The sequence below is a fragment of the Aquimarina muelleri DSM 19832 genome, assembly GCF_000430665.1.
In the GTDB taxonomy this organism is placed as follows: Bacteria; Bacteroidota; Bacteroidia; order Flavobacteriales; family Flavobacteriaceae; genus Aquimarina; species Aquimarina muelleri.
Genome location: NZ_AUML01000017.1, coordinates 1 through 111,999, shown reverse-complemented (window position 1 = coordinate 111,999; position 111,999 = coordinate 1). Strand labels below are relative to the sequence as shown.

Genomic DNA, 111,999 nt, shown 5'->3' with positions numbered 1-111,999 from the left:
CCTGCTAAAAAGAGACCTTGGATGGACGGATTATTTAGTCAAATTAAAAATCTGAACCCTCCTTTTGTATATTCTAACGCATAAACTGGGATAAATATCAATTATGGGTTGCAGAATACACTAAAAAATCTCCCGAAGTTCCCGAAGTATGGAAAAACAAAGGGTGGTTAATTTGGCAACGAACAGACCACAAAAAATTAGAAGGAATGAAAGGAAATGTCGATTATGACATATTTAATGGAGATGCTGAAAAGTTTAAGAAGCTTTTAAAAAAATAGTGCTCTGCAACCTAATCGCAGTTACTAATTAGACAAAACTGTTTATACAGCTTGTCTTATCTTTTGAATGTTATTTTGAAGAATATATGATATTCTTATCATCTTGAATACATTATATTTACCTTTCGAAAAACACAAAACACTATCTAAAATTAATATCATGAAAAAATTATTGCTGTTATTTACAGTATTATTGATTTCTACAACGAATATATTAAGTCAAACAGACACTACAGTTGATCTTAAAAAGTTAGACGAATACTATGCTAAAATGACCAAAGACTGGGATATCCCCAGTGTTTCTATTGGGATTGTTAAAGATAGACAACTGGTTTTTAGTGGTAGTTATGGCGTAAAAGAAAAAGGGAAAAACGAAAAACCTGATGAGAATACACTGTATGCCATTGCATCTAATTCTAAAGCATTTACCGCTACTATTATTGGGATGCTGGTACAGGAAGGAAAACTAAACTGGGAGGATAAGGTAAAGAAACACCTGCCTTATTTTGCGCTATACGATCCATGGGTAAGTAATGAAGTTACTATAAGAGATATATTAAGCCATCGTGTAGGGCTTGGTACGTTTAGCGGGGATGTGATCTGGTATAAAGCAAACCTAACATCAGAAGAAATTATAAAAAGAGTAAAATATATTCCTAAAGCGCACGATTTTAGATCAGGATTTGGATACTCTAATGTAATGTACATTACCGCAGGAGAAATTATAAAAAAGGTAACTGGGAAAAGCTGGGGGCAAAATGTACAAGAACGAATTCTAGACCCTTTGGGAATGGACAGAACTATAACCTCATATAAAAAACTCGATATAAAGAAAAACTATGCCACTCCACATGGTCGTGAAAAAGACATCAACATACCAATCGACTGGGTAGATTGGGAAGAAATAGGAGCCATGGGTGGTATCATTTCTAGTGTAAAAGATGTTTCTAAATGGATGATCTTTAACCTAAATAATGGTCGCGTTGGTAAAGACACTTTACTTACCAAAAACACCAGAAATATAATTTGGACGCCTCATAACAATTATACCGTAGATCACACTTCTAAAAATGATTTTAACAAACATTTTAGTGGTTATGGATTAGGATGGGGATTAAGTGACTATCGAGGAAAACTTAAAGCCTCGCACACAGGTGGGTTTGATGGTATGATTACAGCAGTAACCTTGATCCCTGATGAAAATCTGGGTGTTGTCGTATTGACTAATGGCATGAAAAGCCCAATTACTGCAGCAACATATTATGCGCTGGACCAGTTTTTGGATGCAAAACCTGTTACTAACTGGTCTTCCAAACTTTTAGAAAAAACTAATAATAACAATAAAAAGGATACTTGTATTTCAGAAAGAAAAGAAAAAAGAGTACTAAACACCAAACCTTCTGTTACACCAACCCAGATAGCAGGAAATTATAAATCAGATATCTACGGCGAAATCAAAATTTCGCTAGAAAAAGACCAGTTGCGCATTAAATTTGAACATACACCTGATTTATCTGCCACATTAAAACACTGGCATCATGATGTTTGGGAGATTGTATGGGATCAAAAACACGCTTGGTTTAGCTTTGGAACCGTAAAATTTAATACGGATAATAACTTAAATATAAAAAGCATGGATTTTGATGTTCCAAATAATGATATTTTCTTTGAAGAATTAAAACCATATCGAGTTTCTGAATAATAATCAGTAAAATTTCATCAATTTATACCATTTACACTTTGAATTTACCGTAATAATAGCATATCCTTTTCAAATAAAAATAACTTATTATCAATACCATAAAACATAGTGAATTTATTAAATATAAACTCCTAAAACCTTCAAAACTAAAAAATACCATAAATGTAAATGGAATAAAAAAACTAATCTATTAATGGTTCTGAGCCATCCCTCGATTGTTATCAAAAAGAAGAGTTATGCTATAGAACAAGTGATTATCGTTGCTATACCAGAATCTGTGTGAGATTCTGTAGATGGGGATAAAAATATATACCCTGGTAATTTAGATCTAAATTACCAGGGTATATATTTTATTATCAAATCGTTTAATAATTTAATAATTCATCTATCTTCTCTTTTACTTTTTCTGTAGAAGGAATCATAGTTTGCTCCAACGTACTGTTTAAAGGAATTGCAGGCATATTCTCTGAACCTATCGTCATTACAGGAGCATCTAGTGATCTAAAACATTCTTCCTGAATTTTACCTGATAACGCTCTTGCAAAAGAATTATTAGTCGGCTCTTCGGTTACTACCAAACATTTTTTTGTTTTTCTTACCGACTCCATGATAGTGTCTTCATCCAAAGGATATAAGGTACGTAAATCAATAATCTCTACCACATCTTTCTTATCCTTTGTAGCGTTCAGAGCCCAATGTACTCCCATACCATACGTTACAATAGTCATTGTCTCTTTTTCATCTTCTGGCCAGATACGTTGCACTATATTTGCCTTACCAAATGGCAACACATAATCCTCAGACGGTTCTATAGTTCTTGCTGCATCTGTTCCTTTTACTTTAGACCAATACAATCCTTTATGTTCTAGAATCACTACAGGGTTTGGATCATAATACGCTGCTTTCATCAATCCTTTTAGATCTGCTCCATTACTAGGATACGCTATTTTGATTCCTCTAATATTGGTTATTACAGATTCTACAGACGAGGAATGATAAGGTCCTCCACTACCATAAGCACCAATAGGAACTCGCAAAATCATCGATACCGGCCATTTGCCGTTAGATAAATAACAGGATCTGCTTACCTCTGTAAATAATTGATTGAGTCCTGGCCAGATATAATCTGCAAACTGTACCTCAACAATTGGTTTTAATCCAACGGCAGACATTCCTACTGTAGATCCTACAATAAAAGCTTCCTGAATAGGAGTATTAAATACACGTTCGTCCCCAAATTTTTGAGCCAACGTAGCTGCTTCTCTAAAAACCCCTCCTAGTCTTCCTCCTACATCCTGACCATATAACAAACACTCTTTATGTTTTTTCATTAATTCTTCTACCGCAAACAAGGCACAATCTACCATGACCACCTCTTCCTTATCCGCAGGAGATCGTTCTCCTTTTTCTTCTGTGATTGATGTTGGAGCAAAATCATGCGTAAACAAGTCTTCTGGCGTTGGATCTTCGGCTTTCATTGCTTCTTCTAAGTCTTTAGCAACTACTATTTTTGCTTCTTCTTCTATAACTACTAATTCTTTTTCTGTAAAACCATTAGCAAGTAATTGATTTCGTAATACTGGATATGGATCCCGAGAACGAGCTTCTTCCAAATCATCCCTATACCATTCCATACGTACTCCAGAAGTATGGTGATTTAATAATGGTACTTTAGCGTGTACCAAAATAGGGCGTCTTTCTTCCCGAATGGTTTTAATTACTTCTTGTATTGCCAAGTAGCTTTCTGTAAAATTTGCACCATCAATCGAAATTGCTTCTAAGCCGTTAAATCCTTGTGCATACTCAAACGCATTTTGTGCTCTGGTTTCTTCTTCATTAGCCGAAATATCCCATCCGTTATCCTGTACCAGATATAAAATAGGTAATTGCTTTAAGGCTGCCATCTGAAACGCTTCTGCAATTTCTCCTTCGGTAACCGATGCATCTCCTAGCGAACACAGCACCAAAGGTGCATCTTGCAATGTTTTATCATCCAGACCTACTAATTCTTTATACTGCATTCCTAATGCAACTCCTGTAGATGGTATTGCCTGCATACCTGTCGCCGAAGATTGGTGTGGAATTTTAGGCTTATCGGCATCGCGCAAACTAGGATGCGAATAATACGTTCTACCTCCCGAAAAAGGATCCTCTTTTTTAGCTAACAATTGCAACATCAAATCATACGGTCGCATCCCTATACCTAATAACATCGAATCATCTCTATAATACGGAAACGCATAATCCTGAGGCAATAACTGCATTGCCGCGGCTATTTGTATCGCCTCATGCCCTCTGGAGGTAGCATGCACATATTTAGAGACTACCTTAAAGTTATCTTCATACAACTCTGTCATTGCTTTAGCTGTACAAAGTGTTTTAAATGCTTTTTGTAATACTTCTTTTGCTATTGTTTTTTCCGCTAACATTTTATTCCATTTTTGATGTGTGATTCTAGCGTAAACTAGAATTGCACTAATAAATTTTGATTACTTCTACCCTACCTTTTCTTCTATAGTAACTGGTATAATCCAGCCATGTATATCTTCTCTTTTCTGTACTTTAATCTCGTCTAAAGTGATTTTCATATCCTGACTTACAGGATTTGTCTCTGGTAACGTAACCACCTCATCATTATACCCTATGGCTTCTACCATAGCAATAGCAACCGCTGTTCCTGTTCCAAAAGCTTCTTCCAACTTTCCTTCTTTAGAGTACCCTATAATCTCATCGATCGTGATTGGGCGTTCTTCTACTTCAAAACCTTTGTCTTTTAATAAGGTAATTACACTATCTCTTGTAATTCCTTTTAATATAGATCCGTTAGTGCTTGGCGTAATAAATTTATCCTCTATCTTAAAAAAGATATTCATGGTTCCTACTTCTTGAATATATTTATGCTCATTAGCATCTAGCCACAATACTTGATCGTATCCTTTGGATTTGGCTTTTTCTGTTGGCAAGATTGCTGCAGCATAATTACCTGCTGCTTTTGCTTCTCCTGTTCCTCCATCTGCGGCTCTTATATACTCGGTTTCGGCATACAATCTAATTTTTTTAGTAAAAAACGGTCCTGCGGGAGAACAGATTACTATAAATTTATAGCTGGTTGCTGCACGCATCCCAATAAAAGGTTCGTCGGCATACATGAACGGACGTAAATATAATGCGCTCCCTTCTTGCGGAGGAATCCATCCTTGTTCTACACTTACTATTTGTTTTACTGCTTCTACAAAAAGCTCTTCTGGCACTGCTGGCATTCCCATTCTGGCAGCACTGTGATTTAAACGTTTTGCATTCTCTTCTGGTCTAAATAATAATGGAGTGTTATTAGTGCCTACTGTAGCTTTCATTCCTTCAAAAATAGCCTGCCCATAATGCAAAGCCATTGCTGCAGGATGTGTTGGTATTAACTCTAAAGGCTCTATACGAGGGTTTTGCCACGCTCCGTCTTTATAATCACAGATAAACATATGATCTGTAAAAGTTTTTCCTAAAGGTATATTATCAAAATTGATATCCTTTAACTTTGAATTTGAGGTTTTTGTAATTTTGATGTTTTGCTCCATTAGTATTGTTTTGGGCGCATCCCTATCGGGTCGGGCTATTCGCGCTACACGGTAGCTGCTTCTATCCCTTGCGCATTTATGGTTATTATATTTCTCTGTTTATATCAAAAGCTTCCAGTTCGTCTCCTACTTTACGTAAAAACGATCCTCCTAAAAATCCATCTACTACTCTGTGGTCAAAAGATAATGACAGGTACATCATGCTTCTAATGGCTATTTCATCTCCTTTATCTGTTGTAATAACCTCTGGCCTTTTTTTGATAATACCTAATGCCAGAATAGCTACTTCTGGTTGATTAATAATGGGTGTTCCCATTAAACTACCAAAAGTTCCTACATTAGAGATGGTAAAAGTGCTACCTCCTATTTCGTCTGGTTTTAATGCATTGTTTCTTGCACTATTTGCTAAATGATTTACATTTTTTGCTAATCCAAACAAATTCTTTTCATCTGCATTTCTAACTACCGGAACAATTAAATTACCGCTAGGCAATGCCGTAGCCATACCTACATTAATGTCTTTATGTACCACAATCTTTTTACCATCAACAGATACATTAATCATCGGGTATTCTTGAATTGCTTTTGCAACTGCCTCTACAAAAATTGGTGTGAACGTTAATTTTTCTCCATGTTTTTCTTGAAATGCTATCTTTGCCTCATTTCTCCAATTTACCATATTGGTCACATCTACTTCAATATAACTAGTTACATGGGGTGAGGTATGCTTAGAGTACACCATGTGGTCTGCAATCATAGTTCGCATACGATCCATTTCTACAATACGATCTTTTCCTTCTTCAAAAGATATTGGAGGTGCTTTATATGTTGACTTTGGTATTTGAGCTTGTGCCTGTGATTGTGGTCTGCTTGGCAAAGGATATTTTCTGTTCTTTACATACTGTATTAGATCACTTTTACGAATACGCCCTTCTGTTCCTGTACCTGCAATATTTTGCAACTCTTCGATAGTTACATTTTCTTTTTTAGCAATACTAATTACCAGAGGAGATAGGAATCCATCGTTCGTACCCGAAGCTTGAAGCTCGAAGTTTGAAGTGGTTCTCGACTCTGATCGAACCGATGTTTCAGGTACACTCTTTGGTTTTTCTGCAGTTTTTGTTTCTTCGGATTTTTGACTTGGTATTGCAGATTCTGCATCTGCATCGATTATCGCAATTACACGTCCGATTTCAACTACTTCATTAGCTTGGCAACGTATTTCTGTGATTACTCCACTACAAGGAGCAGGAACTTCAGAATCTACTTTATCGGTAGCTACTTCCAAAATCGTTTCATCTTCCTCTACGGTATCCCCTACATTCTTTAACCAGTTAAGAATGGTAGCTTCGGATATACTTTCGCCCATTTTGGGCATTTTTAATTCTACTTTCGACATTTTGGTTAACTAATGTTTGTTAGTTTTATTTATTCAGACCTTCAAAGTTTTTGAAAATCTTGAAGGTCTTTTCTATTTTCGTTTAAATTCTTCCAACGTTTTGTAAAACGCTTCTTGTATTGTTCTATCTTCTGGAACTTCTCTTAACGGTTCTACTTCTTTTAACGACTCAAAGCAATCTGCTGGTAATTGTTGGTATAGTTTGGTTCCTTTTGTTTTCCAAGCTATCATTTCGTCACTTACCTCTTTTATTACCTTTGCTGGATTACCTACGATCAAACTTCGTTTTGGAAATACTGTATTTGCCTTTACAAAGGACATTGCTCCAACGATACATTCGTCTCCAATCTCGGCATCATCCATAATTACTGTATTCATCCCAATCAGACAATTACGTCCTAAATTAGCTCCATGAATTACTGCCCCGTGTCCTACATGCGCACTTTCTTTAAGAACAATAGATTTACCAGGAAACATATGTACTGTACAATTTTCTTGTACATTAACTCCGTCTTCCAAAATAATTTCGCCCCAGTCTCCTCGTATTGCTGCTCCCGGGCCGATATAACAGTTTTTGCCAATAATCACATTACCAGTAACTGCTGCTAGTGGATGTACAAAACTACTTTGGTGTACTACGGGTATATATCCTTTAAAGCTGTAAATCATAACTTATTCCTGCGTAGGCAGGGATCTTTTTATTTTAAAAACTGAATTAACATTTTCTGACCAATTTAAAGAAATATCCATCCAACTCGGATTCATATCAAGTATTAAATTTATTTTCCATTTTCTCTTCCATTTCTTCATTTGCTTCTCTCTTTTTGAAGCCTCTAATCCACTTTTATATTCTTCAAAATACACCAACTTATCGCAATTATATTTTGCAGTAAATGAATTCTTATATATTTTATTCTTATGTTCTAAAACTCTTGCTTCTATATCGTCTGTACATCCTATATAGATAACACCATCAGGTTTATTAGTCATTATATAGACATACCATGGCTTCATTGTTCTTTTCTTATAGATTCCTGCATGCGCAGGAATTTTATTTAAACTACTTTACTCTTACGCTAAGCTGAGTCTGTGAGATTCCTGCCTACGCAGGAATTTTACTTAAACCCTTTTAATTTTTCTTTTGTAAAATCGCTTAGCACCAATCTTCCGCTAATTACTGCTCTTTCTGCCAAAAGGGTATCCCAATCTTCTGTTCCTGTCCAAAATGCTTTTTTCATATCCTTCATTGCTTCGGGATTATAGGTACATAAATTTTCTGCAAAAGCTTTTACTTCAGCATCCAACGTTTCTATATCTTCAAAAACTTTGGTGAACAATCCTTTATCTCTTGCCCATTCTGCATCATAAAACGAATTGGCGTCTATTGCTATCTGGGTCATTGCAGATAATCCAATTTTACGCTCTACTGCCGGCCCTACTACAAATGGTCCTATACCAACATTAAGTTCGCTTAGTTTTATGGCTGCGTATTTGGTTGCCATGCAATAATCGGTTGCCGAGGCTAATCCTACTCCGCCACCTACAGTTTTTCCTTGTACTCGCCCAATAATAAATTTTGGACATTTACGCATAGCGTTAATCACATTGGCAAACCCAGAGAAAAACACTTTTCCGGTTTCGGCATCGTTAATGTTAATTAGTTCTTTAAAACTTGCTCCGGCGCAAAATGTTCTGTCTTTTCCACTTTTTAATACAATAACTTTAATATCGTCGTTAGTACCTGCATCGGTAATAGTTTGCGCTAGTTTTGCCAGAATATCTCCTGGTAATGAGTTATGTGCAGGGTGAAAAAATTCTATAGTCCCTACCTGGTTCTCTATTTCTAAGGTTACGTATGGTTGTGTCAAAATAAATATCAAATTTTAAATGTAAAATCTAAAAGTCCAAAGTATCTATATTTCAACTTTATCATTTATCATTTTACGGTTTACGGTTTACGGTTTTTCATTTTATCTTAATTTTGGATTCCAGCCTACGCTGGAATGACAATCTAGTATCACACTGAACTTATCGAAGTATATTCAACATAAGCCCTTCTTTCACAAGCTCAGTACAACAATCCTATTCTTTAAAGAATATCAAATTGATCAAAATGATGGTTTAAATGTTTTCTTTCTAATAAATACCATTCATATTTATTGAGTTCTCCAAAAACAATGTTTTTTAATTTTGCTTCCGGATTTTCTTTAAAATAGGTTTTATATACTTCTCTTGCTTCTTTCAACTTTATAATTGCGGTTGCCAGATCAGCATGATTCAGATCTTCTACCACTCCTTTTTTAAGTAATGGAAACTCTGTATTTTTAGGAAAAGGTTCGTAGGTATACAAACTGTTATGTACTTTATCGAGAATCTTTTCTGGGGTTGCGATTTCAAAATCCTGTATTTCTCCTGAAGCTATCTTATAAGTATACTCTAAATGTTCAATCATATGCTGCGCCGTCATGATTCCCCATTTAGGTTTTGTATCTGCTGTAAGTTTATGTAAACATTCTTCAATTTTTGCTTCGGTCATTTCTACTAAGGTAGTTTGCTTTTTTTGTACCATCGTTAAGATAGTAGCAATAGCAACTAATTCATCTTCGGTATCAAAGACTTCTACAAACCATTTTACGATTCCGCTAGGGTGTTCTGCACTTGCAACGTCTCGATCTACTTTTTGCTTACAGGTTAATCGTACATATACGGTATCGTTATGATAGATTGGTCTTAAAAACCTGCATTCTTCTAATCCATAATTTGCTGCTACGGGACCTTTGTTTGGATATACAAATAATCCTGCTGCTGCTGCCAGAATAAAATATCCGTGGGCAGTACGTTTTTCAAAAATGCTTCCTTCTAGCGATGTTATATCGGTATGTGCATAAAAGTGATCCCAAGTAAGGTTTGCAAAACCAATAATATCGGTATCGGTTATAGTACGGTTATGTGTTTTAAGGGACATTCCTGGTTGGATATCTTCCCAATGGTACGCAAACGGATGTTTTTCTGCTACTTTATATGCCGAATTTGCCTGATAAATACCTGTTATCTCTGTTAATGTGGTTGGTGTTCCTTGTATTGCACATCGTTGCATATAGTGTTTTATACCACGTATTCCTCCCATTTCTTCGCCTCCACCAGCGCGTCCTGGTCCACCATGCGTAAGTAATGGTAGTGGAGAACCATGCCCTGTACTTTGTTTCGCATTTTCTCGATTACCAACCAATATACGACCATGATGTGTTGCTGCTCCTACTACATATTCTTTTGCTATGGCATCGTCGTAGGTAAAAATTGAAGATACTAAAGATCCTTTACCCATTTGGGATAAAGTAATTGCGTCTTCGATAGTATCATAAGGTATTAGAGTAGATACTGGTCCAAATGCTTCGATTTCATGAACTCCATTATTCTTAAATGGTTGGTCTTCTCTAAGTAGTATTGGACTTACAAATGCTCCTTTTTGCGCATCTGCTCCAATAGTTTCAATTTTATCTAAACTACCGTATACAATCTGCGCTGTTTTTGCTATTTCGGATACGTTATTTCTAAAGCTTTCTACTTGTTGCTTACTTGCCAAAGATCCCATTCGTACTTCTTTTAATCTTGGATCTCCAATGGTAACTTTATCGAGTTGTTGTCCTAATGCAATTTGCACGTCTTCGATACAATTAGAAGGTACTATAATCCTACGGATAGCGGTACATTTTTGACCAGATTTAACGGTCATTTCATTCCTTACTTCTTTAATAAACAGATCAAATTCTGGAGTTCCTGGTACTGCGTCTTTTCCTAATATCGAAGCGTTTAATGAGTCTGCTTCCATAGTAAAAGGAACGGATTCTTCTATCAATCTTGGATGTGCTTTTAGCATTCTTCCTGTGTGTGCAGATCCTGTAAAGGTTACTACATCCTGAGATTGTACGGTGTCTAAAATCGTTTTAGTCATTCCGCTAAGTAGTTGTAATGCTCCTTCTGGAAGTATACCAGAATCTACAATCACGCGTACTACAGCTTCTGTTAAATAAGCGGTTTGTGGTGCTGGTAATACTACTGCCGGCATTCCTGCCATCCAATTAACTGCACATTTTTCTAACATTCCCCATATAGGGAAGTTAAAAGCATTAATGTGAACAGCGACTCCTCTTTTAGGTACTAGAATGTGGTGCGCCATAAATCTTCCTCCCTTAGAAAGGTCTATTGGATCTCCTTCTACATGATAAGGTTGGTTTGGAAATAGTTTACGTAAGGATGCATTGGCAAAAAGATTTCCAAATCCTCCTTCGATATCGATCCAACTATCTATTCGGGTTGCCCCGGTGCGGTAACTTAGTTCATAAAAGTCTTCTTTTCGTTTGGTAAGATATAATGCCAGTTTTTTAAGCATATTACCACGTTCTTGAAATGTCATTTTACGAAGAATCCCTCCTCCTTTGGTTCTACCATATTGTAATACCTCTGGAATATCTAATCCTTGTGTAGTAGACTCTGCGATAACGGCACCTGTAACGGCATCATGCATTATTATTCCGTCTCCAGAACCTGAAGCCCATTTTCCGTTTATGTAACTTTCTAGTTTTTTCATACTCTAGATCTTTAGTTCCCAAAGGGAAATTATATTTTTAAATGTAAAATCTAAAAAGTTCAAAGTAATTCGCAATATCTTATAAACTTTATTATTTTACATTTTTAGACTTTTATGTTCTTTTTTACTTCAATTATAGTTTCCGGCCTTTAGTTTATCCTGAGCTAAGTCGAAGGGCGGAATGACAAATTAAATTTTATAAGACATAATCGATTATTTAATTAACATTAACATTCTCAATCACCGCTGCATACCCTTGCCCTACACCTACACACATAGTAATTAAAGCGTAGCGTTTATTTTGTTCTTTTAGTTCTAAAGCTGCGGAGTATGCTATTCTTGCTCCTGTTACCCCTAGTGGGTGTCCTATCGCAATAGATCCTCCGTTAGGATTGATTCTTGGATCATTATCTGCCAATCCCCATTCTCTAATACATGCCAAGGCTTGAGATGCAAAAGCTTCGTTAAGCTCGATCACATCGATATCCGCCATTGTAATCCCTGCTTTTTCTAATGCTTTATTAGATGCCTGAACAGGTCCAATACCCATAATTCTGGGCTCTACTCCTACTACTGCAGAACTTACTATTCTGGCTAAGGGTGTTAAGTTATATTTTTTAACTGCATCTTCTGATGCAATAATTGTTGCTGCTGCACCATCGTTTAATCCAGAAGAGTTTCCTGCGGTTACACTTCCATCTTTTTTAAAGGCCGGACGTAATTTCCCTAATATTTCTGTGGTTGTATTGGATTTTATAAACTCGTCGTTAGAAAATAAAATAGGATCTTTTTTACGCTGCGGAATTTCGACTGTTGTTATTTCTTTTGCCAATCTTCCTGATTTTTGAGCTGCTACTGCTTTGCTCTGGCTCCAATATGCAAAGGCATCTTGATCTTCTCTGGATATATTATATTTTTCTACCAAATTCTCGGCGGTATTTCCCATACCATCGGTACCATATAAATCGTGCATTTTTTGGTTTACGAATCGCCATCCAAAACTAGAGTCATACATTTTAGAATCATTGCCAAAGGCTGAGGATGGTTTTGCAACTACGTATGGCCCACGAGTCATATTTTCTACTCCTCCAGAAATAAACAAATCTCCATCTCCTGCTTTGATGGCTCTATTTGCATGAATTATTGCTGATAGTCCTGAGCTACATAAACGATTAACAGTTTCACCAGGAACAGTAAAAGGCAAACCTGCTAGTAATGCAGACATTCTGGCTACATTACGGTTATCTTCTCCGGCTTGATTTGCACACCCCATAATAACATCGTCATAAGCTTCTTTTGGAATGTTGGGATTTTTTTCTACTAATTTTTCTATTACCAAAGCCCCTAAATCATCGGTTCTAACCGCTGATAATGTTCCTTTATAACTTCCTATTGGGGTACGGATTCCGTCTATTATATATGCTTCTTTCAAAATATTAAATTTTAAATGTAAAATGATAAAGTTAAAAGTGTAAACTGTTTATACTTATACTATTATTTTACAGTTGTATGTTATTATTAAATAGTAAATGAAAAGCTGAAAGATTAAAGTATACCTCATAACACTCTTTTTTACTTTTTCATTTTACATTTTTTGGTTTTACATTGTATTTTGCTCCAACTATAGATTCCAGCCTACGCTGGAATGACAAGTTAAATTTTAAATTTGAAAATCTAAAGTGTTTACTGCTCTTAAAAACTTTATCATTTATTATTTTCAGATTCTATTCTTCCCAGTCTTTGCTGGTTCTGTATACTACTCCTTTAAAGAGTGCTACAATATCTTCTCCCCTTTTTACCTCTACTATATTAAAGCCTACTCTTGTTTTAACAATATCGGTTACTGCTTCTGCGGTAATATAATCTCCTTCTTCTAATGCTTCGATATGGTTAATAGAGGTTTCTATAGATACTGCATATTTACCATGTGTATTGGCTGAAAAACCAAATGCTGTATCGGCAAGGCTATAGGATATTCCTCCGTGGGCTTTACCCATACTATTCAACATTTCTTTTCTAACAGTCATACCTACTTTGCATCTTCCTTTTTCAACTTCGATAATTTCAACACCTAACCATTGACTAAACGGATCCTGACTAAGCATTCGTTTTGGTATAAGGTTGGAGTTAATACGTTTGTGAGTCATTTTTTAAGTATGTAAGTTATTGAGTTTATTAGTATTTGAGTTGTTCTATTATTTACTCTCATACTTATACCTTCATTTTTTATCCATTTTTGATTTTAAATGTCTTTTGAAAGAGGTTATCATTTTAGATAATTCTGTAATATCTTCTCTATTTTGTTCATCTTGATCTTGACTTATAAACCCTCTTATTTTTGCTTTTGTACTACAAACTATACATTCGTGAGCACTATCCCATGCCTTTTGTAAATATTGATTAAACTGTTCTTCAGAACTTGCAGATCCTTCTGCTATGTTTAGTGCTAATGAATCTGCTGCTCTTATAAACTGATTAGCAATCCTATACATCTCTTCTTTTGGAAAAGTTTTTATTTGATTATTTACGGATTCGCCAAAGTCTATTGCTTTGTTGTAAATCATCAAATCTTCGAATTTAAAATGGTATTTACTTTTCATTATATTACTATTAGTTATGGAGTCTAGTCTGTGGTTATATTTTACTCATCTACTCTAATAATATTCACTTACTAAAAAAACTTCTTTTCTCTCTAGCCATTTTTCTTAATAGCGGACTACATCTGTATCTATCTTCATGATATTCATCATACAAATTATCTAAGGTATTCACACACCAATCTATTCCTTTTTCATCTGCCCAGCTTAATAATCCTTTTGGATAGTTCACCCCTTTGGTCATTGCATTATCTATATCTTCTGCTGAGGCTATTTTCCAGAACAATGCATCTGCTGCTTCATTAATCAGCATTGCCAATACTCTATCTAAAATATACTGTGCCTGTACCTCATCATTAGCTACTTCACTATCGGCTTCGTTAGGAATGATAGTTCCATTTTTATTATACTCATAATATCCTTTCCCAGATTTTCTTCCTAGATATCCTGCCTCAGATAATCTTTTTTGTGTAAAAGAAGGTTTGTATCGTGGATCGTAATAAAATGCTTCAAAAACGGTTTCTGTTACGGTATAATTAATATCATTACCTATAAAATCCATTAACTCAAAAGGTCCCATTCTAAAACCTCCCAAAGTTTTTAAACTCTTGTCTATCGTAGTTATATCTGCCAATCCTTCTTCGTAAATACGCAACGATTCTCCATAAAAAGGTCTTGCTACGCGATTTACAATGAACCCAGGAGTGTCTTTTGCTAATGCTACTACTTTTTTCCAATCTTTAATGATACTCATCACTTTATCGGTAACCTGAGTCGATGTTTGCACTGCAGGAATCACTTCTACCAACTTCATTAACGGAGCTGGGTTAAAAAAATGAATCCCTATACATCTTTCTGGTTTTTGTAGTGAGGATGCTATAGATGCTATGGATAAAGAAGAGGTATTGGATGCTATAATGGCATTTTCGGAAACATATGTTTCTAACTCTGAAAATACTTTTTTCTTAATATCCAGATTTTCTATAATCGCTTCAATAGTAAGGTCTGCATCGCTAAGCCCTTTGAGAGTGTTTACATATGATATATTAGCCTGAATTCGAGCCTTTTCACCCTGATCTATTCTTCCTTTTTCGATTAAACGAGAAAGAACTTTTTCTAAAGCTTGTTTACTTTTATCCAGTGCTTCTTGCTTGGTATCAAACACTTTTACTTTACATCCAGAAGTAGCTGCTACCTGAGCGATACCACTACCCATTGTTCCTGATCCTATTATTCCTACTGTTTGAATCATAAATTTTAAAGTTTAAATATAAAATTATAAGGTTTGAAAAGACTACTTACCAAACTTACCTTTACATTTATCATTTTTCGGTTTTATATTTTACTTTCCTTTAAATGCTGGTTTTCTTTTTTCTATAAATGCGTTTACTCCTTCGGCATAATCTTCGCTCTCAGCAGCTTCAATCTGTAATTCTGATTCCATTGCCAATTGTTCTTCCAAAGTATGGGTAAGAGATTGATTCAATAATCTTTTGGTTAATCCTAATGCTTTGGTAGGCATTTGTGCTAATTGTTTTCCTAAAGCAATTACTTCTTCTTGAAAAGTTTCTACAGAAAACACTTTATATAACATTCCTAATTGCTCTGCTTCTTTTGCACTTACTTTATCTCCTAGCATCATTAAAGCCGATGCTTTTTGAAAACCGATAAGTCTTGGTAAAAAGAAGGTTCCTGCACTATCTGGAATCAATCCTATTTTACTAAATGCTTGTATAAAACTTGCTGCTTCTGATGCGACTACAATATCACAAGCTAAAGCTATATTAGCACCTGCTCCTGCTGCAACCCCATTTACTGCTGCTATAATTGGTTTTTCGATAGCTCTTATTCTTTCTATTATCGGATTATAATGTTCTTCTAATATTTTTCTGAACCCCGGGTTTAACTCTGGCGAAGTCACTTCTTTAAGGTCTTGGCCTGCACAAAATGCTTTTCCGCTACCTGTAAGTATAATAGCTCTTACCTCTGGGTTAGCAGAACACTCCTCTAGCGTTTTTTGTAGCAACAATGCCATTTCTCTATTAAAACTATTAAAAGTCTCTGGTCTATTGAGTGTTATTTTGGCAACGCCATTTTCAATTTGCAATTCGATGGAAGGCATATTTAGTTTTCTTTTTTGAATTTTGGATTATCAATAATTTCAAATATTATTATTCTCAATTCTATCTGTTTTGGGGTTATTTGACCTCCAACCTTACCTTTCTGAAAAGCCTATTATTTAAGACATTTAAAATAATCGAAAGGCTCTAAACAATCATTACATTGAAATAAAGCTTTACAGGCTGTTGAACCAAACTGACTTATCATTTTTGTATTTACAGAACCACATTGAGGACACTTTACTATTTTTTTGCCTCCAAGCAATGCTTCTTTATCTGCTTCTTCATCTAAAGGAGCAGCAATACCATACGCTTCTAATGCTTTTCTACCTCTTGATGTAATCCAATCGGTTGTCCAGGCTGGCGATAAAACCAAAGATACTTTAGCTTCTATATTTTCCTTTGCAAAGGCCTTAGTAATATCCTCTCCTATCACATCCATCGCTGGACATCCACTATAGGTAGGAGTTATAGTAATTTTTGCTATGTTATCTTCTAAAATAGCCGAACGAACAACTCCCATATCCATAATAGATAATACAGGTATTTCTGGATCGCTAATTTCTTCCAGAATAGGGACTAGAGTTGGATCTATATGTTGTTCAAGTTTTATTGTCATTTCTTAATTACATAGATTCCAGCCTGCGCTGGAATGACAAAAATTGTATTATTTTACCATTTCATATTAGGATAGGTACGTTGCATGTATTGTAAGTCTGAAAGCAAATACCCCATATGTTCACTATGGATTCCTTGTTTTCCACCTTTCTGAAACCATTTTGTTTCTGGTATACTAAGTGTCGCTTCTTCTAATATTTCTTTTACTTTTTGATAGTATTTTTCTTTAAGCTCGATAGTATCCACCCCTATTTTATGGTCTAACGCTATTTGGTCTTCTTCTGTACTGTGGAATAGTTCATCTGTAAACGTCCACAAATCATCTACTGCTTCTTGAACTTTTTGGTGACTCTCTTTGGTACCATCCCCCAATCTTTTTATCCAATCTGAAGAAAATCTTTGATGATAACTCACTTCCTTAATTCCTTTTTTTGCAATTGCTGCTAATCTTTCATCTTCACTATTTTGTAATTTTTCTAAAAGTAACAAATGAAATATATCAAAAAGAAATTGTCTTGTAATTACATATCCAAAGTGCTTATTAGGCTGTTCTACAAGAAGTACGTTCTTATATTGTCTTTCTGTTCTTAGAAAAGCAATATCATCTTCGGTTTTACCCTCTCCAGATAGCTCTGCTACATATTGATAATAGCTTCGTGTTTGCCCCAATAAGTCTAATGCCATATTGGTTAATGCTATATCGGTTTCCAGATTTGGCCCATGACCACATAATTCTGATAAACGCTGCCCCAAAATCAGGGCATTATCTGCGATACCGTAGATATATTGTATTTTATTTTCGTTTTTCATAATATTGCCCGTAAAAATGGGTGTCTTATTTAAAGAACTTTGATTTCAAAATAGTACGTTTCTCGTATTCACGAGAAATGTAATTCTTACAATTAGAAAGATTACATATGTTTTACCTCATCTGGCAAATCATAAAATGTAGGATGTCGGTACACTTTATCGTTTGCTGGTTCGAATAGTTCTCCGTTATGCTCTGGATTAGATGCGGTAATATTTTTAGATTCTACTACCCAAATACTCACTCCTTCATTTCTACGAGTGTATACATCTCTTGCATTTTCTAAAGCCATTTCTGCATCTGCAGCATGAAGGCTTCCAAAATGACGATGTTCTAAACCATTTTTACTTCTTACGAATACTTCCCAAAGTGGCCAGTTATTTTTCATAATCATGAGCCCTTACTTACAGCTCATCTCTGAATAAGAGAAGGGGGTAGTAAGGAATTTTTTTATATTGCTTTCTTTAACTTTTTATCTTCTTGTTTCTCTGCATACGCCATAGCTGCATCCCGAACCCATTCTCCTTCTTCCCAAGCATTAACTCTTGCCGATAATCTTTCTTTATTGCAAGGGCCATGACCTTTTACTACTTGCCAAAATTCGTCCCAATCTATTTCTCCAAAATCATAACATCCTTTTTCTTCGTTCCATTTTAAATCTGGATCTGGTATAGTCAGTCCTATTAATTCTGCCTGAGGAACGGTTTGATCGATAAACTGTTGTCGTAATTCATCATTCGTTTTTCTCTTTAACTTCCACTTCATGGATTGCGCGGTGTGCACAGATTCTGCATCTGTTGGGCCTAACATCATTAAGGATGGCCACCACCATCTATTTAATGCGTCTTGCGCCATTTCTTTTTGCTCTGGTGAACCTTTTGCCAAAGTGATCATTATTTCATATCCTTGACGTTGGTGAAAGCTTTCTTCTTTACAAACACGAATCATTGCTCTTGCATATGGCCCATACGATGTACTACATAAAGGTACTTGATTAATAATCGCAGCACCATCTACCAACCAACCTATTGCCCCCATATCTGCCCATGTTATTGTTGGATAGTTAAAAATACTGGAGTACTTTGCTTTACCTGTGTGTAATTGTTCATACAACTCATCTCTGGATACTCCCAGAGTTTCACAAGCACTATATAGATATAATCCATGACCTGCTTCATCCTGCACTTTTGCTAACAAAGCTACTTTACGTCGTAACGAGGGTGCACGAGTAATCCAGTTTCCTTCGGGCAACATCCCTACTATTTCAGAATGTGCATGCTGAGAAATCTGTCGAATATGTGTTTTTCGATATTTCTCTGGCATCCAATCTTTGGGTTCAATCTTTTCATCCTGAGCAATCTTTTGGTCAAAAATTTCTTCCAAACTTATACTTTGCCCATCTGCTTGATTTTTTATTTCTTTTTTGCTCATAACGTTGTGTTTTATACATCGAAATCTACTACTACTTTTTCTGTAGTAGGTACTGCCTGACAAGATAACACTAAGCCTTTTGCTACTTCATCCTCTTCTAATGCGTAGTTTATTTTCATTTCTACCGCACCTTCAACTACTCTGCATTTACAAGTACTACACACCCCTCCTTTACATGCAAAAGGAAGATCTGCTCCAGAGGCAAGAGCTCCATCTAAGATATTATCGTTATCATCATCCATTATAAAATGAAATTCTTTTCCTCCATCTATAATAGTAACTTTGGTTCCTTCAAATTTATGATCTACTACTTTTGCTGCTTTTTTCTTATCTTCTTCTGAAGCTCCTGAGAAGAAAAGCTCATAATGAATTTTATCTTTGGACAACCCTGCATTCACCAATTCATCCCGTATTAAGAAGATCATTTCTTCTGGACCACATACAAAGCACTCATCTACATTAGGAATATTAATTATATTTCTTGTAAGTTCTTGAATTTTTTCTACAGTAAATCGACCATTTAACAAAGGGATATCTCTTTGTTCTTTTGTTAAAAAATAAAATATCTCTACTCTTCCAAAATACTTATTCCTAAGTGCTTCAATCTCTTCTTTAAAGATAATTGATTTAGCGTTTCGATTCAAATAAAAGAGCTGAAAAGTACTGTTTGGCTCTTTTACCAAATGTGTTTTTAATATGGATAATATAGGAGTTATACCGCTTCCTGCCGCAAAAACTATATAGTTTTTAGCTTTTGAAGAGTCTACTTCTACGAAAAAATTTCCGTTAGGCGGCATTATTTCTACAAGATCTCCTGATTTTAACTGGTTGTTTGCATAGTTTGAGAACACTCCCTGATCAATTCTCTTAATAGCAACTTGCCATTTATCTTCTACAGGACTTGAACAAAGGGAATAAGAACGCCTTACCTCCTTACCTTCAATATCTTTTTTAAGAGTAAGATATTGTCCTTGTTTATACAAAAACGTATCTCTAAGGTTTGTTGGCATATCAAAGGTTATAGATACACAATCCTTAGTTTCTTTAACTAATTCAGAAACGCGAATGGGATAAAAGTCAGTCATACCGTATTTAACTATATCGTTATAGTTAAACAAAACTAACGATTGTTAGTTTGATAAGCAAATAATAATTTGTTAATTTTAAAAACATAAAAATTAGAGTCTTATTACACCACTCCCTTAAGAAGTACAGAAATCATATCATGCTTTAAAATATTTGCATCGATATTTTTCTGTTTTGGATACCACAGATATAATGTTCTTAGTGTTGACAAGGTAGAGAACACTATTATTTCGATATTAAAAGACTTTATTTCCCCTTCATCAACCCCTTTCCTTACAATCTCCCTAAAACTATCTTCATACTCTTCGCGCATTTTTTCAAAATACTGAAGATTATCTTCTTCTAAGTGCATCCAATCATTATTAAGCGAAGCAAGCCCATCTGCATTTCGCAAAGTAACATCTATATGTAAATCTATAATGTTTTCTAATTTTTGAATTGCACTATCCCTAGAGGTTGCTATTTTATCCATTCCTGTGGTAAATTCTTCCGCAAGTTCTATTATTATTGTAGATAATATTTCTTGTTTGGACTGGATATGATTATACAAGCTTGCAGCTTTAATACCCATAGCTTTTGCCAAGTCTCTCATAGTTACTGCACTATACCCTTTTTCTTTAAAAAGAATAGATGCAGCACTTACAATCTCTTGCTTTCTAGTTTCGATTTTCATTTACAAATTCTTTGATTTGTAATCAAAAATAAATTTTAATCTTATATAATAGCTATTTTTACTTCTAAAAACCTAGATTATCATTAATTCACCTCTTTAAAACACTCTAAAACTTATGAAATATCTAATTTTTTTTCTATTTCCCGTACTATTTTCTAAACCTAACTCTTGCAACTCCAACGCTAAAAAAACTACAAAAAGTGAGATTCAGTCTATAAAACATGAAAAGTTTTTTATAACTACTCTAAACAAAATAAACGTATCCAAAGAAAAACTTTACATAATTTTTAATGATGAAAATAATACCGTTTCTGGTTTCTCTGGCTGCAATACGTATTCCTCTAAATACACTAATAACAAAGATCATATATCTTTTGAACATCCTATTTCTACTAAAATGTATTGTGAAAGAAATACTGTAATCGAAAAATCTTTTTTTAAAAACCTTATTCAAAGCAAAATAATAGTCCTTAAACAAGATTCTTTATTTTTGAAAGATACAAACAATGCTATATTATTTAAAGGAATATTATCCTCTAAAGATTAAATTATTCCTCACTAGAGTATTACATAAACTGGCTATCTTGAAGTAAATTCATGAGGTGTACTTCTTGAAAACATATTTTGTATTCAGAAAACTTTGAAGAATTAAAACCTTTGATTTACAATTATTTTCTTCGTAAAAGAAGCTCCATTAAGTATATTTTTAATATAAATAAAATACATTCCTGAAGATTTATCTTGCATATCAATATCCTGTCTATCCCCATATAACTTCCCAGAATCTATTAACTGTCCAGATATATCATAAACCATATAATCCAGAACAGTACTCGTCATGTTATTAGAAACCGTTACAACTGCTTTGGATGTATTAAAAAATACAGACACTTCCTCTCCGTCAGTAACAGAAGGTAAATTAAGCATGTCTAATGTTTGCTTATTCGAGTTAATAGGGTCTAACCAATTAGAAAGCCTAGTATCATCTGTTGTTCCAAAATCCCAGGATACATCAAATCTACCATAATAATCAGGAAGATTATTATCATTAGCCCCCGAACAAGAAGCTCCTCCACCAGAAAGCTGCCCTACAATTCTTCCTTTTGGGTCAAAAAGAGCAGAACCAGAGGAACCTCCTTCTGTAACTCCTAAATCCCAATCATTTATTTTCCAAGACTCTACAGGAAGATCGATTCCTCCAATAGAAGTTTTTACTTTACTAAGCTCATTGTCTTCTCTACATATTTTCATGATATCTCCACTTGGGTGGTGGATACCTACAGCATACTTAGGTATATTACCCGTTCTATCCCAACCTGCCCATTCTAAATCCCAAGAAGGGTCAAAACCTCCATCCAGGCTTAATAGTTTGAAATCGGACTCAGGATTAGATGCTAATTGAGTAGCTCCACTTGTTGTTTGATTAATAACCGCATCTACACTGGGTTCTGTTGTAGCACAAGAAGGATCTGGGCTAATCCAATTAAAACGAAATGCCCAAGTAGATTCGCTTCCACCAGTACAATGGTTTGCTGTTAAAAAATAAGGTGCTTTGTCATTTCTGGTATTATTAACTAAAGTTCCTGTACAAACAAAACCTTGCATTATTATAAATGCTACTGAATGTTTTAATCTGTCTTTTAAAGAGTCAAATGCCCCTCCTACTATGCAATCAACATCTTGATTACAGCTACCAGAACTTCCTAAATTTTTTGCTTGAATTTCGGAATTTGTTACAGATCGATACCCATGTATTACCTTTGCTATATTTAATTTACCTTTACCTGTAACAGAGGCTGGCTCAAAATACTCAATCCAAACATTATCTCCTTCAATCAACCAAGTACCCAGCATCTCATCTGGTCTGTTAAAAATATTAGTATATGCTCCTAATAAATCTGTTCTATCATTATTATAAATATATAAAGTTGCTCCTCTAGGGATTTTATAACTATCAAAAATAAAGTTTAAGGTTTTGGCTCCCTGAGATATAATATTTATACGCCATATTCTATCTCCATTTGCAAATTCATCCCAGACTCCAGAGTTTTTTAAGCCAAAATTTACTTTAAGTTCGTATCCAAACCTCCAAGGCATAGAAGTATTCAAATCATTCTTTGCATCTTCCACTTTGATTTTTTTTAAATCAAAGTTTTTCATTAGCATAGGAGTTATACTTTTTTTGCTTTGCATACTCCAGCTAATTGGCAACCCTTCATTAGTAATTTGAGCATTTACTCCTAATACAAATAACAACCCCAATATTATCAGCTTAAATCTCAAAATACTTTATTTTTTAATTAATAAAACAAATTTAACCATTTAAAGATACTTCAATATCAAAATAAAACTGTTAATTTCCCATTTAAATTGCCCTGACCTTAATTTTTTTAAAAAAACATGTCTGTAAACATAACATCTAACCCTCTAATAGATAAGCTTCCTCCTCATCTTAAACAGTTTATAAAACCACAAAACTACGAAGAATACTCTTCTGTAAATCAAGCTGTCTGGAGGTATGTTATGCGAAAAAATATTGCTTCATTAAGTAAAGTTGCGCATCACTCCTATTTAAATGGCCTTAACAAAACAGGTATTTCTGTAGATGAAATTCCTAGTATGTATGGAATGAACAGGATATTGAAAGAAATAGGATGGGCCGCTGTAGCTGTAGATGGTTTTATCCCTCCTAATGCTTTTATGGAATTTCAAGCATATAATATTCTTGTCATTGCTTCAGATATAAGACAACTCGAAAATATAGAATATACTCCTGCTCCAGATATCATACATGAAGCCGCAGGACATGCTCCTATTATTGCTAATCCAGACTATGCCGAATATTTACGTCGTTTTGGAAAAATAGGATGTAAGGCTATTTCTTCAAAAAGAGATTATGATATGTATGAAGCTGTACGTAGCTTATCTATATTAAAAGAAGCATATAATACCGATCCAAAAGACATTGAAGAGGCTGAAAAGCAAATAGAAGAATTACAAAATCAAAAGGAGAACCCTTCAGAAATGGCTTTGATACGTAATTTACATTGGTGGACAGTAGAATATGGGCTAATAGGCACCGTAGAAGAACCAAAAATATATGGCGCTGGACTTTTATCCTCTATTGGGGAAAGTGAATGGTGTATGACGGATAACGTTAAAAAACTTCCTTACTCTCCAAATGCTGCTTTTCAGGATTTTGATATTACCAAACCACAACCGCAACTTTTTGTAACTCCTGATTTTGCTTATTTATGTCAGGTATTAGAAGAGTTTGCAGATACCATGGCCTTAAGAAAAGGAGGTCATAGAGGTCTTGCTAAATTAATTGAATCCCAAAACCTAGGAACTATTGAGCTAAGCACTGGCCTGCAAATATCTGGGATTTTTACGCGAATGATAAAAAATGAAGACAATGAAGTTATTTATTTTGAAACTAAAGGAGCTACCGCGCTATCCTTTAGAGAAAAAGAACTTATTGGTCATGGAGTTGATACACATCCAAGCGGATTTAGATCTCCCCTTGGTAAATTAAAAGGAATTAACCTTGCTATAGAAAACATGTCTCCAAGAGATCTTAAAGCATATAATTTCTATGATGGAGAGTATATAGAGTTTGAATTTGAAAGCGGTATTACCATAGCAGGAAATAATATTACTGGCATGAGAAATATTAAAGGAGAATTAATATTAATTCAATTTAGTGAGTGCACTATTAAATATAAAGAAGAATATCTTTTTAAACCAGAATGGGGGACTTTTGACTTAGCTGTTGGAAAAGAAATTGTTTCTGCTTTTTCGGGACCAGCAGATGACAACTCATTTGATTTGGTGACTCATAACCCTTCTTCGATGACCACTAAACGAAAATATTCTGAAAAAGAAATAGAACTGCATTCTCTATACCAATCTGTTAAAAACATCAGAGAAGGAAAAAATACAACGTTTTCATTAGAAGCTACGTTTGAAATACTAGAAAAAGAGTACTCAAATGACTGGTTACTTCCTTTAGAAATTTATGAATTAGCTTATAACAGAAATTCAACCTTTGCTTCGCAAGTTTTGAACCATTTAAAAAACATTAAATCCAAAAGAAATAAAGTTAAACACTTGATCGAAAGTGGTATTAATATAATAGAACAAGTTTAAATCTTTTTGATTTCAAAAGGTTTATTTCCTTACGCAACTTCACAAGGAAATAAGCCTTCTTAGGATTTTTAGTTTTTCTCTATAAATATCTGCTTTTAAAAAAAAATCTTAACAACTCCTTTCTGCACATAATTCAACTTGTTGTAAATCAATTTTTTACACTAAAAAAAGTTGTTATTATGCATGCATAATAAATATAAATAAACCAAAAAATAATAAATATTTTTTTTATGGTTTAACCATATTTCTTTTGAGTAATCAAAGCACTGTTTATCAAACATATAAAACTTTATTTTTTTACATTTAGAACACAAATTCTAAAATAAACGAATACCAATTATGAAAAAAATATTCTTACTACTAAACTTGGTTCTTATTTCATTATTACTGTCTAATTGTGAAACCGAAGAAACAATGCCTAATGAAACTAGCATTGTTACCAACAAAAACACTATTAATAAAAAAGAAATTGCCCTTGATCTAGTTAATCTACTTGCTGATCCAGAATTCGCTACTAATATCATTAGCAAATTATCTACAGATCATTCTCCTGGCATTAAATTATCTGAATTATTAAAAGAAAACTCTTTTATGTCTAGTCAAAAATCTTATCAATCTCTTAAGAAGGTTGCTGATAACGCCAATAACCAACTCAAGTTTAGCGACTTACCAGACAACATAGAGATACCAGAACTTTGGTTACAAAAACCATCTAATAAAAATGTAGATTACAAAAACCTATTAGTATCTTTTGCTCCAGAAGGAGATGAGAAATCGTGGACTGAAATTGAAGCATATACTCTAGATGGGCAATTAGTATATTTAGATGTCAAAAACACTCCAGATGCACCTGTTTTAGTTATAGAAACAAAGGGATATGAAACCTTAAAGGCAGAAGTGGATTATATGAATAAACAACTGCAGGTTTCAGGATTACAAAACAATCGTTTTGAAACTGCTAAAATGGACTTGAATCCGTCTTCTAAATCTAACGCAGGACTTGAGACCACAAAATTAGATCGCATCAAATTAAAAGATGATGAAGAGCCTTGGATTAGTGGTGCTGCTGAGATATACGCAATTACTTCTGGTATAAAAAATGCAGGCAATGACGCTGAAATCAAGATTATACCTATGTATTATTTAGATCATGATGGAACTACATATTACCCAAATCAAATCATGCTTTTCTGGGAAGATTACAAATATCAAGCTGCAAATATTCAATTATTTGAAAAAGATGACAATCATAACTATAAAGAATTAGTAAATGTTATTGTTAATGGTGTTTTTCAAATAATCGGCACCGTTTCTGGTCAACCTTGGGTAAATGTACTTGGACAGGTAGCAGGTGCAATATTACAAGCAATGCCTGACCAATGGTACACAAACAGCGATGATTATGTAGATTCCTTTTATACTATTCAAAAAAACACAACTTACACAAACCATAGAGGGGCTAGAAATAACGCAACAGTTACTCTGTCTCCGCTATTCATCCCTAGTAATTAAACCATAATTTAAATTATAAAAATAGGCTACTTTTGTAAGGTAGCCTATTTATTTTTCTTTCATTCAACATTAATACTCCCAAACCATATGAGGATATTCTATGTTTAATTGATTTTTTTTGATTTTTAATTTCTCTAAGAAAGAAGCATACTCTAAACTTTTGGTATTAAAAGGCCTATGCCTTAAACCTTTATTAACTTCTTCGACCCTACCCATTGTTTTTATAGTTTCTTCAGAAATCCATATTTTAACAAAATGCTCCCAAATATACTCTATAGCAAGCTTGCTAGGGTGAATCATATCCATATCATAAAATCTATAATCTCTAAGTTCATCCATCATAATTTCATAAGATGGAAAATAACTTAATTTTTTATACTCGTTAACAATCTGATGTATGGATGCTATTAAATGAGATTTACTCCTGTTGTTTTCTACAAAACCATCTTTGCTATGTCTAACAGGAGAAACTGTAAAAATAATTTCTACCGATGGATTAAGACTTCTAATTAAATGGATACTGTTTTGAAGACATTGGGTAACATCTTCTACAGATAACAATTCTTTCTGAAATTCTTTTTGTGGTATCTTATGACAATTCGCTACAATCATATCTAGTGATTTTAAACGATATACCCATGAAGTCCCTAAAGTTATAAAAACATGTGTAGCAGTATTAATTCTCTGTCTTGCAACAATTAATGCATTATTTAAACCCGAAAGTGTTATCTCCAAACTTTGGTTACTTAAAGAAGAGTGTGCATCAAAACAATGCCATTGTTCGTTTACCTGAAAAAGATCGGTTTCCGCATACTGTTCTCCTTGAGTAGCCATCCATAAAAAAGTTTCGATCGCCTTAGGGTGAAATAAAACTCCAAATGGATTACTCTTATTTCTAAATTTAAAATATTCAAACTTATCCCCTATATTTTCTGCAAAACAAGAACCTAAAAGTACGATTTCTGAATTATAATCTACCTTTGGTTCTTTAGTATGTAATGGTATTTTGGTTTGTAGGTTCATAAGCCCCTCCCTTCATCCCTTTCTTTAAACAAAGAAAAGATAGAGTTTTTAGTATTTAAAATCATTTTAAATATTGTTTTGCATTCTCTAATGCTTCTTCTATTCCCTTAGGATTTTTTCCTCCTGCAGTAGCAAAAAACGGTTGGCCTCCTCCTCCTCCTTGAATATATTTACCTAATTCACGAACTACTTGTCCTGCGTTTATTTTTTTTGCTTCTACTAAATTTTTAGAAATATAACATGATAATAACGCTTTCTCGTTTTGCTCTGCACCAAAGACTATAAAAACATTATCTATCTCCCCTCCTATTTCAAAGGATAAATCTTTAATTCCAGCAGCATCTAGATCTACTTTTTTCGCTAAAAAGTTAATACCATTAATTTCTTGAAATTCTGACTTAAGCTCTCCTTTTAAGTTTTTAGCTTTATCCTTAAGAAGTGCTTCTATCTGTTTTTTAAGATGAGTATTTTCCTCTTGTAACGATGTAATTGCTTTTACAGGATCATTAACATTTTTCAAAACAGCTTTTACATTATTATACGCTTCAGATTGCACCGTAAAATACTCTTTAGCGGCATCGTAAGTAATCGCTTCTATTCTGCGAATACCAGCAGCAATAGCACTTTCTGATATAATTTTAAAGTGCCATATATCTCCAGTATTCCTTACATGTGTCCCTCCACATAACTCCATTGACTCTCCAAATCGTATTGCCCTTACTGTATCTCCATATTTTTCTCCAAATAAAGCAATAGCACCTTCTGCGACTGCTTGATTGTAAGAGATATTTCGTTGTTCTTCTAACGGCAATTGCTCCTGTATTCTAGCATTCACAAAGTCCTCTACCTCTTTTAATTCCTCTGGAGAAACTTTTGCAAAATGAGAAAAATCAAAACGAAGACTACCACTATGTACCATAGATCCTTTTTGCTCTACATGAGTCCCTAAAATAGTTCTTAACGCTTGATGCATCAAATGTGTAGCGGTATGATTAGAAGCAGATCTAGACCTCTGTTTTAAATCTACTACTGCTTTTAAGGTTTCGTTTATCTGTTTGGGTAAATTTTTGGTGAAATGAATAATTAAATTATTCTCCTTTTTGGTATCTATAATATATACCACATCTCCATTAGGGACTTCTAAATATCCTTTATCTCCTACTTGACCTCCTCCTTCTGGATAAAAAGGTGTTTTATCAAATACTAATTGGTATAATTCTCCATCTTTTTTACTATCTACTTTTCTATATTGCATGATTTTTACATCAGCAGTAAGATGATCATATCCAACAAATCCTTCTGAAGAGCCTTCTTTAAGTACCTTCCAATCTCCTGCAGACACCTGAGACGCTGCTCTCGACCTATCTTTTTGTTTTTGTAATTGGATCTCAAATCCTTTTTCATCCAACTCATACCCTTGCTCCCCAAGAATTAATGCTGTTAAATCAATAGGAAAACCAAAAGTATCGTATAATTCAAACGCTTTCTCCCCAGAAACTGTATTGCCTTGTGTATTTTTAATTATATTTTCTAATAATACGAGTCCCTGATCTAATGTTCTTAAAAAGGATTGTTCTTCTTCTTTAATTACGTTAGTGATTATAGCCTTCTGTGCTTTTAATTCTGGAAAAGCAATACTCATTTGTTTCGTTAGGGTTTCTACCAATTTATAAATAAACGGTTCTTTGGTATCTAAAAAAGTAAAACCATATCGAATTGCCCTACGTAAAATCCTACGAATCACATATCCTGCTCCTGTATTACTAGGTAGTTGCCCATCTGCAATAGAAAAAGAAACCGCTCTAACATGATCTGCAATTACCCTAATTGCTACACTTACTTTACCATCTGGATTAGTTGGTAGACTATTTTTATTATATGTAGAATTGGTTATCGTCTCTATTTCTCGAATTAAAGGAGTAAATACATCGGTATCATAATTGGATTTTACACCTTGTAATACCATACATAATCTTTCGAATCCCATACCAGTATCTACATGTTGTGCTGGTAATTTCTCTAAAGATCCATTTGCTTTTCGGTTAAACTGCATAAAAACCAAATTCCAGATCTCTACTACTAATGGATGATCTTGATTTACCAAATCTTTTCCTGATTTTTTAGTTTTTTCTTCTTCAGATCGTAAATCCACATGAATCTCTGAACAAGGCCCACAAGGCCCTTGATCTCCCATCTCCCAGAAATTATCTTTTTTATTACCCATGATTATACGGTCTTCGGGTACAATAGCTTTCCAAAGATCATAGGCTTCTTTATCCATTTCAAGGTTTTCATCTTTTGCACCTTCAAAAACTGAAACGTATAAAATATCTTTATCTACACCATATACTTCTGTCAGTAATTCCCAAGCCCAATGAATAGCTTCTTTTTTAAAGTAATCTCCAAAACTCCAATTACCAAGCATTTCAAACATAGTATGGTGATAAGTATCCATACCAACTTCTTCTAAATCGTTATGTTTACCACTTACTCGTAAACATTTTTGAGTATCTGTTACTCTGTTATTTTTTGGAATACTGTTACCTAAAAAGAATTCTTTAAACTGGTTCATCCCAGCATTAGTAAACATTAAAGTTGGGTCATCCTTTATTACCATTGGTGCAGAAGACACTATATCGTGTTTTTTAGACTTAAAAAACTCTAAAAATTGATTTCTTATTTCTTGGGATTTCATGAATTTTATATTATTTCTGTTTTTCAATACAAAACTTTTAATACAATTGTAATAATCATTTTACGTTGTCTTTATAAAAGATTTTGAATCGATATTTGTCAGTTTTTTCTGAACTTTGCTACAATTTATTATATTTGTTGCGATGTCTTGGTTTTTTAACAACTACCTATTGGTTGATATCTTGCAAAAATAGCATATTTTAGATTATGTCAAAGGTTAAATATTACTATGATAGTGAGACTCTTTCTTATCGTAGAATAGAGCAAAAAAAAGGGAGGAAATTTGGTATAGCTGCGCTAGGGGTCATTGGTGCCTTTTTAGCAGGTTTTATTCTTCTTCTTGTATATCTCAACATCCCTCAATTAGAAACTCCAAAAGAAAAAGCTTATAGAAGAGAACTTGAAAACATGCAGTTTCAATACGATTTAATGAATCAAAGATTAAAACGAGATGAAACCATTTTAAAAGAAATCGCAGAACGGGACGATAACATATACCGTCTTTATTTTGGTGCTAACCCCATCCCCGAAGAGCTTCGTAATGCAGGTTTCGGAGGCGTAAACAGATATAAAAACTTAGAAGGTTTTGATAATTCTGATATAATTATAGAAAGTAGTCAACGTATAGACAAACTTACTAAGCAGATTGTAGTACAATCCAAGTCTTTAGATGAAATTGCAGCTCTAGCAGAAAAAAAGGAAGAATTGTTAGCTACTATACCAGCAATTCAACCAATCCAAAATTCTAATTTAAAACGTATGGCATCTGGTTATGGATGGAGAAGTGATCCTTTTACCAAAGCTAGAAAATTTCATTATGGTATGGATTTTTCGGCAGCCACGGGAACACCAGTTTATGCATCTGGTAATGGGGTTGTAAAACGTGCAGACGCTAATTCTTCTGGATATGGAAAACATATTCGTATTGATCATGGCTTTAATTATGTTAGTTTGTATGCACATTTAAGTAAATATAATGTAGAGGTAGGACAAAAAGTAAAACGTGGAGATGTTATCGGTTTTGTAGGAAGCACTGGTAGATCCGTTGCTCCTCACTTACATTATGAAATTTTTAAAGATGGTGAAAAAATTAATCCTAGAAATTTTTATTATGGAAGTTTAACCTCTGAAGAATTTGATGAAATGCTTAAAGCTTCTAATTTAATTAATGAAACTCTAGACTAAATCTTGATGCGTAAATTATTTATTATTGTCTTCGTTTTTGGTTTTTGTTCTTCTATCCAAGCGCAAAAATATACAAAAGAAGCACTGGACTCTATGTATACTATCGTCCAAAGTACGCAACTTAAACTTGCAAAACCAAAGCATATTAAAATTATGGCTGTTGGCGATATAATGATGGGAACCGATTTTCCTAACAAAAGTTATCTACCACCGAAAGGCAAAGGACCTTTTGATGATGTTAATTCTATTTTATCTCAAGCCGATATACTTTTTGGCAATCTAGAAGGCACATTAACCGATGAGGGTAAAAACGCTAAAAATTGCTCTGATCCATCCAAATGTTATTCTTTTAGATCTCCCGAGTATTTTGGAGAATATCTAGAAAAAGCAGGGTTTGATGTAATGAGTATTGCTAATAATCATATTGGTGATTTTGGAGCAATCGGAATAAAAAACACTTCCAAAACCCTAGAAAAACATAATATCGCGTATGCGGGCATATTTGCGCAACCATCCACTATTTTCGAAAAAAATGGAATCACTTATGGATTTTGTGCTTTTGCACCTAACAAAGATTGCTTAAAAATTCATAACTTAACCAATGCAAAAAAGATAGTAACCGAACTTAAACAAAAAGTAGATATCGTGATTGTTTCTTTTCATGGCGGAGCCGAAGGATTAAAGCACACCCATGTTCCTAGAAAAACTGAACGCTTTTATGGGGAAGATCGTGGTGATGTCTATCGTTTTGCACATACTATGATTGATGCTGGCGCAGACATTGTTTTAGGGCATGGACCTCATGTATCCAGAGCTTTTGAGATATATAAAGATAAATTTATCGCATATAGTTTAGGTAATTTCTGCACGTACTCAAGATTTAGCTTAGGTGGTATTAAAGGATATGCTCCTATTGCAGAAATCGAAATAGATACAGATGGTAACTTTAAAAAAGGTAAACTCCATTCTGCAAAACAAATAGATGAAATATATCCTTTTATGGATGACAAAAAAGGAGCTTTAAAAGCTATAAAAGCACTAACAGAAAAAGATTTTCCAGAAAGCAAGCTTATTTTTGAAGAAGACGGAAGTTTTACACAACAAAAATAATAAGTATATGTATGTAGACTTACCAAAAAAAATGTATTATGGTATCGGTGAGGTAGCAGAAGCATTTAATGTTAATGCCTCTTTGATACGCTTTTGGGAAAAAGAATTTGATATTCTAAAACCTAAAAAAAATGCAAAAGGAAATAGAAAATTTACTCCAGAGGATATTAAAAACCTCGAACTAATATATCATTTGGTAAAAGAGCGCGGTTTTACTTTAGAAGGCGCCAAGATACACCTTAAAGAACAAAAAATAGAAGCTTTAGATAGCTTTGATATGATTAGAAAACTAGAAGCTATCAAAGGACAATTACTTAAAATTAAAGAACAACTTTAAAAAACAAACACAAAATCTTAGCTTATGAAAAAGCTTTTAATACCAATATTGGTGATTGCAGGAATAATTGCGGTTCTCTATTTCTTTTTTGGAGGTCGTTATAACTCTGCCATCACGTTACAAGAAGATGCAAAAACAGCTTGGTCTAATGTAGAAAGTGCTTACCAAAGACGTAGTGATCTTATTGGTAACTTAGTTAAAACTGTACAAGGGGCTGCTGATTTTGAACGCAACACTCTAAAAGAAGTTATTGATGCTCGTTCGAAAGCTACTTCTATAAATATAGATCCTGCTAATATCACACCAGATCAAATGGCTCAGTTTCAACAAGCACAAAGTGGTTTATCCTCTGCCTTATCCAGATTACTAGTTACTGTAGAACGTTATCCAGATCTAAAATCGAATCAAAATTTTCTTAATCTACAAACACAACTAGAAGGAACTGAAAACAGAATTAATGTAGAGCGTAACCGATATAATGAAGCTGTAGGAACTTTTAATAAATACTTAAAAGTATTCCCTAATAATATTATTTTAAGTATCATGGGAAGTTTTGAAGAAATGGCAAGATTTAATGCTGAACAAGGTGCTGAAAAAGCGCCAGATGTAGATTTTGATTTTAAATAAATGTCTAAAGTAGAAGATTTTCTTAACCCAGAGCAAGAGCAACAAATTGTAGATGCTATTAGAATTGCAGAAAAAACTACCTCTGGGGAGATCAGAGTGCATCTTGAAAAACATACCGAAATAGATGTTCTTGAAAGAGCAGTAGAGGTTTTTCATTGGTTAAAAATGGACAATACTATCCAACGAAATGGAGTATTAATCTATGTAGCTGTAGAAGATCGTAGTTTTGCTATTTACGGAGACAAAGGAATTAATGCTGTGGTAAAGGAGAACTTTTGGCAAAACACTAAAGAGCTAATTCTACACCATTTTAAAGAAGCTAATTTCACAAAAGGTCTAACCGAAGGTATTCTGCTTGCCGGAAAAGAATTACAAACCTATTTTCCTTGGGATCATAACGATACTAATGAACTCTCTAATGAAATTTCAAAAGGATAGTTATGAAATTTATCAAAAACCCTATACTTCTTTTTTTATTTATATTATGTTCTTCATTATCTCTAAATGCACAAAGAAAAATCCCTTCTATACCAAAAATACAAACATCGGTATATGACGAAGCCGAAATGCTTTCTGCTTCTCAGGCAAAACTGCTAGAAGATAAACTAGTTCGATATTCAGATACAACTTCTACGCAAATTGTGATAGCCACTATTAACTCTCTACAAGGGGAGCACATTGGCTTATACGCTGCAAAGTGGGCTCACGAATGGGGAATTGGGCAAAAAAAAGAAGATAATGGAATTTTTGTTCTCGTTGCAAAAAATGACCGTAAAATTTGGATTGCTACAGGTTATGGCGTTGAAGAAAAACTAACAGATTTTACCTCAAAAACCATTATTGATCAGATTATTACTCCAGAATTTAAAACAGGAGATTTTTATGGTGGTTTAGATAAGGGAGCCGATGCTATTTTTCAGGTTTTGAATGGCACTTTTGAAGGGACTCGAAAAAACAAAAAGAAAGACATTCCTATCTTAGAGATGATCTTATTATTTGTCTTTTTTATTATTATCATAAAAGCTTTTTCTAAAAAAAATAATGGAAATAACGGAAGAGGAAATCGCGGTAACCGATCCGGAAGTGACAGTCTCTTGGACATGATTATTTTAAGTAGTCTAGGACGAGGTGGCTTTGGTGGAAGCAGCGATAGCGGTGGCAGTTTTGGTGGCGGTGGTGGCTTTGGTGGCGGATTCGGCGGTGGCGGCTTTGGTGGCGGTGGTGCTGGAGGCAGTTGGTAGAGATCTAGGGAGTTAATCTTCGATAAACTAAACTACACGCAATTATTTGATTACACCTGTGGCTCTACTTAACTATCTATTATTATCCTATATCGAGTTAAAATGAATTACAAAAGAAACAAAATAGAACTTGAAGAAAATGGATACTCTATTTTAACCGACTTGTATTCGTAGAATGAGCTAAATCAAATATTGAATTGTATATAAAATACTAAACAGGACAAAGATTCTTTTCTTAAGACAAAAGATTTGTTTGCTATTCGACAGTTAATCAAAAATATTCCAGAATTAACAGATTTACTATTTAATAAAAAACTAGCCCATCTAATCTCTGAATTTTACGAATCTGAATATTTTTTAACTAAAGCTATTTATTTCGACAAACCCAGTACATCTAATTGGTTTGTTGCTTATCATCAGGATTTAAGTATTTCAGTCGACAAAAAAGCCGATGTAGTAAATTACAAAAACTGGACTTATAAAAAAGGTCAATATGGAGTTCATCCTCCAATCAAAATTTTACAAGACACGATCACAGCACGAATTCATCTGGATGATACCGATAAAAATAATGGCGCATTGAAGGTTATTCCAAAATCACATTTACAAGGAATAGTTCGTACAGAATCTAACGATTGGGATATTAAAACTGAGCATATTTGTGAAATAAAAAAAGGTGGAGCCATGTTAATGAAACCGTTAACCCTGCATGCATCCAACAGAACAACGAGTAATAAAAGAAGACGCGTAATTCATCTAGAATTCAATAAACACAAACTTTCTAATCCTCTAAATTGGTCTGAATATTGGAATGAACAGATCAATATAAAAGATAGCATATAAATACTAAATCCAAAAACTAGTATTTATAAAAACTTACCCTTACTCCTAATATTTATCTACTTTTTCCTTAAATACACAGAAACGGGCACTCCATTAAAATTAAACTCTCTACGAAGCTGGTTTTCAAGAAAACGTCTGTATGGATCTCGTATATACTGTGGTAGATTACAAAAAAACGCAAATTGTGGTTGCGGAGTTGGCAATTGTGTAATGTATTTTATTTTTACATACTTCCCTTTGTAGGCAGGAGGCGGATTACGCTCGATTATCGGCAATAAAACATCATTAAGCTCACTTGTTTTAATCTTCTTAGATCTGTTTTTATATACTTCTACTGCGGTTTCCATTGCCTTAAATATTCTTTGTTTTGTCAATACCGAGATAAATACAATAGGTACATCTGTAAAAGGCTCTATTTCTTTACGAATATATTTTTCAAAATCTTTTAAAGTATTACTTTCCTTATCCTCAATAAGATCCCATTTGTTTACCAAAATAACAATTCCTTTACGATTGCGCTCTGCTAACCAAAATATATTTTGTACCTGTCCATCAAAACCTCTGGTAGCATCTAAAACTATGATACAAACATCGCTATGTTCGATTGCCCGAACAGATCGCATCACAGAATAAAACTCTAAATCTTCTTTTACTTTGGATTTACGACGTATCCCTGCGGTATCTACAAGATTAAATTCAAAGCCAAAACGATTATATTTGGTATCTATAGCATCTCTAGTTGTACCTGCTATATCTGTAACTATATATCGATCTTCTCCTATCAGGGCATTAATAAAAGATGATTTTCCTGCGTTTGGTCTCCCTACTACAGCAAATCTAGGCAGCTCATCTTCTTCTCTTTCTTCTTTTTCTGGCAATACTTTAACCAAATCATCTAAAAGATCTCCTGTACCACTTCCGTTAATACTAGCAATAGTATAATAATCTCCAAGCCCTAAGTTATAAAACTCTACAGCATTTTCAGCTCTCTTACCATTATCCACCTTATTTACAACAAGAAACACTGGTTTTTTAACTTTACGAAGTAATTTAGCTACATCTTCATCCATTCCTGTTATTCCTGCCTCTACATCTACCATAAAGACAATCGCATCAGCTTCATCAATCGCTAATTCTACTTGTTTGTCTATTTCAGCCTCAAAGACATCATCACTACCTTTTACGTAACCTCCAGTATCTATCAATGAAAATTCTATTCCATTCCAGTCACTCTTTCCATAATGTCTATCACGAGTTACCCCGCTAACAGCATCTACAATAGCCTCTCTTCTTTGAATCAATCTATTAAAGAAAGTTGATTTTCCTACATTAGGTCTCCCTACAATTGCTACTATACCACTCATTACTATCTATTTCTAAATTTTGTGCAAAATTAGACTTTTTATTTAAGCAATACTATACATATTTGGATTTCATTAAGAATAGTCTTAGAAAACGTTGGCAGAAAAAATAAAAAGCCCAAAGACCAATGTTTCAGGTCGATGGAGCTTTTCATAATTGATAGTCAGTCAGTGAAATAATTACTTATGTAAATATACCAAGTATTGTTACTAAGTTGGTTACTGTAAAACAACAAACTTTTTATGGATGCAGTTATAGCTGCATTTCTCGCACTATTTTACCTGTTTTTTTATTGTTTTTTTTAATACGTAAACCCTACTTGTTTCGTAGATCGAAACATTATTAGACACTTTGTAGTTATTGTAGCAAATCAAATGTTGATAGTAAATATATCCTTAACCTTATTCTAAAAATAAATTACAAACATTAATCTAATTGTTGATAATGCAACATTAATAAATAACAAACTATAAACCCTCAGTCGAAAATACTTCTGTAGTGATAAGAAAATATTATTTATTATTATACCCAAAACGTTTTAATTGACGTTCATTCGTACGCCAATTTTTATTAATCTTTACGTATAATTCTATATGTATTTTTTTTCCAAAGAATTTCTCAAGATCTTTCCTGGCCTCTGTACCTACCTTTTTTAAAGCAGATCCTTTATGACCTATAATAATTCCTTTTTGTGAATCTCGCTCTACCATAATTACTGAGCGAATCCTAATAATATCTTCATCCTCAAAAAACTCTTCGGTTTCTACTTCTACTGAATATGGTATTTCTTTTTTGTAATGTATTAGTATTTTTTCACGAATCGCTTCGTTCACAAAAAATCGTTCTGGTTTATCTGTTAATTGATCTTTTGGATAAAAAGCGGGAGATACTGGCAATAACTCTACTATTCTATCAAAAACTTCTCTTACATTAAAATTTTCAAGCGCAGATATCGGGTACATTTCTGCATTTGGCATTTTCTGTGTCCAAAACTGTACTTGCTCCTCTAATTGTTCTTGATTAGATTGATCAATTTTGTTTATTAATAAAAGAACAGGGATTTTTGCATTGGTGATTTTATTGAAAAAAGCTTCGTCTTTCAACTCTTTTTCTCCAATTTCTATCATATAAATTAATATATCTGCATCTTCAAAAGCAGTTTTTACAAAATCCATCATAGACGCCTGAAGTTCATATGCTGGTTTTATAATACCCGGAGTATCGGATAAGATTACCTGAAAATCATCTCCATTTACTATTCCTAAAATACGATGTCTTGTTGTTTGTGCTTTAGAAGTTATGATAGACAACTTCTCGCCTATAAAAGCATTCATTAATGTAGATTTACCTACATTAGGGTTGCCTATTATATTTACGAAACCAGCCTTATGAGTCATATATTAATTTTAATACAAAGGTAGATGAATAATCAAAAAGAAAATACTGGATTGTAAATAATTAAATTCGTTTTTCTTATTCTTCTATTTATTCTTAAAAAGAACTTGTAAAAAATGATTTATAAGTTAGATGTTTTTAAGGATTTTTTCATAAATTTAACTAACTGTATTAAGTTTTCAAAAACCCCGTGAAAACATTTTTATATTTTTAAAACCGGGCTTCCTTTGAAAAATTATTTTCCTACTTCTTTATGTTTAATTTCTATAAAAAACACAATTTCTTTTGTTGTTTTTCTACTAGTATCATTTAGTATAAACGCACAAAATCTTGAGAAAAAATTATCAAAAGCAGATCAAGTTTTTAAATCTTATGCATATGTAGATGCCAGAGCAATTTATCTGGATGTCGCACAAAAAGGATACTCATCTCCTAGTCTATATTCAAAATTAGCAGATTCTTTTTACTTTACAGGAAATCTCGAAGATTCTGTAGAATGGTATAAAAAATTAATACAATTATATCCCGAAGATTTAAACCCTGAATATCTTTTTAGATATGCTCAAAGTTTAAAAAGCGTAGAACGTTATAAAGAAGCAGATACAATAATGCACCAATTTTACACTATTACCAAAAATGATAAGCGGGCTAATTTTTTTGCGAAGAAAAGAGATTACTTGGACTTTATTAAGATGCAATCTGACAAATTTGAATTATATCCTCTTAATATAAACTCTAAAAACTCTGAATACTCTCCTAGTTTCAATTATCAAAATCAAATTGTTTTTGCTTCATCCAGAGAAAAAAACAACACCTTTAAGCTGCATGAATGGGATGAAATGCCGTTTCTAGATCTTTTTGCTTCAAATATTCAGGAAGATAACATTACACTTGATGATCCTGTTAAACTAAAGGGTAAAATAAATACAAGGTTTCATGAATCTTCTACTAGTTTTAGCAAAGATGGTAAAACGGTATACTTTTCTAGAAACAATTATTTAAATCATAAATTAGGAAAAAGTAAAAAAGGGGTAGTTCTATTAAAACTATATAAAGCTACTCTTCATAACGGTAGTTGGGAAAACATTACAGAACTACCTTTTTGTAGCGATGACTATTCTGTATCCCATCCTTCTTTAAGCCTAGATGGTAAAAAATTGTACTTTGCAAGTGACATGCCTGGTACTTTTGGGCAATCTGATTTGTTTGTAGTAGATATACTAGGAGACAATCAATATAGTAATCCAAAAAATTTAGGAAGTAAAATCAATACCGAAGGCAGAGAAACCTTTCCTTACATAAGTAACAATGGTACCTTATACTTTTCTAGTGATGGACACATAGGATTGGGAGGATTAGATATTTTTGTTTCTGTCCCTGATGAATATGGGTTTTCTGATTCTTATAATGTTGGCCGACCTATTAATAGCCCAAAAGATGATTTTACATTTATTCTTAATGAAGAAACAAAAATAGGATACTTTGCCAGCAATAGAAAAGGAGGTAAAGGAAACGATGATATCTATAGTTTTAAACAAACAGAAGAATTAATAACTTCTTGTATGCAATATATAGAAGGAACCATTACAAACAACACAACGGGAAATCCTCTAACAAGTGCAGACATAGTATTACTAAATAAAAATGAAGATATCATAAGGGAGATAATTTCTGATACAAACGGAAATTACAGATTCAAAGTTCCTTGTAATGAAAACTATACCCTAAAAGTAAAGTCAAAGAATTTTATGCCAAGGGATATTTTGGCAGAAACAACAGATGCTTTTGAATTTATTAATGAAATAAATATTTCACTAATAAATAAAGAGAAGTTACTATCTACTACTATAGAAATAAATGTAGGGGACGATTTAACTAAAATTTTACAATTAGAACCTATTTATTTTGGCTTAAATGATGCCATAATAACTACAGAAACAGAAGTGGAGTTGCAAAAGATAATTTCTATAATGAATAAATATCCTGATCTTAAAATAGAGGTTCGTTCCCACACCGATAGTAGATCAAGTTATTGGTATAACAAAAAATTAAGTGTACAAAGAATGAGGGCTACTGTAAAATATATTACCGAAAAAGGAGGGATTAATTGGCGACGTGTGCGAGGTAAAGCGTATGGAGAAAGAAGGTTACTCAATAAATGCACAGATGATATACCTTGTACAGAAGAAGAACATCAAGAAAACAGGAGAAGCGAGTTTATTGTAAGGAAATAAAAAAATAATATTAATACTTCTTTAGTTCCTTAAAATAAATTTTTGCTCTAGCATTTACTTTGGGAGCTAATAATAATCCAGAAATGACCGTAGGTATAGCCATTATAGCAAAAGCACTATCGATAAGATTAATTGCAAATTCTATTTTTACTACTGCTGCAACTACAATAGATACGATATATATATAATTATAGTATTTCCCGTATTTAGGTTTGGTTAAAAAGCTTAAACATGTTGTCCCGTAATACGAATAAGAAAACAATGTAGAAAACCCAAATACCAAAACCATAATCATTACAACAATATCTCCTAATCCATAAGGTAAAACCGAATTGAACGCTTCTAAAGTTAAGGATACCCCATTATCACTTGTACTTTGCCATACCCCTGTAGAAAGAATTGCCAAAGCAGTTAATGTGCATACTAACAATGTATCTATCGCAGGACCAATCATCGCTACTAATCCTTCTCTAATTGGTTCATTGGTTTTTGCAGTACCATGCATCATTGATGCTGTTCCTATACCCGCTTCATTAGAAAAAGCAGCTCTTTTAACACCAGTTTTAATTAAATACCCCAAAGCACCTCCTGCCGCAGCTTTTCCAGAAAATGCATCTGAGAAAATCAAGGTAAACATTTCTGGTATTTTTTCTATTTGTATTATTAATATAGTAATAACTGTTATAAAATAAAGCACTACCATAAAAGGAACTAATCTACTAGCTACAGCACCTATTCGTTTAATTCCACCAAAAATAACTAATGTTGTAATCGCGGCAAGGACAATCCCGATATACCACTTATCACTATCTGTCCAATCTAAAACATCTACTAATGTCTGGGTTAGTTGATTTGCAGTAAAAGCAGGAAGTGTTCCTATAAGCCCTGCCAAAGCAAACACGATTGCCAAAGGTTTCCACTGGTGACCTAAACCTTTTGTTATTACATACATCGGACCACTAAGTAATTTACCTTGATCGTCTTCAGTTCTGTACATTATAGAAAGAGAACAGGTATAAAATTTAGTTGCCATACCAATCAAGGCACTGATCCACATCCAAAAAATTGCTCCAGGTCCCCCCATAACAATTGCGACAGCTACTCCACTAATATTACCCATACCTACTGTTGCAGCTAAAGCCGATGACAAAGCTTGAAAATGAGTAAGTTGACCAGAGTCATGGGCATCATTATATTTACCACTAAGTATTCCTATGGCATGTTTAAAGTAAAAAAAGGGAGTGAACCTAGAGTAAATTAAAAAAAATAAGCCTCCACCTATAAGTAATATTAACAAAGGCCAATCCCAAATCCATGAACTAAAATTGGCAATAAAATTTTCTAAAGATTTAAACATAGACTTTAAAGGTAGTAACAATAATTATAATGTATACCATTCTATGTCTTAAGAAAAAAGATCTTAATTAATTAATCCCGATTTCTTATAAACCTAGGTTTATCAACCCCACGATCATACATAACAATACTACCAGCTACCGCTACATTGATACTTAGTTCTGATTTAAATTTTACTAAAAACTGTGATTTCTCCATAGCCATTTTCGATAACCCATGATCCTCGGCTCCTAATAAATACACACATCTTTTAGGGTGATTAAACGTTTCCAGAGATTTAGCTTCTTTAGCAAGCTCTACTCCTACCAACATTGCCCCCTTTGGTAAATGGCGATAAAAATCCTCGAAGGTATCGTAATGAAAATAAGGCATAGATTTTACTGCATTGTGAGTATCACTCGCTTGTTTTGCATATCGATTACCTATAGTAAAAATAAAACTGGCTCCCATATTTTGTGCAGAACGCCATAAAACTCCAAGATTTTCTGGTGTTTTGCCATTTTGAATACCAATTCCAAAAAACTCATTTTCGAAATTATCAATCATGAGGTAAAAATATAAAAAATCAATAATTCTAATTATTCTTTAGATAATGATTAGTCATTACTATATCTTAAATAAGCATTTTTTAACTTGCTATCGTACTTGTTTTTTTTGTAAGCAGGTCCATTGTAACCTTCTGCAAACCTTTCCCAATTTTTTTCTTTCACCCAATCTATTAGTTTTTTACCTTTAAAAGAAGTGGTTTTAATAAATTTACCAAAAGCGTTAAGATGCTCTCTTTCGTGTTCATACATTTTTGAAACAAAATTATCTATAGAGGGATACCCTAAAGTTGAATAATGATACCCCATTATTTGAAAAGAACCCCATGATGCAGAACAATATGCTGCTTCTTTAAAAGCTTTATCACTAGAAATTTTTGTTGCCTTTTCTAAGCGATCATACTCCCCTGAACCTCCTTTATAATGTGTTTTAGTCCATTTTTTATACAAAACATCTTTATTATTTTCTGAAACAAATTGTGTAACGTTGATTCCTCTTTTTTCTAATTCTCTCCAAAAAACATGTCCTTCAAACAAAATCCTTGGCCTACCACATATTAAGAAACCTTTCCCATTACTTTCTATTTCATTAACTGCTTTTATCATTGCTAATTCTAAACCATATTGATGTGCGAAATCTTTAACATCTTGTTCTGATAAAAGTTTATTATTAAATGCCGTAAGATCTTTTTTAACTTCTATTAGCTTTGACCATGTTTTAAGACCTACAATACCGTCAATAACAAGATTATGTTTACTTTGAAAATCTTTAACTGCTATATCTGTGTCTTTTCCAAAAAAATTAGAAACATACACCTTATACCCTAATTTAGTCAAAATCTCTTCGAGATAATGAACATCTTGCCCGCTTGAACGATACCGTATTGTTTTCATTATTTTTGTTTTAGTTTATTTTTGTTTCATTAGTATAAAAAAACATTTAAAACTATAGCTAATATTTGTTTACTGTCCTTTGATTTTTTAAAGCAACCTTCAGTATACAACAATACTTTAAACCATTTTTTATAAAACAAAGTATTGCAATTAGATTCAAAAAAGTTTTATCCTAAAAGTATAAAACAATACACTAAAGTGTTTTATTATCTCATTAATCTTTATAATCTCATTTTAACTTAATAATAACAATAAGTTCTTTGTTTTTTAAGCCTTCTAAACTACCATCTACAATTAAGAATAAAACACTTATAATCAAAAACTTATAATCACATTATTAGTTTAACAAAAAACGAATTCTAATTAAAGCCTTACGAATTCTAGAAACACCTATTTCCAGACAACTTAAGCTACTACTTTTACACAAAATAGTCAACCTCAAAATATGTCTGTTATGAAAAATGTTGCTGTAATCATTATTCTTTTACAAAGTTTTCAAGGCATTAATGCTCAAAACGTTTTTACTAAAACTCAAGAGTTTTTCGTAACAACTAAAATTATGGACCAGGGAAAACAACATCCCTCATATGTTATTAATCTGGTTAGCAATAGAGAAGATATTAATACCATATCCACTCTTACACTTGAAGATACAGAACTTTTTGAGGACATCTTTATATCTACCTTAGAGAACCCTGGATTAGAAGGGATCTCTAAGGTTATTAAAATGGAAATTGAATATCTTGCTTGTTGTGCGCATGTAGAAGCATATTACTATATAATAAAGGATGATCTTTCTATTGTTGCATTACCTAATCTTAAAAATGTGTACTGTGAAAACTCAGATACAGACTACCAATATATTTTCCCAAATCAGGAATATGGAATAAAGGGTAATATACTAGAAACTCAAACATTTTATAACGAGGAAACAGCAGATGTTAAATATATAAATTTAAAGCAAAATTTTATTTGGAAAGATAAAATCATTGAAGACTTAAAGACAACTGCTATAACATCTTATTAAAAATAACTATAACACTTACTCAATTTCTAATAGGCAAAAAGGGGGAATCTTTTGTTTATTATACCGACCCGCTTTAAAAAGCGGTGTCGGTTTTTTATAATCAATAATCTCGGAGAATTAAACTCCACAATGTGGAATAAATCTAATTACATATCAAACCAAAACAGGTTTGATTATATTTGCTATTAACTCGACACCTCTTTCTGTGAAAACAACACGCACTATTATTTATCTATTTTTTTTCTTAATGTCTGGCTTTATCAGTTCTTTATTTGCTCAAAATAATCAACTTAGAGCATACACTCTAGAAGATGGGTTACCACAATCACAAGTATATGATATTATACAAGACAAAATAGGATATCTATGGTTAGGAACCCAAGGAGGTGGTCTTTGTAGATTTAATGGGGAGGAATTTAAAATATGGAATGAAAATGATGGATTACAATCCAATTACATTCATTCTCTTGCTTTTGTAAATGATAGTCTTTTTATAGGAACTAAAAGTGGCCTTAGTATAAAAACAAAAAATAAATTTACTAATATCAATGGCCCTAGAATTAATAAAATATACCAGATTAAAAATAAAATTTATCTGGCTACCAATATAGGGGTTTATGAATATCGTAAAAATAGAGGCTTAATAAAAGTAAACCTTAATCCCAAAATCAACACCAGTGTCATTAATGATATTGTTTTTGATAATAAACTATTTTGGATCGCAACAAACAAAGGTCTTTGGAAACTAAATAATATTCAAAAAGATGCTAGCATTATAGAAAGGCATAGTCCTTTTGATTTTACTGCTGCAATATTTCATAAGAACAAAATTTTTGCTACCTCTTTTAATCACGGTATTTTAGTTTTAAACACCAATGCAAAAACTTATGGTAATCGTTGGATAAAAAAAGTTACAAGAGTTACTAATATATCCAAACATAACAATAACGAGTTGTGGTTTTCAACAGATAATGAAGGTATTACAATTATAGATTCTGAAGTATATCAACAAAAAAAGAAGATTAACAAAACTAATGGTTTAGGTGTCTCACATATTAGAAAAACCATCATGGATCGTCAATCTAATATTTGGATCGCTACCTCTGGTGGTGGATTCTATAAATATTTTCAGAATAACTTCACACATTATGACCAAAATAATGGGCTAAAGGGTAACCATGTATATGCTGTACATAGTATAAAAAATGATATCTGGGCATCTAACTCTGAGGCAGGTTTAATCAAAATTGATTCTTTAGGAATTCATCATATTCCACAAGAAGAACGTGTATCCGAAGTAAAAATAAAAACTATAGCTAATGATGCTTTAGGAAATATTTGGGCAGGCACCGATGGTAAAGGGATTTTTTTTAAACAAATTAAACAAGTGGATAGCATAGTTACTGATACAATTATGCATAGTAATACATTAGATGAAGATCCGATTATATTAATCGATACTATTATAAAAACGACCTATAAAAATCATATAATTGATACTGACAAAGGATTACAATCAGATTGGATAAGATCTATACAAGTAGTAAACAATACGATATGGGTTGCATCCTACTCTAGTGGTATCTCTAAATTTAAATATAATTCCAAAAAACGAACTCTTATATCTCTAAAAAAATTTACAGGAAAAAATGGCATTGAAGATTTACAAATCAGAGACATGAAACAAAGTCCAGATGGCACCATCTGGTATGCTACCCAAAATGGGCATTTGGGATATATCAAAAATAACAAAGTTACTCATCTCGGTAATGTTTTAAATCAAAAAACAGCAATAAGCACGCTGCTTTTTCATAAAAACATTATCTATATTGGTACTGCTGGGCGAGGAGTCTGGTGGTCTTCTTTAGATAAAGAAATTAAATTTAAAAAATTAAAAGGTAGAAAAAGACCGTATTCGGATAATATTTATCAAATGATTTTTGATAATAATAATAACCTATGGGTCGGTAGTGAAAGAGGAGTTGATAGAATAGAATTAAGCCAATCTAATGTCATTGTTGATATTTTTCATTTTGGCAGAAACGATGGCTTTTTAGGAATAGAAACCAGTCTTAATGCTATTACTAAAGATAAAAAAGGTAATCTATGGTTTGGAGCCATATATGGATTAACTAAATACCAACCCACCGGAATTACTAAAGCTACCGTAAAACCTAAATTATATTTTGAAGATGTAGAAGTAGCATATCGGAGTGTAGATTCTATACAACTAAACAATTGGGCAAACAGTGATAAAATTTTAAAACTTACTCCAAAACAAACTGAATTATCTTTTAGTTATAAAACTGTAGATTTAGATCACCCAAACGATGTACAATACCGTTGGAAATTAAACAGTTCTGCATGGAGCCCTTGGTCAACAGATAACAAGCAAAATCTTGCCGGATTAGCATATGGAGCTCATTATTTTTCTGCACAATCCCGAAACTATAGATGGGAAGAAAGCGATATAATCACTTTTAATTTTTTTATTGATAGTCCTGTTTATGAAAAACTCTGGTTTCAATTAACAGTAATAAGTCTTATCATTTTGATATTAGGAGGATACGGTCTTTCTTATATCCGCAGAGTAAAACAAAAAAACAAAGAAGAAAGAACTCGCTTACAAATGCAAAATCATTTACTCTCTTTAGAACAAAAAGCGCTACGCTTACAAATGAACCCTCATTTCATTTTTAATGCCCTTAACGGTATAAAAGCAATGGGAACCAGTAACCCTATTCGTATGAATACTACCATTAATACTTTTGCTACTTTATTAAGAGACATCTTATACAATTCTAGAAAAGATTATATTACTTTAGATCAGGAAATGCAGACCTTAAAACATTATATCGAAATAGAACAATTAATGGCTAGTAAACCATTTATATATGATATATCTATAGAATCTGATTTTGACCCAGAAGAAATCCTTATTCCTCCAATGTTAATACAACCATTTGTAGAAAATGCAGTAAGACACGGTATTCTTAAAGGAACTAGAAATGGAGAGTTAAAAATACAATTTCATACTACAGACAAATTTTTACACTGTACTATAATAGATAATGGTCAAGGAATTTTTCAATCTCAGAAAAACAAAGCAAAAACAGATCATCAATCTATGGCGCTTACAGTAACCAGAGAACGACTCGAATCTATTTCAGGAAAAGACTCGCTTATTATAAAAGAAATCCTAGACGGTAACTCTGTTACAGGAACTCAAATTTTATTTAAAATACCATTACAAACCGATTATTAAAAACCATTATGCTTACAGCTATTATTGTAGAGGATATGCCAGATGCGTTGCAACTCTTAAAAAGTGATTTAAAAAATAATCATCCAGAAATAAAAGTAGTTAACACCGCGCAAAGTGTAGTAGAAGCAGCAAAAGCTTTACGCAATACTCAACCAGATATTTTATTTTTAGATATCATGTTGGGAGATGGTACAGGATTTGATATTTTGGAAATATTTCCAGAATTAAAATCAAAAATTATTTTTGTTACCGCAAGTGATGAATTCGCTATTCGAGCTTTTAAATTTGCAGCAATAGATTATGTTTTAAAGCCATATTCAAATGAAGAGCTTGCACAAGCCATAGGAAGAGCAAAAGAACAAATTCAACCTAATAAAGAGCGGTTAAATATACTTAAAGACACATTATCTGCCCCAGAGCAAAAACCAGACAAAATATCTCTACATACTCTTGATAAAATTATTATTGTTAACCTTGATGATATTATTAGATGCGAGTCTGATAGTAATAATACTATTTTTTACTTAAAAGAAGAACAAAAGATATTTGTTACCAAAACATTAAAATACTTTGCCGATATGCTTAAAAGTTATCAATTTTTACGTGTACACCAAAGTCACTTAGTTAACCTACAATGTATTAGTGCTTTTATAAAAACCGATGGCGGATATCTTATGTTAAAAAATGGAGAAAACATACCTGTATCTGTTAGAAAAAAAATAGAAGTAATGGAAATCTTGGATCGATTACACAGATAAAATCATCGTATATTAATATCACTATCCATAAGTAAAAAACAAACGAAAAATGTCATCCCAATCATCTACACAAAATTACCATTCGTCTACACTAAAATAAGTTTCGACGAAAGAAATAATAAACTCTTTTATAAAAAGATCATCTTTATTATTGTTAAAGAACAATTTTTAACTTAATTTAATAATCTGAAAGAAAAATGAGCTTAAATTTTTTACTAATCGATGATGACGAAATAGAAAGACTCAAATTTGCAAGAGTTCTGCAAAAAAATAATTACCCCCACAAAATTATAGAAGCCAAAAATGGTGAAGAAGCTTTAGACATATTAGCTCAAAAAGAACAACAACCAGATTTAATTTTTTTGGATTTAAACATGCCAAAAATGAATGGTTTGGAGTTTTTAAAAGAGTTAAAGTCAAATACCGATTTACGATATATACCTGTAATAATATTAAGTACCTCTAATAATCATCAAGATCTTAAAGAGGCTTACAAAACAGGAGCAGCAGGGTACATTGTAAAACCTTTAAAATATGAAGATTATATACATAAAATAAAATGTTTAATCGAATATTGGAGCGTTAATGAGCTTTTTAAAGTATAGAATAAACCATCATAGTCAATAACCTTGGAGAATTAAACTCCACAATGTGGATTAAAGCAGACAGCTAGCCTACATGATTATTGGTATATTTTATCTATTCATAAAAAGCAAATAAAAACAGATAAAACCTATAATCAACTTACTATATGAAAGGCATTGTATTTACAGAATTTTTAGAACTAGTCGAAGATAAATTTGGATTAGAAGTAGTCGATAAGATTATCCAACAATCTAATCTACCATCACAAGGAGCATATACTGCAATAGGAACATATGAGTTTTCTGAAATGCTAGGGCTACTAAAACATCTTAGTGAACACACCCAATTAAGTATAGACGACTTACTACTTACCTATGCTGAGCATTTTTTCAGTGTATTGGCGGGTAGTTACCCTGATTTAGTAAATCAATATAACGATCCTCTCGAAATGTTATCTTCTATAGAAAATCATATTCATGTCGAGGTTCGAAAAATATACCCAGACGCAGAACTTCCTACCTTTGAAGTTTTGGAAAAAACAGACTCTAAACTGGTTATGATCTACAAATCCAGTAGAGCTATGTATAGTTTTGGACTTGGATTAATGCGAAAAACTTTTGAGCATTTTAATACCACCGCAGATATTACTTTAGAAAAATTAAAATCGGATGGAACAGAAGTGAAATTTAGCATTATAATGACAAATGAGTAATGTAGATATAGAAATATTCAAGAGAGCTCTACAAAGAGAAAAAATAGCAAGGAAGCAAGCTGAAAAAATTTTGGAAGATAAATCCAAAGAACTCTATCTCCTTACGCAAGAACTAAAAAAAACCAATCAAAAACTTGAAGATCTGGTCGGTAAAAAAGAATCTACATTGCAAGGAGTTTTTGATAATTTGGTAGATGCATACGTACTTATAGATGTATCTGGCAATGTTTTAGAAATGAACCACGCTGCTAAAAAATTATTTGGATACGACATTACGAAAGAAAAACTAAATGTTATCAAACTTGTCTATAAAGAAGACTATCAATATGCGATACAATCCTTTCAACAATTAGTTACCAAAGGTTCATTTTCAGGATATAAATCCAGAGTATACACAAAAAATAATGGAGTAAGAAATGTGCATATAAATGCTAGTCTTATTAAAAACAAAAAAGGAAAACCAATTGGAGCACAAGGCATTATAACCGATATAACAGAAAAATTAGAACAAACCCGAATTTTTGAAGAACAAAAACAACAACTCTCTACAATTGTTGATAATTCTTCGTTAGGGATCGCACTTACCCAATCTGGGAAAATAGTACAAACCAATAAAGCACTTCAAAATCTATTAGAATATCCTCAGGAAGAACTGCTTCAAAAAGAAATCAAAGACATTTCATTAAAAAATGAATACGCCGTATCTGAAAATCATATGGAAAAAATGAATGCAGGTCTGATTGATAATTTTTCTATAAACAAACAATATGTAAAAAAAAATAATTCCACCTTCTGGGCAAAAACTAATGTTGCAGCAGTACGAAACCCAGATGGAAGCATTAAATACCAAGTAGCTTTAATAGAAGATATTACAGAACAATTAGAATCTGAAAAACAAAAAGAAAAGCTTTTGGAAGATCTAGAAAGAACCAATCAAGATCTTAAAGACTATGCACATATCGTTTCGCATGATCTAAAATCTCCATTAAGAAGCATCTATGCACTTGTAAACTGGATCAAAGAAGATTACAGTTCTGCCTTTGATAAAATCGGATTAAATCATCTTGCAATGATCGAAAAAACATTAGAAAAGATGGAAACTTTAATAAACGATATCCTTAGTTACTCTAGTGTAAACAATAAAGAGGAACTGCAAAGCAGTAAGATAGACCTTAATACACTTGTAGATGACCTTAAAAACATTGTCCTTATTCCAGAAAACACCATAGTTAGTACAAAAAAGAAGCTCCCCGTTATTAATGGAGATTCGACCAGGATACAGCAACTATTTCAAAACCTTATTGGAAATGCAGTGATCTATATGGATAAAGAAAATGGGGTTGTAGAAATTGATTATGAAGACAAAAAAACTCATTATCAATTTAGTATAAAAGATAATGGTATAGGAATAAAAAAAGAATATCATGAAAAAATATTTAAAATGTTCGAATCTGTAGGAGATAATGAAAACTCATCAGGCATAGGACTTGCTATCGTTAAAAAAATTGTAACGTTATACGAAGGAGATATATGGTTAGATAGTACGCCTGGGATTGGCACTACTTTTTATTTTACACTAAAAAAATAATAGCATGAGATTTCAACAATTTGAAAAGAAAAAAAACCAAGAATGGTCTCCCTTAATTGGTAAAGGTTTAACACTACAAAAACCTTTGGTTTTAGTTTTTGGAAATCGATATGCGTTAGAAGCTCCAGAAATTTATAACGAGGTAAAAAAACTTTTTCCTGATGGTGAAATTGTTTTTGGCTCTACCGCTGGAGAAATAATTGGAAGTCAGGTTCTAGAAGATTCCATAACCCTTACTGCAATAGAATTCGAAAAAAGCACCTATGCTATATTTCGAGAAAACAGTTTAGATCACGATAAAGATGCCATCCAACTAGGAAAGACACTTATACAAAAAGTATCAAAAGATGGACTTAAACATATTCTTGTCATATCTGAAGGAAGTTTTATAAATGGTTCTGCTCTAATCGAAGGCTTAGAAACTGGGATAGACAATGTAGCTATTACTGGAGGACTATGTGGTGATGATTCAAGATTTGAAAAAACAATATCGAGTTATAATGAGAACCCAAAAGAAGGAGAAGTAATACTAATTGCTTTTTATGGAGAATCCCTAGAAATTAGTTTTGCGCAATATGGAGGTTGGACTCCTTTTGGGCCAGAACGTATAGTTACAAAATCAGATCAAAATATTTTATATGAATTAGATAATCTGCCTGCATTAGACTTATATAAAAAATATTTAGGAGACAAAGCCGCAGAACTCCCACAATCTGCTTTATTATACCCTCTAAGTGTTAAATCAAAAAACAAAAAAGAACCTATTGTTAGAACAATCTTAACCATAGATGAACAAACTAATACAATGACACTTGCCGGAGACGTGCCTGAAGGATCTGTTGTACAACTAATGATGGCTAATATTGATCACATCGTAGATGGAGCGTTAAAAGCTGCAGAAATAGGAATGAAAAATAGAAAGAACAAACCCGAACTTGCAGTATTAGTAAGTTGTATTGGCAGAAAATTAGTCATGGATCAACGTGTTGAAGAAGAAATTGAAGAAGTTATAGAAGTAATCGGCACACAAGCTGTCGTAAATGGTTTTTATTCGTATGGAGAACTTGCACCTTTTACAGGAAACATAAATTGTGAATTACACAACCAAACAATGACATTAACCTTATTTAGCGAGTAACATGCATTCTTTACTAGAAAGACAAATAAGAAAATTTTTAAAAAAAGAAGAGAAAGGGTCCCAAGATATTCAAGGCTTTATTAAAGCAATCGATAGATCCTATCATAACTACGAAGATCAATTTAGCATGCTACAAAGAGCTATGTCTATAAGCTCTCAAGAACTATTTGAAGCAAATGAGAAACTAAAAAAAGAAGCCAACCAACAAAAAAAAGTAATTACTCGGCTTACCGATGCAACACATATTTTACAATCCATAACCGTTAAAAACCCAAAAGGAAAGAATAAAAACAAAGAACTTACTGGAGTTGAGCTGGCAATATTAATCGAAAAACAAGCTACTCAAATCTCTGAAGTCGAAAAACAAAGAGAAGTACTACTTAAAGATCTTGAAAAAAGCAATAAAGAACTTAATGAATATGCCAATATTGTTTCACATGATTTGAAATCCCCATTAAGAAGTATCAATACCCTAATTAATTGGATTAAAGAAGATGCTAAAGAAAATCTGGATCCCAACATAAGGAACAATTTAGATTTGATTGATCAAAATATTGAAAAAATGGATAATCTAATCACAGGTATTTTAGAGTACTCTGTAATTAATAACAAATCCAGAAATCAAAAATCTGACGTACAACTAATAGGCTTAATTGAAGAAATCCTACAAGAGCTAAAAGTTCCCAAACATATCCAAATCAATACACAAGCCCAACTCCCTGTCGTACTTGCAGACAGATCTAGAATAAAACAAATATTTAAAAATCTTTTAATCAATGCTATACAATCAATAGATAAAGAAAAAGGAGTCATCTTAATTCTATTCGAAGAAACATCCAATTTTTGGAAATTTAATATTAAAGATAACGGTAAAGGGATTGCAAAAAAATATCATGATAAAATATTTCAGATATTTCAAACACTTGATGACCAAAAAAAATCTACTGGTATTGGTTTGCCCATTGTAAAAAAGATAGTTGAATTTTATAATGGTAAAATTTGGTTGGAATCTCAAGAAGAAATTGGAAGCACTTTTTACTTTACTTTAAAAAAATAAAACTTATCATATAAATCAATACCCTCGGAGCAGGCTTATGAGGTATGCTTCCAAAAAGATATTTTGTTTTCAAGGCAAGCCTCGCAGAATTAACTCCACAATGTGGATTAAACAAATACAATGTAAATCTATTACATTTAAATAAATACTAAAATAACGAGACTCTTCCTTATATTCAAAATTTACATTAATTTTAGGATCTACAGAAGATTTTCTAAAAAAAATAATTTAAAGTTACCTTAGTATGAATTGCATTATTATAGACGATGAAGAAACCGCAAGAGTTATTCTACAACAACTTTGTTCACAAGTAGATTCTCTTAACGTTATTCAAGATTTTCCAAATGCAATTCAAGCAATTAAATTTTTAAACAAAGAGCAAGTAGATCTTATTTTTTTAGATATTCATATGCCAGATTTTACAGGTTTTGATTTTATCGATACTTTAAAAAATCCTCCTAAAGTAATTTTAACAACCTCAGATAAAAACTTTGCTTTAGAAGCCTTTGAGTACGATTGTATTATAGATTATATAATAAAACCCATAACAATACCGAGATTTCTTAAAGCTATTCAAAAAGCAGAAAATGCAACTATAGTATCTAAAAAAGAGGAAACACCTATAGATACACCAACAAAAGAAAAAGAACTATACATCAATATAGATAGAAGGTTGATTAAAATTAATATCCTTACCATTAATTTAATCGAAGCAAAAGGAGATTACATTCTTATTAAAACCGAACAACAAAATTATACTGTACACTCTACCCTAAAAAAAATTGAAGAAAAACTACCAGAAGATTTTTTTCTAAAAGTACATCGCTCCTATATTATAAACATCCAAAAAATTATAGATATAGAAGATAATAGCGTATTAATTGCCAAAGATGTAGTCCCCGTTAGTCGTTCTAACCGACCAGAATTAATGAAACGATTAAATATGCTGTAAAACAAGCTCTTTAACCCGATAAAGTAATACTTAATCAATAACCTCGGAGCAAGCTCACGAGGTATACTTCCAAAAATATATTTTGTTTTCGAAACAAGCCCCAGAGAATTAAACTCTACAATGTGGATTAAGGCATATTATTAAAAACATAATATGCGAATTTCATCAAAAAACATTAGATTATTATCTTTGAACAAAAAAATGTATTTCTCTTAATGCTTCTACATTCTATTATCCAGATTTTTAATAAACCTTACCCTTATCTGTTTTCATTTCAAAGAAATTTAATAATTGCAATAGTACTTGGATTATTAATATATCTGGTTAATTTATATACCATAGAAGAGAGTTATGTCACTAATCATTTTATATTTTCAAAATTTATTGTTTGTTTATTTGCAGGTCTTACTACTTTTTTTAGTATTCTTTTAATAGCAGAAGGGGTTCCTCGATTATTTTTTAAGCAAAATGTAAAAGAAAACTGGACCATAGGAAAAGAATCTCTTTTAATTATTTCGCTCCTTTTTGTAATTGCTCTATTTAATAATATCATGTCCTTTGTGCTAAGTAAAGAGCATACATCGAATACTATTATATTTAGTTTTTTAAACTCCTCCTTATATGTCGTTATTATTGGAGCTATCCCGGCTACCCTAATAATTTGGTTTAATTACACCATACTTTTAAAAGAAAACCTAAAGCGAGTTTCTTTATACAATGAGCAACTAACATCCAGAATAAAAGATACAAAACCCGAAATACAAAATAAAATAGAAATACAAACTAGTAATAAAAATGAAGTCCTTGAGCTGGATATTAACACCTTTTTATTTGCAAAATCAGAAGGAAATTATACAGATGTGTATACCAGTATATCTAAAAAAATTGAATGCAAGCCATATCGAATTACCATTCAAAAACTAGAAGAAGTATTACAAAAATATCCTTTTATTATAAGTCCACATCGATCCTATATCATTAATATAAGAAACATTAGCACTACCTCTGGTAATGCTCGAAATTACCGTATTAGTTTTCAAGGAATTTCTCATGAGGTTCCCGTATCCAGAAACAAATTTCAGGCTTTTAAAAATGCCTTTAATCAATAAACCTTACAGATCTTAAAGGATCTATAAGGTTTATTCATAATTACGATACTAATAACAAGGGCTAAAAAGTGTAACCAACCCCTAAACCCAAAAACAATCTAGAGTCAAAATCGGCAGGTCTACTCCTGCCTTCATCCAGAATCCCTTTTAAAGAAATCCAAGAAAACCCAATGATGCTAAATCTATTTATAGTATATCCTAAAGACTGTGTAAAACCATAATTAAAATAGGTATACGTATTCTTATATTTTTCAGACACCGAATATTCTGGTATATATAATTGTCCTTTAGATTTTAAATGGGTAGCACCAATAAACGGTTCGAGAGATAGGTAAAGCCTCTTCTTTCTAAAAGGATAATAACTAATATCAAAAACCCCATAAGCTCCAATATCTCTGGTATACCCATCTACAAAATCTGTAAACAAATTATCTGATTCAGAAATATAACTGTTTTGAAATGCCGCACCATACAATAAAGTAAAATGATTTTTGTCTAACCATACTTTTTTTCCTTTAAAAACAAAACCATAGTTTTTACCATAACTGGTATTAAATATATCTTGTGTAAATAGCAATTCTATTTTCCAAGATACTGGATCTGGCATCGTATTTTCTTTTTCATTCTGGGCAAACCCAGATATAACATATATACATGCAATAGCTATACAATATTTTTTCATTATAATATATTTACAAAATTATAGATAATCCTTTTTTTAAACTTAGAATAGGGCTATTTCTATGCGAAGTGTTTTTTAAACGTTCGTAATCCAAAAACAAACCGTTATAAGATCTTTTATTAATCCGCTGGGTAAATGCATTAAAAAACAAATTAATCGAAGCTCCCTCCAAATCCCCTACCGTGATATAAAGATTTTTATCCAATTCTTTATAGATATCATAATACTGTTGCTCCAGATAAAAGAGATACGAATTATACCACATTAAATTTGGGCTGGCAGCAATAACATTTTTAAAAAGATTGGGCTGCTCTTGTTGAAACAGTGTATACAAAGCCAAATATCCTCCCAAAGAATGACCATATAATGTTCTGTCGACAGGGATAATTTTAAGCTCACCTTCTATATATGGAATAAGTTCCTTATTCATAAAATCGATAAATTTCTTTCCACCACCAGATGGATGAGGAAAATCAGGATCTTTAGGATAAGAATAATCTGTTCCTCTTCTATTTTTATTTGCATACCCTATTCCTATAAGTATAATATCCTCTCTCTGGAATTCTTTAACAACATCCACAGCCTCTTTAAAATAATCCTCTCCATCCAACATATAAACTACATGGTAACTGTTAGATGGCATATAAGATTCTGGATATAAAACATGAATAGTATACCTTGTACCTGTATGCTTTGATGTTATACCAAAAGGTTTATTGTTTTCGATAGAAAAAAGATCTTCTTTTTCACAACTTGATAGGCTTAAAAAAACAATTACCAAGTAAAATAAGGTAGATAGATTTCCAATGTTTCTTTTCATAATAGGTGCTTTTTTTATTTTTTATAATACCGCAAAAATATTCTCTATAGCATTTGTATGTCCCATGCAGAAAGGAAATTGGTTTGAAATGCCACATTTTTGTGATGTAAAGGCGTAGAATTTTGACAATGCTACTAAATTCTAAATAGAGGTCTGCAGATAGTTACCTACTCCACCTTAAAAAAGAAAATCAATAACCTCGGAGAATTAAACTCCACAATGTGGATTAAAAAAACTTAACTATCTATAAAAACCATTCGTCTATAGCAAACTTCCAACTATCGAATATCTTCTAAAAAAAGCAGTAGTCTATAGTAACTTTAACTATCTGAAAAAACCTAAACCACTACTGTTATGAAAAGATTAATTACCCTTTTAGTTATACTAACTACGATCTCTACAAATGCCCAGCAGCCTTTTGATTGTGATGAAGGTAATTTTTATCAGGTTATATCTGGAGTAATGAAGGCCTATGATCCAATAACAGGATCTTATTCTGAAGCCTTACATACCTACTCCTCCTATAATGCTGGTGGATATAATGCCGAAGACAATTATTTGTATGCTATAAAAAGCAGTGACAAACACCTTTTAAGAATTGCTAAAGATATGGTAGTAGATCTTGGTGCAGTATCTCCTAGTGGAACTACTGCTTTTGGTGGAGGGTATGCTGCAGATGTAGATGCAGATGGTAATCTATGGGTTTTTCAGAATAACACTAAAAATGCTTTTCATAAAATAACCAACTTAAAAGAGTATAATGGTTCCTCTTCTCCCGTTTTTGAAGTAGTTTTCACAGATCAGGCATCCCCTAGTACTTGTGCAGATATAACCTATATTAATGGCTCTTTTTATGGAGGTAGCCGAGGAAATTTATACAAATGGGATCTGTCCTCAGGCACACCTATTTTCTCCAGTAAAAAAGTGGCAAACTTGCCCAGTGGTACTTTTGGAGCTGCTTATGCAGATGCCAATAATCGCTTGTACTTATCCGATAATAACGGAGGATTATACCTAGTAAACGACTACGAAAGCGCAACTCCAACAGCTACACTCCTTAATCTTACCGAAACCACAAACTCTAATGATGGTTTTAAATGTGCCAACGGTATTTCCCCTTTAGATAAAGATCAAGATGGAATTTTAGACTCTATGGATGCAGATGTAGATGGTGACGGAATCTCAAATACCACAGAATCTAATGGTAATGACCCCTATGGAGATAATGATGGCGATGATTTATACAACTACTTAGATAATGATATAAGTGGCAATGGCGATAATGTAGTACAAGACGCGTATGACAGAGACAGAGATGGTAATCCTGATTTTTTAGATATCGATTCAGATAACGATGGAATTTATGACATAACAGAAGCAGGACAAGGAGCTCTAGACACTAATAACGATGGTGTATTTAGTACCTTAGACGCTAATTACGCAGACACCGATAATGATGGTCTTGCAGATACTTTTGATCCCGACCAAACAGGAAATGTTTTTGTACCAAACGATACCGATAACGATACTATATACGACTGCTACGATACAGACTCAGACAATGATGGGATTGTAGACCTTATCGAAAGTCAAAACAGTACTGCCTACAAAGAATTATCTAATACAGACCAAGATACCGATGGGCTAGATGATACTTTTGATTCCGATTTTGGAGGTACTACAAATGGTACTACAGATACCGATGCAGATGGCACTTATGATTACTTAGATTTAGATTCGGATAATAACGGCATATTAGATACTACAGAAGCCTATGATAGCGATGGTAACGGTGTAGCAGAAACTACTGCATCTGGTATCGATGCCGATGCAGACGGATTAGACGATAATTTTGATTTAAGAAAAAGCAGTTTTGATCCAGAAAACGGGGGGCAAACACCAAACAGTTTTCCTATGCCAGAAATTTGTGACCGATACAATTATCTTGGAGAATTCTCTCAAGACGGGACACCTTTATATTTTGATGAAAAAGACATCGTTACCCAAGCAACCTTAGACCGTATACAAAATGCCTTACCAGAAGGATATCCTGTTCCGGATTTTAATCCACATTATATCTCTTCTGGATATGATACCGATGTTGTCGTACAAGAACAAGCAGATATTTGGATAACCTTTGTAGGAGAAGGTGCGGGATACAAAAACACCTTAGGCTTTTATACCTACGATATCAACAATCCATCCCCATCAATGCCCGCTCCAGAGGATATTACCATTATTTTTCCTAATGTATCTGCCGTTGGTAGTGGTGGCGGATTACAAGTAGGAGATAAAGTTAAAATAGGTACTTTTCCTCCTAATACAGGAATAGGATGGGTATTACTAGCAAATGCATGGGCAGATGGTTGTGTAGAAACAGGATACTGGCAATTACATTCTAATCCTGATTATAACCCAGAAACCGACTCTTCCTTACGATACCACAATGTATTATTATCAGATCCCGATAACGAAAGAATCGTACTAGGTTTTGAAGATATCCGAAGAGACTATGCATCTTGTGATCAAGATTTTAATGATGCCCTGTTCTATATAACAGCAAATCCATATACCGCAATAGCAACCGACAACTACGTAAATATAGATAGCGCAACCAATGTTACTTCGGCTAATAATGGTGGCTTAGAAAGCAATGGAGATTTAGCCAACTTAATAGCTAAACGTAATTTTAACCGAACAAAAACAAATACAGTATATAATACCAAAAGTTCACAAAAAAGATTTACACCTGGTTTAAAATCGTATAAATCTTCTTATGGCGAAGATTTAAGCACCTATTTTCCTAAAACAGGAGTTTTTGGTACAGAATCTACCTATGTATCCAGCCCAGAAGACCTACTTGGTATAACTAATGCAAAAGCAGTATTTTCTGTAGACTACTATAAAGCAAACCAAAGAGTAGCAGCAGCACTGGCTACCGAAACAAAAGGATCTGTCTATGACCATTCCAAAACAATATGTGACCGATTAAATGGCTCTAAATTATTAGATGTGCGAACCGTAGATATTAAAAATCATACTATAGTAAGTACCAGAATAGAAAGAGCTACAGGAGAGATAGAATATGCACTAACGTTTTCAATCAAAAAAGGAGAAGCAGAAAATGAAATCTATAGTTTATGGAACATTGGCCAATATCCCGAAGGAGATTATACTAACTTTCAGGTATGGGGTGGATCTGTATCGCAGGTAGCAAATATTGCAAATCATATTTTGGATTCTTTTATCACTAATAAACCCTTAAGAAGCCATAAAGTAAACCAAAGAGTACCTTCTGTTTTTGTTGAAAAAGGAAGCTATGCCAACGGAAAACTTACCTTAAATCTTATCAATAAATTTGGAGCAAACCATATTACCTTTAATGGTAACATCAGAAAAACAGAATTATCTTCCGAAGAAAATAAGACACAAACCGTATCTCTTTCAGGAGCCTATAACGAGCAAATAACTATAGACACAGGATACCTTTTTGATATCGGGTTTTCTATTACCGCAGCAAACTCCCTACAATTAGATGCATTATATCTGGCAGATGGCCCTTGGGGTATAGACTATCTGGAACAAGGAGTGCAAATAGATACCTTTGCAGTAACTGCGCAAGATAAAGAAGCGATAGAAAACACCTATACTATAGAGCGCAATGCAATAGTACAAGGTAAAGTAAAAGAAACTGTAAATCTTTTTAGAAATATCCTTGCAGGAGAGCTTACTCTAGATGTATCTAACTACGATGCAGTACAGTTTGCCATGCAAGCAGATAGAGATATTGAAGTGATTTTGGTAACCGAAGATCTTACCGATTGGAACAACAGACTTCGATATAAAATAGAAAAAAACGAAGAGAAAAAAACATATACGATCGCGTTTTCTGACTTTACAAACAACATCAATACAAAGGCTAATTTAGGGAAAATAAGAAGCATTGTATTTTCTGTACAAGGAGACTATCAAAATTTTATTCCTTTCTATCTAGAAGTGTCTAACCTTGCTCTTACAGGAACACAAACTACAAATAGTGATCCAGAATTGGAAACAGAAACTCAAGAAAGCACAGAGACAGAGGCTATAGAAGAAGAAATTACTATCACAGAAAATGAAGGAATTACTAATATAAAACTTAAAAACTATCCTAACCCTTTTAGCACTTCGACAACTATTTATGTACCTGGCAAGCACGAATTTTTAGAAATAACAGTAATAGACCGAGTAGGAAGAACGGTTAGACAACAAAATAAGTTTTTAAACGGAAACACCCTAACCTTTGAAACCAAAAACCTAACTCCTGGTATATACTTTTATATACTACGAGGCGACAACAAACAAAAATACAAGGGACGTTTTGTAATACAATAAACCCATCAAAAACAAATAGTTTTCAGGATTTGGGTAATAGCGAGGATACTATAAAAAGTTTATCCTCGCTATTTTGTTTACATTATTAAGAATTTAGAAAATTAAAAATTTCGCTGGAAGTTGAGAATCTGAAAACGACCCCTTCGTGTCACCTCAGAGTTCGTAGTGGTATTGAACAAAATCGAATTGACCTCATTGTGAGCTGAGAATCTGAAAACGACCCCTTCGAGTCACCTCAGGGTTCGTAGTGGTTACATATCGTGGGCTGAGGCACTCTAAGCCTAGCACTATGTTTACCATTCCCGTAGCTTATTTTATATCCCCAACTATATAGAACCTCTTCCCAGCAATAAAAAATGCTTCCCGTAGGGGTGTTTCCTATTCCCGTAAGTAAGGAAACTCTCCCCAGCAGTTAGGAATGCTCTCCCAGCACTATAAAAACCTTTCCCGGCAGGGTAGTATTGCTTCCCGGCAATCAAAAGTGTTGTCCCAGTTGCTGGGATCAAGTATATCAAGGACTAGAAACAATCCAAATCCCCCCCTTCATAATATTTACTGCGGGCTGAGGCTCTCAAAACTCACACGCACATTACACAAATACACTCGTACCAGATGTATCGTTCTATATATTATATTAATGCTAAAATAGTTTTTACAACTTATTGTTAGTCCTATTATTGTATAATAATTCTTCCACAGTTTTTCTGTTTTTAGATTGTTTTAATGTACTTGGTTTTGGAATATCTCGTCCTAAAAAAACAAAATATTATCAAAATATTATCTTGTTAAAGAAAAACTAAATAGCTAGTTTTGCAGACATTAGTGTTCCTTACAAAAACCATATATTTCACCTTCTAAGTAATGGTAATACTATAATTCTTAAAACCACATAACCACGAGAATGTAAAGTATCTCTAAGTTACCGCCATTTCTCCATAATTGGTTTGTTAAAATATTGTAGTCATTTAAAAAATTAGTATTTAAATAAAAGTATATACTAATCTATATGCTGTTACGCTCTATATTATATATAGAAGTCAACCGCTTTAAACTATTATGGTTATGAAAAAACTATTACGTATTGGTTTGCTTTTCCTTTTAGGAAATCAACTGTTTTTTGCACAGGCTGATCATATAAAATGGGAATTTAGAGGAGGAAAAATTCTTTCTAATCCAAGTGTTACCGGTCCTACTTATCCTGGAGTGGAACCTGCTGGATTATATGGTCCCGGAGGAGCTACAAAGATTCCTACCTCAGATCAGCGTCTGCCGTCAGCAATACTGGTAGACCTGGATAATGATAAAGATCTGGATTTTATTTCAGGAAGCCAGAGAGGATCTATTCATTATTTCGAAAACACTGGTAGTATTACAGCACCTCATTGGGTTCTGGCATCCATACCAACTTTAGATACCATTAAAATAGACATTAACAATACTGTTAGAAATCAAAATCGCCCACAACTAGCAGACATTGATAATGATGGAGATTTAGATTTATTTATAGGCACCGATCGTAATTATGAAGGTCTTGGAAATGATAATGTTCGTTTTTACAGAAATATTGGCTCCCCAGAAGTTCCTGTGTTTGAGTATATCCCTGCCTGTATACCTGGGCTTCTGGATCAAGATATTGCAGAGTTTCCTGGGTTGGGCTTTGTAGATCTTGACAATGATACAGATCTGGATTTAGTAGCATTGGGTAGCGACAAACTAACATACTACAAAAATATCGGAACTAAAGAAAACCCTAATTTTGAACGTCAATCTGAAGCAAATAGCCCTTGGGACGATGAAAGCGCATATACTAACATGGATGTACCCATACCTGTATTTGAAGATTTTGACAAAGATGGCGATTATGATATGTATTTTATGACAGATGATGGATTTGTAAGATGGTTAGAAAATGATGGAACAGCTACCAACCCTCATTTTGCAACTCCCCAACAAACTATGCATAGCCAATTAACCAATGCCGATATGGGAACTTATTCTACTGTGGATTTTGGCGATGTTAATGGGGATGGACTAAAAGATGCTATTTTAGCAAACTTTAATGATCCAAGATTTGCTTGGTTTAGACAAGTGCCTGAATGTATAGCTCCTACTATATCCAACATAACCGCTACATCTGTACTTTGCGAAGGAGAAACTTCTACTATAACTATTACTGGTAATCTTAATATAGCTTCGACCTGGTCAATATATACAGACTCCTGCGGAGGCACACTAGTAGGTACAACCACTACAAACACCTCTACTTTTGTAGTTACCCCAACAGCACCAAGCACCACATATTATATACGAGGAGAAGATGGAAATATATCTTGCATAGACGAATCGACAGCTACCTGTACCTCTATAACAATTACAGTTAATGCCATAGACGATCCAGGATTTACCTACGATGCAGCCCTGTATTGTAAAGATGCAACTAACCCTACTCCTACCATTACAGGAGTAACAGGCGGTGTATTCTCTAGCACTACAGGATTGAGTATAGACCCCAATACAGGAACTATTGATATCGCTACCAGTACCAGTGGAAATTATATAGTAACCTATACCACCTATGGGATCTGCCCTAGCTCTAGCACCGCTATGATCGAGATCAAAGAGGTAGAGGATTCAGGTTTTTACTATGATGCTGTCGTATATTGTAAGGATGCCACTAATCCTACTCCTACTATTACAGGAGTAGCAGGAGGTATATTCTCTAGCACTACAGGATTGAGTATAGATCCCAATACAGGAACTATTGATATCGCTACCAGCACCAGCGGAAATTATATAGTAACCTATACCACTACAGGCAGTTGCACTAGCTCTAGTACGGCAGAAATAAACATTAATGCATTAAGCGAAGCTACTCTAACTAGAAATTCTCTAATTCTGACCGCCAATATAGATAAAGCAACATATCAATGGATTAATTGCGAAACCAATACACCTATTGCAGGAGAAACAAACCAATCATTTACCGCTACTATAAACGGCTCTTATGCTGTTGACATCACATTAAATAGTTGCACAAAAAGATCTACTTGTATATTAATAGACTCTATTATGATTCCACAAGAAGACACTTTATCTTCTTTTAAATTATACCCCAATCCAACAGATGGGATTGTAAATATCTCCATGCCTATCCAAAAAATCTCGATATTTAATTATTATGGAAGAAAGATATTAGAAACATCAAATTCTACTTTTGATATCTCACCATTAAGATCTGGTATCTATTTTATAGAAATTGAAACTACAAAAGGCAGAACTATTAAAAAAATAGTACGCTTGTAAATAAGCAATAATAGGATTAAGGAAGCAATTATAAATAAAAGGGTATAATTGTTTCTTTAATTTATTTTAAAATCAATTGGACATATTTGCATCCTCATTATTTTGCAACTTTTGTATTTTTTTATCAAAAATAGGTTTAGATAAAAAATACCATTTTAGCTGAAAACCAAGTTCTGTGTATTCAAAACCAGCCGCTGTAGCAGAAGCTATATTACTATATTTACCATATAGGTTTGCCTTAAATCGCTCTGAAAATTGATACCCAAACTTTCCTTCTGCTCTAAAAGTTGAAGATCCAGGATCTTGTTCTACAAATTGTCTACCTAAAGCTGCACTAGCATTATAAAACCATTTTTTTTCAGCATCACTAACAATCTCTAAAAAGATCTCTCCTAGATTAAATTGTCCAGGACTAAAATAAATTACAGGCACTTGCTCTTTAAAGGATAAATATTGATAATTTATACCTCCTTTTATAATAGGTTTTTGTAAAAAAGTATAGTATAAAGATGAAAACAATAGGTTTCTTATATTATCATCGGTCTGTGGAGTATATATATACTGTGTATACCAGCCTAAATTAAAATTGGTACTAAGATTATAATTCAAGAAATAATTATTCATTACAATCTCTCTATTTAATAAATCTGCATTAAAATTTTGCAGTTCCCTTTTGTATCCTATGTCTAGGTTTTGAAGCTTAAATGGTTTCGTTTTTAAAGTTACCTCAGCTAAAAACTCTGTATACTCTGTTGTAAATGCATTTGCATTAGTAATCCCCACCTTAGATTGTAATGAGAGCCTGCCGTTAAACTTATATAATAATCCTAACCAAAAATCATTCGACGTAGCTTCATTTTCACTTACCGTATTTCTTGTTGTTCTATAATCATATTGAAACTCTGTAGTAAGTTTTTCTGATAAAGGAATTTCTGATTTTAACTGTATCATAAAAGCTTCATTATCTCCATTATCAAAAGTAAATGCTGTTTTTTCTTCGATAAAAGGTGTATGAGACTTTTTTAAAGTCTTTATCAATTTTTCTGCATCTTGCTGTTTTGGATAATATTGCAATGTTTTAAAAGCATATGTATAAGATTTCATATCCTCTCCTACCGCTCTATATGCGTTTGCAATTCCTAAATTACCATCAAAAGAGCTTTTATCTTTGTTTAATATAGAAATATAACTTTCTAAACTCTTTTTAAAGTTACTGGTATACATGCCATGTGTTGCCTGCAAAGCAGATATCCTATTATTAGAGTACTCTAACTGTAATTTATCAATTTCATTATTTGCTGTCTTAAATTTTTTATTCCATAATAATGCTTGTATATATCGCTCTTGTGTAGATAAATAAAGATTTTTGTTGTCTTTAAAACCAACCACTTTTTCTTTAGCGGTATTTGCTATTTTCAGTGCTTTTTTTTCTTTACTTTTTTTATGAGCAACTAAAGCTTTACCATTTAAGGATGTGATACTATCCTCTTTGCTTATCGCTAAATCAGTATACGCTTTTTCTGCTTCTTCCAGATTATTGGTAACTAAATAAATATTAGCCTTATTCAGTAATGTATCTTTATCCTTAGGAAAATCTATAAGGTTTTGATCCAGTAACTCTATAGCTTCTTTATATTTTTTGTCTTGTGCCAACGCATTGGCATAACCTAAGCGAATATATTTTCGGGATAACAAAGCATTTGGGTTTCCTTTTTGTAATGTCAATGCTTTATTCACTATTTCTAATGCTTTTTTATACTTTTTTAAATTAGATAAGGTATTAGCATATCCTAGCACAGCAGGAAAACTTGTATTATCTTCCTGAATCAAGGTTTCATAAAATTTTTCTGCATCTATAAATTGTTTATCCCAGAGTAGTGCTTCAGCATAATTCAACTTAATTTCAAAATCATTTGGGTAGTCTTTTTTTAACGCTGTAAAAATAGATACTGCTTTCTGCGAATCTCCTAATAAACCAACCGATCTACCATAACACAAAAGAGCTGTTCTATTATTAGGGTATTTCTCTAAAATGATCTTAAAAAAAGATTTTGCTTTATCATACTTTCCTGTTTCAAGATAACCAAAACCTTCCTGCATATCTTGTGCAGATAAAAAGGAAATTGAAAAAAGAAATAAAAAGCTTAAAAAGAAGGTTTTTGAGAACATTATTTTGTGGAATAACAGGTTAATATTGTTAAAGCTAAGAATAACAAAAATAACAGCAATCAAAAACACAATAAGTTTTATTAAAATTCCATTTCTGATTTTCTTTTATTTCATAAAAACTTCATTTTTTTTAACATAATTTTATATAATCATTACCGTAAATAGAAAAAAACTTCTTTTTTAACACTAATTCTTTACAAAAATCTGCATTTTTTATTAACACTTGTAGTCTTTTACCTTCTTTAAAAGATTTTTAAATGTTAAATTTTTAATTAAATACACTTAATTATCGACGAAATACACATTTTTTACGCTTTCGTAAACATTTTGAGGTTTTACCGTAATGAAATCTCGAAAACAGATGTTAATTTTACATAGAGTTGATAATTAGTACTTAATAGTCAATTCTACAAAAAGTAAATTCGTCAAAATGTAAAATAGTCTTCAAAAATCCCCAGAAGAATGTTAAACATATTTTAAAAGATCTAAGGCCTAAAAAATGATGAGGCTATCCTTAAAAAATTAATACTTCTACTACCCCAGAAGTATGCCCTAAAATAAAAAAAGAATGACGAAAATTACAGGAATTATTATTCCATGCTATAATGAATATTATAGACTGGATAAGAAAAAATTTTGCAACTTTTTAAATCAAAAAACAAACTATCATCTCTGTTTTGTTAATGATGGTAGTTCAGACAACACTTTAAAAATGTTACTGGAACTTAGAGAGTTTAACCCCAAAAAAATATCCGTAATTGATCTCGAGAACAACCAAGGTAAAGCTACCGCAGTACAAACAGGTGCTAATTACCTTGCAGATATAGAGCATATCGATAATATTGCATTTCTAGATGCAGACCTATCTACATCGCTAGAAGAAATGGACAACCTAGTAACAAAGCTAAATAGCAACCCTAAACTAACCATGGTATTTGGTTCTAGAAAAACAGAAGAGTCTAATAATATTGAAAGAAATATAGCTAGAAAAGTGCTATCAAATTTTATAGGATTCTTTATTCAATTTATTCTTCAACTTCCTATCAAAGACACCCAGTGTGGTGCTAAAGTTTTTAAGAAAAGTATTATCGAAAACGTATATAGCCAACAATTTATAAGTAAATGGTTATTTGATATAGAAATTTTTCTTCGTCTGAAAAGACATATTGGAATTAAGGACTTATTAAGCTCTATTAGCGAAGAACCTTTGGATAGCTGGATCGAAGTAGAAGGCTCTAAAATAACTTTAAAGGACTCTTTTCTTATCCCAATTAACTTATTAATGATCTGGTTTAATTACTTCAAAATCAGAACTCACACCAAAAATGCTTCTGATATTTTTAACCTTAAAAAAAACGACTATATGGTAAGATAACTACTTTCTTAAAAAAATCAACAATACTCTAACTATCAAAAAAACGTCTGTATCCTAGTTTAGAACTAGAAAATACAAACCCCAATATATTATGAAAAAAGCCGTCATTCTCATTCTAACAGTTATTCTAGCAAATGTAACCTATGCTCAACAATCTTTTGATTGTAATGAAGGAAAGTTTTATCAAGTAATTTCTGGAGCATTACGATCCTATGACCCTATAACAGGAACCTATTCCACTCCCCTTCATACCCATAACTCATATAATGCAGGAGGGTACAACCCCGTAGATGATTTTTTATATGCAATACGAAGCAGTGATAAACATTTATTACGAATAGGAAAAGATATAATAGTAGACCTTGGTGCTGTTGCACCTAATGGAGGTATCTCCTTTGGTGGTGGTTATGCTGCCGATGTAGATAATGAAGGAAATCTATGGGTTTTTCAAAATTCATTAGACAAAAAATCTTTTCATAAGATTCTCAATATTCAAAGCTATGATGGCTCTACTCCCCCTGTATTTGAAATTGTAGTATCTAACCAAGCCTCCCCTAATACATGTGCAGATATTGTATTTATTAATGGCAACTTATATGGTGGCAGCCGAGGAGATGTGTATAAATGGGATCTTTCTACAACCACCCCTGTTTTTAGTAGTAGTACCGTTACTGATTTACCCAATCATACATTTGGTGCCTGTTATACCGATACTAGCAATAGATTATATGTATCTAGTAATAGTGGAGGATTATATTTAGTAAACGATTATGAAAGTATCACCCCTTATGCTACTTTATTAAATAATACCGAAGTAACCAATTCTAATGATGGTTTTAAATGTGCCAGTGGCATATCCCCTATCGATGCAGATCAAGATGAGGTCTTGGATCCTTTTGATAAAGATACCGATGGAGATGGTATTCCTGATCTTGTAGAAAGTGGTGGCATAGATCCTTATGGAGATAATGATTCTGATGGGACTTTTAACTATTTAGACCCAGATTTTGGAGCCACCTGTAACAGTGGTGTTTCTTTGGCTTTTGATACCGATAGAGATGGTGTTCCTAATGTACTGGATTTAGATAGTGATAATGATGGAATATTTGATATTGTAGAAGCTGGACTAGGTAATTATGATACTAATGGAGATGGTCAATTTAATGCACAGGATGCTAATTATATCGATTCGGATCTGGATGGTATTGCTGATATTGTAGATGTAGATCAAACTGGTACTATTTTTTATCCTGCAGACACAGACAATGATTTAATTTATGACCCATACGATATTGATTCTGATCAAGATGGGATCATTGATCTTATCGAAGGACAAAATAGCCTTAGTTTTATAACTCTTTCTGGTTTAGATCAAGATAGAGATGGTATGGACGATGCTTTTGATCCAGACAATGAAGGAACTCCACAAGGGTATATTAATACAGATGGTACCGACAGCCCTGACTTTTTAGATACAGATTCTAATAATGATGGCACGTTGGATACTGTAGACGCATACGATACAAATAGTGATGGAATAGCTAATACTATAGCTTCTGGAAATGATTTTGATCAAGATGGTTTGGATGATAATTTTGATTTAAAAGAAACTGTTTTTGATTCAGATAATAGTAACCAAACTCCTGCTAGTTTCCCTATGTTAAGTATAAGCGAACGATATCAATATTCTAGTACATTTGGCATATCTGGTATCCCAAATTATTTAGACACTAACGATATCTTAGCATCCGATTATATAAATCGTATCCAAAATGGTTTACCAGAAGGTAACTCTGTACCTAATCTTAACCCTAATTATATTTACTCGGGCTACGATACTAATATTATTTTAGAAAGTACAGCAAACATTTCGGTAACCTTTATTGATGAAAACACAAACTATAAAAACGCACTTGGTTTTTATACGTATGATATAAATAATCCTTCTGTAACAGTTCCTGATCCAGAAAACATTACTATTATTTTTCCTAATGCCTCAAAAGTAGGTAGCGATGGTGGATTAATTGCTGGTAATACGGTAAATATTGGTAGTTTTCCTGCTAATACAGGAATTGGTTGGGTATTACTTGCAGATGGCTGGGATAACAATTCTGTAGATTCTGGATTATGGCAAATCTATTCCAATTCAGATTATAATCCAGAGTGCGACGAAACTCTACGACCACATAATATTTTATTAGCAGATACCGCTAACGAAACTATTGTTCTTGGTTTTGAAGACATTAGACGAGACTATCCTGGAGCAGATCATGATTTTAATGATGTTTTATTTCATATAAAAGCAGATCAGTATAGCTCCTTAAAAACAACTAACATACTAGAATTAACGGAAGAAGGTATTGTGACTTCTGGCAATGACGGCGGCTTAGAAAGTAATGGGGATTTAGCTAACTTAATTGCTAAAAGAAATTTTTCTAGATCCAAAACCAATAAAGTATATAATACAAAAAGTTTACAACAACGTTTTGCTCCAGGACAAAAATCATACAAAAATGGTAACAATGTGGATCTAAGTATTTATTTCCCAAAAACCGGTGCTACAGGAACAGAAACCTCTTTTGTATCCAGTCCAGATGATTTGATTGGAATAACCAACGCTACATCTGTATTTTCTATAGATTACTACAAACAAAATCAAAGAGTTGGTGCTGCTCTGGCAATGGCAACAAAAGGATCTGTTTATGACCATTCTAAAACTATATGCGATAGACTTAACGGCTCTGTTTTAGAGGATATTAGAACCCTGAAAATCCGAAATCATACTTTGGTAAACACTAAAATTAGAAGAGCTACTGGCGAAATCGAACAAGCTTTACATTTTTCTGTTCGAATAGACGAATATCAAAATGAGTTATATAGTTTATGGAATATCGGCCAATATCCTGAAGGAGATTATCTTAATTTTCAGATATGGGGTGGTTCTATACCACAAGTTGCAACTATTGCAAATACTATTATTGATAAGTTAATGGTACAAAAATCACTAGGTAAAACTTTTATTCCAAACCATATACCCTCGGTATTTGTGCAAGAAGGGTATTATAGAGATGGTAAACTTATATTAAGCATTATAAATAAATCTCAGGCAAGTCAATTCAACTTTAGAGGAAACAAAAGAGTAACAGAGCTATCTAAAGAAGAGCTACTAACAAGAACAATTACATTATCTGGCGAATATCAAGAAACTATTGCCATAGAAACAGGATATCTATTTGATATCGGATTTGCAATTACCGGAAATGACCCTAACAAAGCTGATGTATTATACTTGGCAGATGGCCCATGGGGTATTGATTTTCTAGAACAAGGTGCAACGGTAACCAATTTTAATATTATTAAGAATGAAAAACAAGAAAACCAATCTAATTCATATATAATAGAACGAGATGCTACAGTAAGTGGTAACCTTAAAGAAACCATGAATCTTTTTAGAAATATTCTGGGAGGAGATCGTACTTTAAATGTTTCAAAGTATAAAACAGTAGAGTTTGATCTATACACAGATAAAGATGTAGAAGTGATTCTGGTAACAAAAGATCTTGTGGATTGGAATAACAGACTTAGATATACAATAAAGGCAACCGATACAAAACAAACGTATACCATACCTTTTTCGGATTTTTATACTACAAAAAAACAAGATATCAGTATGGATAATCTAAGAAGTGTTGTTTTTTCAATACAAGGAGATTATCAAAGCTTTACCACTTTTAATATCGAAGTTGCAAAACTTAAATTTACTTTAGAAAAAGAACAAGAAGAAACTACAAATACTGAAACAGATGAAAATACAGAGGCTGTAGCAATTAATAATGATGACATAGAAATTCGTTCAGAAGACAACTCTACTGTTATTATCAATTCTCCAAATCCTTTTAAAACAAATACAACTATTAAAATGCCAACACCACAACAAAAACTAACTATCTCGGTGATAGACATGCTTGGTAGAGTAGTACAAAAAGAGGATCTTGGAGGTACCGGAATCCTAACAGATACATTTACTTTTACTGCTAAAAATCTACAAAAAGGCGTATATAAATATATTATAAGAGGAGATGATTTCAAAAAAAGATATGAAGGGAGCTTCTTGATACAATAGTATTACCTATTACCATCCCCTATACTTTATGAAAAAATAACGTATAGGGGTCTTTTAAAAAAGAAACTATTTATATTATAAATTCACAACGCAATCTAAAAACCTAAATCTATTATTATGAAAATGATCATTCATACTGCTTTAAAAAAATTAAGTGCAGAACAAAAATTTATGATCAGTGTAATTATTGTTAATGGAGGAAACTATCTTTATAATTTAATATTAGGCAGGATCTTAGGTCCCGAAGAGTTTGCAGATGCTGCACTATTAATCACTTTTCTTTTAGTTTTGTCTTTTGTCGCCATGACGTTTCAATTATCGACAGCTAAATTTTCGGTAATTTTTGAGAAAGATCTTTTTAAAAATTTTATCAATATTATATACAAATACTCTAGTGCCATTGGCATTACTTTAGGAGTCTTACTTATCCTTTTTGCAAATTCTTTACAAGCACTATTTAACACCCAATCCTCTACCATGTTTACTTTATTTGGTATTGGTGTCCCTATATACTTTATAATGAGTGTTAACAGAGGTGTTTTTCAAGGGAGCAAAAAATTTGATAGCCTTGCTGTAACCTATCAAGGAGAAATGATTAGCAGACTTATCATTACCTTAATACTAATCTATACTACACAATTACAATCTTCTATTTTAGTAGCTTTGGGTATTGCAATTTCTTTTCTGTTTGGCCTTCTCCCCTTTCAATCTAAACATATAGAAATAACAAAAAAACATATATTACCACCTACAGAATCCAAATATATACTCAAATTTTTCCTGTTAACTGCATTTTATGAGTTTACTCAAATCATTATTAACAATAGTGATATACTTATGGTAAAACACTATTTCGAAACGTATGAAGCTGGTTTGTATGCATCTTTAGCTTTGATCGGTAGAGTTGTATATTTTGTTGCCTGGATGTTTGTCATGTTGTTGTTACCAAAAGTAGTACAAAAGCAAAAAGATGGAGAAGCCCACTCTCCTATATTATTTAAATATGTATTTTATATTACTTTACTTTCGGCAGCGATTGTACTGGGGTGCTATCTTTTTCCCGAATTTGTAATTAATATAATGTTTGGTAGTGAATATATAAGTATAGCACCACTACTATGGAAATATGCTATTGCAACATCATTATTCGCTATTTCCAATATTTTCGCTTATTATTTTTTATCTCTGGATCAATATATACCAGTAGTATTATCTGCATTACTTGGGGTTTCGCAGGTGGTACTTATCCTATTTTTTCACAACACATTATCACAGGTTGTTATTATGCAAATAATAGCAATGGCTATTCTTCTTGTATTTCAGTTATCCTTCTTTTTAAGTTACCAGAAAAAAGGATAACGATCAGTCGAATCTATTCGTCGAAAGATATACGTAACTCACCGTAATTAGCATCAAAATCAGTAAAAAAAGATGCAACTTTAAGATAGTAATAACCTATAAAACAAAAATTATGGCCTTACAAATTACCCAAAATCAAGAAATTTTTGAAATTAGAGGAAGTATAACCACAGAAAATGCTAAATCCTTACAACACCATTTTGAAAAATTATTGTGTCGTCTAAACAAAGTAATTATCTGCCTAGATAAAGTAAAAAAAATTGATTCTTCTGGAGTTACAGTATTAAATAAACTATTTAGAAATGCTGCCGAAAATAAAAAAACCTTATACATCATAGGCAAAGAAAATAAAAAAGTAAGTGCTGCCTTTGGCAAAGTAAATTATATCCTAAGAAGTGATTTTGTATAATAGAATATCCCAAAATAAAACATCATGAAACTACAAATTATAAATACATCAGGAACGTTTGAAGTAGTAGGAAATTTTACTTTAGACAATACAGAATTAGTTAAAAACCATTTTAATTATCTATTAGATCATTATGAAGAGGTGGTGATTTCTTTAAAAAAGGTCAAAAAAATGGATCAAAAAGGGATAAAGGTTTTAAAAGAAATCTATGCAAAAGCAAACCGAAGAAGTAAAATTTTGTTTGTTTTGGGTAGAGAGAATAACAAAATCATAGATCTTTTTAAAAAAAATAAAGCTACCTATATTTTTAGAGAAAATTATTAACTAGAGCTGCTACAAACTTAGAGAACAAGAAAAGTAAAATGAAAATGTTCTACATCCAAAAAACACTTATTATTCTTCGGTTTCTGTTGCTTTTCTAATCTGGTTATTATAAATTGTAGTTTGCAAAAAATAAAGACGTACCCCATTCGTCCTAAAATCTTGAAACCTTTATTACACATAAAATTTCTAACGGATTTTACTTCGTCTCTGTCTGATTCTAAAAACCAACATAAAGAATTATAGATGAAATTAGCTATTGTAACCGCTTACCCTCCTAGTAAAGTAACCTTAAATGAATATGCGTATCACTTAGTAAAACATTTTAGACAACATGCAGATATTTCTGAACTTATATTGTTAACCGATGTTTCTCCAAAAGATGCAGATATTTCATTTACCGAAAAAGGATGCAATATAGTAGTCAAACAGTGTTGGAAATTTAATAGCTACAACAACATTTTTTCTGTAATGAAAGCTGTTAATCAAACCAAACCAGATGCTATATTATTTAATCTGCAATTCATGAAATTTGGGGACAAAAAAATAGCTGCAGCATTAGGGTTGTTATTACCAAAACGTTGTGTTTTAAAAAATATACCAACTATAGTTTTACTACATAATATTATGGAACAAGTAGATTTAGAAAACTCTGGATTTACAAAAAATAAAATTCTTCAAAAAATCTATACTGGTATAGGTACTATGCTTACTCAATTTATACTATCAGCAGACATGGTTGCTGTTACTATAGATAAATACGTACATATTTTAAAAGAAAAATATACTGCTACAAACGTAGTACAGATCCCTCATGGTACTTTTGAAATACCAGAAGAGCCTATATACACCCTTCCCGAAGGTCCTTTACAAATTATGACTTTCGGAAAATTTGGTACTTATAAAAAAGTAGAGATTATGATCGAAGCGGTAGAAAAAATACGATCCAGAACCAATACAAATCTTGAAATTGTAATTGCAGGAACCGATAATCCAAACGTTATAGGGTATTTACAATCTATGAAAGAAAAATATGCAAATGTACCTCAACTTACTTTTACTGGTTATGTTGAAGAAGTAGATGTGCCTAGAATTTTTACAGAAAGTGCTATGGTAGTATTTCCGTATACCTCAACAACAGGAAGCTCGGGAGTATTGCATCAAGCAGGAAGTTATGGTAAAGCTGTAGTTATGCCAGATTTAGGAGATTTAAGTTTATTAGTAGACGAAGAAGGATATAAAGGAGAGTTTTTTGATCCTGAAAGTGTAGATAGCCTTGCCAATGCTATAGAAAAAATTGTATTAGATCCTGAATATCGTATTGCATTAGGAAAAGCAAATTACAAAGCTGCCACTGCCCTACCAATGAGTAAAATAACCGATATGTATATCCAACAATTTAAAGCCATACAAAACAGAAAACAATAATAATCCTTCTTTTTTATCTATATCTAGATGTTTTTTATTGATGTAATCAATAACCTCAGAGCTAGTTCACGAGGTATGCTTCCGAAAATATACTTTGTTTTCGAGACAACCCTCAGAGAATTAAACTCCACAATGTGGATTAAATCATATAGAAAAGATTACAAAATGTAATAGATTTTCTATTGCATAAAATGGGTATTACTTTATAAACTCAAAAGCTGGTTTCTTGTTCCCTTTGCTATCGATAAATCCAAAATGTTTTTGTTTATGCTTACGCCAAGGTAATTTACCTACTACGGCAGTAGGTACTTCCTCAAAATCATATAAAGTCCAGGAAAGGTAGTTTATATTTTCTTCTTTTATCATTTTTTGAAATTGCTCATAATAATTTGCCTGTCCTTTTTCTGAAGCTCCAAAAGGACTCCAAAGCCCTCTACTAGAGGATAATCCAAATTCTTGCAAAACTAGTGGTTTACTTATTTTTGCAGATACATCTTTATATTTTTGTGCAAATTCATCTATATCTAAGTAATAATGAAAAGATACCATATCCACATCCTCTTGCAATAAATCTGCTGATCCCATATCAGACCACCCTATAGTAATTAGGTGATTAGGGTCAAAATTTCGGATTTGATAGATCATTTCTTTTAACCATGCCAGTACGCTTTCTTTTCCTCTGGAATTAAAATCTAAATTAGGTTCATTTTTTATATCCCAAGATAAAATAGCTTTGTGATTTGCTAATGGGGTTACTATTTGCTCTGCATGTCGGTGTGTTAATGTCCAATCTAATACAGAATAATCTCCGTAAAAATCAAATAAGGTTACAATAACTTTAAGATTTTTATCTTCGGCTTTATCTAACACCTCTTGCAACCTTTGTAACTTTTCTGGTATAACCTTCGCTTTTCCAAAAACAACATAAGGCACAAAAATTCGTATCGTATTTAAACCTGCCTCGGTTATAATATCAAAATCTTTTGCAATAATATCTATATCAAAATTATCCCCAAACATATCCCAAGGCGTTTTCTGCGGGTAATAATTAATTCCTTTTATAGTATATTCTTTATCTTCTATATATATTTTATCCTTAATAACTTTGGCTAAACCATTAGATGGCATACTAGTATCTTGATCATAATTTCCTTTTTTTACCATATGTCGTACCCGCCAAAAACCATCTTCCAAAAGCAACAGTACCTGATAATTGGATTGCAATCGTGTTTCTGCCAAAAATGTATCTTCTCTATATACTCGTTGGTATTCTTTTACATTAGTATCGCTTAAGATTGCTAATTGGCCATCTGCACTATAAAAATCTAAAGCTATGTTATGATTGGTAGTAGTACCATGTATTTCTATATTTTTTTCTTTATTAGAGAGTATGGTATTTGCTATATTTTTTCTTGAACTTTTAGTATAATAATCTCCTATTCCATCCATCTTATTACTTTGGTATGCTACATTGCGCACATACCATGCATTAAGATAATCTTGTTCTATATCCTGTTGTGTTTGTTTTTCTATAGGTCGCCCTGGATTAATAGTATCTATCCAATCTAGTTTTGGAAAATATACCTGCTCTTTATGTAATGCAACATGTAACATAGAGCTTCGGTCAGCGCCAGTATTAAGAAAAGAAAAAGCTTGACTTATTCCAAAAAGTAATAATACAATAACCCCAATAAAAGAACTAATTAGTAATCCTGTGTATATATATTTATTCCATCGTATCATTCTAATTCTATATTATTGTATTGTTTTTCTACTCCCAATGCTTTTATGGTAACATCATATTTTCCAGATGCATAAAATCCTTCTTGCAAAAAAAATCTCGCAATTCCGTTTGACGAAGTTTCTACCTTAGTGTCTATTTTTTTATTCTCTTTAAATATTTTGAGGATTACCATCGCCCCATCTGGGATCAGTTGTCCCATAAAACTAACCAAAGGACCTACGGTAACATAACGATTCCCTTTTTTAAATTGCGTATCAAAATCTTCTAAAACTTTAGAATACTCTATCCTAATACTATTACTTTCTGCCATCCCATGTATGTATGCTTTAACTTGCCAAGCATCTTCATGATCTGGGTGTAACATTTTGGCAATTGCTTGCCCGTTAACAGTATTTGCTTGTGTATGTAATAATAACCCTTTTGTGTTTTTTATAACAAATTTTACCAAAGATCCATCACTTATGATATTACCATGTTTATCTTTTATAATAGAAGTAATAAATTGTGTGATTTGATTACCATCTGCATAAGAATGTTTTCGTTTGCTTTGAATCTGAAAATTTTCGGGTAATGAAGGGAATACATCAATAGAAAATTCTTTAGAAATTGTTTCCTTAACTTTTGAAAACAATAATATTCTACCCGAAGAATTATAAGAAAATATATTCTGCCAAGCTATCATATCTTTACTACGAAGTTCCTTCTTTTTCTCTATATCCAAAAACTGATGCCCTATTGTTACATTCGTACTATCTGGCAATGGATTATCATAAGAGTCTGTAGGTACAACTACTTGCATAGCATAGTCAATACCCCCTGCTATAATACTGGGAGGCCCTATATAGGATTCTAAACAAACTTTTGTTTTAGTATTAGACCTTATTTGTAATTCGCCTTGATAGAGATTTCCTTTTTCATAAAATAAAGTATAAGATACGGTTCCCTTTTTATTTGCTATAAATCTTGGAATCGTAAATCTTGTTTCTCCTGCTATATCTGGTTGTATCGTTGTACTACCATACGAAGTATGTAACAAAAGTTCTGTAGCTATTTCTTTATTTACTTTAAAATCTAATACAATAGGATTCCCTGCCTCTACTATTTTTTTGTGTGCAGATACTATTACAGAGATCTCTTCCTGTTTTTTAAGTACACTTTTAAAAGCAATGTTTACTACATAAATCAAGACCCCTGATAATAATATAGTTATATGTTCTCTTCTGATTTTCATTAATTTGGAGCCCCTATATAGGTGCTAATTTCTATTTTAATGTAACTAAACCCTTTTCCTTCTATAGGGATAAATTGCGAGGATTGATGTTCTGTATTTCTATCGGGCACCACTTTATTACTAATCTCTTCATTTGCCAATCCATTTACAAAAACATTATCCATAGTATCATTTATACTATGTACATCTAATATATCTAATAACGGATACTTAAAATACTGTTTGCGTTGCGGTCTAATACCTTCTCTTAAGTACCGATGATCTACCCACACTAACTTTTGATCTTTGGTATAATATGAAATCAATAACATCGGGATCGTAACTTCTTCTAAGCCCGAGTTAAATAAAACACCTTCTATCATAGTATTCTCCACAACAGATAAATCATTAATAGTAACTCCTTTAAACAAATCTACGGTAGCTACATTACCTGCACATTGTAGATTAAATGTTACTGGTGTTTGATTAAACTCTAAAGAAGTAAACTCATCAGGATTAAATGTTTTTGGTTTTTGCTCTTCTTTATTTACCCATGCTATACCCTCAAAATTAATACGAAAACTGGTAATTTCTTTAGGGAGTAATTTATGTTTCATTTGGTTTTTGGCGTTAAACTTTGCCAATCTTTGATTTTCATTATTATATAATGCTCCTGTTATTACTACATCGGCTGGCACATTATCTACATTTTGTAATTCTCCTATTATACTATATTGATCATGATATCCAACTATTTTTGCGGATAACACTTCTAATACTGGTTGTTTTAAAACATCTTCATGATGCGTTTGCTCAGAACTTATTCTTCGTCTGCCATGATTATAAAAAGAGGTGATGTTTTCAGAAAATAATTGATCTGGCGGTATATCCAAATCATACCCTAATGGTTTTATATACCATTTTTTGCCGTATTTTACCAATTCATGATAGAATGTCTTATCTATTTTTTCTAGTGGTGTAATCCAATGGGTATTGACTTTTACTTTGGCTGTACTATCTGTTTTTGCAGTAATATTTATATCGATTTCATTTAATTTCGCATACGAACTTAGTAAACCATCGGTAACCGAAATTTCCAGCATATATTGCGCCTTAGTCTTATCACTTTTAGGATCTATATAGGAGTATGCTCGTTCAAACTCCTTAAAGTCTAACGCATCATAATAAGATTCTGTTGCGTTAATTGGGCTTAATTGCTTTACATTCTTAACATATATCCAATAAAATCCATACCCTGTAAAAATTAGCATTAAGATCGCCCATAGGTAGGAGGCTTTAAAAACTATATTTTTAAACCGATGATAAGACACTCCATACTTAAAATATACAGGAAAAGTTTTTTGTTTTGATTTTAAAGCATGTACCCATATTAACTGAATGTTGATAATAAAAGCAATTAATACAGTTGCAATAGGGATTAAACCCCACATTAATTTTTGAAACGTAGGAATTTTATCTTTCGGTAAAATGCTAGACAAAGGAGGGACATTTAATTTTTCCCAAACCATTATACCATTTTCTAATTGTCGTAATCGTTGCCATCCACAGAAATATAGAATTGGGTCATAAAACTTATCATTAGAAAACACATATTTCAAATTATATTTTTCGGGTACTGTTAGAAACTGTTGCAAAGAACCTATCCCCTCTATCCCTCTAAACTTTGAATTCTCTAAACGCTCTACCGCTCTTGTGGTTAATTCTGGAAGTCTTCTGGCTGAATGATAGTTACCATCTACCGTCATTGCGTTAGTCTGGGCAGATAACCACGCCATTTGATCTCCAAATCCTAAAGGAAGATACCGCCATTTATCGTGTTGATCCTGTGTCAAAAAATTTAAAATGGGTAACATCTTAATCTTTTGAGGTTGCGATGGTCTAAAATATCCAAGACTCATAGTAAAAAATGTGGTAAAAACAATACCCCCTGTTAGTAGTCCTCCTAAAATCCTATGGTAAACTCCTCCATATTTTTTTTGAATTTTTTGTTTTAAATCTCCTTCAATAAATCGATATCCAAATTCCCCAAATATAGGAAGTGCCATAATAGACCCCCATAAAGTAAACCTATCTAAAGTAAGAATATTAAATGCATTTTCACCTAACATCATTTTAGGAATAGGTGTTGTTCCTCCTGTACCTAAAATAGTTAAAAGAGTAAAAGATAATCCAAAAAATAAATATCGTTTACTATAAAACCGAAACCAGATATAAGGAAACAAAAATAATAAAATGCCCCACGGTATTAAAAAAAATACTAGCCCAGAGGAAGTAACTTCAAAAAAATTATCACGTGACCCATGTGGTATGGGCACCTGTGTTATTGGGTTATTTTTGGTATTGATCCAATACGGAAGAATACAAAGGATAATTAATAATAAGGATCCGAAACCAAAAGCTACAATTCTTTTAAAAAGAGAAAGAAAACTTTTGAAAAAAACTAGAATACTAACCTCTTTATAACTCCCTGCTGTCTCTCTAGAAACATCCATTAACACCATTCCTATTAAGGGAAAAATAAAAAAAATCATCCCAAAAATAGGAGTTACATGATGCGATGTTACAGTTACCGCAATAAGGCTTAAGCTATTTAATAAATACTTATATTTTCCTATTTTAAGCCAAAGATAAATCTCTGGCAATGCATGTAATAAAACTGAAAGCCCTATAATGCTGGGTAATTGTCCAAAAACATGTAATGTTTCAATAAATGCGGAAGAAAAGACTGCAAAAATAGCGGTGTACCCTGCTACTTTTTGGTTAGACGTAAGTACGAGAGCAAAACGATATATACCTGTTATAAAAAGAAGAATCGCTATAAGTGCAACCGTAAATAAACCAAACTTTAATCCCCCTATATAAGAAAACAACCCTATACTTTGGTGCACCAAAGGAGGGTATCCCATTACTGTAAAACCAGTATACCAACTATAGCTCCATGGTTCGAACCAACTATTTGCATAATGATTTCCAAAAAATAAGTGAATTAAAGCATCATAAGTACTTTCTAAAGTAAAAAAAATAGCAGTACCATGAAACATAATTCCTATGAGTAATGCACTAATTAGATACTTATTTGTGGTTTTATCCATATAAACTCTTACCGTTTTCTAAATTTAAATATACAACAAAGCTTCGGTATAGACCAATAGTAGGTCTTTAGATACACACTTTTCGTCGACAGTAATTTACTACTCACCGAAATACATCATTATTCTCTTTAAAACAAAGTTATTTTTGAAGCATAAACCTCAAATACTATATATGAAAACCGGAATTATCATACCTTGCCATACTAATGAAAAAAGGTTAAATGTAATGTTGTTTTTAAGCTTAGTATAGGTAGAAAAAAATTGTTTATGATTACGCTGCTTATAGAATAAGCATATACTATTGGACTCGAAGTTACCCCTAAATATACATACGGATAGAGAGCACTACTTTATATAAGTTTGCTCTCTTTTTTATAATAGTATTTACTTAGACTAGAGTAGTCATCAAGAAAACCTCCGATTTCAAAATTCAAACACCAGGCTCCCAGCTCGCGATACTAGGATTGAAGAATACAACTTCGAACTCCTTTTTACATCTGTGTACTATATGCTGAAGCTAATTTTTCTTTAACTTGAGGTCGTTTTTTATACGCCCTTCCGTACCATAATAAAACCCCTGTAACTGGTAATGACGCACAAATTAAGCTTGCCAAAAAAGCTATTATTTTTCCTGCTAATCCCCCAATAGAACCTACGTGAATATCATAATTCATACGAATTACCTTATCGGCGAATCCTGCATCCTTATATTTTCCATAAATACTGGTCGTTTCGACCTCTTGCAATGTATTTTGATCAAAAAATAGATAATCCATATCATAATACAATCCCGCAGAGTTACTTACTTCTACAAGTACCGTAGTAGAGTCATTTTCTGGATAATGCAATTCAAAACTTTTAGCTTCGCTATACGCCTTGTAAAGAGAGGGTATTAACTGATCGTATGGTGGATTTTTGTCTGAATTGGTAATGGTAGTACTTATGTTTTGAGGAAGAATAAATTGTGGTGCCTTATCTCCACCTGTAGCTATATACGCTATAAAATAAAACCAATTAAATGCCATTACACATCCTGTAAACGCAAATAGCAATCCCAAAGATGAGATATAAAACCCTGTTATAGAATGCAAATCAAAATTCTTTCGTTTCCAACGTGTTTTACTATTCCAATCAAATTTTAATCGTTGGCGCCAGTTTTTCTTATTTCTGGGTATCCAAAGAAAAAAACCACTAATTAATAGTACCAAAAATAATAATATAGAATAGGATACAATTCTTGAACCAATTGCTTCAGGAAGCCATAATCGTATATGTCCTTTTAATACAAAAGCAAAGAATCCCGAGTCATTATCTACCCTTTTAATAAATTTTCCCGAATATGGATCTAAAAACACACTCTGATAAAATAGTTCTGGTTCTGCTTGATAAAAAACGACTTCTATCGCTTCATTTGGTTGCCCATATATAACTCCATGAATAGTTTTATTGGGGATTATTTGTTCTGCAATTGACTTTACCTTGGAAGAAATAATAAACTCCTGTTCTTGCGGAGTTACATACGTATAATCGGTATAAAAGCTTTCAATTTCGTCTTTAAAAACCCATAAACATCCTGTAATCGATACGATAAAAAGTACTACTCCTGTAATTAGACCTAGTATTTTATGAATTTGTAAAATGATTTTACGGTTATTTCTTTTTTTTGGTGAAGACATCGTTATTAATTATGTTTTAAAAAAAATAATAACACCCTAGGGATAAAATTACCTAAGAGTGTTCCTCTCTTACAATATAAAGGTCTACTAGTTATTTTTAAAAATTCCTTTATGCCAATTTCTAATACAGGGATCGGACTAGAGTATATATCCAAAATCACACCTTCTGTCCCGTTTTGACCACTACAGATCATACGCCCAAATAGCAAATAAATAGTTGCTTTTTTTTTCTTAAAACAAACACTGACATGACATTTTTTAAAAAAAATTTGATTTAGACTTTATATTATTATTTATATTTGATCTAAATAAATTTTAAGCACAAAATTAACGCCTAAATCAAGAAAGAAAATGACGTATTATGGATAAAAAAAGACGCAATAAAGAGTCTGTAGAATCGACACAAGTAATAAATAAAAACAAATGTGTTTTAAATACTATCTCTAAACTAGTTAACCAACAAAAACATTGTAGCGTCCACACAAAGAAAATTAGTTTTTTACCTGAAATTGGTAATGGACACTTTGAGTATAACTACTTTGATGGTCTGTTTATAGGAATGTTTGATGTTATGTTAAAAAATGATTTTAAAGTATGCGGAAAACAGAATACAGAAGTTATAGAGTTATCTTATTTAATTGATGGCGAACAGATAATTAAAATTGACGAAATATCTAATAATTTGATCTATGAAAGTCAAGAAAGCTATCTTGTATACATATCTAAAGTATCAGGATCTATACTATACCATAAAAACAAACACTTTAAAGAAATCAAAATCAGAATGTATTCTGATTTTATTAAAAAACATAAATTAAACTCCGAATATGGAATTTATGAAAAATATGCTATAGAAAAAGTAGATAGAAATTTTGCAAAGCCTTTATGTTCTAAAACTCAGGCTATCTTAGCTGAACTACTAACCGATACTAGAAAAGGACTATTAAAACGGTTATTTCTAGAATCTAAAGTATTAGAATTACTTTATTTATACTTAGAAAATAAGAAAAGTTATAAATCAGAAGCATCTACTACAGATAACCTCATCAAAAAATTATATGAAGTCCAATTTATCATAAACTCTGACCTAACCACACAATACTCTCTTCATGAATTAGCGCGTGAGGTGGGGTTGAATGATTTTATACTTAAAAAAGAATTTAAGCGCGTGTTTCATAAAACTATTTTTGAATATGCTCTTAACACACGAATGATAAAAGCAAAAAAACTATTAAAGCATAGTAAAAAACCAATTTATGAAATCTCAGAACTTATTGGTTATAAAAACTCTACTCATTTTACTGCTGCTTTTAAAAAAGTAGAAGGCACAACTCCCAAGAAATATAGACAAAATGATTCCGAGAGTTTAAAGTAAAATACAAATAACAAGTATGTTTTTATATCTTAGTTAATTTGGTTGCAGATAACCATCCAAAGCATTTTACAAGTTTTTTAGATAATTATACTCTTTTAAAGTATTAAATTTATTTAATTATCTCTTCTTTGAACTATTCATTAATTACCCCTTCTTACTTTTTTGTAATATCATGAAATATCTTTTTTAAACTTTCTTATCTATGTTTGTCTTATAATCAACTTAAGTAAGCAATCATGAAAACAGTTACATTTGAACTACCTATTTTCAATCCTCTTTATCAAGGCCCTATAAGGATAGAACAACATACCGTGACCATAGAAATGGAATTAACTGCGGGAGAACACTTATTTACCAGTGTTCCAATTGAAGTTGGTTCCTTTTTTCACTATCCGATTTTTGGTTATATCTCTATTCCATACAGCTATGACCCCGATACGCAATATTTTACTATTGCAGGCCCAAAGGATAGCAGCAATAAGCAATTGGCAATTCATACCAGCCTTGATCAACACCCCAAAATAATTAACAGTCATAGTTTAAATAATACTGGTAATACCTTAGTCACTCACAATATGTGGACAGATTATATCGAAAATACCCCTGCGATAAAACAAATAAGTCAAACCGTTATTCGGCAAGCCATAGATGCATTGGTAAAAAAACTTCTGGATACAGGTGTGCAGGGAGTGATCCAAACTGGTCCTGCTCCTATTGTTAATCCCCATAACTATCAAGATTACAAAGCTATGTTTACCCCAAATAAAACAGAAGTAGAACAACCATCCTTAAACGATATTATGGAGGTACAACAAACTGTTCAATCCACATACTATGGGACCATTACATGGAATTTAAACTATTCTTTTGCTAATATTATTGGCTCTACTCATGATCCTAAACCTTCTGGATATAGCTCATGGATCCAACTTTGGGCCGATACTTGTAATGGTGGATACGATACAACTCGATGTTCGTCCTATAATTATTCAGATGGTGCTCCACCGTTCAATTGCAATACATCTGATTTTGTTGGAGGTCATGTTATCCCAGGAAAAGTAGCCAAAAAGTTAGCTAAAGGTGGTACTGCTTATATTTTTCCGATTTGCAAAAGACACAATGGCAACGATAACATCTATATGTCTAGTCGTTACAATCCAGTAGGCGTTGTGCTTCATAACTATAACCAATGATTTTTTATAAAAAATCACTAATATTACTCCTCTAACCTGCGAAGGATTTTATAAAAAAAAGTTAAATCAATAACCTCAGAGCAAGCTCACGAGGTATGCTTCCGAAAATATATTTTGTCTTCGAGGCAAGCCTCCTTTAGAATTAAACTCCACAATGTGGATTAAAAAAACGACCAATTTCAATAAACTGGTCGTTTTTATTTTATTGTACAAATAGATTTACTTTTTTAAAGGCACTATAACATCTATAGTCTTTCCTACTTTTTCTACAGGGTGTTTTTTTCCTATTATTGCAGAAACCGTGGCAGCTATTTGGTTACTATATAACTGTTCTTCTATATTTACTTCTCCCATAGTGGTTATTCCTTTACCAAAGGCTACTATCCATACTTGTCCTGCTCCTTTTACTTTTTTACCATGACTTTTCCATGTATCTAAAGGTTTAGTTCCTCGTCCATGATCTGTGGAAATTATAAATACAGTATTATCCTTATAAAAAGAATCTTGTTGTGTAAACTCCCATAATTCTTTAATGAGATTATCTGTATTATGTGCTGCATTAAGATATGCTTCATAATCCCCATCGTGTGCAAAATCATCGGTTTCTCCATACGCAATATACACAAGTTCTGGATGTGATTTTTTCATATGTTCCAACGCATAATGATGGGTAAAAGCATCTAATCTAACAGAACTCCAAGGGCTTGGTATTTGCTCTTGCAGCTGATTTAAAAATACTTCTCTTTCACTTAGATTAGCACCTTTTGATGCCTCAAAACCTGCATTAACGGGAACTTGAGATCGCTCTTCGTTTATGATAAACGGAAAAACATCCCAGCTACCAAAAGCAGCTACTTTTCCTTTATACTCTGGAACATCATTGATTATCTCTAATATTGTTTTATTAGGATTGTTTATTTTATCATTACTATGGATATTTTTATCATCGGCAACTCCTGTTAAAATTTCGTTATACCCTGGGTACGAAAACCACATAGTATTAGTTAAATCTACTTTACTGCCTAGATTTCTATTACCATGTAACTGCCCCATTTTACTAATTTCATTCCAGAAAAATGGTAGCAAGGCTTCCCTTCTGTCTTTTGGGTTAGATCTCCAAAAATTAGATTTTAATTTTGTAGTATCTTTTACATAGGTCTTGTTTGTTACCAGCAATGAGTCTGCGCCAGAGTAGAGTTCCTGCCAACGTAATCCATCTAAAGTAATTAAAATAACTTTAGTTGCGTTTTTTTCTTGTGCTTTCCCTTTAATACCTAAAAGTAATAAAGTAAAAAGTATACTATATATTATATTTTGTTTCATTGTTTTATTCTATTGTTGCTCCAAAAAGGAATTAATTTTCCCACCAACCTTTTGCGTTAATGGTATTTCCTCCTATTTCTAAAACTGCTTGCTCGTAGCTTTGACTATTTAAAGTTTGCTCACTATCTGGATATAAAAAACGTACAGGTACCTGGTTACTATTTACGTTATCCGGACCTGGCACTATTATAGAAGGAAATCCTGTTCTACGGAAATCATACCATCCTTCAAATCCAACCAGAAAAGAAGCTAACCATTTTTGTGTGATAATAGTCTCTAATTCTCCATCGTATAGTACTCCTGGTTGTTGTAAATATGCGTTTACGTCCTGACTGGTTTTCCAATATGCAAAAGATAATCGCACTCCTTCTTCATAAAAAGTTTTTGCATCGCCTGCTATCCAACCTTGTTGTACTGCTTCTGCAAGTATAAATTGTACCTCTGCAGCTTGTAGTATAGCCGCTTTTACGCTATTTGGAGATTTATAGAAGAAAGATTCTCTTAATCGGGATACATTTTTTGCCCCGCCATTAAAGGTAGATGCATTGTCTTCACTTAATCCATTAGTTAATCCAACATATAAATTAGGGTCATCTTCGGAGTTATCAGTAGGTTGAAACCATGAAAATAAACGATTATCATTAAATCGCTTTAATATGGTTTCGCTCGTTTGACTAAGTCTATGCTCATCAAAACTACCGACTCTACCGGTACTTATTGGCCAAGAATCTGTTTGTGTTGTTGCTGGATATGTAACCACTGCATTATCGGAATTGGTAGTAATAAACATACCGCTATCTAAAATTTCTTTCATTTCTGAAGAAACATCCATTTTATTAGAAACTCTAAGCAGATATCGAAGTCGTAAGGAATTGGTGAATTTTAACCATTTTTCTGTATCTCCTTCGTATAAAACATCTCCTCCATTTAAGGTTCCTGCAATACGAATAGTTTCTCCTATAACTAATAATTCTGAAGCTTTTTTAAGATCCTTTAGAATAGCTTTGTAAATAACTTCCTGATTATCATATTTAGGAGTAAAATTACCTTCTAAACCTTGTAGTGCTTCGGTAAAGGGTATATTTCCCCAATTATCAGTTAAGATAGAAAAGACATACGATCTTAATACTAAAGCAATACCTTCGTAGGTTGTATTTTTTGTTTCACCTTCTGTAGATTTTTTGAGGATTATATCTATCTCTGGTAGAATTCCATAATACTCCTCCCATAAATCGGATTCTGCATCCCATTGATATCGGTCAAAACCTGTAAAATTGATTTTAGCAGTTAATTGTCCTACAATATTCCCTCTGTCCCATCCGGATTGTACTGCTCTGTTTGCTACGGTAGAAATTACAGTAGACAAAAGCAGATCAGAATTTACTTCTTCTGGTTGGTTGGGATTAATATTTATTTCTTCAAAATCTTTGGTGCAGGATACTATGCTAATTAGTACAAGTATGCTTGCTATTATATAATTTTTCATTTTCTATATTTTAGAAAGTTACGTTAAGATTTAATCCATAGCTTCTGGAGCTAGGTAATGCCATATCTTCTACTCCTGGTACGACAACGCCACCGTTAAACGAAATAGTTTCGGGATCAAAATGAGGGTTTTCTGTCCAAAGTGCCAGGTTTCTTCCTACCAGAGATAGTGTTAGTGATTGTAGAAAGGTTCTATCCAGAATTTTTTGTGGAAAATTATACCCTATACGCACTTCCCGAAGTTTTAGGAAAGAAGCATCAAAGATTCCTATTTCTTCATTATTACGATTGTAACGCCACCAATAATAATCCCGCCCAGATAGTACAACATCATTTGGTCTGTAGCTACCGTCTGCATTTTGTATTACTCCTTGGGATACGATTCCTGTTTCTCTACCTTCTGCAGTAAAATCCATCATACCAGAAGTACCCCCGATTAATGTGGTTCTAGACATAATTTCTCCTCCTTGTCTCCAATCCAATAAAACACCAATATTAAATCCTTTGTAGGTAAACGTATTTTGCCATCCTACGGTAAAATCTGGATTGTAGTTTCCAAGTTTTTTCACGTCTGGATCTTGTTTAGAAAACCCATCTTCATTATGGACTACTTGTCCAAAAAATTCACTATTTGGATCCTCTACAGTTATAAATCCTGTACCATAAATATCTCCCATTCTTCCTCCAACTTTTGCTAAAACATTTACATAGTTAGATGAAATCTCATACGTATCTAAATCCTCAATCAAAGATTTTACTTCGCCCCTTGCACTGGTAAAATTAATTGTAGTATTCCAATCAAAACCTCCTGCTGTTTTTACTGGTGTTGCATTTACTACAATCTCAATACCTTTATTTTCAATTTCTCCTGCATTAATTATTCTGGATGTAAACTTGGAAGTTACAGATAAAGGTAATTTTAGAATTTGATTTTTTACTGTGGATTTATAATAGGAAACGTCAAAACCTAAACGGTTGTTAAAAAACCTAAGATCGGCACCAAACTCTATAGAAGTAGCTTCTTCTGGTTTTAAATTTTCATTTTTCAATATTTCGGAAGCGCTTACTCTTTGGTACTTTCCAAAAGGCTCATTAAAAGAAAATGTGTTGACTAATGAATATGGATCTGTATCGTTACCTACAACCGCCCATCCTCCTCGAAGTTTCAGAAAGGAAAAAGCCTCTGGCAATTCTATCATATCAGATACTATTGCACTAAGCCCTACAGATGGGTAAAAATAGGAGTTGCTACCTCTTGGTAAGGTACTAGACCAATCATTTCTACCTGTAATATCCAGAAAAAGTAAATTTTTGTATCCTATGTTGGCAAAAGCATATAAGGAATTAATGGTACGTTGATCAATAAATTGTGTTTTTGCCAACGGTTCTGCTGCATTTTCAAAGTTATAAATCCCTGGTACAGAAAGTGAATTTGCACTAATTCTGTCATATCGGTTTTCTTCTTCTCTAACATTACCACCAAACGATAATCCTAGGGTAAAATCTTCATGTACATCTTTATTATATTGTAATAAAAAGTCTGTATTTTGTTCCTTAAAAAAGATATCATCTTCTCGATACTGTCCTCTTGCAAATCTTTGTGTGCTATAAGCACGTTTACTGGTTCTTAATTCATTAAAATAATCAATTCCTGTTCGCAACATAAGAGATAGATGATCTGTAATCTTAATATCTACTTTTGCATTTCCAAAAATTCTATTTTTATCAAATCCATTTGTATTTTCATTTAAAGTAAAATACGGGTTATCATGCCAATTATAGTTATAATTAAATTGTTGTCTACCTTCTAATCCTGGTTGCCAGTAATCTCTTAGAGAATTCATATTAATCTGGCGACCAAACCAAACCCATAAATACATGATATTTTCTGTTCCGTATGAGTTATTTGGTCTATTTCCACTTTTGCTGTTTACATAATTAATAGACGAGGAAACTTTTAGCCATTTTGTTAAATCATAAGAACCATTTAAAGCATAGGTTCTTCTATCATAATCTGTATTAGGCAATATCCCTTCGCTATCTAGATTAGTTAAAGAGAGTCTTATATTACCATTCTCATTACCACCAGTTAAGGCTAAATTAGTTGTTATAGTAGACCCAGTTCTAAAAAAATCTTTAATATTATTGGGGTTAGATTTCCAGGGTGTAGGAATGATCTGATCTGCAAAGCTACCATCTACATTTCTTGGTCGTCTGGCAAAATCTCCTGCTCTAAAACCACTAGTTGTTGGACTATCGTGTTGCGCTATTAATTGTCCATTTAATCGTGGACCCCAGCTCTCATCAATATTATCATTAGTTCCTCCACCAGATCCATCTAAGAATTCAAACTCTCCTCCTGCTCCTTGTCCGTATTGATTTTGGTATTTTGGTATTCGCAATGCGCTTTCAAAAGTTACGTTTTGTGTAAAACTTACTCCTATTCCTTTTGATTTTTCTCCTGATTTTGTAGTAATCAAAATTACTCCGTTTAATCCTCTTGATCCATAAAGTGCAGTTGCATTTGGTCCTTTAAGGATAGACATAGATTTAATATCGTCAGGATTTATATCCTGTGCTCCGTTACCAAAATCTGTTTCCATATTGCCTTCTGCACTGTTACTTACTGTACGATTACTTATAGGTATACCATCTACTACAAACAAAGGAGAGTTATTTCCTGGTATAAGAGAACCTTCTCCGCGTATTGTAATTAATGAAGTAGAACCAGCACCAGATCCTCCTCCCGTTATTTGTACTCCAGCAGCACGACCTGCTAAAGAGTTGGTCACATTAGTTTCTCTTGCGGTTGTGAATTGATCTCCCTGTACTTCTTGTACTGCATAACCTAATCGTTTCTTTTCTTTCTCTATACCTAAAGCTGTTACCACTACCTCATCCAGAGCTTCTGCTGAAGCTGTTAATCCAATGCTTCCTAAATTTTTAATTTCACCAGAGTTTACTGTAATTGAAATAACCTTATCTTCAAAACCAAGATAAGAGATAGCAATGTTGTATTGCCCTCCTGGTATGTCTGTTATTTCAAAATTACCATCAAAATCTGTAACTACTCCTTTTTGAGCCTCCCGAAGCATAATATTTGCCCCTGGAAGCGGAGTTTGACCATCTGTAATTATTCCCTTAATACTAGATTCCTGACTGCTGACTACAATAGAAAAAAAGTAAAATAGTACTGAAAAAAGTGTTAATGAACTTTTCATTTGTTACGTTTAAAATTTTACTAATATTAAATTTATTGGTCAAAATTGTATATAAATTTCAGTATTTGTAAAATTTCAATATTATTTTATCATTACTATACTAATGAGAAATCGTAAACCTAATGTTAAAAATATTAAATGAATTTAACCATCTGTTCGTGGCTAATAAAAGTTTTTGCTTTTTATTGAATCGTAAGAGGTTCTTTTTAAAGCAAATAAACCGAAAACTGTACCTCCAAGGCAAAGTCAAAAATTTTATAGTAACTCCTGTCGATATACTTAAAAACTAAAATTTGTTTCTGCTTTTTGATCGTTTTTTGCCACATCTATTGTTAGATTGTATCATATCATGGCTTTTATTATAACTAATATTTGATTCTTACAAAAAACAGAAGACAGTCTACGGATTTTATTTTACCCTTATTTTAATATTACAAATTTAAGTAATCACATTAAGGGATTTTTCTTTTAAAGAGATGAAGATATGTTTTTCTTTAATCTGGTAAAGTTCACCATCAATCTGTGTTTCAAAAACACTACCTTTTACTCTTAAAAGATGAATGCTTTTTGTTTGAAACACTTGTGCTTTTTTAAGAATTTGATGTTTTCTAAAAAGCATTAAAACTCCAAATACAACAACCTTAATTTTACTTATTTTAGGAATAATAATGGCATCTAGTAAACCATCTCGTAAAGAAGCCTTAGGAGTTAAACTTATTTTATAACCTAACTCATTCGAGTTGGACACAAAAATCATAAATGGGTTTATAAATGTATTTTTGTTATCTATACTTATTTTAACTTCTTCTTGTTTATTAAGTTCTCTAAATGATTTTAAAGAAGCTTTTATATAATTATATAATGTTCGCTCATTTGAGGCTTCATAATTTTTAATTACGCTTGCATCAAAACCAACTCCTGTATTGCTAAAAAAATAATGTTCATTGATTGTCCCTACATCTATTTGTGTAATATTTTCCTGTTTAATTAATGTAATGGCCTTTTCTATAATTTTAGGAATCTTAAGGTTAGAAGCAAGTCCGTTTCCTGAACCTGTAGGTATAATTCCTAATTTAATCGAAGTACCTACAATACAAGACGCTACTTCATTAACTGTCCCGTCACCGCCACATGCTACAATAATGGTTGCTCCCTCATCAATAGATTGTTTCGTTAACTTTATTGCATGTTTTTTATGAGTAGATAATTTTATAGTCAAACTATACTTATCATCTACAAAATATTTCTGTAAAATATCTTTAGTAACAATATTATTACTAGAACCTGCAATAGGGTTTATGATAAAATGAATGCACTTCACTAGTTACTAACTTAATTTAATGAACTTAATTATATAGTATACCATTCTTGGTTTCTATCTTAAAACTATACACGATTTATATTCCTTACAAAAACCAAGCTATACATAACCTTTCTAAATAGAATAAATTAAATGTGCAACGTGAAAATACTGCGTGAATTTAAAATAAATTTTAGTTTATAGTCGTTAGTATTATGATACCAAATCTGGCATTTTACAGTAATGATAAATAGTTTTTCACATAAAACCAAATTTACTTTAAATGTAGCTAATCTCCTTTCTTAAGATTATCTTTATGGTTTGATATCACAATACCATTAAACCCTGAATTACAGAACTATAAATATACTACTACAGTTAAGGTAAAAACAAAAACTTTGAGCTATTAGTATTTTTTATTCTAAAAAAAACGAAAAAATTTAAAATAATATACTATTGAAATTACCTGAAAAACTTCTAAATAAAACTACTTTTTTAGAACCAATTTTAAAGTTCTATATAATTGGTTTATCTATTACTACACTAAGCAGAATATTTTTAACTCTGTTCTTTTGGGAAAGAGTAACTGCTACTCCTAATTTTTGGTATCTTTTTTTTATTGGTATACGAATGGATAGTATACTACTTACTTATATTGTTAGTTTACCTACCATTTTACTTATATTTTTACCAAATTCAATACTAAAAAAACTAAATGGGGTTATTCGCTATTTCTTAACAATATGTTTGTTCTTTTTAGTATTTATGGAAATTGCAACTCCTACATTTTTATTACAATACGATACAAGACCTAATAGATTGTTTATAGAATATTTATTATACCCTAAAGAGGTTTCTAATATGCTTTTAAAAGGTTTTGGCTTACAATTGCTTTTGGCATTTATTGTTTTAGTTTTGGTAGCAATATTTTTATTTAGAAAATCAAAACGTTGGTTTTCTTTAGGAAAAGAGGTCCCCTATACATCTAAACTCTTAATTTTCCCTATTGTAGGTTTTCTCCTTTTTTGGGGAGCAAGATCCTCTCTTACATCTGTTAGACCTATTAATGCCAGTAATGCTATTTTCTCTAAAGATCAATTTACCAATAGTTTAGCTTTAAGCTCTTTATACACTGTTTCATTTGCTATTTACTCACTAAAAAACGAAGAAGATAGTTCTAAAATGTATGGTAAGATGGATGAAAAAGAAGCAATAGAACGAACTCGTAAATATATGAGTGCTACCCCTTCTGATTTTATAGATGGCGAAATACCACTATTGCACAAACAAAAAAGTACTCATAAAACAGATAAACCATACAATTTAGTTATTTTTTTACAAGAAAGTTTAGGCGCAGAGTACGTTGGTTGCCTTAATGGATTACCACTAACTCCTAATATAGATAAGCTTTCTAAAGAAGGAATGTTATTTACAAACCTATATTGTACAGGAACAAGAAGTGTTCGAGGAATAGAAGCTGTTGTTACTGGTTTTTTACCAACACCTAGTAGGAGTGTAGTCAAGCTAGGTAAAGCGCAAAATGGTTTTTTTACCTTAGCAGACATATTAGGTAAAAAAGGTTATGAAACTAGTTTTATCTATGGCGGTCTTTCTAACTTTGATAATATGGCTTCTTTTTTTAATGGTAATGGATTTAAGAAAATTATTGATGAAAATGATTTTAAAAAAGATGAATATGCGTTTAAAGGTGTATGGGGAGTATCTGATGAAGATCTAGTAGCAAAAGCAAATGACCTGTATAAATCTTATGGAGATACTCCATTTTTCTCTTTAATGTTTTCCTCTTCTAACCACACCCCTTTTGAATTTCCTGATGGTAGAATTGAACTTTATGACAAGGAAAAAAACACAGTAAACAACGCTATTAAATATGCTGATTATGCAATAGGTAAGTTTTTTGAAATGGCAAAAAAAGAAGCCTATTATGATAATACTGTTTTTGTTGTAATTGCAGATCATAATACAAGAACCTACGGCAAAAATCTAATTCCTGTTCATAAATTTCATATTCCTGCATTTATAATTGCTCCTGGTATAGAAGGAGGCGTAAATTATGAAAAACTATGTAGCCAAATCGACATACCTCCTACCTTACTTGATCTAACTGGTTTAGATGTGCAAACTCCAATGCCTGGTAGAAATTTATTTGATTTAAAAGATGACGTCCCTGGTAGAGCAATTATGCAATTCCATAGCACTAATGCTTTTAGAGTAGGGAATGAAATGGTAGTATTGCAGCCCAATAAAGAACCTGTTCAGTTTGAAATAAATGGTGATGAAAATTTAAAAGAAAAAAAAGTGAATCCTGAATTAGCGAAAGACGCTCTGGGACATATTATTACTGCATCTTCTATGTACAAAAAAGGTACTTATAAACTACCAAAAAATTAAATATAACATCTGTAACTTAAAGTTGAAAAATAATGGCTTTCTGTTTATATCCTCTCATATCTCGTTGCCTAAAAGATCAGATTACACATTTAAATCTAATCTTTTTTATTAAAAAAAACAGCTTTATCTACCCAAAAACATTTTCTATGCCATAAAAATTAAGCTAATTCCTATAAAATAGTTAATTTTGCTTAAATGCATACTTATATTTTTTAAGTATTTTGTATTTTTAAAAAAAAAGCAGATTATGGAATTAATGAAAAGAGCTTTAGAATTCGAAAGCAGAAAAATGATTAACATGTCTACAAGTGACAGAGTTGCTTCCTCTAGAGAGGCTAAAGAGTTAATCTTGGCTTTAAACGAAGTCTATAAAGAAACTAAAGATCCAGAGATTATGGATGTTATGAAACTTTTAACTGCCAAAAAGCAGAAAATAGAAAAGCGTCTCAAAGGCCTTCCTAGCGTATAGTGCTTTTTGGTTTTGGAGTATTATTTCTTCTACATAAAATTATAGATTCAAAAAAACTTTTAAACATATTGTTTTTTTAACTTAATAACTCCTTTCAAAAAAATAGATTATTGATCTAATATTGCTATGTTATTTTATTAGCATTATTTATTGATCAATAAAATCTATTGCGCTATATTTATTTTGTTTAATAAATACTTAAAATAGTTAAACATTTTTGTAGCTTTGAAAAACAGAAAAGAAATTAGTTGTTCCATTAAAAATGAGTTTTTTAATCGGATTAATAAGTTTAAAGACAACGGGTTTCCGAACAAACTAAGCTCAAAAATATTAAACTAAATGAACACAAAGACAGAAAACTTAAACTCTAATCCAGACATCCTTCCTATTGATGATATTGGTGACGATCATATTGGTACAAATGTAGAAACCCCAATGAAAGAAGATGCTTTTAATCTTTCTGATTTTGATAAGAAAAAAAGAATAGCAGAGTTATTTGCCGAAATTATGGACGTAATGGGCTTAGACTTAACAGATGATTCTCTTAAAGGCACCCCTAATCGTGTTGCCAAAATGTATATTGATGAGATTTTCTCTGGATTAAATCCAGAAAACAAACCCAAAATTGCATTGTTCGATAATAAATATCAATATAAACAGATGCTCGTTGAAAAAAACATTACACTTTATTCTAATTGTGAGCATCATTTTGTGCCTATTATAGGAAAAGCACACATCGCATACATTTCTTCTGGAAAAGTAATTGGGTTATCTAAGCTTAACCGAATTGTTCAATATTTTGCGAAGCGTCCTCAAGTTCAAGAACGATTGACCAATCAAATTGCTGAAGAATTAATACTAATTCTAAACACAAAAGATGTTGCTGTTATTATTGATGCAAAACATCTATGTGTTTCTTCCAGAGGTATAAAAGATGACTCTTCTACAACTGTAACTTCTTTTTATGGCGGCATTTTTAATACCCCAGATAAAATAAAAGAGCTACAAAATTACATTAATAACTGACCACCAAAGTATTGCAAATAACTCTTACTTAAAAACTATTCTTTTTCAAAATGTTTTTTTGAATATATGAATAATCTCTAATATTTAAAATATAGAACATGAAACTCATTGATAAAGCTAAACTACCATTATTCAATTCTTCAAAACCAAAAAATAAAAAAATAACCTCCCTACTATATGATATACAAATACGTAGTATTGACGGTTCTATAATTGATTTATCTACTTTTAACGATAAAAAAATACTCTTTGTTAATGTTGCCTCTAAGTGTGGATTTACTAATCAATATAACGATTTACAAAAATTAAACAACCTATATTCTCATAACCTAGTCATTATTGGATCTCCATGCAATCAGTTTGGTAGTCAAGAACCTGGAAACGCTTCTCAAATCCAATCTTTTTGTAAAAAAAATTATGGTGTTACTTTTTTAATTACTGAAAAGATTGATGTTAAAGGAAAAAATCAACACCCTTTATATGGATGGTTAACGCAAAAAGAACAGAATGGAATAAAAAACTCTAGTGTTAAATGGAATTTTCAGAAATATCTGGTTGACAAAAATGGAAAACTAATAGATTACTATTATTCCACCACTAAGCCTATGAGTTCAAAGATTACAAAACACTTAAAGTAAATCTCAAAAAACTATATATATGTTTGGATTATTTAAGAAAAAATCAAAAGAAGAAGCTCTACAAGAAAAATATCAAAAGCTAATGGAACAATGGCATAAACTATCTAGTGTTAATCGTAGTGAAAGTGACAAAATATATGCGGAAGCTGAAACAGTTTTAAAAAGCATAGAAGCTCTTAAAAAGTAACTACCATGCAGTATACAAAAAAGCAGATTCAAGCAATGGATCGTATTAAGCGTTTAAAAATCATAAATGCAGTTTCTGGTATTAAACCCGCAAATCTTATTGGCTCTATCTCTAATGATAAAAAAACTAATCTAGCCATATTTAGTTCCGTAATACATTTAGGGAGCTCTCCTGCTCTTTTAGGATTTATAATGAGACCTACTGGGGATGTCCCCAGACACACTTATGAAAACATTATGCAAAATGGACATTATACTATAAACCACATACACCGTTCGTTTGCTCAAAAAGCTCATTATACCTCTGCAAAATTAGATAGAGAATCCTCAGAATTTGAAATATGCAAACTAACCGAAGAATATATTTCGAACTTCAAAGCACCTTTTGTTAAGGAAAGTACATTTAAAATAGGAATGCAATTTAAACAAGAAATTAATATCCCACTTAATGGAACTTCACTTATAATTGGTGAGATTGAACATTTAATACTACCACTAGAAATAACAAAAGAAGATCAAGATATCGACTTGAGCGTAACGGATACTGTAGGTATCTCAGGACTAAATACGTATTATGGATTAGAGAAAATTGCTCATTTTCCTTATGTTAGAACTAATGAGCTTCCAGATTTCACATAATAATACCATTTGTAGTTTGAGTTTACTGGAAAAGAAAATTAAGATTTTTTCTTTCATTGAAGAAGAAAAGCTTGTATCAGACTCTATCTGGTATTAAGCATAGCAGGACTACGGTTTATTTTTATTCTGATATTTGAGGCGAAAAAAGAACATTTTATTACGGTAAATTCAAATTGTAAATGGTATAACTCTGATATATAAAACTGTATGCATTATTTGTTTTTATTTTAATTATTACAATTAGATTTAAAATTTTAACTCATAAAAACCTAAATTACAATGTATAAACAATTGTCTATAATAGAAATTGACCGAATTATAGAAATGGCGTGGGAAGACAGAACTACCTTTGATTCTATCGAAATACAATTTGGTTTAAAGGAACAGGAAGTTATTAATTTGATGCGAAAAGAAATGAAGCTTTCGAGTTTTAAAATGTGGAGAAAAAGAGTTCAAGGCAGAAAAACAAAACATCTACAAAAAAGAATATTTGAGGATGGAAGGTTTAAATGTTCGAGACAACGGCAAATTACCCACAACAAAATTTCAAAAAGAAACTAAATGACACACCTATGAAAAAGAAAAAACCAGATACCGTAGTCTATGACCATACTACAGAAAACTATGATGCTTATCTTAAACCGTATGCCACAAATTTAGGAGCACCTGTAATAACTACGACAGACACAATTGCTTGGAAAAACACTAACATCCACAAGGTAAACAAACATGTTAAAGCTCGATATGATGAACTAAAATCTCAATACGACACATTAATTAAAGAGTTTGAGTATAACAACCTTATATACAATGCTAAATTTAATTTCGAACCTATAGTAGGGGAAATTTACCATCTGTATATCGATAAAAACGAACAATCTTTTTTATCGATAATAGCTCCTGGTGAATGTAATTTTAATCATTTAGGCAGTTTCAGATTAAATGCAGATAAAATATGGAAAAGTGTGTAACACTAATTTATATACATTTAATCTGAAAAAAATTGCTTTATTCTAAGTAAAAAACAAATAATTATTCGTCTTGTATATTTAACACTAATTTACTTGATACGACTCTTTTTTACGAAAATCTGTATTAAACACAACTCCAAATTGAAGAAATGTCTTTCCTGTATTTCTTAATCTTTGGTATAAAATGCCCGCTTGTAGATTTAAGTTTTCAGAAAACTGATACCCTAAACCTCCATAAAGTCTATTTCTATCAAAAAGTTCTTCCTTACCATTAATAAAAATTTCATCATAAACTCCCAAAAACAATGTTCCTTCTTCAATTTTAGGCTTATTAATTGGCAAAAAGACCATTAGACGGTATCTAAAACGTGTGTTAAATTCATTTTCAATAAAGCGTTCTTCAATACGATAGCGATGTTCAAATTTTAATCTCCACAGATTATTAGTTGTAATAAATTGCTGCCAAATACGATGCTCCTCAACCTCTGGGCTTTTACGATCAGAATCATATAAATGATTACTAATATAGGCATAGCCCACTGTTGCAAAAGCATTTTTATCAAAATGATAATTAAGACCTGTCCTTAATAATAGTTGGTCGATATTAATCGGTGCAATTGTATGGTTTCGATATTGTATTTCTGTATGAATACTAAATTTTTCATTTATTTTATTTGTACCAAAATACATTAACCAATTACCTGTTTCATCTTGACCAAAAGCTAATACACTAACCCAGAAGAGGAATATAGAAAAATAAATTTTCATATCTAATAGAATTTTACTTCTCCTGTTTTAATATCATACATTCCTCCAACTATTTTTATTTCTCCTTTATTTTCCATCTCTACTAAAACCTCACTTGAAGAACGAATATTATCAATAGTCATCATCACATTTTTTTCTGCAACTTGATTTACAAAATCCATGTTCTTTGAATTTCTTAATGCATCTTCTTTTGGCTCTTTAACTGCATCAACTGCTGGTTCTATTTTATTTATCAAGGCTGTCAAGTTTCCTAATCGAGCATGATCACAAGCCCCCTTAATTGCACCGCAAGCAGTGTGCCCTAGTACTACTAATAGTTTTGTTCCTGCCAGTTTACAAGCAAACTCCATACTTCCTAGTATATCTTCATTTACAAAATTACCTGCTATTCGTATACTAAAAATATCTCCTAAACCTTGATCAAAAACCAACTCAGCAGACACCCTAGAGTCAATACAACTTAATATAGTTGCAAAAGGAAACTGTCCTTCTGCTGTTTCATTTACCTGTTGTAATAAGTTTCTATTGGCCTTTAAATTATTCTGAAAACGCCCGTTTCCTTCTATTAAATATTCCAAAGCCTTTTTAGGGGTCATCGTATCTTGTGTTTCTTTTGTATGTGCTTTCATAATTATTTTTTTATTAGTTAGCCAGTCTAAAAAACCAGCATATATTTCTTTGATTAATTATTTGATTAAACCTAAAAGTTTATTTGATTTTGACTCCTTTTCTTTTTTACACAAAGCAATCCTTTTGTATGTTTTTCTATGTCTTTTAAAAGACTATTAGCGCTTTCTTTAAATTCAAAATTTATCACTATGCTAACCTTTTTATTTTTTCTTTTAATTTTAAAAAAGAATATCTCCTAAATCCGATATAGCATTTACTATATTTTGATTTTTATCCCCTTCTTTCCTTTTTCTAACATACACATTACTACTATTTAATTATCATATCGAAAAATTTTAGGCGATTTAACATAAAATACCTCTTCCTGTATCTACCATCTTAACTAAGTCTACCTTGTATTACAAAAAGCCACATAGACAAAACTGGTTTAAGCAATTAATATTAAGTCTATAACCTAAATTTCAATAGATTGGTTGTCATGTATTGTTATATTCTTAAGCGTTTTGAGGCCGAAGCTTAAAAAATTGAATAAAACTTTCTGGATTTTCTATAGTCCCTCTTTCTGAAATGAGCTGAATATCTATATTTCTATTTCTAGCTTTTTCAGAAAAATCTTCTAGAATCTCAATAATATCATTATCTAAATACCTTGTTTTACGAACATCAAGTTCTAAATACGTATCTCTAGGAAGCCTGTCTAACTCTTTAAGTATAGCTCCTTTATTAAAAAATGTTACCTCTTCTGCTAATGTCATCTTAATTTTGTGCTTACCATTGCTCTTATCTTCAATATGCAAGAAGTGTGAATTTTGAAAACTTTTAATCAAAATAACTACGATACCTACTATTAAACCAAGTCCTATACCTACTAAAAGATCTGTAAATACAATACCTATAACTGTAACTATAAATGGAATAAACTGTTTCCAACCTAGCTGATACATTGTTTTAAATAATCCTGGTTTTGCAAGTTTATATCCAACTATAAGAAGAATAGCCGCCAAAACCGATAAAGGAATTTTATTTAGAAGTTTTGGAATTAAAATAACAGATATTAATAATAGAAGACCATGCAGAATAGCTACCATCTTTGTTTTACCTCCCGATTGAATATTGGCTGAACTACGAACAATTACTTGAGTAATAGGTAACCCTCCAATAAGTCCAGAAATAATATTTCCCGTTCCTTGTGCTAGTAATTCTCGGTTAGTTGGTGTTACTCGTTTACGAGGATCTAATTTATCTGTAGCTTCTACACATAATAAAGTTTCCAAACTAGCCACCAAAGCAATAGTAAATGCAGTTACCCATATTTGTGGATTAGTAATTGCAGCAAAATTTGGAAAACTAAATTGTGCCAAGAATGAAGATGCATCCTCTGGCACAGGGACACTTACAAGGTGCTCTGAGGAAATTCCCCAAGTGGCATTACCATTTGTAACTACATAGTATATAATACCTGCTGCAACTGCCACTAAAGGTCCTTGGATTAGTTGAAAAATTTTACCTTTATTAGAAAGCACATTACTCCATAAAAGAAGAATCGCTAAACCAACAACAGCTATTAAAGTAGCTCCTGGACTAATAGAGTTAATTGCATTTAATATTTCTGAAAACGTATTTTCTCCATCCACTTGAAAAAATGCAAAATCACCTTCTGGATCTTCATCATAACCGAAAAAATGAGGTATTTGTTTAAGTATTATTATAATTCCTATCCCTGTTAGCATTCCTTTAATAACAGAGGATGGAAAATAATACCCAATAACTCCTGCTTTTAAGATCCCAAATACTAATTGTATAACACCTCCTAGAACTACCGCTAAAAGAAAATTTGGAAACCCTCCTAATGCTCCAATAGCAGTCAATACAATTGCGGCTAATCCTGCTGCCGGACCACTAACTCCTACTTGGGAACCACTTATAGCTCCCACTATAACACCTCCTACAATACCAGAAATCAGACCAGAAAACAAAGGCGCTCCACTAGCCAAAGCAATACCTAAACATAATGGTAATGCTACAAAAAACACAACAACACTTGCCGGAATATCCGACTTAAAATTTTTAAAAGGATTTGAACTATTCATAATTATAATGACTTGAAAATGTTATGCTTTTTGGCATAAAATATTTTTCAGTTAATAATATTATTTTATAAATTAATGAGTTTCTCTCCAACGAAACTTGAATAGAGTTTTATAGCATTAAGCTAAAATGTGTAGAATATTAATCACACCAATTCTGGAGGAGGAATAGGGATTTCAAGATTGAAATCCCGCAAAGGTTGTAATTTTTTACGATAAGAACCGTATAATAAATATGCAAAACTAATATTGTAAAAACTTAAGATCTGAAGTTTTATCTTCTCATCTACACTATCATCTTCTTGCTTCCCTTCTTCTTCTAAGTCTTCTTCCATATCCACTTCAACTAATTCAAAACTATCCTCTGCAAAAAAAGTAATAGTCTTTGAAATAGGCTGTAACAGCATACCAAAAAGCACTGTAAAAAATACACTATACCTTATAACGTTTAATATGTTATTACAAAACAACTTCATTTTATAAGATCGTTTTTTGTACCAAGTCTGTATAGAATCTAACAATATTGTTTTTTCCTTCCTTAAAATCTGTTAAAGCAGGAAGGTGTTTTGAAAAATACCGTTGATGATGAGCTCCTTCAATAACTGTTGATACAAGCATATGAGGAAACTCAAATTTTGGATTTAGCTCTAAAACTATATCACTCACTCTTTGCACTACTCTTTTATATGTTTTATAAAAACCTTTTTCGTTTTCTTCATCTATATCTTTTGTATAATAAGCCTTAGTAGATTCTGAAATGATAATTTCATTAAGTAATACCTCATTAATAAAAGTAAATGAATTATCCTCCTTTACTTCTTGAGTAAGTAAAGTAATTGCATTATTTAATTTATCTTTTGCCGAAACAACATTGGTTGTAGCAAATACTAATTTATATTCTATCCAACTCCAATACCAATTGATTAAATAAACTAACAAAGCATGCTTACTTTCAAAATATCGATAAATTGAGCTTTCATTAGAGCCAATAGCAACTCCTAATTTTCTAAATGTAAAAGCTTCAAACCCCAAATCATTAATCATTTCTATACTAGTATGCACTATCTTCTTTCCTAAGTCTGAAGATTCAGGATTTTTTGTATACAATCCAGAATTAATTGTAATATGTATTTGTAAGTTTTCCATTTATAAATAACAAAGATATAAAAGTATTACTATTAGACTTTGTAAGTTTAACTTTTTTTTACAATAGTATTGATCTATTTTATGATTATAGACTTAAACAAAAAATATCGTATTAAATAAGTATACTCATTAGAAAAAAAATCATATAAAAAAATAATGAAATAGATTAACTACTAGTACTTATAATATCTTTGTACTAAGTAAAACAATAGCATTTTGGATTTTAAACTAAACATACAAGATAAATTTAACAAGGAACTTCCTGAAGATCCTAATACAGAAAACAGTAGACGACAAGTTACCAAAGCTTGTTTTTCTTATGTAACTCCAAAGAAAACTGCGAAACCACAAATAATACATACTTCGTCAGAAATGCTTAGTGCATTAGGGCTTACCAAAGAAGATACTAAAAGCACTAGCTTTTTGAATATTTTTACAGGAAACGAAATATTACCAAATACCAATCCCTATGCTATGTGTTACGGTGGGTATCAATTTGGTAATTGGGCAGGACAGTTGGGAGATGGTCGTGCCATAAATCTGGCAGAGATAGAACAGGATAATAAAAATTGGGTATTACAGTTAAAAGGGGCTGGAGAAACACCATACTCCAGAACTGCCGACGGCTTGGCTGTTCTAAGATCCTCTATACGCGAATATCTTTGTAGTGAAGCCATGCACCATTTAGGTGTTCCTACTACCAGAGCTTTGTCTTTAGGTCTTTCTGGAGATCAAGTATTGCGAGATGTTTTATACAACGGTAATCCAGAGTACGAAAAAGGAGCTATCGTATGCAGAGCAGCACCATCTTTCTTACGTTTTGGAAACTATGAGATATTTGCATCTAGACAAGACAACAGTACTTTAAAAATACTTGTGGATTACACCATAAAAAACCATTATTCTTATTTAGGAAAACCATCTAAAGAAACCTATATTAAGTTTATAAAAGAAGTTGGAGATAAAAGCTTGGATATGGTTATGCATTGGCAACGTGTTGGTTTTGTTCATGGGGTTATGAATACAGACAATATGTCGATTCTAGGATTAACTATAGATTATGGTCCCTATGGTTGGTTAGAAGGGTATGATCATGGTTGGACACCAAATACAACCGATAATACGAACAAACGGTATCGATATGGCACACAACCACAAATTATACTTTGGAATCTCTATAAACTGGCAAACGCTCTATACCCACTTATAGAAGAAGTAGAGCCTTTGGAAGATATTTTAATGGTTTACCGTAAAAAAACAGAGGACTCGTATTTAAAAATGATGAGATCAAAAATTGGGTTATTTACTGAAGATAAAAATGATACGCTATTGATAGATACTCTGGAAACTATATTACAAAAATATGAAACGGATATGACTATATTTTTTAGGCTTCTGGCAAATTTTGACAGTAGTGTAGTAACAGAAGATCTTTCGTTAATATCCAAAGCTTTCTATACCCCTAATCAAATTACAGATACTATAAAAGAGGAATGGAAACAGTGGTTTTTAAAATATCAAAAAAGATTGCTAAAAGAGTCCTTAAACGATGGGGAACGAAAAAAAGTAATGAATACTGTAAATCCAAAATATGTTTTACGAAATTATATGGCTCAATTAGCTATTGACGAAGCAAATAAAGGTAAATATGAATTAATAGAAGAATTTTACCAGCTACTTAAGAAGCCTTACGACGAACAACCAGAAAGTGAAAAATGGTTTGCTAAACGTCCTGAATGGGCAAGGAACAAAGTAGGCTGCTCTATGCTTTCTTGTAGTTCTTAATTATTTATAGATTAAATCTATAAGGGCAATTAGAAGTAATTTATTTATTCTGATTCAAGGTTCATTAATCAACACACAACCCTTAATTCTTTATACATTGGATCTTTTTCAATCATTTTTAATAATTCCTTTTTAGCTTGAAATTTCTTTTTTCTAGTGTATGTTTCAGAACACCCTATGACTTTTGAAATTTCTAGCATTGACCTACCTTCAAAAAAAAGAGATAATATTTTTTTATTATCCGTACTAAGCTTTTGAAAATGTTTTCGATAAAGATGTTCTCGTTCTTGATTTTCGATATCTACCATTATAGGGTCGTCAATTCCTACATCAAAACGATTCTCTCTATCCTCGATAATTAATTTTTTCTTTTTCCTTAATCGATTTCTCCATAAGTTTTTACAGATCCCATAAAAATATGTTTTTATAGGTACTTTTAGCTCTAAAAGACCAGATTTCAACTTCTGATACAACACAACTAAAGCATCCTGAAAAACATCTTCTACATCTTCTGTATTTCCTCTATTACGAAGAATATACCCTTGAATGTATTGTATATTCTCTTTGTAAAAACAAGTTAGTATTTTTTCATCCCCGGTAATGATTCCATCTATGATTACTTGATCTTTGTATATCATTATAGTCGTTTGTATCGTTTCAGGTTTAGGATAAGCTCATTGTCATATACATTACCTTTCTTTTACGATGCAAACATAAATGGACTACAACGTATCTCTATACAGATTTCTGTATTACGCTTCATTTTTTTCAACAAAAAAACATAAACACCTGTAAAAAAGGTTTTTATCTTGTGTTTTTCCTATGTTAATTTAAATGCTCTACCCTACTATAACAATCCTAAATCTTTTACTATTGCTACCAGATGGGTAGTGTTTTTAGCTTTGAAGTCTTCAAAAAGTTTACTTACTCTTTTATCAATAGCACTCTCTCCGTTTGGAGTTATTTTTTGTTCTTTTAATTTGGCTCGAATTTCTTTTTTGGTAAATCCTTGAGATAATTGTTCTAACAATATCATATCCAAATCATCTAAATGAATCATTGTATTAGCCTTAGAATTATTAGTTAACTCTGCCGGCAGCATTGTTTTACCTTGATAAACACCATCTACACATGTCATTAATTCTTTTATTGCATGCTGACCTTTACAAACATAACCGTTGATATTTAATTTATCAAACAGCATATTAATTTTATCTGGTCTGTTTTCCTGAGAGTATACAATAACTTTAATATCTGGTTGAATTTTTTTGATATCCTTTATTAATTCGACACCTGAGGTTCTGGTCTGGACTTTATGGTCTTGTCTAAAAGAAAGGTCTGTAATCAATAATTGGAACGCTTCCTGACTATTATATGCCTTTCGGAATTTTAAATACGCATCATCACAATATTTGGCTTCTTCAATATCGTGTATACCGATCTTTTCGTTTAATATTTTTATAATACCTTGATTGGCTATCTCATAGTCTTCTGCCACCAACACTTTAGTAAACATCTTGCTAACTTTTTAATTAGGAATTTGTATCTCGGCTGTAAAGCCTTTATCTTTTTCAGATTCAAAGATAAGTGTTCCTCGTATAGCACGAATACGGTTTTCTGTATTTCGAAGTCCATTTTTAGATTTTACATGCTCCTCTGTAACTCCTACACCGTTATCTGTGTATTTAATATTTAAAAAATCTTTAGTGTTAGAAAACACTAATTTCACCAAGCTAGCTTTACTATGCTTCTGCATATTGGTCATTAACTCCTGTAGTACTCTGTATACTGTTATTTTAATAGTTTTATCGAGTTTATTCCAATCTATCGTATCAAATCCTATTGCAATTAACTGAATCCCGTTTTGGGTATAGTTTTGCAGCATATTACTCAGCTCTTCAGCATACGTATCCCCAATTTCAAACTCATTATTTTCACGCGATATATCTCGTGCTTTTATATAAGATTTATTAAGTTTATCTTTAATTTGTGGATCGTGTGGGTCGTTTTGATATTGCATCATTACTTGAAAAATATCGTTGCCTAACTCATCATGCAGCCTTTTGGCGATACGGGTTTCTGTTTCGTAACTGGCTTGAAACTGTATTATCTTATTTTCTTGATTAAGATACCGCATTTGTTGTCTAAAAAAATAGATCACAAATCCAATCCCAGTAACCAATAATAACATTCCTAGTAGGTATATAGTATTTTGGTTGCGAACTTCAGATATTTTTAGATTTTTTTCTTCATTCTGTTTTAATAAACTTTCATTTTCAAAACGAGTAGGCGCATAAATTTCACGCGTCTTTTTACGCAGTTGCATAAGTTTAAGGCTAGCGTCTTTAAAACGCTGGTAATCTTCTAAAGAATCTGGATTCAGCTCGGTAATTAGTGTTAGTACTTCTAACAATGCTTCATAATCCTCAAAACCGTCTAAACTTTGATATGCTTTATAGGCATGATGCTTTGCTTTTTCAATATTTTTATCTCTATAATATTTAGTAAGATGTATATTACTATTAAATAACCCAAAAATGTCTTCTTCTTGCTCCCTGATATCGAGCGCTTGCAATAACATCGTTTCACTTTCTGGGTTTTTAGGATTTTGAAGAAACTTAATATATCCCAGATTGCTTAACTCTTGTGCGTATTGTGTTCGCTTTTGAATTACGTTCTCCTCTTTTAATAAAGCTTGTAAAATATCGATACTCTCTGCATATTTTTGTTGCTCTGCTAAAATATTCGCTCTAAAATTGTTAAAAATAGGAAGGTTATGAATCCCAATATTTTTTTTTGCAATAGAATCGTTACATAGATGTAGAATTTTAGAGTTCCACAATAAAGCTTCTTCTTGATTTCCCAACTCATAAAAAGATATAGATATACCATGATATAATCCTGATATAGTTCTATATTCTGTTGAATTTTCTAGATATTTTAAACCATCGGTAGCCGTTGTTTTACTGGCGTTATGATCTCCAAAGGCAATATGAATATTTGCCATTTCCATTAAACATTTCCCTGCAATAGTGCTATCTTTTATATTTCTGTTAATTTTAAACGACTCGTTATAAAACTGAAAAGCTTCTAAATAATTATCTAATCTTTTATTATACAATCCTAATTTATATAATGCTTTCCCTATATAAAAACTATCGTTATTCTGTTTAGCAAATTCTAACAAACGATACGATTGCTCAATTGCTTTTGGAGTATCCCCGTATTTGTTAAGAAGCTTTGTTTGTAGAATAAAGCCTTTATATTGTAAAGAATCATAATTAAGCACTTTCGCTCCTTTTAAAAAGTGATCAAGAGCTTTTAATTTTTTTCCCTTATCGTTAGAATCTTTAAAAGCAAAATCATAATAGCGATTTAAAGAATCTATTTTCTTTTGTGTGATACTAGAAACAGATACTTCTTTTGAGTTTTCAGACCTACAGGAATTAAATACAACTAGTATCCATATTCCTAAAAAAAAGAGGGATGCAACAGTATTATGTTTCATCCCTCAAAAGTACTAAATTAAATTATTTTTGATTAATTATCGTCTCCATTTAATATATCTTGTCCTCCTTTAGTTCCTAATACTTCTGTATGTAGGATTTCGTTTTCGTGTATGCTATCATCAGGCGTACAAGAAGTAAGGGTAGTACAAAAGAGTAAAACGACAACGAATATGTATTTTAAAGTTCTCATGATATTATTTTTATTGTATTCCAGAGTTTAGGGTGCAGCTCATAGGTGTCCACCCCAGATCGATATGTTGTGCATACCAAGTACCTATGAGAAATGGTCAATTAGTTGTTTGGGAAAGTGTAATCCTATACAGTCGCGATACCCTACTTTCCCGTTTTTGGGTAGCAGCGAGCTGTAGTTTGGATTTTGTGAGGGATCAATTAGGCATTTTCTATAGAGCCTTACTGCATACCAAGTAGTTTACTTGGCCTACACAACTTTTAGGCTATAGGCATATACACTATGGATAGTTTCTAAGATGATATTCTTTAAAACGTTATATAGATATATAAACCTAGTTATTATAGAAAATATGGACTGGTTAGTTAAGTAATCTGACTTATAAGAGATTAATAGTAGATAACAATTTATTTTTCTTTTGGAGTTTTTCTGATAGCATTTGCTTTCAGAAATTAATTGTGGTTCCAAAATAGAAAAACCTATTGTCTAGCTATGGTACTGTTTAACAAAAATGTTACACCAGACCTCTTAAGATTACTTTTCTGTAGCTTATGAGATGAAAGCTTTATGAAAAGTATAACAGTCTTTGATTACTATGTTACGAAAGTTATTACTTATAATTGAAAGTACTCTTTCCAGTCTTTTGATACCTTTAGATTCGATCATCGTTTCTGGAAGAAGGTTAACAACCGAAGTATATAAACCCAATCCAAGGATGCTCTCGAATGCAACGGCTAACAGATGATTTCTGTCCTCCTGTCCTTTTTTAGAAAATTGATTATACTTCATTGTTTTTATTTTTTTGTTTTTAATTATACTGCAAATATCTAGTACTAGTACGCATTCTTTTTACGTAGTAAATAATTATTTTTTCTAATACCTGAACTAATAAATTATTGCTTGTATTGAAATACAAAGATGTATATATTTTTTTGATTCTGCAAATATTTTTAGAAATTAACTTGTTGATTATCAATTAACTATATTTAAAAATAAGCAAAGGAATGCCCGTTCGTTTTTTAACGAATTTTTGGATTTTTAGCAACTGTCTATTGCTCTGATACTTACTTTCCAAATACTAATCTTTATGTGCTAATTAACTTTTATACATTCGTTTAAAAAATTTATAATTTTATTTTCAAATTATTTAATTACGTATTCATATTAATGTGACTTTTTATATCATTTTCTCTCTTTAGCTTTGTTATTTAGACTAATTCTTAAGCTTTTTATGGATTTGAGAAAATAAAAAAGCGTCCAATTTTTTGGACGCTTGCTTCTATATTAGTTTTCTAGTTTATATCATTTTTGAAAAATGAGTAAAATAGTCACATAGTGCCCTGTTTTTGTATTAATATTTCATTAATCCATCGATAATCTCCTAGATTAAATAACAATACTGGTTCGATATGTATACTGTTCTGTTTCATTTTATTACTATAATTTAGCGCTTTTTATAATGCTTTCAAAATTATTGTTCAAAAAAACTTCTATAAATTTAATTTATTCAACTATTAATAATAAAAGCATAGTTTTTTTAAAAAAACCCCATAGGGGAATGTAATTTTTGTATCTCCAAAAAGATCTGTAAAACAAAAAAACCACTTCAAAAATGAAGTGGTTTTTTTGTAAAAATAGAACATTTGAATTTTATTTCTATTTCAATAGCGTCCTAAACGTAAAAAAGAGAAAGGGAAATTTGTTCCTCAAAGTTACCTTTGTGGTGCAACACAAAAAACACCTTTCTCCGATGCTAAATATAACTTTGTTTTCTCAAATAATCAGTAAACTAGATAAATCAAGATTCAAAAAACTAGTTAATTCTCACCAAAGCGACAAACATCAAAAAGGTTTTACTAGCTGGTCTCACTTGGTTTCAATGTTATTTTGTCAATTTGCTAATAGCCAATCTGTACGTGATATAAGTAATGGTCTTCGTTCTGCAACGGGTAATCTGAATCATTTAGGGATGC

Annotated in this window: 89 protein-coding genes; 42 read left to right on the top strand and 47 right to left on the bottom strand. The window is 32.2% G+C overall.

Annotation, left to right across the window (positions count from 1 at the left end; all coding sequences use genetic code 11):
* The first annotated feature begins 438 nt into the window (after nt 1-438).
* The gene (locus tag H527_RS0108640) at nt 439-1,980 is read left to right on the top strand and encodes a serine hydrolase (protein ID WP_027412339.1); all 1,542 of its coding nucleotides are present in this window, start codon (nt 439-441) and stop codon (nt 1,978-1,980) included.
* 365 nt (nt 1,981-2,345) lie between these two features.
* Here H527_RS0108640 and H527_RS0108635 read toward each other — a convergent pair whose 3' ends face one another.
* From H527_RS0108635 to H527_RS0108550, 18 genes are all read right to left on the bottom strand, one after another.
* The gene (locus H527_RS0108635) at nt 2,346-4,409 is read right to left on the bottom strand and encodes an alpha-ketoacid dehydrogenase subunit alpha/beta (protein ID WP_035087703.1); all 2,064 of its coding nucleotides are present in this window, start codon (nt 4,407-4,409) and stop codon (nt 2,346-2,348) included.
* Between the two features lie 66 nt (nt 4,410-4,475).
* Complete coding sequence (locus H527_RS0108630) at nt 4,476-5,549, bottom strand: branched-chain amino acid aminotransferase (RefSeq protein WP_035087701.1); 1,074 nt, start codon at nt 5,547-5,549, stop codon at nt 4,476-4,478.
* Between the two features lie 85 nt (nt 5,550-5,634).
* Nucleotides 5,635-6,948, bottom strand: coding sequence for a dihydrolipoamide acetyltransferase family protein (locus tag H527_RS0108625; protein ID WP_027412336.1), 1,314 nt, complete (start codon nt 6,946-6,948; stop codon nt 5,635-5,637).
* A gap of 72 nt (nt 6,949-7,020) precedes the next feature.
* Nucleotides 7,021-7,617 (bottom strand): acyltransferase, encoded by a 597-nt coding sequence (locus H527_RS0108620; RefSeq protein ID WP_027412335.1) that lies wholly within the window; start codon nt 7,615-7,617, stop codon nt 7,021-7,023.
* A gap of 3 nt (nt 7,618-7,620) precedes the next feature.
* On the bottom strand, nt 7,621-7,962 hold the full coding sequence (locus H527_RS0108615; RefSeq protein WP_027412334.1) for a GIY-YIG nuclease family protein: 342 nt from the start codon (nt 7,960-7,962) through the stop codon (nt 7,621-7,623).
* A 101-nt stretch (nt 7,963-8,063) separates the two neighbouring features.
* Nucleotides 8,064-8,816, bottom strand: coding sequence for an enoyl-CoA hydratase/isomerase family protein (locus H527_RS0108610; protein ID WP_027412333.1), 753 nt, complete (start codon nt 8,814-8,816; stop codon nt 8,064-8,066).
* A 221-nt stretch (nt 8,817-9,037) separates the two neighbouring features.
* Complete coding sequence (gene paaZ, locus H527_RS0108605) at nt 9,038-11,536, bottom strand: phenylacetic acid degradation bifunctional protein PaaZ (protein ID WP_027412332.1); 2,499 nt, start codon at nt 11,534-11,536, stop codon at nt 9,038-9,040.
* Between the two features lie 217 nt (nt 11,537-11,753).
* Nucleotides 11,754-12,968, bottom strand: coding sequence for a 3-oxoadipyl-CoA thiolase (pcaF, locus tag H527_RS0108600; protein WP_027412331.1), 1,215 nt, complete (start codon nt 12,966-12,968; stop codon nt 11,754-11,756).
* A 292-nt stretch (nt 12,969-13,260) separates the two neighbouring features.
* Nucleotides 13,261-13,683, bottom strand: coding sequence for a PaaI family thioesterase (locus tag H527_RS0108595; RefSeq protein ID WP_027412330.1), 423 nt, complete (start codon nt 13,681-13,683; stop codon nt 13,261-13,263).
* 72 nt (nt 13,684-13,755) lie between these two features.
* On the bottom strand, nt 13,756-14,136 hold the full coding sequence (locus H527_RS0108590; protein WP_035087700.1) for a four helix bundle protein: 381 nt from the start codon (nt 14,134-14,136) through the stop codon (nt 13,756-13,758).
* Between the two features lie 64 nt (nt 14,137-14,200).
* On the bottom strand, nt 14,201-15,385 hold the full coding sequence (locus H527_RS0108585) for a 3-hydroxyacyl-CoA dehydrogenase NAD-binding domain-containing protein (protein WP_027412328.1): 1,185 nt from the start codon (nt 15,383-15,385) through the stop codon (nt 14,201-14,203).
* 90 nt (nt 15,386-15,475) lie between these two features.
* Entirely contained in the window at nt 15,476-16,255 is a 780-nt protein-coding gene (locus tag H527_RS0108580; RefSeq protein WP_027412327.1) for an enoyl-CoA hydratase-related protein, read from the bottom strand.
* Between the two features lie 113 nt (nt 16,256-16,368).
* Nucleotides 16,369-16,872: a 1,2-phenylacetyl-CoA epoxidase subunit PaaD gene (paaD, locus tag H527_RS0108575; RefSeq protein ID WP_027412326.1), complete on the bottom strand. Its 504-nt coding sequence runs from the start codon at nt 16,870-16,872 to the stop codon at nt 16,369-16,371.
* A gap of 53 nt (nt 16,873-16,925) precedes the next feature.
* Entirely contained in the window at nt 16,926-17,681 is a 756-nt protein-coding gene (gene paaC, locus H527_RS0108570) for a 1,2-phenylacetyl-CoA epoxidase subunit PaaC (RefSeq protein WP_027412325.1), read from the bottom strand.
* A gap of 101 nt (nt 17,682-17,782) precedes the next feature.
* The gene (paaB, locus tag H527_RS0108565; RefSeq protein WP_027412324.1) at nt 17,783-18,067 is read right to left on the bottom strand and encodes a 1,2-phenylacetyl-CoA epoxidase subunit PaaB; all 285 of its coding nucleotides are present in this window, start codon (nt 18,065-18,067) and stop codon (nt 17,783-17,785) included.
* A 62-nt stretch (nt 18,068-18,129) separates the two neighbouring features.
* On the bottom strand, nt 18,130-19,110 hold the full coding sequence (gene paaA / locus H527_RS0108560; RefSeq protein WP_027412323.1) for a 1,2-phenylacetyl-CoA epoxidase subunit PaaA: 981 nt from the start codon (nt 19,108-19,110) through the stop codon (nt 18,130-18,132).
* An 11-nt stretch (nt 19,111-19,121) separates the two neighbouring features.
* Complete coding sequence (locus H527_RS0108555) at nt 19,122-20,195, bottom strand: 2Fe-2S iron-sulfur cluster-binding protein (RefSeq protein WP_027412322.1); 1,074 nt, start codon at nt 20,193-20,195, stop codon at nt 19,122-19,124.
* A 104-nt stretch (nt 20,196-20,299) separates the two neighbouring features.
* Nucleotides 20,300-20,869: a TetR/AcrR family transcriptional regulator gene (locus H527_RS0108550; protein WP_027412321.1), complete on the bottom strand. Its 570-nt coding sequence runs from the start codon at nt 20,867-20,869 to the stop codon at nt 20,300-20,302.
* A gap of 115 nt (nt 20,870-20,984) precedes the next feature.
* On the opposite strand from H527_RS0108550, the gene H527_RS0108545 reads away from it, so the two are divergent.
* On the top strand, nt 20,985-21,416 hold the full coding sequence (locus H527_RS0108545) for an META domain-containing protein (RefSeq protein ID WP_027412320.1): 432 nt from the start codon (nt 20,985-20,987) through the stop codon (nt 21,414-21,416).
* Nucleotides 21,417-21,517: 101 nt separating this feature from the next.
* On the opposite strand, the gene H527_RS21720 is transcribed toward H527_RS0108545, so the two are convergent.
* Nucleotides 21,518-23,152 (bottom strand): trypsin-like peptidase domain-containing protein, encoded by a 1,635-nt coding sequence (locus H527_RS21720; protein ID WP_189457505.1) that lies wholly within the window; start codon nt 23,150-23,152, stop codon nt 21,518-21,520.
* A gap of 117 nt (nt 23,153-23,269) precedes the next feature.
* On the opposite strand from H527_RS21720, the gene H527_RS0108535 reads away from it, so the two are divergent.
* Nucleotides 23,270-25,018: an aromatic amino acid hydroxylase gene (locus tag H527_RS0108535; protein WP_027412319.1), complete on the top strand. Its 1,749-nt coding sequence runs from the start codon at nt 23,270-23,272 to the stop codon at nt 25,016-25,018.
* 339 nt (nt 25,019-25,357) lie between these two features.
* The gene (locus H527_RS0108530) at nt 25,358-26,530 is read left to right on the top strand and encodes a DUF3103 family protein (protein ID WP_155837838.1); all 1,173 of its coding nucleotides are present in this window, start codon (nt 25,358-25,360) and stop codon (nt 26,528-26,530) included.
* 69 nt (nt 26,531-26,599) lie between these two features.
* On the opposite strand, the gene H527_RS0108525 is transcribed toward H527_RS0108530, so the two are convergent.
* Both H527_RS0108525 and alaS read right to left on the bottom strand, forming a co-directional pair.
* On the bottom strand, nt 26,600-27,553 hold the full coding sequence (locus H527_RS0108525) for a GSCFA domain-containing protein (RefSeq protein WP_027412317.1): 954 nt from the start codon (nt 27,551-27,553) through the stop codon (nt 26,600-26,602).
* 61 nt (nt 27,554-27,614) lie between these two features.
* A complete protein-coding gene (gene alaS, locus H527_RS0108520) occupies nt 27,615-30,248 on the bottom strand; it encodes an alanine--tRNA ligase (RefSeq protein ID WP_027412316.1) in 2,634 nt (877 codons plus the stop codon).
* Between the two features lie 206 nt (nt 30,249-30,454).
* Between alaS and H527_RS0108515 the strand changes: the two genes are divergently transcribed.
* The 7 genes from H527_RS0108515 (at nt 30,455) to H527_RS21715 (ending at nt 35,590) form a co-directional block, all read left to right on the top strand.
* Nucleotides 30,455-31,432 (top strand): M23 family metallopeptidase, encoded by a 978-nt coding sequence (locus H527_RS0108515; protein ID WP_027412315.1) that lies wholly within the window; start codon nt 30,455-30,457, stop codon nt 31,430-31,432.
* 6 nt (nt 31,433-31,438) lie between these two features.
* On the top strand, nt 31,439-32,542 hold the full coding sequence (locus tag H527_RS0108510; protein WP_027412314.1) for a CapA family protein: 1,104 nt from the start codon (nt 31,439-31,441) through the stop codon (nt 32,540-32,542).
* Between the two features lie 7 nt (nt 32,543-32,549).
* Nucleotides 32,550-32,879, top strand: a complete 330-nt coding sequence (locus H527_RS0108505; protein WP_027412313.1) for a MerR family transcriptional regulator — start codon at nt 32,550-32,552, stop codon at nt 32,877-32,879.
* Nucleotides 32,880-32,903: 24 nt separating this feature from the next.
* Nucleotides 32,904-33,506, top strand: coding sequence for a LemA family protein (locus tag H527_RS0108500; RefSeq protein ID WP_027412312.1), 603 nt, complete (start codon nt 32,904-32,906; stop codon nt 33,504-33,506).
* A complete protein-coding gene (locus H527_RS0108495; protein ID WP_027412311.1) occupies nt 33,507-33,944 on the top strand; it encodes a TPM domain-containing protein in 438 nt (145 codons plus the stop codon).
* 2 nt (nt 33,945-33,946) lie between these two features.
* Complete coding sequence (locus tag H527_RS0108490; protein ID WP_027412310.1) at nt 33,947-34,747, top strand: TPM domain-containing protein; 801 nt, start codon at nt 33,947-33,949, stop codon at nt 34,745-34,747.
* 249 nt (nt 34,748-34,996) lie between these two features.
* A complete protein-coding gene (locus H527_RS21715) occupies nt 34,997-35,590 on the top strand; it encodes a phytanoyl-CoA dioxygenase family protein (RefSeq protein WP_308427905.1) in 594 nt (197 codons plus the stop codon).
* Nucleotides 35,591-35,646: 56 nt separating this feature from the next.
* On the opposite strand, the gene der is transcribed toward H527_RS21715, so the two are convergent.
* Nucleotides 35,647-36,954 carry a ribosome biogenesis GTPase Der gene (gene der / locus H527_RS0108480; RefSeq protein WP_027412309.1) on the bottom strand — a complete coding sequence of 436 codons (1,308 nt, stop codon included), beginning with the start codon at nt 36,952-36,954 and terminating at the stop codon, nt 35,647-35,649.
* Between the two features lie 510 nt (nt 36,955-37,464).
* Nucleotides 37,465-38,349 carry a GTPase Era gene (gene era / locus H527_RS0108475; protein ID WP_027412308.1) on the bottom strand — a complete coding sequence of 295 codons (885 nt, stop codon included), beginning with the start codon at nt 38,347-38,349 and terminating at the stop codon, nt 37,465-37,467.
* Between the two features lie 225 nt (nt 38,350-38,574).
* Here era and H527_RS0108470 point away from each other — a divergent pair, with 225 nt between their 5' ends.
* The gene (locus H527_RS0108470) at nt 38,575-40,581 is read left to right on the top strand and encodes an OmpA family protein (RefSeq protein WP_229809274.1); all 2,007 of its coding nucleotides are present in this window, start codon (nt 38,575-38,577) and stop codon (nt 40,579-40,581) included.
* Nucleotides 40,582-40,591: 10 nt separating this feature from the next.
* Here the strand turns inward: H527_RS0108470 and H527_RS0108465 are convergent, their stop codons facing one another.
* The 3 genes from H527_RS0108465 to H527_RS0108455 all read right to left on the bottom strand — a co-directional run bounded on the left by H527_RS0108465 (nt 40,592) and on the right by H527_RS0108455 (nt 43,376).
* Nucleotides 40,592-41,938 carry an alanine/glycine:cation symporter family protein gene (locus H527_RS0108465; RefSeq protein WP_027412306.1) on the bottom strand — a complete coding sequence of 449 codons (1,347 nt, stop codon included), beginning with the start codon at nt 41,936-41,938 and terminating at the stop codon, nt 40,592-40,594.
* 71 nt (nt 41,939-42,009) lie between these two features.
* Nucleotides 42,010-42,483, bottom strand: coding sequence for an RNA methyltransferase (locus tag H527_RS0108460; protein WP_027412305.1), 474 nt, complete (start codon nt 42,481-42,483; stop codon nt 42,010-42,012).
* A 50-nt stretch (nt 42,484-42,533) separates the two neighbouring features.
* Nucleotides 42,534-43,376 carry an N-acetylmuramidase domain-containing protein gene (locus tag H527_RS0108455; protein ID WP_027412304.1) on the bottom strand — a complete coding sequence of 281 codons (843 nt, stop codon included), beginning with the start codon at nt 43,374-43,376 and terminating at the stop codon, nt 42,534-42,536.
* Nucleotides 43,377-43,830: 454 nt separating this feature from the next.
* Here H527_RS0108455 and H527_RS0108450 point away from each other — a divergent pair, with 454 nt between their 5' ends.
* From H527_RS0108450 to H527_RS0108405, 10 genes are all read left to right on the top strand, one after another.
* Nucleotides 43,831-44,403, top strand: coding sequence for a hypothetical protein (locus H527_RS0108450; RefSeq protein WP_155837837.1), 573 nt, complete (start codon nt 43,831-43,833; stop codon nt 44,401-44,403).
* 247 nt (nt 44,404-44,650) lie between these two features.
* Complete coding sequence (locus tag H527_RS0108445) at nt 44,651-47,668, top strand: sensor histidine kinase (protein WP_027412302.1); 3,018 nt, start codon at nt 44,651-44,653, stop codon at nt 47,666-47,668.
* An 8-nt stretch (nt 47,669-47,676) separates the two neighbouring features.
* Nucleotides 47,677-48,426 (top strand): LytR/AlgR family response regulator transcription factor, encoded by a 750-nt coding sequence (locus H527_RS0108440; RefSeq protein WP_027412301.1) that lies wholly within the window; start codon nt 47,677-47,679, stop codon nt 48,424-48,426.
* 197 nt (nt 48,427-48,623) lie between these two features.
* Entirely contained in the window at nt 48,624-49,031 is a 408-nt protein-coding gene (locus H527_RS0108435; RefSeq protein ID WP_027412300.1) for a response regulator, read from the top strand.
* Between the two features lie 146 nt (nt 49,032-49,177).
* Nucleotides 49,178-49,723 carry a heme NO-binding domain-containing protein gene (locus H527_RS0108430; RefSeq protein ID WP_027412299.1) on the top strand — a complete coding sequence of 182 codons (546 nt, stop codon included), beginning with the start codon at nt 49,178-49,180 and terminating at the stop codon, nt 49,721-49,723.
* Nucleotides 49,716-51,311: a PAS domain-containing sensor histidine kinase gene (locus H527_RS0108425; protein ID WP_027412298.1), complete on the top strand. Its 1,596-nt coding sequence runs from the start codon at nt 49,716-49,718 to the stop codon at nt 51,309-51,311. The genes H527_RS0108430 and H527_RS0108425 overlap by 8 nt, the downstream gene beginning before the upstream one ends.
* 4 nt (nt 51,312-51,315) lie before the next feature.
* Nucleotides 51,316-52,449 carry an FIST signal transduction protein gene (locus tag H527_RS0108420; protein ID WP_027412297.1) on the top strand — a complete coding sequence of 378 codons (1,134 nt, stop codon included), beginning with the start codon at nt 51,316-51,318 and terminating at the stop codon, nt 52,447-52,449.
* 1 nt (nt 52,450) lies between these two features.
* Nucleotides 52,451-53,506: a sensor histidine kinase gene (locus H527_RS0108415; protein ID WP_027412296.1), complete on the top strand. Its 1,056-nt coding sequence runs from the start codon at nt 52,451-52,453 to the stop codon at nt 53,504-53,506.
* Between the two features lie 244 nt (nt 53,507-53,750).
* Entirely contained in the window at nt 53,751-54,458 is a 708-nt protein-coding gene (locus H527_RS0108410; RefSeq protein ID WP_027412295.1) for a LytR/AlgR family response regulator transcription factor, read from the top strand.
* A 215-nt stretch (nt 54,459-54,673) separates the two neighbouring features.
* Nucleotides 54,674-55,567 (top strand): LytTR family DNA-binding domain-containing protein, encoded by an 894-nt coding sequence (locus H527_RS0108405; protein ID WP_027412294.1) that lies wholly within the window; start codon nt 54,674-54,676, stop codon nt 55,565-55,567.
* Nucleotides 55,568-55,628: 61 nt separating this feature from the next.
* Here the strand turns inward: H527_RS0108405 and H527_RS0108400 are convergent, their stop codons facing one another.
* Both H527_RS0108400 and H527_RS0108395 read right to left on the bottom strand, forming a co-directional pair.
* Entirely contained in the window at nt 55,629-56,249 is a 621-nt protein-coding gene (locus H527_RS0108400; RefSeq protein WP_027412293.1) for a hypothetical protein, read from the bottom strand.
* A 10-nt stretch (nt 56,250-56,259) separates the two neighbouring features.
* Nucleotides 56,260-57,069, bottom strand: coding sequence for an alpha/beta hydrolase (locus H527_RS0108395; RefSeq protein ID WP_027412292.1), 810 nt, complete (start codon nt 57,067-57,069; stop codon nt 56,260-56,262).
* A gap of 354 nt (nt 57,070-57,423) precedes the next feature.
* On the opposite strand from H527_RS0108395, the gene H527_RS0108390 reads away from it, so the two are divergent.
* Together H527_RS0108390 and H527_RS0108385 are read left to right on the top strand one after the other, a co-directional pair.
* Nucleotides 57,424-61,443, top strand: coding sequence for a DUF6923 family protein (locus H527_RS0108390; RefSeq protein ID WP_027412291.1), 4,020 nt, complete (start codon nt 57,424-57,426; stop codon nt 61,441-61,443).
* A gap of 1,062 nt (nt 61,444-62,505) precedes the next feature.
* The gene (locus H527_RS0108385) at nt 62,506-64,746 is read left to right on the top strand and encodes a T9SS type A sorting domain-containing protein (protein ID WP_027412290.1); all 2,241 of its coding nucleotides are present in this window, start codon (nt 62,506-62,508) and stop codon (nt 64,744-64,746) included.
* A 72-nt stretch (nt 64,747-64,818) separates the two neighbouring features.
* On the opposite strand, the gene H527_RS0108380 is transcribed toward H527_RS0108385, so the two are convergent.
* A complete protein-coding gene (locus H527_RS0108380) occupies nt 64,819-66,915 on the bottom strand; it encodes a tetratricopeptide repeat protein (protein ID WP_035087697.1) in 2,097 nt (698 codons plus the stop codon).
* A 568-nt stretch (nt 66,916-67,483) separates the two neighbouring features.
* Between H527_RS0108380 and H527_RS0108375 the strand changes: the two genes are divergently transcribed.
* The 6 genes from H527_RS0108375 (at nt 67,484) to H527_RS0108350 (ending at nt 75,930) form a co-directional block, all read left to right on the top strand.
* Nucleotides 67,484-68,290, top strand: a complete 807-nt coding sequence (locus H527_RS0108375; RefSeq protein WP_027412288.1) for a glycosyltransferase — start codon at nt 67,484-67,486, stop codon at nt 68,288-68,290.
* Nucleotides 68,291-68,381: 91 nt separating this feature from the next.
* The gene (locus tag H527_RS0108370; RefSeq protein ID WP_027412287.1) at nt 68,382-72,413 is read left to right on the top strand and encodes a DUF6923 family protein; all 4,032 of its coding nucleotides are present in this window, start codon (nt 68,382-68,384) and stop codon (nt 72,411-72,413) included.
* Between the two features lie 117 nt (nt 72,414-72,530).
* A complete protein-coding gene (locus H527_RS0108365; protein WP_027412286.1) occupies nt 72,531-73,772 on the top strand; it encodes an oligosaccharide flippase family protein in 1,242 nt (413 codons plus the stop codon).
* Between the two features lie 112 nt (nt 73,773-73,884).
* Nucleotides 73,885-74,181, top strand: a complete 297-nt coding sequence (locus tag H527_RS0108360; protein ID WP_027412285.1) for an STAS domain-containing protein — start codon at nt 73,885-73,887, stop codon at nt 74,179-74,181.
* 24 nt (nt 74,182-74,205) lie between these two features.
* Nucleotides 74,206-74,505 carry an STAS domain-containing protein gene (locus H527_RS0108355; RefSeq protein WP_027412284.1) on the top strand — a complete coding sequence of 100 codons (300 nt, stop codon included), beginning with the start codon at nt 74,206-74,208 and terminating at the stop codon, nt 74,503-74,505.
* Nucleotides 74,506-74,748: 243 nt separating this feature from the next.
* On the top strand, nt 74,749-75,930 hold the full coding sequence (locus H527_RS0108350; RefSeq protein ID WP_027412283.1) for a glycosyltransferase: 1,182 nt from the start codon (nt 74,749-74,751) through the stop codon (nt 75,928-75,930).
* 198 nt (nt 75,931-76,128) lie between these two features.
* Here H527_RS0108350 and H527_RS0108345 read toward each other — a convergent pair whose 3' ends face one another.
* The 4 genes from H527_RS0108345 to H527_RS21710 form a co-directional block, all read right to left on the bottom strand.
* Nucleotides 76,129-77,673, bottom strand: a complete 1,545-nt coding sequence (locus tag H527_RS0108345; RefSeq protein ID WP_027412282.1) for a cellulase family glycosylhydrolase — start codon at nt 77,671-77,673, stop codon at nt 76,129-76,131.
* Nucleotides 77,670-78,905, bottom strand: coding sequence for a hypothetical protein (locus tag H527_RS0108340; RefSeq protein ID WP_027412281.1), 1,236 nt, complete (start codon nt 78,903-78,905; stop codon nt 77,670-77,672). The genes H527_RS0108345 and H527_RS0108340 overlap by 4 nt, the downstream gene beginning before the upstream one ends.
* Nucleotides 78,905-81,997: a membrane protein gene (locus H527_RS0108335; protein ID WP_027412280.1), complete on the bottom strand. Its 3,093-nt coding sequence runs from the start codon at nt 81,995-81,997 to the stop codon at nt 78,905-78,907. Before H527_RS0108335 ends, H527_RS0108340 begins: the two co-directional genes overlap by 1 nt.
* Before the next feature lie 491 nt (nt 81,998-82,488).
* Entirely contained in the window at nt 82,489-83,673 is a 1,185-nt protein-coding gene (locus tag H527_RS21710) for a PepSY-associated TM helix domain-containing protein (RefSeq protein ID WP_035087689.1), read from the bottom strand.
* A gap of 361 nt (nt 83,674-84,034) precedes the next feature.
* Here H527_RS21710 and H527_RS0108325 point away from each other — a divergent pair, with 361 nt between their 5' ends.
* Together H527_RS0108325 and H527_RS0108320 are read left to right on the top strand one after the other, a co-directional pair.
* Nucleotides 84,035-85,048: a helix-turn-helix domain-containing protein gene (locus H527_RS0108325; RefSeq protein ID WP_229809275.1), complete on the top strand. Its 1,014-nt coding sequence runs from the start codon at nt 84,035-84,037 to the stop codon at nt 85,046-85,048.
* A gap of 236 nt (nt 85,049-85,284) precedes the next feature.
* On the top strand, nt 85,285-86,241 hold the full coding sequence (locus tag H527_RS0108320) for a hypothetical protein (protein WP_027412278.1): 957 nt from the start codon (nt 85,285-85,287) through the stop codon (nt 86,239-86,241).
* A gap of 219 nt (nt 86,242-86,460) precedes the next feature.
* Here H527_RS0108320 and H527_RS0108315 read toward each other — a convergent pair whose 3' ends face one another.
* From H527_RS0108315 to H527_RS0108300, 4 genes are all read right to left on the bottom strand, one after another.
* Complete coding sequence (locus tag H527_RS0108315; RefSeq protein ID WP_027412277.1) at nt 86,461-87,564, bottom strand: alkaline phosphatase family protein; 1,104 nt, start codon at nt 87,562-87,564, stop codon at nt 86,461-86,463.
* A gap of 31 nt (nt 87,565-87,595) precedes the next feature.
* Nucleotides 87,596-89,050, bottom strand: a complete 1,455-nt coding sequence (locus H527_RS0108310) for a SusD/RagB family nutrient-binding outer membrane lipoprotein (protein ID WP_027412276.1) — start codon at nt 89,048-89,050, stop codon at nt 87,596-87,598.
* 10 nt (nt 89,051-89,060) lie between these two features.
* Nucleotides 89,061-92,270, bottom strand: coding sequence for a SusC/RagA family TonB-linked outer membrane protein (locus tag H527_RS0108305; RefSeq protein ID WP_027412275.1), 3,210 nt, complete (start codon nt 92,268-92,270; stop codon nt 89,061-89,063).
* A gap of 439 nt (nt 92,271-92,709) precedes the next feature.
* Complete coding sequence (locus tag H527_RS0108300; RefSeq protein WP_027412274.1) at nt 92,710-93,591, bottom strand: diacylglycerol/lipid kinase family protein; 882 nt, start codon at nt 93,589-93,591, stop codon at nt 92,710-92,712.
* Between the two features lie 435 nt (nt 93,592-94,026).
* Between H527_RS0108300 and H527_RS0108295 the strand changes: the two genes are divergently transcribed.
* The 8 genes from H527_RS0108295 (at nt 94,027) to H527_RS0108260 (ending at nt 99,911) form a co-directional block, all read left to right on the top strand.
* Complete coding sequence (locus H527_RS0108295) at nt 94,027-95,982, top strand: LTA synthase family protein (RefSeq protein WP_211235730.1); 1,956 nt, start codon at nt 94,027-94,029, stop codon at nt 95,980-95,982.
* Nucleotides 95,983-96,229: 247 nt separating this feature from the next.
* Nucleotides 96,230-96,451 carry a hypothetical protein gene (locus H527_RS0108290; RefSeq protein WP_027412272.1) on the top strand — a complete coding sequence of 74 codons (222 nt, stop codon included), beginning with the start codon at nt 96,230-96,232 and terminating at the stop codon, nt 96,449-96,451.
* A gap of 339 nt (nt 96,452-96,790) precedes the next feature.
* Entirely contained in the window at nt 96,791-97,477 is a 687-nt protein-coding gene (gene folE, locus H527_RS0108285; RefSeq protein WP_027412271.1) for a GTP cyclohydrolase I FolE, read from the top strand.
* Nucleotides 97,478-97,575: 98 nt separating this feature from the next.
* A complete protein-coding gene (locus tag H527_RS0108280; protein WP_027412270.1) occupies nt 97,576-98,115 on the top strand; it encodes a glutathione peroxidase in 540 nt (179 codons plus the stop codon).
* Nucleotides 98,116-98,134: 19 nt separating this feature from the next.
* Complete coding sequence (locus tag H527_RS23905; protein WP_035087680.1) at nt 98,135-98,302, top strand: Lacal_2735 family protein; 168 nt, start codon at nt 98,135-98,137, stop codon at nt 98,300-98,302.
* A 5-nt stretch (nt 98,303-98,307) separates the two neighbouring features.
* Nucleotides 98,308-98,940 (top strand): flavin reductase family protein, encoded by a 633-nt coding sequence (locus tag H527_RS0108270; RefSeq protein WP_027412269.1) that lies wholly within the window; start codon nt 98,308-98,310, stop codon nt 98,938-98,940.
* Between the two features lie 279 nt (nt 98,941-99,219).
* A complete protein-coding gene (locus tag H527_RS0108265) occupies nt 99,220-99,501 on the top strand; it encodes a TIGR03643 family protein (RefSeq protein ID WP_027412268.1) in 282 nt (93 codons plus the stop codon).
* Between the two features lie 11 nt (nt 99,502-99,512).
* Nucleotides 99,513-99,911, top strand: a complete 399-nt coding sequence (locus tag H527_RS0108260; RefSeq protein WP_027412267.1) for a DUF2452 domain-containing protein — start codon at nt 99,513-99,515, stop codon at nt 99,909-99,911.
* Between the two features lie 84 nt (nt 99,912-99,995).
* Here the strand turns inward: H527_RS0108260 and H527_RS21700 are convergent, their stop codons facing one another.
* The 5 genes from H527_RS21700 to H527_RS0108235 form a co-directional block, all read right to left on the bottom strand.
* Nucleotides 99,996-100,679, bottom strand: a complete 684-nt coding sequence (locus H527_RS21700; protein WP_035087678.1) for a DUF2490 domain-containing protein — start codon at nt 100,677-100,679, stop codon at nt 99,996-99,998.
* A 2-nt stretch (nt 100,680-100,681) separates the two neighbouring features.
* Nucleotides 100,682-101,308 carry a carbonic anhydrase family protein gene (locus H527_RS0108250; protein WP_027412266.1) on the bottom strand — a complete coding sequence of 209 codons (627 nt, stop codon included), beginning with the start codon at nt 101,306-101,308 and terminating at the stop codon, nt 100,682-100,684.
* Between the two features lie 495 nt (nt 101,309-101,803).
* Nucleotides 101,804-103,399: a SulP family inorganic anion transporter gene (locus H527_RS0108245; RefSeq protein WP_027412265.1), complete on the bottom strand. Its 1,596-nt coding sequence runs from the start codon at nt 103,397-103,399 to the stop codon at nt 101,804-101,806.
* Between the two features lie 143 nt (nt 103,400-103,542).
* A complete protein-coding gene (locus H527_RS0108240; RefSeq protein ID WP_155837836.1) occupies nt 103,543-103,872 on the bottom strand; it encodes a hypothetical protein in 330 nt (109 codons plus the stop codon).
* A gap of 1 nt (nt 103,873) precedes the next feature.
* Entirely contained in the window at nt 103,874-104,542 is a 669-nt protein-coding gene (locus tag H527_RS0108235) for a TetR/AcrR family transcriptional regulator (RefSeq protein ID WP_027412263.1), read from the bottom strand.
* A 213-nt stretch (nt 104,543-104,755) separates the two neighbouring features.
* Here H527_RS0108235 and H527_RS0108230 point away from each other — a divergent pair, with 213 nt between their 5' ends.
* A complete protein-coding gene (locus H527_RS0108230; protein WP_027412262.1) occupies nt 104,756-106,327 on the top strand; it encodes a protein adenylyltransferase SelO in 1,572 nt (523 codons plus the stop codon).
* A 68-nt stretch (nt 106,328-106,395) separates the two neighbouring features.
* Here the strand turns inward: H527_RS0108230 and H527_RS0108225 are convergent, their stop codons facing one another.
* The 5 genes from H527_RS0108225 to H527_RS0108210 form a co-directional block, all read right to left on the bottom strand.
* Entirely contained in the window at nt 106,396-106,965 is a 570-nt protein-coding gene (locus H527_RS0108225; RefSeq protein WP_027412261.1) for an RNA polymerase sigma factor, read from the bottom strand.
* A gap of 209 nt (nt 106,966-107,174) precedes the next feature.
* Nucleotides 107,175-107,843, bottom strand: coding sequence for a response regulator (locus tag H527_RS0108220; protein ID WP_027412260.1), 669 nt, complete (start codon nt 107,841-107,843; stop codon nt 107,175-107,177).
* Nucleotides 107,844-107,855: 12 nt separating this feature from the next.
* Nucleotides 107,856-109,835, bottom strand: coding sequence for a tetratricopeptide repeat-containing sensor histidine kinase (locus tag H527_RS23110; protein WP_027412259.1), 1,980 nt, complete (start codon nt 109,833-109,835; stop codon nt 107,856-107,858).
* A 32-nt stretch (nt 109,836-109,867) separates the two neighbouring features.
* Nucleotides 109,868-110,026 carry a hypothetical protein gene (locus H527_RS23900; RefSeq protein ID WP_155837835.1) on the bottom strand — a complete coding sequence of 53 codons (159 nt, stop codon included), beginning with the start codon at nt 110,024-110,026 and terminating at the stop codon, nt 109,868-109,870.
* A 549-nt stretch (nt 110,027-110,575) separates the two neighbouring features.
* A complete protein-coding gene (locus H527_RS0108210) occupies nt 110,576-110,815 on the bottom strand; it encodes a hypothetical protein (protein WP_027412258.1) in 240 nt (79 codons plus the stop codon).
* Between the two features lie 961 nt (nt 110,816-111,776).
* Between H527_RS0108210 and H527_RS0108205 the strand changes: the two genes are divergently transcribed.
* A partial coding sequence (locus H527_RS0108205; RefSeq protein ID WP_027412257.1) for a DUF4372 domain-containing protein occupies nt 111,777-111,999 on the top strand: 223 nt, incomplete at its 3' end.

What these genes read in the sequence shown, in the direction of transcription:
- H527_RS0108595 (WP_027412330.1), bottom strand. Translation starts at nt 13,683, where the DNA reads ATGACTCACAAACGTATTAACTCCAACCTTATACCAAAACGAATGCTT.
- H527_RS0108530 (WP_155837838.1), top strand. Translation starts at nt 25,358, where the DNA reads ATGAAAAAAATATTCTTACTACTAAACTTGGTTCTTATTTCATTATTA.
- H527_RS0108385 (WP_027412290.1), top strand. Translation starts at nt 62,506, where the DNA reads ATGAAAAAACTATTACGTATTGGTTTGCTTTTCCTTTTAGGAAATCAA.
- der (WP_027412309.1), bottom strand. Translation starts at nt 36,954, where the DNA reads ATGAGTGGTATAGTAGCAATTGTAGGGAGACCTAATGTAGGAAAATCA.
- H527_RS0108495 (WP_027412311.1), top strand. Translation starts at nt 33,507, where the DNA reads ATGTCTAAAGTAGAAGATTTTCTTAACCCAGAGCAAGAGCAACAAATT.
- alaS (WP_027412316.1), bottom strand. Translation starts at nt 30,248, where the DNA reads ATGAAATCCCAAGAAATAAGAAATCAATTTTTAGAGTTTTTTAAGTCT.
- H527_RS23905 (WP_035087680.1), top strand. Translation starts at nt 98,135, where the DNA reads ATGTTTGGATTATTTAAGAAAAAATCAAAAGAAGAAGCTCTACAAGAA.
- H527_RS0108340 (WP_027412281.1), bottom strand. Translation starts at nt 78,905, where the DNA reads ATGAAAATCAGAAGAGAACATATAACTATATTATTATCAGGGGTCTTG.
- H527_RS23900 (WP_155837835.1), bottom strand. Translation starts at nt 110,026, where the DNA reads ATGAGAACTTTAAAATACATATTCGTTGTCGTTTTACTCTTTTGTACT.
- H527_RS0108325 (WP_229809275.1), top strand. Translation starts at nt 84,035, where the DNA reads ATGGATAAAAAAAGACGCAATAAAGAGTCTGTAGAATCGACACAAGTA.
- H527_RS0108405 (WP_027412294.1), top strand. Translation starts at nt 54,674, where the DNA reads ATGCTTCTACATTCTATTATCCAGATTTTTAATAAACCTTACCCTTAT.
- H527_RS0108440 (WP_027412301.1), top strand. Translation starts at nt 47,677, where the DNA reads ATGCTTACAGCTATTATTGTAGAGGATATGCCAGATGCGTTGCAACTC.
- H527_RS23110 (WP_027412259.1), bottom strand. Translation starts at nt 109,835, where the DNA reads ATGAAACATAATACTGTTGCATCCCTCTTTTTTTTAGGAATATGGATA.
- H527_RS0108265 (WP_027412268.1), top strand. Translation starts at nt 99,220, where the DNA reads ATGTATAAACAATTGTCTATAATAGAAATTGACCGAATTATAGAAATG.
- H527_RS0108395 (WP_027412292.1), bottom strand. Translation starts at nt 57,069, where the DNA reads ATGAAAAGAAACATTGGAAATCTATCTACCTTATTTTACTTGGTAATT.
- H527_RS0108370 (WP_027412287.1), top strand. Translation starts at nt 68,382, where the DNA reads ATGAAAAAAGCCGTCATTCTCATTCTAACAGTTATTCTAGCAAATGTA.
- H527_RS0108335 (WP_027412280.1), bottom strand. Translation starts at nt 81,997, where the DNA reads ATGGATAAAACCACAAATAAGTATCTAATTAGTGCATTACTCATAGGA.
- paaA (WP_027412323.1), bottom strand. Translation starts at nt 19,110, where the DNA reads ATGAGCAAAAAAGAAATAAAAAATCAAGCAGATGGGCAAAGTATAAGT.
- H527_RS0108355 (WP_027412284.1), top strand. Translation starts at nt 74,206, where the DNA reads ATGAAACTACAAATTATAAATACATCAGGAACGTTTGAAGTAGTAGGA.
- H527_RS0108310 (WP_027412276.1), bottom strand. Translation starts at nt 89,050, where the DNA reads ATGAAAAATTATATAATAGCAAGCATACTTGTACTAATTAGCATAGTA.
- H527_RS0108360 (WP_027412285.1), top strand. Translation starts at nt 73,885, where the DNA reads ATGGCCTTACAAATTACCCAAAATCAAGAAATTTTTGAAATTAGAGGA.
- H527_RS0108515 (WP_027412315.1), top strand. Translation starts at nt 30,455, where the DNA reads ATGTCAAAGGTTAAATATTACTATGATAGTGAGACTCTTTCTTATCGT.
- paaD (WP_027412326.1), bottom strand. Translation starts at nt 16,872, where the DNA reads ATGACAATAAAACTTGAACAACATATAGATCCAACTCTAGTCCCTATT.
- H527_RS0108315 (WP_027412277.1), bottom strand. Translation starts at nt 87,564, where the DNA reads ATGAAACAAAATATAATATATAGTATACTTTTTACTTTATTACTTTTA.
- H527_RS0108260 (WP_027412267.1), top strand. Translation starts at nt 99,513, where the DNA reads ATGAAAAAGAAAAAACCAGATACCGTAGTCTATGACCATACTACAGAA.
- paaZ (WP_027412332.1), bottom strand. Translation starts at nt 11,536, where the DNA reads ATGAAAAAACTAGAAAGTTACATAAACGGAAAATGGGCTTCAGGTTCT.
- H527_RS0108580 (WP_027412327.1), bottom strand. Translation starts at nt 16,255, where the DNA reads ATGCCTTCCATCGAATTGCAAATTGAAAATGGCGTTGCCAAAATAACA.
- H527_RS0108305 (WP_027412275.1), bottom strand. Translation starts at nt 92,270, where the DNA reads ATGAAAAGTTCATTAACACTTTTTTCAGTACTATTTTACTTTTTTTCT.
- H527_RS0108550 (WP_027412321.1), bottom strand. Translation starts at nt 20,869, where the DNA reads ATGAAAATCGAAACTAGAAAGCAAGAGATTGTAAGTGCTGCATCTATT.
- H527_RS0108590 (WP_035087700.1), bottom strand. Translation starts at nt 14,136, where the DNA reads ATGAAAAGTAAATACCATTTTAAATTCGAAGATTTGATGATTTACAAC.
- H527_RS0108225 (WP_027412261.1), bottom strand. Translation starts at nt 106,965, where the DNA reads ATGATATACAAAGATCAAGTAATCATAGATGGAATCATTACCGGGGAT.
- H527_RS0108505 (WP_027412313.1), top strand. Translation starts at nt 32,550, where the DNA reads ATGTATGTAGACTTACCAAAAAAAATGTATTATGGTATCGGTGAGGTA.
- paaB (WP_027412324.1), bottom strand. Translation starts at nt 18,067, where the DNA reads ATGAAAAATAACTGGCCACTTTGGGAAGTATTCGTAAGAAGTAAAAAT.
- H527_RS0108240 (WP_155837836.1), bottom strand. Translation starts at nt 103,872, where the DNA reads ATGAAGTTGTTTTGTAATAACATATTAAACGTTATAAGGTATAGTGTA.
- H527_RS0108420 (WP_027412297.1), top strand. Translation starts at nt 51,316, where the DNA reads ATGAGATTTCAACAATTTGAAAAGAAAAAAAACCAAGAATGGTCTCCC.
- H527_RS0108430 (WP_027412299.1), top strand. Translation starts at nt 49,178, where the DNA reads ATGAAAGGCATTGTATTTACAGAATTTTTAGAACTAGTCGAAGATAAA.
- H527_RS0108615 (WP_027412334.1), bottom strand. Translation starts at nt 7,962, where the DNA reads ATGAAGCCATGGTATGTCTATATAATGACTAATAAACCTGATGGTGTT.
- H527_RS0108345 (WP_027412282.1), bottom strand. Translation starts at nt 77,673, where the DNA reads ATGATACGATGGAATAAATATATATACACAGGATTACTAATTAGTTCT.
- H527_RS0108270 (WP_027412269.1), top strand. Translation starts at nt 98,308, where the DNA reads ATGCAGTATACAAAAAAGCAGATTCAAGCAATGGATCGTATTAAGCGT.
- H527_RS21710 (WP_035087689.1), bottom strand. Translation starts at nt 83,673, where the DNA reads ATGTCTTCACCAAAAAAAAGAAATAACCGTAAAATCATTTTACAAATT.
- H527_RS0108625 (WP_027412336.1), bottom strand. Translation starts at nt 6,948, where the DNA reads ATGTCGAAAGTAGAATTAAAAATGCCCAAAATGGGCGAAAGTATATCC.
- H527_RS0108545 (WP_027412320.1), top strand. Translation starts at nt 20,985, where the DNA reads ATGAAATATCTAATTTTTTTTCTATTTCCCGTACTATTTTCTAAACCT.
- H527_RS0108375 (WP_027412288.1), top strand. Translation starts at nt 67,484, where the DNA reads ATGACGAAAATTACAGGAATTATTATTCCATGCTATAATGAATATTAT.
- H527_RS0108585 (WP_027412328.1), bottom strand. Translation starts at nt 15,385, where the DNA reads ATGATTCAAACAGTAGGAATAATAGGATCAGGAACAATGGGTAGTGGT.
- H527_RS0108635 (WP_035087703.1), bottom strand. Translation starts at nt 4,409, where the DNA reads ATGTTAGCGGAAAAAACAATAGCAAAAGAAGTATTACAAAAAGCATTT.
- H527_RS0108320 (WP_027412278.1), top strand. Translation starts at nt 85,285, where the DNA reads ATGAAAACAGTTACATTTGAACTACCTATTTTCAATCCTCTTTATCAA.
- H527_RS0108465 (WP_027412306.1), bottom strand. Translation starts at nt 41,938, where the DNA reads ATGTTTAAATCTTTAGAAAATTTTATTGCCAATTTTAGTTCATGGATT.
- H527_RS0108250 (WP_027412266.1), bottom strand. Translation starts at nt 101,308, where the DNA reads ATGAAAGCACATACAAAAGAAACACAAGATACGATGACCCCTAAAAAG.
- H527_RS0108220 (WP_027412260.1), bottom strand. Translation starts at nt 107,843, where the DNA reads ATGTTTACTAAAGTGTTGGTGGCAGAAGACTATGAGATAGCCAATCAA.
- H527_RS0108445 (WP_027412302.1), top strand. Translation starts at nt 44,651, where the DNA reads ATGTCTGGCTTTATCAGTTCTTTATTTGCTCAAAATAATCAACTTAGA.
- H527_RS0108640 (WP_027412339.1), top strand. Translation starts at nt 439, where the DNA reads ATGAAAAAATTATTGCTGTTATTTACAGTATTATTGATTTCTACAACG.
- H527_RS0108450 (WP_155837837.1), top strand. Translation starts at nt 43,831, where the DNA reads ATGAAAAATGTTGCTGTAATCATTATTCTTTTACAAAGTTTTCAAGGC.
- H527_RS0108280 (WP_027412270.1), top strand. Translation starts at nt 97,576, where the DNA reads ATGAAACTCATTGATAAAGCTAAACTACCATTATTCAATTCTTCAAAA.
- H527_RS0108415 (WP_027412296.1), top strand. Translation starts at nt 52,451, where the DNA reads ATGCATTCTTTACTAGAAAGACAAATAAGAAAATTTTTAAAAAAAGAA.
- folE (WP_027412271.1), top strand. Translation starts at nt 96,791, where the DNA reads ATGAACACAAAGACAGAAAACTTAAACTCTAATCCAGACATCCTTCCT.
- H527_RS0108425 (WP_027412298.1), top strand. Translation starts at nt 49,716, where the DNA reads ATGAGTAATGTAGATATAGAAATATTCAAGAGAGCTCTACAAAGAGAA.
- H527_RS0108500 (WP_027412312.1), top strand. Translation starts at nt 32,904, where the DNA reads ATGAAAAAGCTTTTAATACCAATATTGGTGATTGCAGGAATAATTGCG.
- H527_RS0108555 (WP_027412322.1), bottom strand. Translation starts at nt 20,195, where the DNA reads ATGACTGACTTTTATCCCATTCGCGTTTCTGAATTAGTTAAAGAAACT.
- H527_RS0108350 (WP_027412283.1), top strand. Translation starts at nt 74,749, where the DNA reads ATGAAATTAGCTATTGTAACCGCTTACCCTCCTAGTAAAGTAACCTTA.
- H527_RS0108435 (WP_027412300.1), top strand. Translation starts at nt 48,624, where the DNA reads ATGAGCTTAAATTTTTTACTAATCGATGATGACGAAATAGAAAGACTC.
- H527_RS0108365 (WP_027412286.1), top strand. Translation starts at nt 72,531, where the DNA reads ATGAAAATGATCATTCATACTGCTTTAAAAAAATTAAGTGCAGAACAA.
- H527_RS0108245 (WP_027412265.1), bottom strand. Translation starts at nt 103,399, where the DNA reads ATGAATAGTTCAAATCCTTTTAAAAATTTTAAGTCGGATATTCCGGCA.
- paaC (WP_027412325.1), bottom strand. Translation starts at nt 17,681, where the DNA reads ATGAAAAACGAAAATAAAATACAATATATCTACGGTATCGCAGATAAT.
- H527_RS0108535 (WP_027412319.1), top strand. Translation starts at nt 23,270, where the DNA reads ATGTCTGTAAACATAACATCTAACCCTCTAATAGATAAGCTTCCTCCT.
- H527_RS0108410 (WP_027412295.1), top strand. Translation starts at nt 53,751, where the DNA reads ATGAATTGCATTATTATAGACGATGAAGAAACCGCAAGAGTTATTCTA.
- H527_RS0108510 (WP_027412314.1), top strand. Translation starts at nt 31,439, where the DNA reads ATGCGTAAATTATTTATTATTGTCTTCGTTTTTGGTTTTTGTTCTTCT.
- H527_RS0108380 (WP_035087697.1), bottom strand. Translation starts at nt 66,915, where the DNA reads ATGTTCTCAAAAACCTTCTTTTTAAGCTTTTTATTTCTTTTTTCAATT.
- H527_RS21700 (WP_035087678.1), bottom strand. Translation starts at nt 100,679, where the DNA reads ATGAAAATTTATTTTTCTATATTCCTCTTCTGGGTTAGTGTATTAGCT.
- H527_RS0108620 (WP_027412335.1), bottom strand. Translation starts at nt 7,617, where the DNA reads ATGATTTACAGCTTTAAAGGATATATACCCGTAGTACACCAAAGTAGT.
- H527_RS0108490 (WP_027412310.1), top strand. Translation starts at nt 33,947, where the DNA reads ATGAAATTTATCAAAAACCCTATACTTCTTTTTTTATTTATATTATGT.
- H527_RS0108210 (WP_027412258.1), bottom strand. Translation starts at nt 110,815, where the DNA reads ATGAAGTATAATCAATTTTCTAAAAAAGGACAGGAGGACAGAAATCAT.
- era (WP_027412308.1), bottom strand. Translation starts at nt 38,349, where the DNA reads ATGACTCATAAGGCTGGTTTCGTAAATATAATAGGCAACCCTAATGTA.
- H527_RS0108400 (WP_027412293.1), bottom strand. Translation starts at nt 56,249, where the DNA reads ATGAAAAAATATTGTATAGCTATTGCATGTATATATGTTATATCTGGG.
- H527_RS0108390 (WP_027412291.1), top strand. Translation starts at nt 57,424, where the DNA reads ATGAAAAGATTAATTACCCTTTTAGTTATACTAACTACGATCTCTACA.
- H527_RS0108290 (WP_027412272.1), top strand. Translation starts at nt 96,230, where the DNA reads ATGGAATTAATGAAAAGAGCTTTAGAATTCGAAAGCAGAAAAATGATT.
- H527_RS0108235 (WP_027412263.1), bottom strand. Translation starts at nt 104,542, where the DNA reads ATGGAAAACTTACAAATACATATTACAATTAATTCTGGATTGTATACA.
- H527_RS0108460 (WP_027412305.1), bottom strand. Translation starts at nt 42,483, where the DNA reads ATGATTGATAATTTCGAAAATGAGTTTTTTGGAATTGGTATTCAAAAT.
- H527_RS0108455 (WP_027412304.1), bottom strand. Translation starts at nt 43,376, where the DNA reads ATGAAAACAATACGGTATCGTTCAAGCGGGCAAGATGTTCATTATCTC.
- H527_RS0108525 (WP_027412317.1), bottom strand. Translation starts at nt 27,553, where the DNA reads ATGAACCTACAAACCAAAATACCATTACATACTAAAGAACCAAAGGTA.
- H527_RS0108630 (WP_035087701.1), bottom strand. Translation starts at nt 5,549, where the DNA reads ATGGAGCAAAACATCAAAATTACAAAAACCTCAAATTCAAAGTTAAAG.